The organism is Halorubrum sp. FL23 (assembly GCF_052439115.2).
Taxonomy (GTDB): domain Archaea; phylum Halobacteriota; class Halobacteria; order Halobacteriales; family Haloferacaceae; genus Halorubrum; species Halorubrum persicum.
Genome location: NZ_JBQVRO020000001.1, coordinates 1 through 115,343 on the forward strand (window position 1 = coordinate 1; position 115,343 = coordinate 115,343).

Consider the following 115,343-nt stretch of genomic DNA (forward strand, 5'->3'; position numbering starts at 1 on the left):
CCCTTCCTCTGACGTATCAACTGCTACTTCGTTGCGTCGAGTGTTGGCTTGGTTCTAAATGATCTTGCGACGCGACCCATTTTTATGTGCTCGGATTGAATCTAATAATAGAAACAAGACCTGAAATACGGGCGTCAATATCTTCGAGTAAATAATATACCTGGGTTTCTTTTTCCTTTTTGTAGTAACTGCCCTATGACCCGAGATGTCGTGCTCCTCTGTCTTGATACGGTCCGATACGACTACTTCAAGCAACATGCCGATGATCTTGATGCTCTTGTAGACCATTCTTTTGAGGAGTGTCGTACTGCAAGTACTTGGAGCGTCCCGAGCCATGCGAGCATGTTCACAGAGATACTACCACATCAGCACGGATTTCATTCTGCCACTCCATCATTTGGTAAACTAGGCCCCGAGGATACGTTCCTTTCTAATCTGGACGGCTTCCAGTGTGTCGGCGTAAGTGCGAACCCGTACGTAAGTCCGATATTCGGATTTGACGAGCTCTTCGATGAATTCTATCACGTGGAACCCTCGATGCCTTACGCTGAGGGATTGTCGCCATCGAAATTTTGGCACGAATCCTCAACAGATGGCTGGACGCGCTACCTAGAATTCCTAGCGTCGTGTGCACAGCACAGCCACCCTCTGAAGAGCCTCGGTAATGGCATTACGTCACAAACTGAGAAACTGTTCCAGAAACTTCCCCTTCCGAAGCCATTCGATGATGGATGCAAGCAAATTCTGTCTCGGACACGCCACGTGCTGAACGAGTCCGAACAACCGACCTTCGTGTTCGTGAATATTATGGACGCACACGGTCCATTAACGAATGTCCATGGATACGACCAGTCGCTAATAGCGGACGATCACCGCAATAGCAGCCCAGACATCAATGCCTTGTCGATGAACATGGACCAGACGTTCGACCAACACAAATTAGATATTGCGGCTTACCGCGACCTCTACGCTGCTGCTGTCGAATACACTACTCGGCAGGTTGCCGAATTCTGTGAACGCTTGGATGATGATACAGCTGTCATTATCACGGCGGACCACGGTGAACAACTCGGCGAGACAACCGACGAGCGGCGCTTCGGTCACGTCACACCGGATATGTCGGAGGCGCTGGTACACGTTCCGCTCGAAGTTGTCAATGCTGACCTATCACTGGATGAATCTGCTCCAATCTCACACCTTGACCTCGGAAAACTAGTTACCGCGATCGCTACTGAGACCGAGTTCGAAAAAGAGTCCCCGATCGCCGTAGAAGTCGCTGGCCTCGGCGTGGCGCATCCGCCAACCAATCACAAGGACTTCGACTACTGGAACCGGGTGTCACGGTGTGCCTACATAAACGACGGTTGTGACAAATACGTCTGGGACTCTCACGGCGAAGCACAACACTACGAGCGTATGAACGGTGAGTACGTACTCAAGCAGGGGAGCGACTTTGAACTCGTCCCAGCAGACGCCAAGGCACCATTCACGACAAATATCGATGATGTGAATACCGATAACGAGACAACAGATGTCAATGGTGCAGTAGAGTCTCAGCTGGAAGAACTCGGCTATCTCTGAATCGAAACAACGACACAGATACCACGGCCTTCTTGATAGGCTGTTCACTACCAGCGTGTGATGGAGACGAATTTTCGCGAGTGGTTCACGGAGATCCGTGAGCACATCCGCGAGCATCCGAAACGAGCGCCATTGTACTTTGTGTTCACGCTCTATCTCACGCTTTGGTACGCCGTTACCTCTCGGTGGCCATTCGGACGGAATGTCTACGAGACTGACTGGGATCTGCTCGTCATCCTTGATGCGTGCCGCGTAGATAATCTGTGCGAAGTCGCCGAAGAGTATGATTTTATTGAGAGTGTCGATAGTACCTGGTCAGTCGGCAGTCAGTCCGCCGAGTGGATGGCAAACACTTTCACAAACACTTGGCGCGAAGAGATAGCAGACACCACATACATCTCAGGAAATGGATTTAGTGGCAGTGTCTTGGCAAAGGGCAGTCGCCCACCAGCAAACAACACGACACCTATCGATCTCTCTTCGTGGTCGGTCGTGGATGAAAGCATACTCGAATCTCATATCGAGGTCTGGAAGATGAACCACGACGAGACATACGGGTCGGTGCTTCCTAGACCGATGACCGACTACACGATCGAAGCAGGGCGGCACGGTAATGCGGATCGAATTATCACTCATTACACGCAACCGCACCTTCCGTATGTTGGAGCTGCGTATCGTGAAGGGCGTGCTCCGACTGAAACTGAACTTCGGGGATATGAACTCCTTGAACAGGGAGATTCGTCACGCGACGAAGTCTACGACGCGTACAAGGAGACGCTCCGGTGGGTACTTGACGATGTCGAGGAGCTCTTAGAGAATATCGACGCCGAAAAGGTCGTCATCACGTCTGATCATGGCGAAGCCTTCGGCGAGTGGAAAGCGTATGGACATCCTGAGGGATTCCCTCATCCGGTAGTTCGAAAGGTCCCGTGGGTTGAGACCACCGCAAAAGACGAACACACGCGAGAGCCCGATATCGAACTTGAATCCGACTCTGTCGAAACCGACGTTACAGAACATCTCCGTGACCTCGGGTATCGCTGATCGAAGATACTCCACAACGTCTCGCGAGTTAGCTACTGATTCGCCTTCTCCACCAAATCGGGCGTCGCCATGGCGTACAGATAACCCAACCCGACAGCTACAGTAAACGCTCCAACCGCCCCGAGCTGTGTCAGCGCGGCCGCTGACGGCGACCTAATCAGTCCCTCTACCCGTCTGGGCATCCGATCGGTCAGCAACCACTTGAGGTAATCGCCTTTCGCGTCGGGTGCGTCCGGGTACAGCAGATCCATCACGCGCTTGGAGTACCCCTGCCAGAACGACCGGAACAGCAGCCACCGGAACTCCCCGCGGTACTCGAACAGCGTGTGGTGCACGACAGCGTCCTCGGTGTACACCATCCCCTGTCCGAATTCCTCCAGCAGCCGAATTCCCACGGGAGCTTCGTGCGCCTGCAGATGCTTGTCGCCCTTCCGACCCGTGTTCGGGTCGTAGCCGCCGACTTCTAGAAACGCCTCTCGCCTGTACGAGATGTTCGATCCGTACGTATTCCGGACCTCCTCGCCGTCCTCGGCGAAGTCCGGTTCGACGCAGCCGACGAGCCAGTAGAACTCCTCCGGGAAGAAGTCCGGCCGCTCGCCCTGCCAGTTCGGGCGCACATCGCCGCCGACCGCGATCGCGTCTGTCTCCTCATAGACCTCGACAAGGTTTGTGATCCAGTCGGCTTCAGCCACCCCGTCGTCGTCGATGAACGCTACAATCTCTCCGGACGCCAGCTCCGCACCTCGCGTCCGGCTGTAGGAGATGCCTTGATTCTCACCGTTATCAGAAATCACGACATTTTCACGATTACCGTAGTCGTCAACCGTACGTTCGTACACCTGAGGATTGCCGTCGATCACGAGCACGACCTCGATCGGGTCATACGTCTGTGCAAGTGCGCTTTCGACGGCCTCCGTGAAGACGTCATAGCGGTCCATCGTATAGGTACAGACGACAACGGAGACCTTCATTAGCGCCGGGTTTCTCGCCCGGATCAATAAGGATTCTGAACCCAATTCTGGGCAGTATATAACAAGCCTTATGGAGGTTTTGCGAGTGACATCGTGTAATGAGCCAGCAAACTAGCACCGCCAAAGGGGACAACGGATCGCCCCTTGACATCCTCCAACGGTGGTACCACGTCCCGCTGCTTTTGGCGGCCGTGGTGTTCATGTTATGGACGCGACTTCAATCGTACGGGAACTTCATCCGAAACGGTGAGGTGTACTTCCGCGGTAACGACGCGTGGTACCACTTCCGGGAGACAAGTTATCTGCTTGAAAACTGGCCGAACACCCTTCCGTTCGACGTGTGGACCGGTTTCCCAGTCGGCCGGTCGGCCGGCCAGTTCGGCACGCTGTGGGACCACATCATGGCCGTCAGCGTCTGGATCGCCCGCCCGATCATGGGCAGCACCGAAGAAGTGATGCTCATCATGGCACCCATCGCCGGCACGCTCGTCGCGATTCCGACCTACTTCATCGCGCGTCGGTTCGTCGAGCGGTTTGCCGCGGTCGCGGCGGTTGTGGTTCTTGCGCTCCTCCCGGGCACGTTCTTCAGCTACAGTCTCGTCGGCTTCCCCGATCACAGCGCGGCTGAAGTTCTGTTCCAGAGTCTCGCCGTTCTCGCATTCCTCGTCGCCATCGCGGTCGCCGAACGGGAGGCACCTGTGTGGGAACTCGTCGTTGATCGTGACTGGGAGACACTCAAGCGGCCGGCTGCGTACGCTGCAGCCGCGGGTGTTGCACTCGGTCTCTACATGTGGACGTGGCAGCCTGGCGTCCTCATGGTTGGGTTCACTGGCGTCTTCCTTGCTGTGAAAATCACCAGCGACGTGTACCACGACACGTCTCCTGAACCGATCGCATTTGCCGGTGCAGTGTCGATGGGTGTGGCCGGGCTCATGCAAGTGATCCCGCTTGATAACTTCTCGTTTGGCATTACCAGCTACTCGCTCACGCAGGTCGTCCTGCCGCTCGGTGTCGCTGTCGGCGCAGTCTTTCTCGCGTGGCTCGCTCGCCAGTGGGAAGGTCGCAATCTCGAAACACCGACCTACCCCCCAGCTGTCGGCGGCCTCATCCTCGCATCTGCGGGAGTCATCTGGCTCGCACTCCCGTCGCTCTGGCGGACACTCACCAGTAATCTCCTGAACTTCGTCGGCTTCAGCGCCCGTGCCACGTTCCAGACAATTGGTGAAGGGCAGCCTCCGCTCCAGAACAACACCTTCGCTGACTTCGTGCTCTCCCAATACGGCCTCGCGTTCTTCCTCGCTCTCGCTGCCGTCCTCATAATCATCGCCCGTCCCCTCTACCGTTCCAAGAACATCAATCACACCCTCTACATCCCGACCGCACTCGCCGTGGTTGGTACCGTCTACGCCGTTCCCCAACTGTACGACACAGTTGGCGGCGTCGTCGGTGTGAGCTGGCAGGTAGTCGGGCTCGTCATCGCAGCCGTCTTCCTCGTCGGCGCGACGTTCCTCGTCGAATACGACACCGAAGAGCTCTACTTCGTCGTGTGGGCGGCGTTCATTGGGAGTGCCGCATTCACACAGACGCGATTCAACTACTACCTCGCAGTGATCGTCGCGGTCGGCGCGGCGTACTTCCTACAGGTCGGACTCAACGCGATCAGTCTTCGGTCGATCAACGATATCCGCAACGTCGAGGGGTGGCAGGCGATGGGTGCGATCGTACTCGTCGTCGTCTTGATCGTCCCGCTGGTTGCGATGGCTACTCCCGTCTGGGCCGCCGGCGCGAACACCGGACCCGGCAGCGTCACGCAGTGGGATAGCAGCCTCCAGTGGATGAACGACGAGACGCCCACACCGGGCGAACTGGAAGGCGCGGACAACCCGATGGAGCTGTACGGCACCTATGAGCGGCCGGCTGACGGCGACTTCGAATACCCGGAAGGCGCGTATGGCGTGCAGTCGTGGTGGGACTACGGTCACTGGATCACCACGCGCGCCGAGCGCATCCCGAACGCGAACCCGTTCCAACAGAACGCGGGCGACGCGGCCGACTATCTGCTCGCACCAAGCGAGGAACAGTCCCGTGAAGTCCTCGCAAGCCAGAGCACAGAAGGCGAGAATACCCGGTACGTAATGGTCGACCGGCAGATGGCCTCGCCGAACTCCAAGTTCAACGCTCCGGTCACGTTCTACGATGGTAACGTGACGAGAAGTGATTTCAACCGCGTGCTCTACCAGCAGACCGAGCAGGGCGGGTTCCGGACGCTGCTGCAGGTGAACACGCAGCGGTATCACGAGAGTCAGATGATCCGCCTGTATGAACATCACGGCAGCGCCGTCGAACCCCGCCCCGTCGTTGTTGACTGGAACCAGCAGGCCGCTCAGGCCGCAAACGGTGAGCAGATCGATATCAGCGTGGCCCCGAGAAACACCTCCGCAGTGGTGCGCCAGTTCGACACGATGGAGGAAGCCCGCACGTTCGTCGAAGAAGACGGGAGCGCACAGGTGGGCGGGATCGGCAGTCTGCCCTCTGAACGCGTCGCAGCACTCGAACACCACCGGCTCGTCCACGCCAGTCAGTCGCGTGGGCAGTCACCCTCGGCGCTACAGGTGCGCGTGCTCCAGCAGCTCGGAATTAACTTCCAAGAGGTTCTCGGCGAGAGCGCGCTGCAAGCGTTCCAAGATGACTGGGTGAAGACGTTCGAACGCGTCCCCGGCGCGACGATCGAAGGCTCGGGCGCAGAGCCCGATCAAGAAGTGAGAGCGACCGTCGAGATGGCCAAGTCGTCCGGCCAGACGTTCACCTACACGCAGTATACCGAGGCTGACTCCAACGGGAATTTCGAGTTGACGGTGCCGTACTCGACGACGGGTTACGACGAGTTCGGCCCCGAAAACGGGTACACGAACACGAGCGTTCGTGCGACTGGACCGTACCAGCTCTCAACCGGCCTGTCGATCGAGAACGGCACCGCGAGCGCACTCACGGGCACGGTGAACGTGACCGAAGCACAGGTCGTCGGCGCTGACGACGCGGCCGCCACGGTCGAACTCGAAGAGACGACGCTTGGTGACGGAAGCGACGGCAGCGACGGAGCAGACGGCAGCGATGACAGTAGCAACGACACCACAGACGGTACCAGTGGCGATGAGACCACCGACGACACGAACACAACGACCGCAGTGACGGTGGCCGACGCGCGTGCCGTCGACGCGTCCCTCGCTCCCACGCTCGCCGCGACGTAACACTGGTCCACCCATCGGGTGACCACCCATTTTATGTATTCCGAATGAACCAGCGGAGTATCTCGTCGTCTGATCGCGTTCGGCACGACTCAACAGATGAGTGATCGCCGGAACTGGGCAGTGTTGTATCTCAAAGGCATTGCGATGGGCAGTGCCGATGCTGTCCCCGGTGTCTCCGGCGGCACCATTGCGCTGATCGTCGGCATCTACGAGCGACTGATCGCGGCGGTCACCGCGATCGATCCGTCGCGGATTCGGCGCGTGCTCGCGGGCGTCCGACCAGCCAATATCCCTGACGCGCGCGCGGCGTTTCACGAGATCGACGGCGCCTTTCTGGTCGTACTCGGAGCCGGAATCGCCACGGCGGTCATCACCGTCCTGAGCGCAGTTAACTACCTGCTCACGACACAACCGGTCGCCACGTATGGCTTCTTCTTCGGGCTGATCGCCGCGAGCGCGGCGGTCTTGCTGGGCGATGTCGAGCTCAACACACCCCGCCGAAAGGCGGCCGCACTCAGTGGATTCTTCGTCGCCTTCCTCGCGTCGGGGTACGCCTCGACCGCGCTCGAAAGCTCGCTGCCGGTCGTGTTCGTCGCCGGCGCGGTCGCGGTCAGCGCGATGATCCTCCCGGGCGTCTCCGGCTCGCTGCTGCTCGTCGTCCTCGGCCAGTACGAGTACATGTCGGGGACGGTAAGCCGGGCGATCGACGGAGTCGTGGCGTTCGCGCTGGGGAACGGGTTCGACGCGCTCGTCGAGACGCTGCCGACGGTCGTAGCGTTCCTGGGGGGCGGCGTCGTCGGCGTGTTCACGATCGCACACGCCGTGAAGTACGCGCTCGCACGCGCTCGCGCCGCGACCCTCGCTTTCCTCGTCAGCCTGATCGTCGGCGCGCTCCGGGCGCCCGTCGTCGAGGTGTCGATCCGACTGGCCGAGAGCGGTGAGACGTGGGCGGCGGCGGCCCCCAGATTCGCGCTCGCGGCCGCGGTCGGTGCGGCGGCGGTGCTCGTGTTGAACCGGTACTCCGCGGCGATCGAGTACTGACTGCAGATCCGAAATGCAGCAGTCGAGCGGGGAGCTGGTAGGCATCCTACGGACTTGACCACCTCCCGCGCCTGAAGACGCGGGAATCCCACCACGGGATTTCAGGCTGAGCGTTCGCCCAACCCTACGGTTTCAAGACGCATACGTTCCACGCGTCGCCTGCTGGGTCTCAGCATCGGCTTGGCTGTCTTGTGGCGCGGTCAAACGCGCCCCATCCTCAGCCGAGTCATCGTCGGTCTCGTATTCTCTGGACCGACTCTCTCCTCTGAGGTAGCGGTCTGCGATGTTTATCGCGCCGTTCACGTCCGCTTGGTACTCCCCCATCCAACACGTGTCGTTCGTGCATTTGAACGTCGCCTGTCGTGGACGATACCCTACCTCACCGCACGCGTGGCACTCCTTCGGGGTGTTGCGCGGATTCACCGTCTCGACAGGAATCCCTTTTTCGACGGCCTTGTAGCGTATCTGCGCGTGGAGTTTGGCGAACCCCCAGCCGTGGAGACGGCGGTTCATATACACGCCGTAGTCCATCGACTCCCGGATGTACGTCAGGTCTTCTAGAACGAGAACGGGATCCTCGACGGACTCGGCGTACTCCACGACGTCGCGGGTGACGCGATGGAATATATCGTCTATCTGGTTCCACAGGTCGTCACCGAAGGACTCCGCGATACGTTCGCTTCCGCGCGTCTGGAGCCGTTTCGTGGCGGTAAAGTAGCTCTTACGGAGCTGACGAACCGACTTCCCTTCGTCGGCCCATAGTTCAGGAGCGGTCGGAGAACCGCGGTCGTCACGGTGACACACCGTGGCGAGTGACGCTTCCCCAATATCGACACCGATGGGTGTCCGTTCTTCGCCGGACACCTCGGAACCTCCCTCCACGTCGCGGGTGGCGGTGACGTGGAGGAACCACGTTCCGTCCCGCTCGAACAGCCGACTCTCGCCCATTTCCGCATCTCCCGCGTTCAACGCTTCTAACCAGTCCCGTTGGTCGGGATTCGGTTGTGCTGGCATCCAGAGGTGGTAGCCCTCGTGGTGCGGGATTTTGACGTACCACTCAATCGCGTTCTCGGACTTGTGGTCGAGCCGTAGTCCGTCGTTGGTGAACCGAACAGGGTGATCGTCGTGAAGTTCGCCCGCGTTGTAGGTCGTCGTGAGTTGCGGGACGTACTTCTTGAGTGCGTTCTTCGCGTACCCACCCAGGTCGTAGTTGACCACAATGTCGTTCGCTTCGGTCTGTGTGGTACATCGGGCGTCGAAGGCCTCGTGAAGCGCCTGCTGGTACGCCTCGCGCGTCTCACAAAGTTTCCTCTGTTTGTGCGCGTTCGGGGCGACCAGTTTCAGTTCCAACGTCTTCGTGAGTTCGGTCACGACTCGTCCTCCTCGTGGCGCTGGATGTAGCTCTTGACCGTCTCGCTCGATACGTGCCCTGCTGTTCCTGCGTAATAGCCTCTCTCCCATCCGATTTTCTCGCCGTCGTGGTCGGCGTAGCGGTGGTTGTACTTCCGAGAACTGATACCTTTGAACCAGTTGGGTAAAAGGGATGGTGCGTGCTTCGGCGGGCTACTGGCGAATAGGTGAACGTGATCGGGCTGAACGGTGAGGTCGAGTATTTCGAGGCCCTTGTCGTCGGCTATTTCGTGGAGGATGGTTCGCACACGGTCTGCGACCTCGTTGACGAGTACCGAGTTGCGGTACTTCGGCAACCACACTATGTGGTAGTTGAGGTTGTAGGTCGCGTGCCGTGTGGTCTTCATCTGTGTTACACACTATTGGTCGCAGGGATTAATACTAGCGGTGAATCGGTGGGAAATCCAGCCGTGGCGTCGTCAGCGGAAATTACACTTGTCTCAGCCCGATAGTGGTGCTCGCTGGTAGGTCAGTCGGGCTTGTTCTCTCAGGTGTCTTACGGAGAATCAAGGAGAAAGCCTCGCGCTTCAGCGCGGGGATGAATCCGACAACTCCTCCACAGCCCACCGCTCGAAGGCATGGTTGGATATTCCACACCATCTGAATGGTTACTATTAAGTAGGATTGCTGTCATAGGTTACGTATGGCAAAACAGGTCGTCACACGCACCTATACTGCTTCCATTCGGAATCAGTCTCGGGTGTCTGACGATCTTGATGCCCTCGGGTTCGCAGCCTCGAAACTTTGGAACGTCGGGCGGTGGACGTGCAGCCGGATTTGGGACGAAACCGGTCACATTCCAAACCACAACGAACTCACCGCGTACCTCAAGAGCCACGAACGCTACGATGACCTGCATTCGCAGTCAAGTCAGCGAGTCCTTCAAGAACTCGCTGAGGCGTTCAACGGCTGGTACGGTAAACGACGTAACGGAGATGCGAGAGCGAACCCGCCCGGCTACCGCAAACACGGCGACGAACACCCGCGAAGCACGGTCACGTTCAAAGCCGCTGGCTTCAAACTCGATACCCAGTACAACCGCGTCCGACTCTCCAAAGGCTCGAACCTCAAAGAGTATTGGGCGGACTTCATCCTCTGTACATACCAGACGCGACCCGACGTTGATCTCTCCACCGTGGAGAACGTCCAACAAGTGAAGGCAGTGTGGGCAGGCAACGAGTGGGAACTCCACTTCGTCTGTAAGGTTGAAATTGAAGTATCTGAGTCGCCCGGCGAAAAGACGGTTGGCATTGATCTCGGGATCAACAACTTCGCCGCGCTCGCCTACGAGAACGGTCACAGCGAGCTGTATCCGCTCAACTGTCTGAAGCAGGATGACTACTACTTCAGCAAGCGGCTTGCGCGGTGTGACGATTCAAACTCTGAGCAGGCTACACGGCTGAATCAGAAGAAATCGAGTCGGCGCACGCACTACTTCCACACGCTCTCGAAACACATCGTCGAGCGGTGTGTTGAGGAAGATGTCGGCACGATAGTGATAGGCGACCTCTCTGGCATCCGTAAGGACGACGAGGACGGTGAGTCGAAGAACTGGGGCAAGCAGGGTAACCTCGATCTTCACTCGTGGGCGTTCGACCGCTTCACGGAGCTACTCACCTACAAGGCCGAGATGGAAGACATCACCGTCGAGGAGGTGTCTGAGCGCAATACGTCGAAATCGTGTTCGTGCTGTAGTCGCAAGTGCGATGCAAACCGCGTCGAGCGTGGGTTGTACGTGTGCGACGAGTGCGGAACGACGGCGAACGCGGACGTGAACGGAGCCGAGAACATTCGACAAAAAGTATCTCCGAGTTCACCGAATCTCTCGGTGAATAGGAGTAACGGCTGGTTGGCACAGCCATCGACGTTCCTGTTTGACAAGGAAACTGGCGCATTCGCGCCTCAAGAACAGGCCACATCGTAAACCACAATATCCCAACTCAGCGGCGCGGTGCCGTGGGAATCCTCGCGCTTCAGCGCGGGGAGGATGTCAATTGTCTTTAGACGGCTGGTCCTCGGACTACGCCAGACCTGTCCTCGCCGAAAGATAACTCACAAGATCCCACCTCAGCGGTGCGGTGCTGTAGGAATCCTCTGCTTCAGCACGAGGAGGGTGTCAAATCCGCAATTTCTCAGTGCAGATCGCTCATCAAGAACGCTGTTCAGGCATTAGTTCTGGCTTTCGCGCTGGAAGAATGCGATCGCTGCGCCAAGAAGCGTGAGGTTCTGTAAAAACGAGGTCAGTTCCTCACCGCGCGCCTCATCGTCGGCGGCCCAGAAATCGTGCATCACGGGAGTGACGCCAATGAAGAACGCTGCGACACTGGCCGCCGAGAGCTTAGGTAACTTCCGAGTCGCCATACCGAGGCCGCCACCGAGGAGGAGAGCACTGGCTGCGGGAACCGACTTCTCTGCGAACGGGACACCCTTGGCGTCCGCGTACGCGATGCGACCATCAATATCTTCGAAGTTCCGAAGCGCCAGTACTGCAAGCCCACTTCCAAAAAGAAGGCGACCAGCAAGTGACGACGCACTTGTGTCTACCGTATCAGTTTCAGACATCATCTAAAGAACGTGACTCAGTGATTTAACCCCGACGCTTGTACCACGGCATCGCCACCGTTTGTGCTAACAAGAGACACAATCGTTACCCGTCGTTCTTGTCAGCTCAGATCGCACTCTCTGTCGACTGGCTGTTTCAGATGTGCTCGTCAGCTCCGGTGGGTTAAAATCGCCGCCCGAAGAAAGGGTGGCCGATGCAGACGCGCCGGACTCTGTTGGCATCGGGCATCGCTGGCGTCACCGGACTCGCCGGATGTACCGGCTCGGCGCCAACAGCAGGAGACGGGAGCGCCGAATCGGGCGGCGACGACGCCGATACGGCCGACAGCGACGCAGACGCGAGTGGCGACGACGGCGTCGACGCCGACGACACGGACGAGAGCGCCGAGACGAGGCTCGGCTTCGTCGGCGATCTGATGCTCGGCCGGAGCGTCAACGAGCGGTGGACCGACGACGACCCGGAGAAGGTCTGGGGGTCGACGCTCTCGCGATTGCAGGAGCTCGACGGGCTGATCGGAAATCTGGAGTGTTGCATCTCCGATCGCGGGACGCGCTGGCCGGATAAGGGGTACTACTTCCGGGCCGACCCCGCCTTCGCCGTCCCGGCGTTGGAGGCCGCGGGCGCCTCGTTCGTCTCGCTCGCGAACAACCACATCCTCGACTACAGCGAACCCGCGCTCCGGGACACCGGCTCCCACCTGACCGACGCGGGAATCGCGCACGCCGGCGCCGGTACGGATCGGGACGCGGCGCTCGAACCCGCCGCGTTCGAGGCCGACGGCCTGACCGTCGCGGCGTTCGGTCTCACCGATCAGGCTGAGGAGTTCGCGGCCTCGGAGTCGGCGCCGGGGACCGCCTTCGCGACGCTCGATCCGGCGAGGCCCGCGACGCGCTCGCTCGTCGAGGGAATCCTCGACCGGGCGGCCGACCACGAACCGGACCTCGTCGTCGCGTCGCTTCATTGGGGGCCGAACTGGGAGACTGAGCCGCGACCGGTCCACGAGCGGTTCGGTCGCTGGCTGGTCGATCAGGGCGTCGACGTGGTCCACGGACACAGCGCCCACGTCCTCCAGGGCGTCGAGGTGTACGAGGGGCGCCCGATCATCTACGACGCGGCGGACTTCGTCGACGACTACATCAGCTATCAGGACCGCCAAGGCGTCCGCAACAAGCGGACCGCGCTCTTCGAACTGGTCGTGCGCGACGGCGACCCCGACGAGCTGATCGCCGAGCCGACCGCGATCGTCGACGAGGCGGCGACGATGGCGGACGACGACGTTGCCGAGTGGGTGAGCGAGACCATCGCGGAGCGCTCCGCGGCGTTCGACACCGAGAGCCGGCGTGACGACGGTCGGGTGGTGTTTCCGCTGGACGGGGAGTGAGGTCCGCGGCGCCGAAATCCCCCGAGACTCCGGCTTCGGCTTGCGATTCCCGAGGCGGCTGCTGGTGTCCAAACGCTATTGAGTTGCAGTCGACAACGGCGACCGTGACGAACACCAACCGCGAGTGGCTACTCGCCGAGCGCCCCGACGGCGAACCCGACATGGACAGCTTCGAACTGCGGGAGACGGACGTGCCCGCTCCCGCTCCGGGCGAACTCCTCGTCCGAACGCGATATCTCTCGGTCGATCCGTACATGCGCGGTCGGATGCGCGACGCCGAGTCGTACGCGGAGCCGTGGGACGTGGGCGACGCGCTCAAAGGCGGTGTCGTCGGCGAAGTGGTCGAGAGCGAGAGCGACGCCTACGCCGAAGGCGACCTCGTGACGGGCGAGGGGCGATGGGCCGACTACGCGACGCTCGACGCCGACGACGTCGCGCCGGTCGATCCGTCGGTCGCCGATCCGGAGGCGTATCTCGGCGTGCTCGGGATGCCCGGCCGGACGGCCTACTTCGGCCTGCTGGAGGTCGGCGAGCCGAAGCCCGGCGACACGGTCGTGGTCTCGGGCGCCGCGGGCGCGGTCGGCTCGGTCGTCGGCCAGATCGCGAAGCGCAACGGCTGCCGCGTCGTCGGCTTCGCCGGCAGCGACGAGAAGACGGAGTGGCTCACCGACGAGTTGGGCTTCGACGCCGCGATCAACTACAAGACCGCCGACGACTACCGCGACGCGCTCGACGACGCCGCACCCGACGGCGTAGACGTGTACTTCGACAACGTCGGCGGCCCCATCACGGACGCCGTGTTCACTAAACTGAACCTCGACGCGCGGGTCGCGGTCTGCGGCCAGATCGCCCACTACAACGACGAGACGGTCCCGACGGGGCCGCGGAAGCTCCCGGCGGTGATCCCGGTGCGAGCCAAAATCCAGGGGCTGCTCGTCGGCGACTTCGCGACACGGTTCGGCGAGGCGAGCGAGCGGCTCGGGCGCTGGGTCGCGAGCGGCGAGCTGCAACACCGGGAGACGGTCGTCGAGGGGTTGGAGAACGCCCCCGACGCCTTCCTCGGGCTCTTCGCCGGCGACAACATCGGCAAGCAGGTGGTCCGGGTGTCTGCGGCGGACGAGGCCTAGCGCGCCGCCGAGACGCTCGGCCCGTCCCCGCTCGATCGGGCCCGCGACCGTTCAGGCGACGCTGTGCTCGGAGTGCGTCTCGCCGCGTTCGAACCGGTCGCCCGAGAGCGGCGAGATGTCGAGCAGATCCGTCTCCCCGTCGGCGGCGAGATCGGCGCCGATCCGCCCGGCGGCCGGCGCGTGCTGGAACCCGTGGCCCGAGAAGCCGGCGACGGTCACCAGGCCGGGAATCGTCTCCTCGACGATCGGGTGGTGATCGGGCGTGACCGCGTACAGTCCGGCCCAGCCGCGCTTGATCCGCGTGTCGGGCCCGAAATACGCGGTGTACTCGGCGGCGCGCTCGACGGCGCGCGCCGCCCACGCGATGTCCATCCCCTCGTCGTAGGCGTCCGGGTCCTGGTCGGGGTCGGTGTCGCCGAAGTGGCCGCCGACGAGCGCCACTCCATCCCGCTCGGGGCGGAAGTACGACCCGGTTTCGAGGTCGATCGTCAGCGGGGCCGACTCGGGGACCGGCGGGGTCGGGTCGACCACGGCGATCTGCCGGCGCCGAGGCGCGATCGGGAGGTCGACGCCGGCCATCTCGGCGATCGCGGGGGCCCACGCGCCCGCGACGTTGACGACGCAGTCGACCTCGCGCCGCTCGGACGGCTCGGACGATCCCGTGCCGACCGCTCGGAGGTCCGCGCCGACGACGCGGTCGCCCTCGTGGTGGAGCTCCGTGACGGCGGTCTTCGTCCGGATGTCGACGCCCGACTCGCGGGCCGCCTCGGCGTATCCCTGGACGGCGAGGTTCGGGTCGGCGATCCCGTCGTCGGGGTTGTACGTCGCCGCGACGAACGGCTCCGGGTCGAGGCCCGGACAGTGCTCCGTCGCCTCCGCGGGCGTGAGCAGCTCGCTCTCCGCGCCGAGGTTGCGCTGTAGCTCGACGTTTTGGCGGAACTGCTCGGCGGCGTCCGCCGTCCGGGCGAGGAACAGGTAGCCGTTCTTCCGGAGCCCGATGTCCACGCCGAACCGCTCGTCGAAGGAGTTCCACACCTCCTTGCTGGCGAGCGAGAGCTCGACGTTCACGCGCGAGGAGAACTGCGACCGGATCCCGCCGGCCGCGCGAGCGGTGCTGCCGGCGCCGAGGGAGCCCTTCTCGGCGAGCGTCACGTCCGCGCCGCGGTCGGCCAACGAGTACGCGGTCGAGAGCCCGACGACTCCGCCGCCGACGACGAGTGCGTCCATAGCTCCCGATCGCTCCCCGGGTATAAACGTACAACGCCGATCGGCCGCCGCGGCGCTCGCGTCGTTAGTCTGGGGACGCACGCCGTCGGACCGGGGGACGCACACCGCCGGTCCGGGGGCCACGCCGAGCGGCCGGCTGACGATCAGGCTAAGTCGCCGGCGGGCGAGGCCCAGATATGGTGCTCGTACTCTCCGCGGAGGCGGTCGACCGAGCCCTCGATCTGGCGGGGCTCGTCGACGTGGTGGACGACGCGTTGATCAAACAGGCCGCCGGCGAGGTCGAACGGCCGCATCGACCGCATTTCCCGGTCGGCGCCGGCCTCGACGGCGACGACCCGATCGGAACCGGGATCGCGATGCCGGCGTACGTCCACGGCGCGGACCACTACGCGACGAAGCTCGTCGGCGTGCACGAGGAAAACGCGACGCGAGACCTCCCGACGATCAACGCGCAGATCGTGCTCACGGAGGCCCGGACCGGGCTCCCGAAGGCGTTCATGGCGGGGACGACGATCACGAACGCCCGAACCGGCTGTATCGGGGCCGTTTCGGTTCGGGCGTTGGCCCCGGAGCCGAACGGCGAGGGACTCACGCTCGGGGTCGTGGGTGCGGGCGAACAGGCGCGCTGGCAGAGCCGGGCGATCGCGACCGTCGCGACGCTCTCGGACGTGCGGATCCACTCGCCGAGCGACTCGCGGGAGGCGTGCGCGGCGGACCTGACCGAAGCGGGACTCCCGGCGCGCGCGGTCGACACGCCACGGAAGGCCGTCGAGGGGGCCGACGTGGTCGTGACGGCGACGACCGCGAGCGACCCCGTCTTCCCGCCCGACGCGCTCGGCGCGGGGACCCTCGTCGTCGCCGTCGGGGCGTTCACGGCGGACATGCAGGAGCTCGACCCCCGCGTCTTCGAACGCGCAGAGCAGGCGTTCGCCGACGTGCCCGAGGAGGTCGCCGAGACCGGCGACCTCCTCGCGAGCGACCTCGACGCCGACGATCTGGTCGAGCTCGGTGTCCCGCTCGCCGACGGGTACGCTCGGGAATCGGACGACGGGATACTGGTCGTCGCGAGCGTCGGATCCGCGACGCTGGACGCCGCGGCGGGCGAAACGGTCTACCGGCGGGCGGTCGAGGCGGGCGACGGCACCGAGGTGTCGCTGTAGCCCGACCGACGCCAGCGCCGCGGCGCCAGGCGGCCGACGCGACGAGGAGACCGTGTCCGACGGCCGTTTGAACTCCGCGGAACCGGGGCGAAACGACGAGCCGGATCGTAGTGCCCAATTGTAGAGTTGTTGTTCTAAAAACATACTTAATCATACAATTTGCGGCCGTTTCGTGTCCATTCAGCCGCTTCCTCGCGCCCATCCGACCATGGTCACCCCACCGTTTATTATGTACTGTACGGGATCCGGAATCGGAATGTCATCCGATATTACTGACCGTGTGAATCGTCGTGCATTTTTGGCTGCCGCCGGTGGCGGCGGCGTTGTCGGACTGTCTGGCTGTGTGGGTTTCGGCGGCGGCGGAGATGGCGGTGACGGCGGAGACGGAAGCGGGGGCGATAGCGGCACCGACGACGGGAGCGACGGCGGCGACGGCGGGAGCCAGGACACGATCGTGTTCGGACAGCCGGGAGCGTTGACCGGCTCGTTCGACTTCCTGCAGCCCGGCGTCTCGCAGGCGGCCGACGCCGCGGTCAGCCACATCAACGACGCGGGCGGCGTGCTCGGCGCGGAGCTGGAACTGGTTCGCCGGGACACCGGCGTCGACCCGCAAGAGGCGCGGACCGTCGCGACGCAGCTGGTCGAAAACGACGACGCCGCGGCGATCGTCGGCCTCTTCTCGAGTGAGATCAACCCGCTGTGGGATTTCCTCCAAGACCTCCAGACCCCGGTCGTCACGCCCTGGCCGGGCTCGACGTTCCTCGACACCCGGGGCGGCGACAAGGGAACTGCCGGCGACGTGAGCGACGACGAGTGGGTGTGGCGGACCGTCGTCGGCGACACCGTTCACACCGCCGGGAGCGCCGTGTACGCGCTCGAAGAGGGGTACGACACGCTCGGGGTCATCAACGGGAACACCGAGGGTGAGCGGAGCTACGTCGAGGGGTTCCTCTCCGTCTACGAGGAGAACGGGGGGACCGTCGCCGAGCGCGTGGAAGTCGAACTGGGGAGCTCGAGCTACCAGTCGGCGCTCAGCCGGCTCTTCGACGCCGACTTCGACGCCTTCCTCGTCAGCATGCCACAGGAGTCGGCGATCACGGCTCTCAGCGACTGGTCCGACGGCGGCTACGGCCGTCAGCCGATCCTCTCGGACACCTTGGCACAGCAGGCGGTGATCGACCAGGTCGGGAGCGATCTCCACGGCGCGTGGGTCGCCTCGCCCGGTCGGTCGGGCCCCAGCTACGACGCGTTCGAGAGCGTCTACACGGAGCACGGCGACGCGGAGATCAACGGCTGGACGCCCCCGTCGTGGGACGCCGTTCAGGTGACCGCGCTGGCGATCGAACGCGCCGGCGAGGCGAGCCCCGAGGCGATCCAACGCAACCTCGGTCCCGTGAGCCGCGGCGAAGGGACGGTCGTCAGCACCTTCGCGGAGGGGAAGGAAGCGCTCGCCAACGGCGCAGAGATCACCTACGAGGGCGCCGCGACGCCCGTCAACTTCACCGAGCACGGCAACGTCTTCGGGAGCGTCACGATTAGCACCGCCGAATCCGGCGGCTTCACCGAGACGACCGAAGTCCCGGCCGAAGACGTCAGAGAGTACGTCGCGGAAGGCGACTACTGAACGCGATGGGGTTGCTTCAGGAACTCGTCTTCGGGCTGGTCACGGGGTCGTACATCGCGATCGCCGCGATCGGGTTCACGCTGATCTACGGGATCGTGAACATGATCAACTTCGCGTACGGGGAGTACATCTCGCTGGGTGCCTTCATCGGCTTCCTCGCCGCGAACACTCTCCCCGGTCCGCTTCCGGTCGCGGTCGTCGCCGCGATGATCGGCGGCGGGGTCGTCAGTATCGTCCTCGCGAGGGGGTTCTTCACCCCGATCAATCAGACCGGGCCGGTGCCGATGCTGTTGACGTCGATCGGGCTCGGGATCGCACTCCGGAACGGGATCCGCCTCGTCGGCGGCCGGAGCGCCCGCTACTTCGAGACGGACACGTCGACGTTCCGGTTCGACGCGCTCCCCGACATCCCGATCGGGCCCGTCGACCTCCTCGGCGGCTTCTTCGTCACCTCCGAACACCTGATCGTCATCGGCTCCGCGGCGGCCGTGTTCGCCGCCGTTCACCTCCTGTTGACCCGAACTGACGTGGGGATCGCGATGCGCGCGATGGGTGACGACGAAAGCCTGGCGCGCGTTCGAGGCATCGACACCCAGCTGATCCGCGACAGCGTCTGGATACTCGCCGGCGTCCTCGCCGGACTCGCGGGCGTCCTGATGGCCGTCCAGACGAACGTCAGCGCCGACACGGGGTACAGCCACATCCTGCAGATACTCTCGGCCGCCATCCTCGGCGGGGCGGGAAGCCCCTACGGCGCGATTCTCGGGGCGTACGTCATCGGCCTCGTGTTGGCGGTCTCGACGGCGTTTCTCCCCTCGTCGATGACCGGGCTGTCGTCGGCGATGGCGTTCGTGATCCTGATCGCCGTGCTGCTCGTCAAGCCGAGCGGGATCGCCGGAACGGAGGTGCGCGAGGCGTGAGCGCTCTCGACCGCCTCCCGTCCGGACACGGCGACCGAGCCCTCATCGCGGGGGTCGTCTGCCTGCTCGTCGGCGCGCTGTTCGCGCTGACGCCGCTTCGCGTACAGCTCCCGAGCGCGTTCTACGTCTTCGTCGAGGTCGGGATCCTGTTCGTGATCTACGGGGTGCTCGTGCTCGGGCTCGACCTCCAGTACGGCCACACCGGCTTGGTCAACTTCGGCCACGTCGTCTTCTTCGCGGTCGGCGCGTACGCGACCGCGATGCTGTCGGCACAGGACACCTTCGCCGGGATCGGATTGGGGTACCCGTGGCCGCTGGGGCTCGCGGCCGGCGTGATCGCCGCTGCGATCCTCGGAGGGGCCGTGAGCCTCACCTCCATCCGGCTCCGCGGCGACTTCCTCGCGATCGTGACGCTCGCGACGGCCGAGATATTCCACTCGGTGTTCGTCAACTTCGACAACATCTTCGGCGGTAACGTGGGGATCCTCGGCGTGCCGCGGCCGATCGCCGCGCTCGTCACCGACAGCGACACCCGACTGGTGGCTACCCTGCTCGTGTTGGGCGGCGTCACCCTCCTGACGCTGGCGATCGTCACTCGGCTCACCGAGGCGCCGTACGGGCGCGTGCTCCGGGCCATCCGGGCCGACGAGCTCGTGACGCGCTCGGTGGGGAAGTCGACGATCACCTACAAGACGCAGGCGTTCGTCTACGGCGCGGCGCTCGCCGGATTCGCCGGCGGGCTGTTCGCGCTGTACAACGGCGCCGTCGCACCCGGCTTCTTCACCATTCAGGTGACGGTCACCGTCTGGATCGGGATGCTGCTCGGCGGCGCGGCGAACCACCGGGCGGTGCTCGCGGGGCTCGCGATCATCATGGGGCTCCGGCTCGTCTCCCGGTTCGCGCTGGACGTGACGCCGGTCTCCGGCGACGTGTTCGCCTCGATCCGGCTCATCGTCGTCGGGCTGATCCTCGTCGCCGTGATCCGCTATCGTCCCGCCGGGATCTGGGGCGATCCGCAGGAGCTGGGGGTGGACCAATGAGTCTGCTCTCCGCCGACGGACTCGTCAAGGAGTTCGGCGGCCTGCGGGCGATAGACGGGCTCTCGGTCTCGATCGATGAGGGAGAGCTCGTCGGCGTGATGGGACCGAACGGCGCGGGGAAGTCAACGTTCTTCAACTGCGTCAGCGGAGTGATCCAGCCCGACGACGGAACCGTCTCGCTCAACGGGACCGACGTGACGGGCGACGCTCCCGAGTCGCTCGCGCACCGCGGACTGGTGCGGACCTTCCAGAACACCCGCGAGCTGGAGACGATGACGGTCCGCGACAACGTCCGGCTCGCCGCCCCGGACCAGCCGGGCGAACGAACGCTTCCCGCGCTGCTCCGGAGCGGCTCGATGCAAGAGCGGGAGGAGGCCGTTCGGGAGCGCGCCGACGAGCTGATCGAGATGTTCGAGCTGGACCACCTCGCGGACGAGTACAGCAGCAACCTCTCCGGCGGCCAGCGGAAGCTGCTCGAGCTCGCACGGACGCTGATGCTCGACCCCGACATACTCCTCCTCGACGAGCCGTTCGCCGGCGTCAACCCGACGCTGACCGGCGAGATCGCCGACCACGTCCGGGACCTCAACAGCGACGGGATGACCGTCGTGATCATCGAGCACGAGCTCGAGACGCTGACCGAACTCGTCGACCGGCTGGTCGTTCTCCAGCAGGGCCAGCTGCTCGTCGAGGGCGAGCCGGAGGCGGTGCTCGAAGACGAGCGCGTCATCGAGGCGTACCTCGGAGGTGACGCCGAATGAGCCTCCTCGACATCGTCGACCTCGACGCGGGGTACGGCGACCTGCAGGTGCTCTCCGGCGTCGACATCCACGTCGACGACGGCGAGTACGTCACGATCGTCGGTCCCAACGGTGCGGGGAAGTCGACGGTGATGAAGACGATCGTCGGGATCGCGACGTGTCTCGGCGGGTCGATCGAGTACCAGGGGACGGACATCTCCGGGTTGGACCCCGAAGAGGTCGTCCGCGAACGGGTCGGCTACGTCCCTCAGACGGACAACGTCTTCCCGACGCTGACCGTCGAGGAGAACCTGCGGCTCGGCGCGTACGTGCTCGACGAGATGCCGGACGACCGGAAGCGCGAGGTGTACGACCGCTTCCCGGCGCTCGCCGACCGAACGGACGAGGACGCCGGCTCCCTCTCGGGGGGCCAACAGCAGATGCTCGCGATGGGGTGCGCGCTGATGCTCGACCCCGACGTGCTCCTCCTCGACGAGCCCAGCGCGGGGCTCGCGCCCGACCTCGTCGACGACATGTTCGACCGGGTCGACGAGATCAACGACGCCGGCACCACGATCCTCATGGTCGAACAGAACGCGAAGGAAGCGTTGCGGCGCTGTGACCGGGGCTACGTGCTCGCGAACGGTCAAAACCGCTACGAGGACGACGGCGACGCCCTCCTCGACGACGAGGAGGTCCGCCGGGAGTTCCTCGGCGGGTAGCGGGTCGGTCGCGGAGCGCGGTCGCCGTTACGATTCTTCTCCGCCGCGGTCGCCGTCGCGATCCGTCTCGGCCGCGGTTCGACATCGGCACGACGCTGCGGTCGCCACGCGGGCTCCCCGATGAGCGCCCGCTCAGGGCTCCGCGTCGACGACGCCGAGGTACGGCCGACCGATGGGGTGCGTCACGGTCAGCCACTCGACCCGGCGGTCGCCGATCGAGCCGGCGGTGCGGTCGTCGGTCTCGACGGGCCGGTCGTCGCCGGATCCCTCGTCGCCGAGCAGATACGCGATCGGCCGCGGACCGAACGCCGCGAGCCTGTCGGCGAGCAGGCCGTCGCCGCGTGGCTCTGCGAGGACCACCGGGAGAGCGGGAAACGACGCGGTCACGGCGTCGATGTCGGCGCTCTCGCCCATCGCCGGGTCGCCGGCGTCGAAGGCGGTCTCGAACCGAGCGACCGCGGCGTCGAGGTCGGCGACTCCGAGCACGACCGTGTCGATCCCGACGATGGACGACGACGCCAGGTCGCCGGTCGGCTGGACGCGACGCGTCCGGGGCGTCCGGTCGCTAATGAGGAACGGCAGCGTCGAACCCGGATCGCCCTCGCCGAGGTACGTGAGGTCCCACTCGACGAGCGCGCCGTCCTCTCGCGTCCGCTCGTACTGCGACGGCCCGTCGACGCGGACGCCGCGGTCGCGGAGGTCGTCGCTCGCGCCCTCGATGTCGTCGACGTCGACCGCCCACGCACACGGCCCGCCGCCCTCGCGGATGGGAACGTCCCACCACGGCGACTCGGCGTCCGGTTCCAGCGTCGAGATGAGTTCGATGTAACTTCCGTCCCGAAACCCGACGATCGCCATGTGCGTGACGCCGTTCGAGTGTCGGCCGCCGTACTCGACGGGGAGCCCGGCGTCGTCGAACGCGTCGACGAGCCGGTCCAGGTCTCTCCCCGCGACGGTGACGTGGTCGATGCGAAGCTCCATACCGAGACGCCGGAGGCGACGGGCAAATACGTTCCGGCGAGATCGGTAACGCCGCCGCCGGCGCATCGCGACCGATTGACTCATCGGCTACGGTTAAGTAGCCTGACCGCTTTTCCTCCGGAAAGATGTCCCACGACGCGCGAGCCAGACTGAGCGACCTCCGCCGGGCGTTCCACCGCTACCCGGAGCCCGGATGGCGCGAGTTTCGGACGACTGCCCGCGTCGTCGAGGAGCTCGAGCGTATCGGCGTCGACGAGATCGCGGTCGGTCGCGAGGCGCTCGCGACCGACGCGCGGATGGCCGTTCCCGACGGCGACGAGATCCAACCGTGGATCGACCGGGCCCGCCGTGCCGGGGTCAGCGACGACCTCCTCGAGCGCACCGCGGGCGGTCACACCGGCGTCGTCGCGACGCTCTCGCAGGGCGACGGGCCGTGTATCGGGCTGCGCGTCGATCTCGACGGGATCTCGATCCGGGAGTCGGATGAGCCGGGCCACCGACCGGCGGCGGAAGGGTTTCGGTCGGAACACGACGGCTACATGCACGCCTGCGGTCACGACGCGCACCTCGCGATCGCGCTCGGCACGCTGGAGGCCGTCAAAGAGAGCGCCTTCGAGGGGACGGTCAAGGTGTTCTTCCAGCCGGCCGAGGAGATCTCCGGCGGCGGCAAGGCGATGGCCGAGAGCGGCCACCTCGACGGCGTCGACTACCTGTTCGCGCTCCACGTCGGGCTCGGCCACCCCACCGGCGAGATCGTCGCCGGGGTCGAGAGCCCGCTGGCGATGGCGCACCTGACCGCCACCTTCGAAGGCGCGAGCGCACACGCCGGGAAGGCGCCGAACGAAGGGGCAAACGCCATGCAGGCCGCCGCGGTCGCGATCCAGAACGCGTACGGCATCGCCCGCCACCGCGACGGGGCGACGCGGGTGAACGTCGGTCGGATCGAGGGCGGCTCGGCGAGCAACGTCATCGCGGAAGAGGTGACGATCGAGGCCGAGGTCCGCGGCGAGACGACCGCGCTGATGACGTACGCGCGCACCGAGCTCGAGCGGGTGTTGTACGCCGCCGCCGAGCTCCACGACTGCGATGTCACCCCGCGCGTGATCAGCGAGTCGCCGTGCGTCGACAGCCACCCGGCGCTCAGAGAGCTCGTCGGGAACGTGGCGTGGGACGTCGACGGCGTCGAGCGCGTGATCCCGACCGAGGAGTTCGGCGTGAGCGAAGACGGCACGTATCTGATGCAGCAGGTGCAGGACGCCGGCGGGCTGGCCTCGTACGTCCTCGTCGGCACGGATCACCCGACGAGCCATCACACGCCCACCTTCGACGTCGACGAGGAGAGCCTCGAGATCGGCGTCACGCTGCTCTCCGACGCGTTCGTCGAGCTGTCCCGGCGGCGCCCCTGACGGGGACGCAGCGCGGTGACAGCCGGTTTCGACGCGGTGCGCTCGTTGGACCGATCAGTACTGTTAATCCGGTGGCACCCGGTGTATCGGCCATGAGCCAGAACGACGTGCCGGAGTCGCTGGAGGCGGCCGCCGAGTCCGACCGGCCTCGCGGGATCCTCACGCCCTCCGATCGCGACTTTCTGCTCGGACGCAAAACCGACTACACGGACCACTCCCGGAAGCAGAAGCGGAACCGGATCCGACGCCGCGTCCGGAACGCGATCCTCGATTTCAGCATCCTCTTTGAGTGTTTGGAGGAGCGCGACCGGAAGACGGTGTTCGACCCGAGCGACGAGGACCGCGAGGCGTACACGCAGGGGATCACCGACATGCTCGCGTTCCTGCACCTCGGGACGATGGGGTACCACACGCCGTTCAAAGATATGCTCTCCGAGGGCGTCGGGAAGGCGGAACAGCAGCTCGCCGGGTCGAACTACCGGATGGTCAACGTGGAGTTCAACGTCGAACCGGTCGGCCAGATCGACGTCGACGAGGTGGTCGCGAAGCTCGAAAACGACGAGTTCGCGGAGCTCACCGACGAGGAGCTCCGCGCGTTCGTCCGTCTGCTGACCATGTCGGAGTCGTTCTCGCCGGAGGAGGCCGGCGAGGAGATCAAAGACCGCGTCGACGAGTTCGCCGAGAAGCTGACGGAGAGCGCCACCTCTCACGAGCGCACGCTCGAAGAGTTGACGAACTGATCGTCGGACAGGAGCTGACGAACTGATTGCGAACTGATCGGCGGACCAGAGTTGGTGGCCCGGAGCGATGGAGAGAAACAGTAGGCGGTAACAGATATCGCTCACGCGCTGCTGCCCAGTGACCCGGGAGTCGCGGTGCGGCGGTCAATCGGTCTGGGCGGTGCCGTTCGATCTTCGATCGAATTTGAGTCCGATGCCGCGCTTTTTCTGATTGTTCCTCACGGGTTGTCCGCATATCGCGTCGATCGCTGTCGAGATCGCCGCTCGAACTGCTTGATTCGAATTGTGTTGAACGTAGATACGGAATACATAATTCGAATAGATACCGCCGGTTTGAGAAACACTTATTGTGTACGATTTCAATGCATCCTGCATGCCAGCACGTGGCATGGTACTCAACCGGCGGAGGCAACGTGGACCAAGTAGTCATCGCCGTCGCGGGGGGACCTTCTGATGAGTGGCTCGGAGAAGGGAATGGTCGAGGAGTTCCGCGACGAGATCGACCCGATCGTCTTCGCGTTCGGCGCGCTCATCACGCTGGGCGTCATCGTCGCGTTCTTCATCAGCCCGTCGGCCGTCGAGAGCGGCATCTCGTCGCTGAACGACCAGCTGCTCGGCGCATTCAACTGGGCGATGCTGTTGATCGTGTTCCTGATCGTGCTGTTCCTCCTCTTCCTGATCGTGGGGCCGTGGGGCGGTGTCAAGCTCGGCGACGAGCCACCGGAGTACAGTTTCCTCTCCTTCTTCGCGATGCTGTACTCCGCGGGCTTCGCGGCCGGCGTCGTGTTCTGGGGACCGACCGAGGCGCTGTTCTACTACGACAGCCCCTCACCGCTGTTCAACGGCGTCGAGGGGGGGACGGCCGAGGCGATGACGATCGCCGTCCAGCAGACGCTGTTCCACTGGGCGCTGCCGCAGCTCGCCGTGTTCACCATCATGGGCATCGCGATCGGCTACTTCGCGTACAACTACGACAACGTGCCGCTCCGCGTCTCCTCGGCGCTCACGCCGATCCTCGGCGCCGACAACCTCGACGGCCCGGCCGCGAAGGTCGTCGACATCCTCGCCGTCTTCGCGACGATCGGCGGGGTCGCCACCTCGCTCGGCTTCATCGGGAGCCAGTTCGTCACCGGGCTCGACTACCAGTGGGGGATCAACATGGGCGATCTCGGTATTCTGCTCGTCGTCACCATGATGACGCTGCTGTTCACGACCTCGATGGTGCTCGGGGTCGACAAGGGGATCCGCCGGCTCTCGAACTTCAACATGATCCTCTTCGTCGTGCTGATGTTCGTGACGTTCATCGTGGGTCCGACGCTGTTCCTCGTGCTGCTCGGCACGCAGGCGTTCGGCGGCATGGTCACGGACTTCGTCTCGATGAGCCTCTTTACCGGCGCCGGACCGATGGGTAACGGTAACATGGGCGCGACCGGGTGGATGAACGCGTGGACCGTCTTCTACTGGGCGTGGGCGCTCTCGTGGTCGCCGTTCGCGGGGCTGTTCATCGCGCGGATCTCCAAGGGGCGGACCGTCCGCGAGGTCGCGTTCACGGGGATCGTCGCGACCTCCGGCGCAACCATCCCGTGGTTCACCTTCGTCGGCGGCACCGCGGTGTGGGCGCAGCACAACGGCATCGCCGACTTCAGCGCGGTGATGTCCGGTGAGGCGGGGGCGGAGGTCTCCGGCTTCATCCTCTTCGAGGCGCTGAACTTCACGCTGAATCTCGGTGGGGCGTCGATGACGGTCCCGATCGGCTCCGCGCTGATCTACGCGTTCATGATCCTCGTGACGACGTTCTTCGTCACGTCGGCGGACTCCTCGACGCTGGCCGTCTCGATGATGACGACCGGTGGCAAGGCGAAACCGTCGAACATCAACCGCATCTTCTGGGGCGTCGTCCTCGGGATGACCGCGGCGATCCTGATGATCCTCGGCGGCACCGGCAGCGCGAACACGCTCCAGCAGGCGGCGATCATCACCGGGACGCCGTTCGCCTTCGTCTGCTTCCTCGCGATGCTGTCGCTGATCAGGGACTTCAGCAAGCATTACGACCAAGTGCTCCTGCAAGACGAGACGGTGCTGTGGGGCTCCAGCAGTGAGTCGGACCGGTCAAGTTCGATCGACTCGGCCGGCGCGGACGACGACTGACGCTCGTCGAGGCCGACTCGCACCGTATTTATAACAAGTTTTAATGTATGACGTATACATTAACTGTGTATGGATAGGGATACGGCGGAACCCGCTACGGGCGCGCTCCCCGGCCCGAACGCGCAGCGTTGGGTCGACTTCCACCAGTCGCACTCCGCGCCCAGCGAGTACTCGCACGAGTTCGTCTGGGACGTGACCCGCGAGGCCGACGGACCGTTCGTCACCGACGTCGACGGCAACGTCCTCCTCGATTTCACCTGCCACATCGGCGCGGCCCCGCTCGGCTACAACAACGAGAAGGTGCTCTCGAAGCTCCGGGAGTTCGACCTCGTCGAACCGATGAAGATCGCCGGCCAGGACATGTACTTCGGGTCGGGGCCGACGCCCGAGGAGGCCGACTTCCCCGGGTCGAGTCATCTCATGGACCGACTGACCGACATCTCCAGTCACTACGGGATGGACACGGTGTTCCTCTCGAACTCCGGGGCCGAGGCGATGGAGAACGCCATGAAGATCACCCACGACCACCGCGCCCCCGCGAAGTACGGCGTGGCGTTCAGCGGGAGCTTCCACGGCCGCACGCTCGGGACCCTCTCGCTGACGAAGTCGAAGGACGTGTACACTCGTCAGTACCCCGAGATCAGCGGCATCGAGACGGTGCCGTTCTGCGCCGACCGCGGCTGTGACCCCGCGAGCTGCGACTGCGGCTTCTTCGCCGGCGGCGGCTCGCGGCTCCGGAACATGCTCGCGCCCGAGGGCGGCCACGTCGACCCCGCGGAGGTCGCCTTCCTGACGCTCGAGCCGATCCAGGGCGTCGGCGGCTACCGCTTCCCAAGCGAGGCGTTCATGGACGAGGTCGCGGCCGTCACCGAGGAGTACGACATCCCGCTCGTCGTCGACGAGATCCAGTCGGGCGTCGGCCGCACGGGCGAGATGTGGGCGGCCGACCACTACGCCATCGAGCCGGACGTGATCGCGAGCGCGAAGGCGCTGCGCGTCGGGGCGACGATCTCCCGGTCGGAGGTGTTCCCGTCGGAGAAGAACCGCCTCGGCTCGACGTTCGGCGGCGGCGACATCCTCGGCTCGATGATGGGGACGTTCACGCTGGAGGCGATTCGGGAACACGACCTCTTGGCCAACGCGACGCGACGCGGGCGTCAGGCGAGAGAGCTCCTCAGCGATGACGCGCCGGACACGGTCGTGGACGTTCGCGGGAAGGGGTTGATGCTCGCGGTGGAGTTCGACACCGCCGAGCGTCGCTCCGCCGTCGTCGAGGCCTGCCTCGACCGCGGGCTGTTGACGCTGGGCTGCGGCAAAAAGACGATCCGGCTGCTCCCGCCGCTCGACGCGACCGAGCGCGAGATCGCGCTCGGGACCGGGATCTTCCTCGACGCGATCGAGGCCGTCAGCGCGAGCGCGCCCGCGAACTGACGGGCCGAACCGGCGGTCCGATCCCGCCGACCGTCTGCTCACCCCTCGTCGTCGACCGAGCGCGGGACGGTCGGCTGCTCGACGACCGAGCGCTCGACGACCGAGACCCCGTCGAGCTCGGAGACCGCGGCCAACACCGCATCGAGGTGGTCGGCCCCGCGCCCCTCGATCCCGATCGTCACGGGGGTGCGGTTCGGATGGTCGGTCGCGGCGCGGCTCGCGCGCTCCAAGGTGTCGAGCTCGGCGCCCTCGGCCGTCACCGTCTCGACCACGTCGCCCACCTGTCTCGGCCACGCCGCGAGCGCGAGCCGCGCCTCGGCGTACCGACCCAGTTCGACGAGGCCGGTGCGCGCGAGCGCGGCGTGGTCGGTGAGGTTCACGTTCCCGCCCGAGACGACGACGGCGGGATTGGCGTCGGCGAGGTCCAACTCCGCCGAGAGCGCGGCGGCGAGCGGGGCGGCGCCGGCGCCCTCCGCGATCAGTTTCGCTCGCTCGGCGAGGAGCGCCACGGCGGCGGCGATCTCGCGGTCGGAGACGGTGACGACCTCGTCGATGACCTCGCGGGCGATCGCGAAGGTGGTCTCCAGCATGCGCGTGTCGGCGATCCCCTCGGCGACGGTGTCGACGTCCGAGAGCGGGCGGATCTCGCCGGCCTCCAGCGACGGCTTCGCGTGTGCCGCGCCCTCCGGCTGGACGCCGACGACGCGAACGTCCCGGTCCGCGGCCGTCACGGCCGTCCCGATCCCGGAGATGAGCCCCCCGCCGCCGACGGAGACGAGCACGGTGTCCATCGCGGGATACTGCGCCAGCAGTTCGAGCCCGACCGTCCCCTGTCCCGCGACGACCGCCTCGTCGTCGAAGGGGTGGACGAACGTCTCGCCGGTCTCCGCGGCGCGCTCCGCGGCGAACTCGTACGAGCGCTCGTAGATGTCACCCTCCACGAGCACGGTCGCGCCGTACCCCCTGGTCGCCGCGATCTTCGCCGCCGGCGTCACCTCGGGCACGACGATCGTCGTGTCGATCCCGAGGAGATCGCCGGCGAGCGCCACGCCCTGCGCGTGGTTGCCCGCGCTGGCGGCGATCACGCCGGTCTCGCGCTCGGCCGCGGACAGCTGTGCCATCGCGTTGTACGCGCCGCGGATCTTGAACGATCCGGTCCGCTGGAGCGTCTCGAGCTTGAGCCCCAGCGACGCGGCCCCGCTCATGTCGGCGAAGGTGCGCGAGGTGTCGAGCGGCGTCCGGTGCGCGACGTCGGTGAGCCGGTCGCGCGCGGCCTCGATGTCGTCGAGCGTGACGGTCGGCGACGCGTCCCCGCCGCTCCCGGCAGCGGAGCCGTCGGTCATTCGCCGTTCTGGCGGACGGTCGCCGCGCCGTCGACCTGCGGGACGGGGTGGCGCCGTTCGAGGTCGCGGACCGCGCCGACGAGCACGTCCACGCCGTGCCGGAGGCTCCGCTCGTCGACGTCGAAGGTGGGCGTGTGGTGGCTCGTCGGGTGGTCCGTCCCGACGATGAGGTACGTCGCCAGCCCGCCCTCCTCCTGGACGCGCTCCATGAGGAACGTCGCGTCCTCGCTCGCGCCGAAGTCCGCCGCCGGGAGCACGGTGTCGATCCCGTCGACGCCCTCGGCCACTCCGGCGACCAGCGCCTGCAGCTCCGGGTCGCTGTCCGCGCGCGGCGACTTGCTGACCACGTCGACGGTCGCCCGGCAGCCGTGCATCGTCGCGGCGGCGCGGACGGTGCGCTCGAACCGGCGCTTCATGAACTCCATCAGCGCGGTCGTCTCGCCGCGCGCCTCGGCCTCCATCTGCGCGCGCTCGGCGATGACGTTGCTCGCGGTGCCCGCCTCGGCCGTCCCGATGTTCACCCGCGTCATCCCGTCGGCGTGGCGGGGGATCCCGTACGCGTTCACGATGGCCGTCCCCATCGCGTGCATCGCGTTGTCCCCCTCGTTGGGGGCCTTCCCGGCGTGGGCCGACGTGCCCTCGATCGTCGCGTCGAGGTGCGCCATCGCCAGCGGCTTCTCGATGCCGGCGACCACCTCGCCGGTCGGGTGGTCGAGGCCGACGTGGACCGCGAGCAGGTAGTCGAGGTCGTCCGCGAACCGGCTCTCGGCCATCGGGCGACCGCCGCCGCCGGTCTCCTCGGCCGGCTGGAAGAACACGACCAAGCGCCCGGCGAAGTCGCTCTCGGCGATCGCTTCGAGGGCCGCGAGCCCCCACGTCATGTGGGCGTCGTGGCCGCAGGCGTGCATCGTCCCGTCGATCTCCGAGCGGAACCCCTCGTCGACGGGGCCGTGGTCGGGGTCGGTCGACTCCTCGATGAACAGCCCGTCGATGTCGACGCGCAGCCCGATCGCGGGCCCGTCGCCGCGGTCGAGCACGGCGACGGCGCCGGTGTTCCCGCCGGCCATGCGTTCGAGTAGCTCGTCGTCGACGCCGCGGTCGCGGGCGCGCTCGACCCACGGGCCCAGGTCCGCCTCCGGAACGGCCATGCGGTCGGCCGGGTCGTACGCGTCCGGCCCGATCGCGAGCTCGTCGACGCCGATCGAGCGGATCTCTTCGACGAGCGTCGCCGTCGTGAGGAACTCGCGCCACGCCGGCTCCGGATGCCGGTGGAACCGTCTGCGGACGCTGGCGAGCCGATCCCGTATTGGTTCGTTCATGCGTGTCACGATCTCGCTCAACCGCCTTAACTGTACACAATTGTCGTGTACACGAGGTACACAAAAGGCTAAGAGCCATCCTCGTAATGATCCGGCAACGCGTCGTCCCGACGCGCACACAGCTCATGAGCGCACAACAGACCGCAGACCCCGATATCGTCGTGTTGCGGGAGGGAACGGAAGGATTACCGATGTCGTCGTACGCGGAGCGCCTCCGCGAGCGTCTCCCAGACCAGACGGTCGCGCTCGCGCGGACGCCGGCCGAGGAGCGCGATCTCGTGCCGAACGCCCGCGTGGTAACTGGGATCACGATCGATCCAGACCTCCTCGAGCGCGCCGAGCGACTGGAGCTGTTCGCGTGTACCTTCGCCGGCACCGACCACGTGCCGACCGAGGCGCTCCGGGAGCACGGCGTCGCCGTGACGAACGCGGGCGGGATCCACGCGCCGGGCATCGCCGAGCAGACGATCGCCAACATGCTCGTCTTCGCGCGCAACCTCCACGAGGGGTGGCGCCGGAAGCGGAACGGAGAGTGGCGCCACTTCGGGTCGCACGAGTTCACCGACAGCACCGTCACCGTCGTGGGGCTCGGATCGATCGGACAGGCGGTCGTCCAGCGGCTCGCCGGGTTCGAGGTGGAGACGATCGGGATCCGCTACACCCCGGAGAAGGGCGGCCCCACCGACGAGGTGCTCGGCTTCGACGACGAGGACGTCCACGAGGCGTTCGCCCGGAGCGACTACGTCGTGCTCGCGTGCCCCCTCAACGACCTGACTCGCGGCCTGATCGGCGAGGCGGAGCTGGCGACGCTCCCCCCGGACGCGGTCGTCGTGAACGCAGCCCGCGGCGGGCTCGTCGACACCGACGCGCTCGTCTCCGCCCTCCAGACCGAGGGGATCCGCGGCGCCGCCCTCGACGTCACCGACCCCGAGCCGCTCCCGTCGGACCACGTGCTCTGGGAGCTGGAGAACTGCCTCATCACGCCGCACACCGGCGGCCACACCCCCAAACACTGGGACCGGCTGGCCGACATCGTCGCCGACAACGTCGCGGCGCTCGACGCGGGCGAAGAGTTGGAGAACGCGGTCGTCACGCCGGACGCGGACGGCTGATCGGACGCGCCGAGATCGTGGCGTGAGGGGTTGGCTATCGCCCCTGTCGGCCGGCTACGGCCAGAGCCCCCGAGCGCCCTTCGCCTCCGCGATCCGAGACAGCGCGACGACGTAGGCGGCGTCGCGCCACGGCAGGTCCCGCTCGTCGACGACGGCGCGCACGTCGCTCCACGCCGACAGCATCTGTTCTTCCAGCTCCTCGTTGACGCGCTCCAACGACCACGTCCGCCGGTTGATGTCCTGGAGCCACTCGAAGTACGAGACGGTGACGCCGCCGGCGTTCGCGAGGATGTCCGGGATCACCGCCACGCCGTTCCCCTCGAGGATCTCGTCCGCGGCGAACGTCGTCGGGCCGTTCGCGCCCTCGACGACGACGTCCGCGGCGACCGCGTCGGCGTTGCTCGCGGTGATCACGTTGCCGACGGCCGCGGGGATCAGCACGTCCACGTCGAGTTCGAGGACCGCGTCGTTCGACAGCGTCTCCGGCGCCTCGTGGGAGAGCACCGCCTCGGGCTCCTCCTCATGGGTGGGGACCGCGTGCGTGTCGAGGCCGTCGGGGGCGTAGATCGCCCCGTTCACGTCGCTGACGGCGACGACGGTCGCGCCCCAGTCGTCGAGCAGCCGGGCCGCGTTGGCGCCGACGGACCCGAACCCCTGGACCGCGACGGTCGTCTCCCCGAGGTCGCGGCCGTAGTAGTCGACGGCCTCGCGCGCGGCGATGGCCGTCGACCGCCCCGGCGCCGCCTCGCGGCCGTACGACCCGCCGATGACCGGCGGCTTCCCGGTGACGACGCCGGGGATCGTCTCGCCCTGCTGCATCGAGTAGGCGTCCATGAACCACGCCATCGTCTGGGCGTCCGTCCCCATGTCCGGCGCGGGCACGTCCTTCGTCGGCCCGACGACGTCGCGTATCTCCTCCGCGAAGCGCCGGGTGAGGCGCTCGCGCTCGTCGTCGGTCAGCGACTTGGGGTCGACGGCGATCCCGCCCTTGCCGCCGCCGAAGGGGAGGTCCATCACGGCGCACTTCCAGGTCATCCACATCGAGAGGCCGGTACACTCGGCGGCGGTCACCTCCGGGTGGTACCGGAGTCCGCCCTTGTACGGGCCCCGAACGTCGTCGTGCTGGGCGCGGTAGCCGGTGAACACCTCGACGGTCCCGTCCTCGCGTTCGAGGGGCACGGAGACCTGTTGGACCCGCGTCGGGTGTTTCAGGCGCTCGACGATGGCGGGGTCGACGTCGGTGTTGGTCGCCGCGCGTTCGAGCTGTTTGCGCGCGGTCGCGAGCGTCGATTCGGGCTCCGTCTCGGCTGCGTCGTCTGTGGTGGGTGTCGTGCTCATGGGTGTCGGCCGTAGCGTAGGTGGCTTGGTCAGCGTCGCGTGGTTCGTACGGTCGGTGCGGCGTCGATCGATGCCCCCCGATCAGGTCGTGAACAGTTCGCGGGGGAAGTCGGCCAGCGTCTCCGCGCCGGTCGAGGTGACGCGGAACGTCTCGCTGATCTCCATCCCCACGTCGGAGGTCCAGATCCCGGGGATCATGTGGAACGTCATGTTCTCTTCGAGCACGGTCTCGTCGCCGGGGCGGATGCTCGCGGTGTGCTCGCCCCAGTCCGGGGGGTAGCCGAGCCCCATCGAGTAGCCGATGCGGTCCTCCTTCTCGATCCCGTACCGCTCGATGGTGGTGCGCCACGCCTTCTCGACGGTCTCGCAGGTGACGCCGGGCTCCGCGGCGTCCAGCGCCGCCTCGAGCCCCTCGACGACGATGTCGGCGGTCTCCTGCAGTTCGGCGGGAGGGTCCCCGACGAAGGTCGTCCGGGCCAGCGGCGAGTGGTAGCGGTGGCGACAGCCGGAGAGCTCGATGATGACGGGGTCGCCGTCCTCGTAGCGCCGGTCGGTCCACGTGAGGTGCGGGGTTCCGGTGTGATCGCCCGACGGCATCAGCGGGACGATCGCCGGGTAGTCGCCGCCGTACGCATCGGTCCCGTCGATCAGCTGCTGATAGACGGCGGAGGCGACCTCGTACTCCGGGACGCCTTCCCCGACCGCGTCGAGGCCCGCCTGCATCGCGTTCTCGGAGATCCGCGCGGCCTGCCGCATGTACTCCAGCTCCTGGTCGGACTTCTTGATCCGGATCCAGCCGACGAGCAGCGTCGCGTCCTCGAACGCGGCGTCCGGGAGGTTCTGTTGGAGCCGCGTGTACGACTTCGCGGTGAAGTAGGCGGCGTCCATCTCCAGCCCGACGCGTCCGTCCGCGACGCCCAGCTCTTCGAGCACGCCGGCGACGTAGTCCATCGGATGGAGGTCGCGGGGCGACTGGACGTGGTCGTCGCTGTACGCGCGGATGCTCTCCTCGGCGAGGTGCGTCGTCGCCCGCGCGCCGTCGCCGTCCATGTCGCGGCCGATCCAGATCGGCTCGTCGCGGTCGGGCGTGACCACGACCGCCTGATGGACGTAGAACGACCAGCCGTCGTAGCCGGTCAGATAGTTCATGTTCGCCGGATCGCTGACCACGATCGCGTCGAGGTCCCGCTCGCGCAACCGTTCTTTCGTCCGCGCCACTCGGCGCTCGTACTCGGCCTCGTCGAAGATGTGTTCCCGTGGCATGGTAACAGTGCGTCTACGGAGAGGATCAGCCAGCAGGCGTATAAATTTATCGTGTACAATAAAAACGGATACTGTGTACGCTCTGGGTCGCAAATCCGTCAGATTCGCGCGGTAGCGCTCCGTTATCAAGTGAAGAGATACCGCGCATGTGGGCCCGAGAGGGCTCGAAACCCACAATCTGTTCCCCTTGGATCGGGGTTTTTGTACCGCGTCCGCGGATACGCAGACATGCTACACAGTATCGGGCCGCTGCTGTCGATCGACGTTGGCGAGCAGACGACCGCAGAGACCGATATCACGGGGGTTCAGGAGCGCTACATCGGCGGGCGCGGCGTGGGGACGCGACTCGCTCACGAGCGGATCCCGTTCGACGCGGACCCGCTCGGCCCGGAGAACCGCGCCGTGTTCACCACCGGGCCGATGCAGGCGTCACAGATGAGCTTCACGGGCCGGACGAACTGCACCGCGCTCTCGCCGCTGACCGACGGGTTGCTGTCGTCGAACGCGGGCGGGTTCGTGTCGCGACACCTCGCGGCGACGGGGTACGGGGCGATCGAACTGGCCGGCGCCAGCGACGAACTGGTCATCGTACACGTGCGCGACGACGGCGTCGAGTTCGAAGCCGTGCCGGAGCTCGCCGGAGCGACGGTCCCGGAGACGACCGGCTACCTGGAGGCGGAGCACGACATCTCCAGCGACCGGACGGCGGTGATCGGGCCCGCCGGCGAGAACGAAGTCCGGTTCGCGTCGGTCATGACGACCGAGGAGCGCGCGTTCGGTCGCGGCGGGCTCGGCGCGGTCCTCGGCTCGAAGAACGTGAAGGGGATCACGTTCGGCGGCGACTCGGCGCCCGAGGTCTCGATCGACGCGACCGCGACCGATATCCACCGGGAGGCCGCCACCGAGGACCACATCATGAAAGAGCAGGGGACGGTGGCGGTGATGGACCTCGCCAACGAGATGGACGGGCTGCCGTCGTACTACTTCTCCGAGCGCTCCTTCGAGGGGGTCGAGGGGATCAACGGCGCCGCCGTCGCCGAGAAGAAGTATAAGAAGGGGACGTGCTCGTCGTGTGCGTTCGCCTGCAAGCTCCCGACCCGCGACGAGGCGCGCGGCGTCGAGACCGAGGGCCCCGAGTTCGAGGTGGCGATGGCGTTCGGCTCGAACTCGGGGATCGACGACATCGTCGACGTGATGAAGTCGAACCAGCTCTGCGACGAGTACGGGCTCGACGCCATCTCCGCGGGCAACACGATCGCCGCGTACCTCGCCGCCGAAGACGAGTTCGGCAACCGCGAGCTCGTCTGGGACCTCGTCGAGAAGATCGCCGAGCGCGACGGGGTTGGCGACCGGCTCGCGGAGGGGATCGGCCGGATCCACGAGGAGCTCGGCGTGGGGAACTGGTCGGTGAAGAACATGGACTTCGCGGCCCACGAGGGACGGCTGCTCCACGGGCAGGCGCTCTCGTACGCGGTCGCGAACCGCGGCGCCGACCACATGTACGCGACGTTCTACTCGGTGGAGTACCCCTTAGTCGAGGAGGAGGACGCGATGGAGCCCGCGGGATTCGGGGGGAAGGCCGAGCGGCTCGTGCAGCGCGAGAACCTGATGGCGCTCAACGACAGCGGCATCGTCTGTAAGTTCTCTCGGGACTTCATGACGCCGGAGCGCTACGAGCTGCTCTTCGGCGCCGACTTCGAGGAGCTGCTCGCGGCGGGCGCCCGGACCGTCACGCTGGAGCGCCACTTCAACAACCGGCGCGGTATCGACGGCGACGACGACCGGCTCCCGTACGCGGACGAGCTCCCCGGACTCGACGACGCCATCGACGCGTACTACGATCTCCGCGGCTGGAACGACGACGGGACGGTGCCCGACGCGGCGCTGCCGGCGTAGGCGTCCGGGGTGGCTCTCGGGCTCCCGACACCCTCTCAGAGTGCGGACCGTCCCCGGGCGTTCGATCTGAAACGAACGTAATGGAGCATCCCATACATAATGGTCTTTTTTGGAAATTATGTTAACAGTTCGAGTCTTTTTTCTACATACAGCCACAATTTTCGGTCGTAATGGCTACTAATACGACGAATATCGAACGCGGCCCCGACCGACTGAAAGACACTCCGCGACCCGAGGACCTCGAGGCGACGACCAGCCCGGCCGCCCGCCTGCTGGCGTGGCTGCGTTCCTGATTCTCGCGTCCCAATCGCGGTCGGAGGACGACGGAGCGCCGAGCGCGTCGACGGTGTCGCGCGCCGCTACGGTGCGGTCGCCGCGATCGCGTCCGCGATGACCTCGGTGCCGACCTCGGCCTGTCGCTGTGTCAGGACGAGCGGCGGGAGTAACCGCATGACGTTGCCGTACTGGCCCGCGGTCCAGACTAAGACGCCGTGCTCGTAGCAGTACTCTTGGATCGCATCGACGCGATCGCCGTCCGGATCGCCGTTCGCGTCGACGAACTCGGCGCCGACGAACAACCCTTTCCCGCGGACCTGTCCCAGCCCCGGATCGCCCTCGCCCGCGTCGCGGAGACGGTCGCGGATCCACGCGCCGACCTCCGTCGCGTGGTCGAGCAGGTCGTGAGACTGGATGTACTCGATCGCGCGCAGGCCGCCGACCATGGCGGGGACGTGTCCTCGGTAGGTGCCCGCGTGATCGCCCGATCCCCACGTGTCGAGGTCCTCGTGGTACATGGTTCCGGACAGCGGCTGGCCGTTCCCGCCGAGCGCCTTCGCGGTCGTCATCACGTCCGGCGTCACGTCGTAATGCTCGGACGCCCACCACTCGCCGGTGCGACCCATCCCGACCTGGATCTCGTCGAACACCAGCGGGAGGTCGTTCTCGTCGGCGATCTCACGCAGCCCCGAGAGGAACCCTTCGGGCGGGACGACGACGCCCCCCTCGCCCTGGATGGGTTCGACGAAGATGCCCGCCGGATCCGTGAGGCCGCCGTACGGCTCCTCGACGATCGCCCTGACCTCTTCGAGCGCGCGGTCGACCGACTCCTCGGGGCTCCGCCCCTCGCGGAACGGGTACGGGAACGGCGCGTGCACCACGTCCGGCAGCAGCGGCGCGTACGGCTTCTTGAACTTCTTGTTGGACGTGATGCTCATCGCGCCGGCCGTCGCCCCGTGGTAGGAGTTCCGGAACGCGAGGAGCCCGTTCCCGCCCGTGTTGTACTTCGCGAGCTTGATCGACGCCTCGACGGCGTCGCTGCCGGTGGGGCCGCCGAAGACGAATCGGCTGTTGCCGGCGAGGCTCCCGGGCGCGATCTCGTCGAGCTTGTCGATGAGGTCGAGGCGCGGTTCCGTCGGGAAGTCGACGGTGTGCGTGAGCTTGTCGATCTGCGCGTGGACCCCCTCGTTGACGTAGGGGTTCGCATGGCCGACGTTGTACACGCCGATGCCGGCGAAGAAGTCGAGGAACACGTTGCCGTCCGCGTCCTTCAGGGTCGCGCCCTTCCCCTCCTCGAACGCGAGCGGGATGTCGTTCGGGTAGGCGACCGCGCTGCTGTCGATCGCCTCCTGCCTGTCGAGGAGGCGCCGAGAGTTCGGACCGGGGACTTGGTCAACGCTCGGTTCCTCGGCGAAGTGCAAGTCGTGGATCGGCGGTCCCGCCATAACCCAACCGATACAGCACGCCTACAAATGGTTGGTGCAACCAGCAATCCATGACAGTGTATACAGAATTCGTTTTCGATCGCGCCTCACCGGGCCGGGGGTCTCTCTCGATGGGGGCGTGACGACGGGGCGTACGCCGCGGCTCACGGATTCTTCGCGCAGACATGCCTCTCACAGTCGTTCGGGACAGTAGGCGCGAGACCAAATTCGAACCGGAGGAAGACGTGCTCGCTCGCATCGCTCGCTGCGCGCGACTTCCGGGATTCAGAACCGCTCCTACTCTCTCGCTCAGTCGCGACGCTTCTTCGCTCAGTGCGCGGGACCGGATTCGAACCGGCGGACCCCTACGGGATAGCGTCCTAAGCGCCTGAGTGCCTTCGGCACTCTACAGGCGCGCAACACGCTCTCAAAACACCGTTTTCCTCTGTCTACCGGAACAAATGGCCGGCTTACTTATAAATTTTCACCGGGATAGCGTTAGGCGCTAATCACGTTGGCCGACAAATTCGATTTATTTCTCTATACCCACGGGAACGCTACCACTCATTACTAAGACGGAGAAACAACAATTCGGAAAGTATTGCTATTCCTTTTCAGAAATTTTCAACAATTGTATATCTCCGGCCATGTCAAATAGTAATTCAGGTGAGTATTAAGTACGAGGACAATTATCTAATACTTCATGAAGGGTGAGCAGTTTGAGAAGGCCGTAGCCAGTTGGTTACAGAGAGAAGGATTCCGAACCGAGCTTACTCCCCGAACAAATGATCGTGGTATAGACATTCTTGCTACAAAGCATGGTGAAAATTATGCTATACAAGCGAAAGCATACTCTGCTGACAACCGTGTTGGAAGTTCTACAGTACAGAAGGCATCTGGTCTTCTATCACGACCGGATATTGACTATGTTATGGTTATTACCACCAGTTCATTTACTTCTGAAGCCGAAGAAGTAGCAAAAAACCGGGGAGTACAACTTATTACTGACGACCATGGGCAATTGTCCTCGCCTGACTACCACCGACGTCAACGGTCGTCTTCGGCAAATAGGAAAGTACCAAGTGAGATCACCGACGGTAAGCCATTAAATAATGAAATTTTCAGCTCATCGGGAAAACAACTTGTAGAACTATACAGAAATTATATACAAAGATTTCACGAAGACGTCGACAAAGGCCATTCGCACCGGACATTATCATTTGAATTTGATCGTAATGACTCTGATTCAGATGAGTATAATCTTATTTTGGGCCAACATTCTATTGTACATAAATCGGAGTCAGTCAAATTGGGCAATAGATTCCTGAAAACGGTGGAAGAATATGGATGGGAGATTCTTTATACAAAAAAGGGTTATTCAGATGAAAAAGAGACTCGTGAGCATACTCCTCCAGACCTGTTTTCAGCGATCATATCTACGAATAGTGGCAGAGAAATATCTCCTACACGCCAAGCTACTATCTCAAAACTGATATTAGATTCTATTTATGATAAGAATCTAAAAGGAATTGTCGTTACCGATTCTGGTCCGAGTCCTCAGCAGGAAAATTATTCTACGGTATTAGGAGAAACGTAAACCGGTCATATTTAGAATATCATATATTTGTTCTGTACTCGTGTTATAATGAAATCACGAAGATGCAATTCAGAGATCAACCAATCCCTATATGATAAACGCGGGAAGGGGGCGCAGGCGGCTACGGCATCTCGACCGCTTCCGCACCACGCTTTGTTACTCCATTTAACCGACGAACGCTAATGATCAAAATCTTTGGGGAGTTCACTTCCTTTCCTGTCACCGTCAAGAACATCGGCTCCGTTGCGGAGGAAAGCAATAAAATTGGGAATCTCTCCCTGCCAATTCTCTCGACTGGCAGTCCTTTCTAACGCGGCTGCGAGATCTAAGGCTTCATCAGCAGAGTAGAGCGCGGACTCACCTCGGCAAGCAATCATGATCCCATCCTTCCGGACTGTGGCAGACACCTGTTGTCCGGCTTCTCCGTCGTACCCTCGCCCCAAGAGCGCCGAGAACAACTTCTGGTCCGTTGGCACAGTTCGAAGCGGGCGCGTTGGATTGTCAATACCCAGAAGGTGCTTGCGGAGACGGTGAGCTGTCACCATATCGTCCTCAGCGACGAACTCAGCAACAAGAGTGTAGACATCGCGAGCTGGAACCATCATCCTGTCTCCAACGACATTAATGTCTTCAGTCCCATCGATGACGCTTGTTATGTTACCCTGCTCGTCAACTTCTACGCGCGGAAAGTCGTCGATAGTGTGATGTTCGCCGGCGCTTTCAGGGTGGTTCTTACGTCCAGCTGTCTGACCGAGGTGGATCATCACTCCTTGCTCGCCAACAAATGTTTGATTACAGTACGGACAAAGTCGAGCGTGTTTCTCGTTTTCACGCTCTTCGGGATAGTCCATCTCAACTTCTCGCGCCCCTACGGTTTCGAGATCTTCGAACGAGACATCTGGTGGAACTTCGCCTTGTGGTCCGTGACCCTCCCCACTTGAACGATTTACGTGAAGATTCACGCCTCTCGCTAGTGGCGTTGCGTCACACCCTTCAATTGGACAGCGTACGGTGCGCTCTTCGTTTTGGTGGTTGGTCATCGGTCCACCTCAAAGCAGGCGAAGCAAGCAAGTCCGGAAACCCGGAAGGGCGGGGAGTCCTTACGGTCTACAGCAGCAACATGTAGAACCGCATAGACTCCGGCTCTAGCAGCTTCGACTACCTGCTGGCAGTCATACTGGTTGTTGTAGCTGCTGGCCTTACACTCGCACTCAGCCGGAATGAGAACGTCTCGGTGATCTCCGAAGTTCTCTAAGCCGCCCTTTGCTGTATTTGCGATGGAATTCAGTTCCTCAACGATGCTCTTATTTTTCGCAGACTTGTGTGCAGACATGGCTTTCTGGTAACCTGGAAGGCCGCCCGTCCGGTGTTGGCGCACCGGGCGTTTTCCAAACTACAACGCCCTGAGGGACGAGCAACCTTCTACCAGTAACTTCGTGGTTATTGGTGATAAGTGTTTCCCACTAACTTCGAAGTCAGAGGGACTATACTTTGTCCGCTCGGACACATACGCATGAACAAGGAACGGGATGATAGCGGCCAGTATACAGAGCAGATTACGCTTGATAGCGTGATGTCTGTCTTCGACCGCGTCGAGGTGCCAGTATTGACTGCCAGCGAAGTTGCGGAGGAGCTGGACTGCTCTCGACCGAGCGCGTACAACAAACTAGAGAATCTCGTTGAGCAGGGGGATCTATACAAAAAGAAAGTCGGAGCAAGAGCTGTGGTCTATATCTTGATGGAATAGGCACAGCGATCTCTACTCCTTAGAAACGCCTAACAAAGACTCGTATCCGGTAGATTTACATGTTTGCGGAATGTAAATACAAGTGGGCAGACAGCAGACTCCTAAAGTACCCATCGCTCAAATTACTCACTACCTTCCTACGGGTCGCTCGTCCGCCCCTAGCCAACGGTCTGTGAGTCAACAGAGTAGTGGATTTCTGCGGGTAACATCAATACCCAGAGTTACGGGTGTTACGCCGATAAGCCCGTGTAGTCGTGTCTGCTCCGTCTCTAATGTTCTAATGAGTGCTAAAAACAACGTTGACCGGCTTGGTAGTTATGAAAATCCAAACACGCGAAACGCGACGTACTTCCTAGCGGATGATGTGGATGGATCCTTCCTTGCAGACTTCCGCTATCTTGAGAAACCCAAACATTTCGGACATCTCAAGAAGATCAATAATGGTTTTTGTCTTGGTCTTAACAGGTATAATGATAAATATGTCACCCGTGAAATGGCACGGGATCATATTGAAGCTCTCTCATCGCAACTAGATTTGACGATTCGAGAGAGAACACAGGCACGCCGTTACTTTCTGTCTCTTGACCGAGAGAAACTTGGCCTTGAGTCTAGCCTTGTCGCTTACTCTGTCTGTTGCTATGTGGTGGAACAAAATGAGAGGAACAAACAGCGTCGTTGCCATCCGAACGTTCCTGATGAAGATCGAGACAACCAGTTTAAGCAGATGGAAAAATCGCTCAACCTCGGTCCACGTAGTGTCGTTAAGACCTACGGGAAAATTCAGAACCGTCTTGAATTAACTATTCCACCGGTTCGTGAAGACTTCGATAGTTCAGACTCCTACGGGGAGGGGGGTATATAAACCCCTTAGCACTATCTATATTGGAGACAGTAAAGAAGACAGAAGAAATATTCTGATGCTTTCCCGAGTTTGACACAGACAGGTTAACGCTGGCAAGTTGCCAAATTGATCTTGACGATATTCTGTATCACACATCCAATATCACGAGCCTTCCAGCGTCCAAACAGGATTTCATCAGCCAATTCGTCCCATTCTGAGAGTTGCTGGTCTAATCGTAAGTTTAAATCCCGGAAGTGGGGGCAGCTCCGGCACCGCGACCGCCTCTGCACCGCACCGCACTTGGTCGCGCTGACGACCGTTCCGGTGCGTTTCTGGCGGTCAGTCGTGACCATCAGTCCTAATCTTACCAATAGAGAGTCAACATCATATCTACCTCGCACCCTTCCGGGTTTCATCCATTAGATCTATTCCTACAAACACAGACATCGATTCAACGTCATATCCTTCCAGCGACCTTCCGGGTTTCAACAGAATATTCAAACATAGACTGTAGTCAAGATCGTTCAAACGTAGCGGCGAGGCAAGCTAAGTGAAGGAAAGTGGTATGGAAGTTTGACCTAACAGCAACAGTTACTCGGTGAGTATAGTATCTACTTCTTCTCGGATTCGACCAGCTTCAACCCGAGCGGTTGGCTGGCAGCTTTCATCTTCTTCAATTTCTCTCATTTTCGACTTGACGAAAGACATCTGACGCGGGCCTAAATCCATACTTTCCTTTCGGATTCAGGACACTTTAACTTCAGCTTCAAGTCTTACGGTGAATGAAAAAATCCCCCCTGTGGGTAAGACAACGAGTCTTACCTACAGAGGGGAATTTCCTATTTATAAACGTAGAGAGAACACGGCGGGCCTTCCAGCGTTTAAACTGTTATTTAACACTAGTTTTAACAGTATAGTTAGAACTGTTATTTTAAAACTGCAAATTCGGCCATTACTTCTCCCAAGCTCCTATCCCCCGATCCGCGACCTATCGGAGGTTCGGCAGGAGACTACCCGTGGATAGTCTCGTCTTTTTGAATGGGGTGTACTCATATAGATCATATAGCCCCGGACATAAAATACCTTGGAATTGAGATGTTCACAGAAAAACGCTGTACTTGGGTCGTGTACCCAAGTTCAGATTTAGAACCTTTTCTGACTGAGTGCCGTTTTATAGCAGTATATCTGGGCTCTGAACCGGGGGTTTGTAGCGTTCATATTGGCTCGGTTTGGCAAATGAACTCAATCTCTGTGTTTAGATTAGTCACTCGATTTCTAGAACTAATGGCTCGGACGGAGTTACAGCATGTCTAGGGTTCTTCGCATACTCTGGTATTCTGAATGCGAGGTTGCGTACAGGTCGATCTTAGCGGGCACGTCTGTGGATTTGAAACGGGAGCCATGGACGGAGAAGATGTGTATATGTGAGTTTCAGATAGCCCTCGGTTAGAACATCGTCAAGAATCAATATGCGCATATTTAGTAACCGAGTGTGTTTCACAGAGGGTATTTTGGTCAGAATTTACCCCCAAAAGTGGGCGCAAGGGCGGAACGACTAGCAGAGGTTGGCTATCAGAGGTGTGGAACAGCTGTGGTTCTGTGTAAGAGAGTCTATCTGTCCTGATGGAACGTACGCCTAGCGTAGACTCGACTGAGCGGCGTGACGGGCCCCCTTCCGGGTTGTAAATATCGTGACGGCAACGGTGGTCAGTAACTCCGGCCGTGTAGTGACTCGGTTTGTGGCTAGCATGTCTACCCCAAAATTTGACCCGATTAACATACCCAGAGGGTAGTAGATGTCGGCAGACGTGCTGAATACACAGCGCGTATCAGTCAATAATCTAACCAGTGAGAAACAGATTAAGAATCGCCCAGTACGGGGGGACTCACACAATAGTATCAGACGCCAGCTCCCCACAATCTGTCAATAGCACCGTGCGAGATACAGAGCTTTGAGTCATCAATACAGGCTGCTTGATGTAATGAATATCAACGCCGCTTACCAGATTTTTATACGATAGTAGGCGAGTAGACTCTAAACATGTCTGGCACCCCAAAAGAACAAAAATTCCACAGCTTGCTCTACTCGGCTCTTTATCGGTACGTAGAAAACAACGACACCAAATTTTCTGAAGTCACCATCGAGAAAGACGTTGAGGGGCGCCGCGCAGACATCCATATTGACAGCAACATCACAGGCAGTCTCGTCATTGAGGTCAAACGGGACGACATCTCTCCGTACGACAGAGAGGTAATGAAGCAAGCCCGTGATTACACGCGGGATATTGGCGCTGACTTCTTCGCCACGTGCAACAGCAACGACTTCTACCTTTTCAACTACAAGGGGGAAATTGAACTCCAAGATGTCCCTTACAACTACGCCAATCTCCGCCCGATCAACCTCTCCGATGACGATCTTGACGGGTTTGTCCCACAGCTTCTTGCAGGCGTTGATCACTTGTACCAGCATGGTAAACTCCCCGATCAGGAAAAGAAGGAGCAGGTCGTCGGACTTCTCCGAACATTCCACAGCACAATCTGGCCGGCGTACAAAGAACTCGCAAAACAAAAATATGAAAGTAATGAGAAGTTCATCAATCTGTTCAACGACTGGGTTCGGGAGAACGACTTCAGCGCTCTCAGTACTGATGAGCAGCTGGAAACGGCTGCAAAGCAGTATGCGTACCTGCTCACGAACAAGATATTGTTCTACGAGGTCGTCCGGGAGCAAACACCAGAGCCTATCGAGCCAAGTGACGGGAAGAAACTCGAATCCCTCGTTGGCGTTTCAACAATTGATTTCCTTGACGAACACATTCGCCGGCGGTTCGAGGAGATAATCGAGAAAATCGACTACGAACCAATTTTCAGAAACAGCGACTTATTTGAGCAGTTTCCGTCCAATACGAAGACTCTAAAAAATATTGAGTCGCTCGCAGAGAACATCGAGCAGCGTGAAATCTCCGAGATTGATGAGGATCTCCTTGGCGATGTTTTTGAAGAGCTTATTCCGGAGAGTGAACGGAAGAAACTCGGACAGTACTATACTCCACCGACAATTGCTGACGCGGTATCAAAATGGGTGCTTGATGCACCAGTAGAGGGGAGACTCCCCGAAATCCTCGACCCCGCATCCGGGAGCGGGACATTCCCTGTTGAGGTCTACACGGAACTGAAACGAGACTACCCAGATGCGACGCACCAAGAAATTCTTGATTGCATTACTGCGATTGATGTCAACAAATTCCCGCTACACCTCACAGCTCTCAATTTAGCGAGTCAGAACATCGAAGAGAAGATCGACACGCTGCACGCGTACCATACCTCATTCTTCGATATAGAGCCGGACTCAACGATGTTGTCGTCTGCCCGCCTAGACAACCGTGACACTGGAGAAGTCGGGTATTTCGATGGTGTTGTCGGGAACCCACCGTACATCCGCAATCGCGACATCCCCAATAAAAACGCGTTCCGTGCGCACCTATCGCGTTTTGGACCAGAAAACCAATCACTGTACCTTGACGGATCGAAGAAGATCTCGAAAAAATCTGACGCGTACGTGTACTTCGCTACACACGCCACACAGTTCCTCCGAGACGGCGGTCGCCTCGGGTTCGTGATACCACCCAAATGGATGAGTGTCCGGTACGGAATGGGTTTTCAGCAGTTCCTGTTCGATCACTACCGCATTCACGCCGTTGTGTCGTTCGCTGAGCGTGCGTTCTCAGACGCGTTTGTCGGCACCTGTCTTCTGCTTATTGAACGTTGTGAGGACGCTGAAGCACGGCGTGAGACGACGACTCGATTCATCCGCGTGCAGGATGAGATGGAGCCCGTTGATCTGTACGATACAGTGACGTATGGCATGGCGCTCGAACAGGAACCCATCGATGTCAAGAAACGGCCAAATTATCGTTCCGTCGGGGTTCGACAGGCATATCTCGAAGATACTGGTCCAAAGAAAATCGGGCACTATGTTAACGCACCACTGAAGCTCATCAACTTGATCGAACGCGATGAGTTTGTCACTCTAAGCGAGTTTGTAGAAATTTCACGTGGGCCAGTTACGGGTGCGAACAAGTTCTTCATTTTGGATCAAGAGGATGCTGAGCAGAGGGGGATCGATTCTCGATTCCTTTCGCCAGTCGTCAAGAGCATCAAGGGAATGGATTCCGAGGTGTTCGACGAAGGAGATTCAGATAAGTATCTTCTCACGGTGCATGACTACGTTGAACAGATTGACCAACAAATGTCGGAGTTTGGCACTGAAACGACATTAGATGAGGATGTGAAATCTGCACTCAAGCGCGATGGGTACAGTTCTCTATTACAGTACATCCAACAAGGGGAGAATGATGGTATCCACGAGAGGAATACCTGTGCTAATCGGAAAGTGTGGTTCGACTTAGGAGATCAAAAACCTCCAGAGCTGTTCCACCCAAAGTTCTTCAAATGGAGGCTCTTCACTGTTTCAAACCGCGCTGGCGCTCTCACTACAAATGCAGTAGACTGTGTCCACGTGAAAGATGGAATAGATTCTACAGTCGTTGTGGGGTTGATGAATTCGAGTCTCTACGGTGCCTTGCTTGAATGTTGGGGGAGAGTTGAGGGGAACGGAGCGCTTCAGTTAATGACTTATGAGCTGGAGAGCATCCCAGTTCCGGATATTCGGGAATTTGATGACGAAGCGTGTGATGCGATCCGCGACGCAACAAACGCACTATTAGACGGTGTGGAAGGGGCAGAGAGAGAACTTAACAAAGCTGTGCTTGATGCAGTTGGAATTGATGAGATCACCCCCGATGAGCTTGAAGAGATGCGTCAGGTGATGACGCATCAGCGCCTAGAAGGTGAGTTTGAGTCTGAAGTGATGCTTCGGGAGCTTGACGCTGCAACGGATTGGTCGGCAGAGTATTTCAGTGGTAAAAAAGAGAGTGGAGAGAGTACGTTGAATGACTTCTCATGAGTCATAGCCAGCGACACACAATTTATTGATGCTCTACGGTCGTAGGTTCTAAGAAGATGCTGGATGTGCGCTCTGCATTCAGCATGGCCTTCGGAAAATCAACGAGATCTGGCAGGATCCACAGCAACACATTCACAGCCACGCTCTATTGTTTAGTTCAGAATACAGGTAGAGAATATAAAGCAGTTGCAGTGTTAGGTACGTCGTCTATATTCAGTAGCAATTTCCACCAACTGTTGAGGGCTTCAACAGAGCTAGGTAGCCCCGGTATTAATCCAAGAAACTCTCCTTCCCTGCGTTGCAGTATGAAGTGACGGACCTTCTCGCGGTCGACTAACGCACAGACCTAGAAACTTCAACGAGATGTGGTTCTGTAGTAACCACACTCTGAACGAAGAGTGGTTCTCAACCCATGTTATCAAGTGCGTCCCGCCGATCTTCAACCGGGACGTTATCGTATTTTATCGTCGTTTCGACTGACTGATGGCGTAATTGAGCCTGTGTTGCCGCGAGATCTCGTTCTTTGGTCATGTGAGTGCCGACCGAATGACGGATTGAATACCATGACATTTTCCGGTTTTCGTGAGGAATCTCGGCTCGTTCACACAGATCTTTGAGTATCCGCCTAAGTTCGTTCGAACCGTAGCGGTTTCCGTGACGAGTGAGCCACAGCTTGTCGGTGTCTTCGTACCTCTCGTGGTTCTCTCGTTCAGCTATCCACCGCTCTAACGCGGTTGCTGTCCGGTCGGTTAGACCAACCGTCCAGTTGCCTTCGTTCTTAGCTGAATCCTCTCGTGGGATACGGAGTATGCTGTTCTCCGGGTCACACCAGCTCACTTTGGCGTTGCCGACTTCCACTGGACGAAGACCAGCGTCGAGGCTAGTCCAAACGAGGGACGTGTATTTCCAACTGTTCGGATCAGCTTTGAGGAGATTGTCTGTGCCGTAGTTGGGCGTGCCGTCCTTCCCGAGTGCAGCCTGTCGGATTTTTCTCCTTTCGGGTTTCGTCAGGAAGTCTCTCGGAGCGTTGTTATTCCCGCCAGATTGGAAGTTCCAGCTAAACTCCCACTCGTCTCGGTTGAACTTGTGCTGAAGCCACTTGGAATACCGCTTGAGGGAACCGAGTGTCTTTCCTTTCGTGGACTCGGTTACATCCCGGAAGGCGACTTGTTCCATGTAGGCCCGAGCATCGTCTTGATCGGGTGGTGCTTTGTAGCCTCCACGGTTCTCCCATACCCACAAGTCGAACCGAGCAGTTCGGTGTCCTGTTTGGCACACCGTGTATGGTGAATATCCCTTCGCCTTATTGGGATTCTTCCCCATCTTGAGTAGGTATGTGAGAAACTTCTTTCTGTAGTCATGGTAGTCCACGACGGCCTTCTCGCGTAAGAACTCGCGTTGGTTCTTCCGGACGATGGTAATATTATTATTCGGCTCCATCATGTCCGAATCGAAACCGGGATAGCGTTCAAGGGTATTCGGCTTATCGAGGTTTGTTTCGGTCATCTTTGTAACTAGACAAAGCGAAAACGGGAGGTAGAGAGTGCGCGGGACCGGATTCGAACCGGCGGACCCCTACGGGATAGCGTCCTAAGCGCTACGCCTTTGGCCTGGCTCGGCAACCCGCGCTTGCTGCTTGCGGTCGAGCGTAGGCGGAACCGACTCAAGAACCTAACGAACCGGGGGCGGCTACGGGCAGTGTTCGCAGTCGCAGTACGCCTCACACACCGGGTTGTCGCAGTCGGCGGCGCGGGCCGAGCAGTGCTCTCGACCGTGCCGGATCAGCAGTACGTGGAGCGGATAGATCAGGTCGTCGGGCACCAGCTCGTCGAGCGCGTCGTGCGCCGCCTGGTTCGACGCCGACGCCGGTACCAGCCCGAACCGCTTGGAGACGCGCTCGACGTGGGTATCGACCGCCATCGTCGGCTTCCCGAAGTGGAAGTTCAACACGACGCTCGCGGTCTTCGGTCCCACTCCCTTGATCTCGGTGAGCCAGTCTTTCGCGTCGTCGGTCGCCATCGCGTCGAGGAACGCCAGCGAGTACGCCCCGCCGGTCTCCTCCCGGATCGCGGCCAACGCGCGCTGAATCCGAGCGGCCTTCTGGTCGGCGAGCCCCGCCACGCGGATCGTCTCCGCCAGCTCCCCGTGGTCCGCGGCCTCGATCGCCGCGAAGTCGTCGTACCGGTCGAACAGCGCCGACGCGGCCCGACTCGTGTTCTCGTCGGCGACGTTCTGTGAGAGGATCGTCGTCACGAGCTGGCGAACTCCCTCGCCGGGCTCGGCGGTCGGATCGGCGCCGTGTTCGGCGACGCGGTCCACCGGCTCGTACAGCGACACCAGATCGTCGTGAAGCTCGCGGACCCGCGGCTCGGTCCACGCGTGCGTCGACATACCCACCCTACGGGCGCCGGCGACTTCAGGGCGACGACCGGGGGAAGCGCGCGGCGCTCGCTCGCTCCTCGCCGCCTCCGCGCTCTTCTTCGCCCGACGCGCGCCCGACCAACACCCCCGACGCGCGTCCGGCTCACATCCCCCGCGACCTTTTTAAGCCGGTGCGCCCAACTGCGGGGCATGTACCGTGCGAGCGATCGCGTCGACAACGCGGCGTGGATCGACCGGCTCGACGACGCGTGCGCGACGCTCGACCTCGACGACGAGACGCTGTCGACGGCGACGGACCTGTTCCTGTCGCGTGCTCCCGACGACGAGCGAGGAAAACGCGTCGCCGCGGCCGCCAGCCTCTACGCCGCCGCGCTGATCCGCGGTCAGGAGCGGTCGCAGTCCGCGGTCGCCGACGCGATGGACGTCTCTCGGCTCTCCGTCCAGAAGCGCTGGAAGCCGATCTTGGAGGACGCCGGCTTCTCGCCGCCGACGTGGTGACCCGGGCGCCTCGAGCGTCGCGCTCGCGCCGCCGACGCTGACCCCAGCTCCGATCACCGCGGCGTCGCCACGACGCCGAGGTGGTCCTCGTGGAACCGGTCGAGCCGTCCCGTCTCCAGAATCTCGTACGCCTCCCGGAGCCGGTCGAGCGCCCCCTCGAAGACGGTCTCCGGCGCCGCGGTCACGTCCTCGCTGCGCGCCTTGATCGCGAGCAGCAGCCGCCCGTCGTCCGCGAGGAACCGCGCGTTGCGCACGGCGACCGCGGCCTGTCCGCGCGTCGCCACGTCCTGAACGATCGCGTCCACGTCGCTCTCGACGACGTGCGCGTAGCGTTCGGGCGTGCGCGCGTCCTTCAACAGCGGGAACAGCCGGTCGCGGGGGTCGGCGGCCTCCACGAGATCGCGCGCGGGCCGCGGGGCGAACTCCACCGCGTACGTCGGCCCCGCGAAGTCCGCGACGTGGCTGACCGTCGTCCCGCTGGCCGCCCCGAGGTACAGCACCGTCTCCCCGCCGGAGAGCCCCGTCTCGAACCCGAGTTCGAACATCCCGCCGAGCTTCGAGCGACCGGGGTCCCACGCGCGCCACCCGTCCGCGGTCGGCTCGCCGTACACCGGCGGGCCGCGGGTCGCCAGACGGGTCTCCCCGTCGATCTCGCGGCGCTCGACGCCCGCGGGCAGCTCGGCGTCGGTCACGCGTCGCCCCCCGTGTCGTCGGCGGCGCCCGTGTTCCCACTCTCTGCGCGCGCCCGGATCGTCGCCATCCGCTCGCGGAGCTCCTCGTGGAGCGTCTCGCGGCGCTCGCCCGAGTAGTGGTCGACGCGGGCCGCCAGCGTCAGCTTGCCGGCGAGCGCCCGCGCGGCCGACCCGCGGTCCTCGGGGCGGGTGTTCCGGACGTACTCGTGCGTGTAGATGATCCCGTGTTTCGGCGAGGGGGCGCGCCCGGAGAGGTGCGCGAACAGGGCGTCCTCCGCGCCGAGCACCTGCACGGTTCCCGACGGCTTCTTCGCGAGCGTCTCCAGCCCGCCCGCCAAGGCGATCAGCCGGGCCGCGAGCTCCGGGCCGGCCATCTCGGCGAGGTTCGGCGCCACCGCCGGCGCGGTCCGCTCGATCGTCTCGGCGAGCGCGTCGCGCTCCGCGGCGAGGTCGACGACGCGCGCCGCGAGCGAGACGGCGCGCCGCTCCAGTTCGCCGTCCGGGTCGCGCTCCGCCACGGCGCGGGCGCCCTCGATCCCCGGCTCGGCGCCGTCGAAGAGGCTCCCGGCCCACTCCGCGGCGCGCTCGGCCAGCTCGTTGGCGGTGCGTTCGCAGTCGTCCATCGCCCGCACCGCGTGGACGAGCTGTTTGTCGTCGGCGCGCTCGCGCTCGCGCACGGCCTCGCGGGTCGCCGTCACGGACGCCTCGTGGAGGCGGTCGTAGTAGTCGTCGCGCGACTCGGCGAATCCGGAGTCGACAGCGAGACCGGGCCAATCGCGGGGCTCGTCGGCCTCGCCGGCGGCGATTCGGGCGCGGAGCGCCCCGTCGCCGCCCGCCGCCTCGGAGCCGGCCGGCGAACCGCTCGCGAACCAGCCCTCGGCCGCGTCGTCGTCGGTGTCACTCATTGCCCGTGGCTACTCCGTCCGGTCGTATAGGCGTTCCCGAACGGTCGGCGGGAAGCCGGGCGGTGAAGTTGGCTGCGAAAAGCCGAGACCGCCGCGGGACTACTCGTCGGTCAGTTCGATCGTCTCGCCCGCGTCCGCCGACTCGTCGGCCTCGTCCGACGACGACCGGAACTCCGCGAAGACGCCGTCGGGGTTGCTCCGCACGTCGGCGACGGTCGCGCCCGCGAGGCCGCCGAGCGCGCCGCCGGTGCTCGCCGCGTTCCGACTGACCACACCGCCGACCGCGGCGCCGACCGCGGCGCCGACCGCCGCGTACTTCGCTCGGGACAGCGCGCCCTTAATTTTGGATCTCATACACGTCACTTCGCTGCGAGCTCTCAAAAACCTGTCGTCCGTGTGAGGACGAAAGCGGCATCGCCGTCACTGCAGCCGCTTGGTGGTCTCAACGAGGGGATGGCGCGCGTAGTCGACGATTTCGATGTCGGTGATGTCGTCGAGGCCCTCCTTCTCGGCGGTCTTGGCCATCCCGAGATCGACCGGGTGGTCGGGGACGATCACGTAGGCGTCCATCTCGTCGATCCCGGCCTCGTGGGCCGCCATCACGCGGTGGTGGCCGTCGGCGAGATGGAGGGTGCCGCCGTTGTCGATGACGACGAGCGGCTCGGCCAGTCCCCGCTCGAGTTCGTACTGCCGCCCTTCCAGCTCGTCGGCGTACACGCGGGCCTGCGTCGGCGTGAGGGCCGTGAGCTCCACCTCCCGACGCTCCTCCGTGAGCGCGACGCCGTGGATCTGTTCGAGGGTGCGCATCAGCTTCCCGACCTTGCTCGGCGTGGCGCGCTCGATCTGCGAGCGGACCACGTCCGTGTTCGAGATGATCCCCACGAGGTTGTCGGCGTCGTCGACGACCGGGAGGCGCTGGATGCCGGACCGGAGAATGACGCGGGCGGCGTCGGTCACTTTCATCTTCGGGTGCGCCACGATCAGGTCGTCGGACATCACGGTGAACACCGGGGCCTCGTCGGCGGCGAGCAGGAGGTCGGCCGCGGAGACGAACCCCTCGACCGTCCGGCCCTGCGTGACGGGGAACCCGTTGTGGCCGTCGCTTTCCGCCATGCGACGGGCGACTTCTCCCACCGTCTCGTCGGGACTGACGGTCTCGACGTCGCGGGTCATGTACTCGCCGACGGTCGGTTTCCCGCTCATCGTCCCACGTTGACGCCGCCGGAACAAAAAGAAGTGGGGGCGGAAGGCGCCGCGGTCACCCGCGTTCGCTCCCGACCGAGACGCCTCCCGGTCGCTCGTGTGCGACGAACTCGACGGCGTTGACGACGTAGTGGGCGACGACGACCGCGGGGAGGCTCCCGGTGGCGACGAACAGCCCCCCGAGCGCGAGGCCGAGCCCGCCGGCGACGGCGATCCCGAGCGGCCCCTGCGCGCCGTGACCGAGCCCGAACGCGATCGATGAGGCGACGACCAGGAGCCACGGGTCGACCGCGAAGCCGACCAACAGCGCCCCGGTCAGTGCGCCGCGGAACAGCGCCTCCTCGAAGCCCGCGACGACCGGAAGCGCGACGCCGAGGAGCAGGGCCCACTCGCCGCGATCGGTCGGGGCCATCGCCTCGCGGAGCCGCGTCGAGGGGGCGACGCCGACCCGGGCGCCGAGCCGCGCGCTCGCCTGGTTGCCCGCGGCGAGGACGACCCCCGCGACGACGCCGAGAGCGACGTGTCCGCGGGGCTCGAGAGAGGCGACCGCCGGCGCGCCGAGCGTCGGGTGCGTCCCGCCGACCCCGAGCGCCGACGCCGGCACCGCGGTCCACCACGCGATCGCAGCGAGGAGCGCAAGCGCGAACCCCTGCGAGACGGCCGCGTTGGCCAAGAGCAGTCGCGTCGTGAGGACCGGGCGGTCCCGGTGGTCTGTGTCCCGGGGGCGATCGACTCCCTGGGTCAGGTCGGCGTCGGCGGTGCGGTGACCCTCGCCGGCGGCGCCGCCGGCGCGATCGCCCCCGGGAGCGTCACCCCGCGAATCGACGAATCGCGCGCGCTCGAGGATGCGTTGCGAGCGACGGGTGAAAAACAGGAGCAGCAGCGTCAGGGCGACGGTCGCGACCGCGAACGTCGCCCAGTCGGGCATCGGAGTGGTCGAAGGGGGTTACCCTACTGCGGGCTCGGACTGGAGGGACCGGAGACGCTCCCCTCCTTCAGCGCCGAGCCGGTGATCGACTTGAGCCGGGAGACGAGCGAGTCCTTCTCGGCTTCGCCCTCCAGGGCGATGTCGAGGACCTCGCTGATGTGCGAGACCGGGATGACCTCGATCATGTCCTCGTACTCGTCTTCGATCATCACGTCCTGCTCGTTCGCCTGCGGGATGATGACCCGGGTGCAGCCGGCCTTCGCGGCCGCCTCGATCTTGTGGGTGACGCCGCCGACGGGGAGCACGTCGCCCCGCACCGACAGCGAGCCGGTCATCGCCAGGCTCTGGTCGACGCCCACGTCCTCCAACGCGGAGATGACGGCGGTCGCGACCGTGATGGACGCGGAGTCGCCGTCGACGCCCTGCTGGCCCGCCTGCACGAACTGGATGTGGATGTCCATCTCCGAGATGTTCTCGTCGGAGAACTTCTTGATGATCGCGGAGACGTTCGACACCGACTCCTGAGCCATCTCCTTCAGCTGGCCCGTGGCGATCACTTCGCCGGGGCCCTGCGAGGGAGCGACCTCGGCCATCACCGGGAGCATGATCCCGGAGTCCTCGCCCATCACGGCGAGCCCGTTGACGCGGCCGACGACGTACCCCTCGGAGACCTGAAGTTCGTAGTCCTTCCGGCGCTCGATGAAGTCGTCCGCGAGCTGCTGTTCGATGGAGCGCGAGCGCCCCTTCGCCTGCAGCACGTGGTCGCGGGTGGTCATCTCGGCGTCCTCGCCGCGGGCGATGTCGCCGGCGACGCGGACCATCCCGCCGAGGTTCCGCATCTTCAGCGTGAGGTGGCCCTTGCGGCCGGAGCGGCGCTTGGCCTCGAGGATGATCTCCTCGACCGCCTCCGCCGAGAACTCGGGCAGGCGACCGTCCTTCGCGACCTCCTGCGCGATGAACCGGACGTACTTCCGGCGCATCTCCGGAGTGTCCTCGATGGTGTCCTCCATGTACACCTCGTAGCCGTACCCCTTGATACGGCTCCGCAGCGCCGGGTGCATGTTCTCCATCGCGTCGAGGTTCCCGGCCGCGATCATGACGAAGTCGGTCGGGACGGGCTCGGTCTGGACCATCGCGCCCGAGGAGCGCTCGGACTGGCCCGTGATCGAGAACTCGCCCTCCTGGATCGCCGTCATGAGGTGCTGCTGGCTGCGGATGTCGAGCGTGTTGATCTCGTCGATGAACAGCACGCCCTTGTTCGCCTTGTGGATGGCCCCGGCCTCGACGCGGTCGTGGCTGGGCGTCTCCATCCCGCCGGACTGGAACGGGTCGTGCCGCACGTCGCCGAGCAGCGCGCCGGCGTGCGCGCCGGTGGCGTCGCGGAACGGCGCGGTCTTCGTGTCGCCGTTGTTCACCAGCAGGTTCGGGATCATCGCGTCCGACCCGCGGTTCAGGTAGCGGAAGACGAGGTAGACGACCCCGGCGGCGATGATGCCGACGAGGATCTGGCCGACGATGATGAGCGCGTAGCCCAACACGACGGCGATGATGATCCACATCAACAGCGACCGCATCTGGTTGCGCTTGCGCGCCTCCTCGCGGTGCGCGTCGACGATCTGGTCGCCCTTGCCGGCGGGGACCGTCCGGACCTTCGGCTTGTTGCCGTCGTCCGGGTTGTGGTAGACCAGCACGTCCTGAAGCTCCTCTTTCGGGAGGAGCTCGGACATCGCCTTCGCCAGCATCGACTTCCCGGTCCCGGGCGAGCCGATCATCATCACGTGGCGGCGCTGCTTGGCCGCCTTGATGATCACGTCGCGGGCGTGCTCCTGCCCGATGACCTGATCGACGAGCCGGTCGGGGATCTCGAGCTCGGCGGTCGTGTCGATCTTGAGGCCGCCGAGGAGGTCGTCCTCGTCGGGGTCCTCGTCGATCTCGGCACCCTCGACCTCGACCGTGCTGCCGAGCTCGTCGATGCTGCCGTCGTCGTTCGCTTCGGTGACACCCTCGGGGGTGGCGCCGTTCGCTTCCTCGCGGCCCGTCTCGGCGCCGTCCGGTCCGGGTCCGTCGACGACGACCCCGTCGTCCCAGACCTCGTCGGGCTCGGCCGGATCGTCGGCGACGGTCTCCTCCTCGGAGGCCGAATCGCCGGCGCCGTCGGGCTCGTCGACGCCGTCGTCCGCCGGCGCGCGGGCGCCGTCGTCTCGGGCGTCCTCGCCGTTCCCCGTCGAGTCCGGGGTCCCGACACCGGATTCCTCCGGCTCGTCGGGGTCCTCGGTCGGCGGGTCGTTCGCGTCCTTTTCGTTGCTCATAGAATCGGGTTTCGCTACGAAAAACGAAGGGTCGGCTACTGATATACTTTCTCCCCGCGAACGCTCCGTGAAGAATTCCAAAAACACGCACGATACGGCTCACACCCCACGAAATCGGCCGTCGACGGGTCCCACGAGGTTTATAAATGAGGCTCCCGCTACGTGTATCTATGCGCGGGTTCTACATCGGGCGGTATCAGCCGTTTCACGACGGCCACCGACACATGGTCGAGGAGATCGCGGCCGACGTCGACGAGCTCGTGTTGGGGATCGGCTCGGCCGGCGACTCTCACACCACCCGCAACCCGTTCACGGCCGGCGAGCGCGTCATGATGGTGACGAAGGCCGTCGAGGACCTCGACGTGACCACCTACGTCGTCCCCATCGAGGACCTCGACCGCAACTCCGTCTGGGTGGGCCACGTGCAGAGCATGACCCCGCGGTTCGACGTGGCGTACTCGAACAACCCGCTCGTCGTCCGGCTGTTCGAGGAGGCCGGCGTCGAGGTCCGTGGGTCCCCCATGTTCCGCCGCGACGTGTTGGAGGGGACGGAGCTCCGCGAGCGCATGATCCACGGCCGCGACTGGGAGGCGCTGGTCCCCGAGACCGTCGTGGACGTGATCGAGGAGATCGACGGCGTCGAGCGGATCCGGCGGATCGCGGAGACCGACGCGAACAGCGAGACGCCGTTCGACGCCTGACACGCTCGCGCCGCCGGCTCGACGCGCCCCACCCGCCTCCGAAGCGCGAGCCGCCCACCTGCCTTTTAACAACGAGCCGGACCGCGGATCGCGTATGATCACGCTCGCCTCCGACTTCGGCTCGCCGTACCCCGCCGCGATGAAGGGAGTGATCCGCCGTCACACCGACGCCGAACTGGTCGATATCGCCCACGACCTGCCGCGTGGCGACCCCCGGGCGGCCGCCTTCTGGCTCCGGTTCGTCCTCCCGGAGTTCCCGCCGGCCGTCCACTGCGCGGTGATCGACCCCGGCGTCGGCACCGACCGAGACGCCCTCGTCGTCCGCGCCGGCTCGCACGTCATCGTCGCCCCCGACAACGGGCTCGCGATGCCGCCGGCTCGGGCGCTCGCTGGCGGAGCAGGCGGTGAGGGAACGGGAGAGGAACGCATCGAAGCGTTCGTCGTCGACGTCGACGACCCCGCGAGCGAGACGTTCCACGGCCGCGACGTGTTCGCGCCGACCGCGGCCAGGGTCCGGACAGCGCTCGACGGCGACCCGGCGGCGGCGACGCCCGAGGAGGTCTCGGACGCGCTCGCCGCCATGGACGACCTCTCGCCGGCGACCGACCCGGTCGACATCGTGCTTCCGGAGCCGCGCGTCGAGCGCGACGACGCGGGCGACCCGGCCGCCGTCGAGGGCGAGGTGCTCGCGATCGACCGATTCGGCAACGTCGTCACCAACGTCCCGGGCGACCTGATCCGCGGCCGCGACTGGGTCCGGATCAACGAGGAGCTCACCCCGGTCGCCGAGACGTTCGGCGCGGTCGATCCGGGCGAGCGGCTCGTCACGGTGGGGAGCCACGGCTACGTCGAATGCGACGTGAACGACGGGCGCGGCGACGGCGCCTTCGACCTCCGGCCCGGGGACTCGGTGCGGATCGTCGCCGACAACGTCAGCGTCTGAAGAAGGCGCGGACCGGTCTCACAGAGAGCGACCCGGGGTCACAGCTCGACGCCCGACGGGATCAGGCTCTCGTTGCGCAGAAGGTTCCCCTCGTGGTCGTACACGAGGAACGTGTGTTTGTCGTAGCTAACGAGCCGCTCGCCGTCGACGTCGATCTCGACTCGGTAGTGGGCGTCCTCGTCGCCCGCCGAGTCGCGCGCGGCGTGGATGAACGGGAGCACGTCCGTGGCGGTCTCGTTGAGTTCGAGGACGAAGTCCCCGGTGTAGCGGTTCGTCACGCCGACGACGCCTTCCGGGTCGTCCGGGGTCGAGAGAGGCTCCCGGAGCCGGAACGCCACGTCGACATCGTCGGCGGCGAGGAGGTCGCCGTCCGTCCCGGAGAGCCGGTCGCGGAGGAGCCCGTCCGGTCCGTGGAAGTCGATGCGAACCAGCGGCGTCGCCTGCCGGTCGTCATCGTCGACGCCCTCGACGGTCAGCTCGAAGTAGTCACGCCGCATTGCCTAATAGGCTCTTTGCGGTCGTCCCGTATGAACGTAACGGGCGGGAACCCCCGTCGAGCCGCCGGCGTCGCGGCGCCGGTGCCCGCAGCGCCCGCCCGGTGTCGTCGGTGATAATCGCCGGGGGGATTTTAAACCGCCACGGCGCATACGGCTCCGTAACGACGATGGCGAGTAACGCGCGCGAGGGAGCGGTCGGCGATCGCATCGAGGCCCTCCGGCGGCGGCTCTCGCGAACGTGGGAGGTGCTTCGAGGAGCGAACCTCGACATCCGGCCGTTCAGACCGGAGACGGACGGTCCGATCGCCCCCTTCGCGGTTCCCGACGGCGAGCGCGAGGTCGACCGCTACTGGGTGAACGCCCCGTACGCGTACGTCGTGATCACGTACGACGACGCGGAGAGCGAACACCGGTACTACGCGGTCGAGCCGGAGCTCGACCGGTTCGAGGCCGACCTCCTCGACCGCGTGGTCGACGACATCCGCGACCCGCTCCTCTACCGGGAGGGCACCGGTCGGACCGACGAGGAGACCCTCCGAACCGAGCTGGAAGAGCTGTTAGAGGGGTACGGCGTCGACATCGGCATGGACACGTTCCACGCGATCGCGTACTACCTCTACCGCGACTTCCGCGGCTACGGGAAGGTCGATCCCCTCCTCAACGACCGCCACATCGAGGACATCTCCTGTGACGGCTACGACCTCCCGATCTTCGTGTACCACGACGACTACACCGACATCGAGACCAACGTCTCCTTCGCTGAGTCGGAGCTCGACAACTACGTAATTCGCCTCGCCCAACAGTCCGGGCGCCACGTCTCCGTCGGCGACCCCATGGTGGAGACGACGCTGCCGGACGGGTCGCGCGCGGAGCTCGCGCTGGGCGAAGAGGTGACCCCGCGCGGCTCCGCGTTCACGATCCGCCAGTACGCCGAGGACCCGTTCACCCCGATCGATCTGGTGGAGTACGGCACGTTCTCGGTCGCCCAGATGGCGTACTTCTGGCTCTGTATCGAGCACAACAAGAGCCTCATCTTCGCGGGCGGCACCGCCTCGGGGAAGACCACCTCGATGAACGCGGTGTCGATGTTCGTCCCGCCGCGCGCGAAGATCCTTTCTATCGAGGACACCCGCGAGCTCTCGCTGTACCACGACAACTGGCTCTCCTCGATCACCCGCGAACGCCGGTACGAGGGCGCCGACATCGACATGTACGACCTGCTCCGGTCCGCGCTGCGCCACCGGCCCGAGTACATCGTGGTGGGGGAGGTCCGCGGGGAGGAGGCGATCACCCTGTTCCAGGCGATGAACACCGGCCACACGACCTTCTCGACGATGCACGCCGACTCGATCGAGACGGTGATAAACCGGCTGGAGAACGAGCCGATCAACGTCCCGCGGGCGATGGTCCAGTCGCTCGACATGCTCTCGATCCAGACGCTGACGCGCTCCGGCGACCAGCGGGTCAGGCGCGCGAAGACGATCGGCGAGATCGGCGGGATCGACCAGCGCACCGGGGAGCTCGACTACTCCTCGGCGTTCGAGTGGAACGCCGAGACGGACGAGTTCCGTCGGAACGACTCGTCGCTCATGGAGGAGATCGCCGACGAGCGCGGGTGGTCCCGGTCGGAGCTCCTCCGGGAGATCCGCCGGCGCGAGCGGTTCCTCGAACTGCTCCGCGAGCTCGGGGTCACCGACTACCGGGCGTTCACCGCCCTCGTCAACGAGTACTACGCCGACTCGGAGCGCGTGATGGAGCGGCTCGAAGCGCGGAGCGACGGCGAGGCTGACGACGAGACCGAAGCGCGGAGCGACGAGAAGCGCGCCGGCCAGAGCGACGGATGATCGCGTACCTCCCCCTGCTCGCGGCGCTCGGATGCTGTCTGGCGCTGGTGTTGCCCGCGGTCGACGACGGGACCGACCTGGCCGTCACCCGGATCGCGCTGCTGCTCTTCGGCGACTACGTGGGGGAGGACAGGCCGCGGCGCCAGCGACAGCGCGACCTGATGCGCGCCGCCCACGTGGCGGGCACCCACCGGGCGTACGCCGCCAAGACGCTCCTGTACGCCGGCGTGCTCGGCGTCGCCGGCAGCGTCATCGGCGTGTACGCCGCGGCCGGGCTCCTCTCGGCGCTCGACGTGAGCGAGGCGACCCTGCGCGAGACGCTCCCCGCGTCCCTCGGCTTCGTTTCGGTGGTCACCCGGCTCACGGAGCTCGGGCTCCCACAGCTGTTCCTCCTGTTGACGCTGGCGTCGGCGACGCTCGGCGCCGCGCTCGCCGTGGGAATGTACTACGGTCGATGGGAGCTGCTCGATCAGCGGGCCCACACCCGAGGGGCCGAGATCGACGCCACCCTCCCGCGCACCGTCGCGTTCATGTACGCGCTCTCGCGGTCGGGAATGCCGTTCCCCCGCGTGATGGACACGCTCGCCAAGAACGAGGCGGTGTACGGCGAGGCGGCGACGGAGCTGTCGGTCGCGGTCCGCGACATGAACGCCTTCGGGACCGACGCGCTCACCGCGCTCCAGCGCACGTCGCGGCGCACGCCCAGCGAGGACCTCGCCGACTTCGCGGAGAACCTCGCGTCCGTGCTCGGCACCGGCCAGCCCATCTCGGCGTTCCTCAGCGACCAGTACGAGCTGTACCAGGAGGAGGCGGAGTCGAAACAGCAGCAGTACCTCGAGCTGCTCTCCACGTTCGCGGAGGCGTACGTCACCGCGCTGGTCGCGGGACCGCTGTTCTTCATCACGATTCTCGTCGTGATCGGGCTCGTGTTGGAGGACACGCTCCCCCTGTTGCGCGTCGTGGTCTACCTGGGCGTCCCGCTGGCGACGTTCGGGTTCGTCGTCTACGTCGACAGCGTGACGCAGGGGATCGGCGGCACCGAGACCGTCGACCTCTCGGAGGCGATCGAAGACGGGTCAAACGCGGCGCGCAGCGGCGTCGGGGCCTCCGGGGGCGACGCGATGCAGGCCGACGGCGGCGTGGCCCGGGGTGCGCCCGCCGAGGACAGGTGGGCGACGAGCCGCGAGCGCCTCCGCGCGTACGACGGGATACGAACGCTGCGTGGGTGGGTCGCGTCGCCGATCGAGAGCGCGCTCGAGGCGCCGCACACGGTGTTCCTGATCTCCGTCCCGCTCGCGGTCGTGGGGCTCCTCGCGACCGTCTTCCCGATCACCCTCGGCCCGCCGACCGAGATGGTCGCACAGATCGAGACGCCGGTCGTCGTCGCGACCGCGCTCGTGCTCGCGAGCTACGCCGTCGTCTACGAGGCGCGCAAGCGGCAGGTCAGACAGATCGAGGCGTCGGTCCCCGACTTCCTCGACCGACTCGCCAGCGTCAACGAGGCCGGCACCTCGGTGGTCGGGAGCGTTCGGCGCGTCGCGGACTCGAACCTGGAGGCGCTGAGCGACGACCTGCGGCGCACCCGGCGCGACATCGACTGGGGCGCCGACGTGAGCACCGCCCTCCGGCGGCTGGAGCGGCGGGTCCGGTCGCCGATGACCTCACGGGGGGTCGCGCTCATCACGAACGCGATGCGCGCCAGCGGCGACATCGCTCCCGTGCTCCGGATCGCGGCCGACGAGGCGCGCGCGACGTGGTCGCTCCGCCGAGAGCGTAGACAAGTAATGTTAACGTACCTCATTGTGATCTACATCTCCTTCCTCGTGTTCCTCGGGATCATCGCCTCGCTGTCGGTGTCGTTCATCCCCGCGATCGAGGAGGCGGCGATCCCCGCCGGGGGCGGCGGGGCGGGCGGCCTCCCGGGCGCGCCGAGCGGCCCCGGGGGTATCACCGAGGGGCTCGGAGACATCGAGGCGGGCGCCTACGAGCAGCTGTTCTTCCACGCCGCCGCCATCCAAGCGGTCTGCTCCGGGCTCGTCGCCGGTCAGCTCGGCGAGGGGGCGATCAACGACGGCGTGAAACACGTCGTCGTCCTGCTGCTGTTGACGCTGGCCACGTTCCTCGTCATCGGGACTCTGTGAGTCGGCGTCGGACGAGCGGCGGCGTCGCCGTCGGCGACGATCGCGGCCACCGGAGCTAAATCGGTCCGGGCCGACCGCCCGGTATGGACCCCCAGTCGACGTACGACCGCATCGCCGCGCACTTCTCGAAGACGAGGGAGTACGCGTGGCCGGAGGTCGAGTCGTTTCTCGACGGGCGCGCCGCGACGCGCGCACTCGATCTCGGCTGTGGCAACGGGCGGCACACGGAACTGCTCGCCGAGCGCGCGGACGCGGTCGTCGGCGTCGATCTCAGCCGCGAACTGCTGCGCGAAGCCGGCGAGCGGGCACGCGAACGCGGATTCGACGACGCCGCGTCGTTCGTCCACGGCGACGCGGCGGCCCCGCCGATCGCGACCGATACGATCGGACTCGCCGTGTACGTCGCCACCCTGCATCACCTCCCGTCGCGCGAGGCTCGGGTCCGGAGCCTCGACGAACTCGCTCGGTCCCTCGCCCCGGGTGGGACCGCACTGGTGAGCGTCTGGAGCACGGCTCACGACCGGTTCGACCGGGAGGAGGGGTTCGACACGACGGTCGACTGGACCCTCCCGGGCGGCGAAACGGTGCCGCGGTACTATCACATCTACTCGCCCGAGGAGTTCGAGAGCGACATCGCCGATAGCGCCCTCGAACCCGTCGAGACGACCGTTTCGAGCGGGAACTGCTACGCGGTCGTTGCGGCCCCAGATCCGTAATTATCAGCGCCGATACCGTCGTGAGAGGATTAAAGAGACAGTGACGACCGCGTCGATGTAATGAGTTCTACCCGTTTGGATCGCTTCCTCCGCCGGATCAGTCCTGACGTGATCGCTCGCAGCTATCTCGCGAAGTTCGCGGTCGTCGTGTTGGTGGTCGTCGCCGCCATCGGCGGGGTGGGCGCGGTCACCTACGCGGAGACCACCGAGCAGCTCGAAGCCAACGCACAGGCGGATTACACCGCCGTCGCCGAGCTGAGCGGCATCGAGCTCGACGGCTGGTCGAGCGCCCGCCGATCGACGGCGCGGGACGTCGCGGACAACGCGGCGTTCTCCAACGATCCGGAGGTGACGAGCCGCTACCTCAGCTCGCACGAATCGCGGACGACCGAGGAGGTGCTCGCGCTGCACCACGTCGACCGCAAGGAGGGAACCGTGCTCGCGTCGAGCCGAGACGACCCCGACGCCGGCGCCGCGGTCACCGGCCAGGAGTGGTTCGACGACAACCTGCTGTACGGCGATCAGGTGTACACCACGCCCACCTACGAGGTCGACGGGAGACAGCGGGTCGCGTACGTCGCACTGACGCCGATGCGCGACTACCTCGTCGTGGAAGTCGACCTCGCGCCGGTCGTCGCGGACCTCCGGCAGCCGACCGACGGCGCGTTCACGACGCTCGTGCAGGCCGACGGGACGATCGCCGCCAGTGACCGCGAGGGCGTCGCCGGGGAGCGGTACAACGGCGGCGTCCGGAGCGCCCTCTTCGCCGGGGAGCGTCCGGTGGGCCACATCGCGTCCGCGACGTTCGGCTTCGCCGACGGGGCCGAGTACTTCGTCGCGTACGCCCCCGTGCCGACGGAGGACTGGTCGGTCGCGGTCCACGTCCCCCTCTCGGAGGCGTACGCGCTCTCCGGGATGATCGGCCGGAATCTCCTCCTGATCGTCGGGGTCGCTGTCGTCGGGCTCGGGCTGCTCGGCGCGACGCTCGGCCGGGGGACCGTCGTCGAGCTGAAGCGCCTCGGCAACCGGGCGCGCGAGCTGGAGGCCGGCAACCTCGACGTGGACCTCCGGTCGAGCCGGCAGGACGAGTTCGGCGACCTCTACGGCTCGTTCTCGACGATGCGCGACTCGCTGCGCGAGGAGATCGAGTCGGCGGAGACCCAACGGGAGCGCGCGGAGGCCGCGAAGGCGGAGAGCGAGGCGTTCGCGCGGACGCTCGAGGAACGCGCCGCCGCCTTCGGGGCGACGATGGAAGAGTGCGCGGACGGCGACCTCACGGCCCGGATCGCCGCCGAGCCCGACGACCCGGAGGCGCTCCACGAGATCGCCGACGGGTTCAACGGCGCGATGGACGCGCTGGAGGCGACGATCGCCGAGGTGGACGCGTTCGCGGACGCGGTGGCCGAGAAGAGCGAGGCGGTGACGGACGGCACCGACGAGGTCGCCGCGGCCGGTCGCGAGACGAGCGACGCGGTCGACGAGATCTCGGCGGGGGCGGAGCGGCAGAGCCGTCAGCTCGCCGACGTCGCCGGCGAGATGGAGGACATGTCCGCGACCGTGGAGGAGGTGGCCGCCTCGGCCGAGCAGGTGGCGACCACCTCACGGCAGGCGAGCGACCTCACCGAGCGGGGCCGCGAGGCGACCGGCGACGCGGTCGACGAGCTCCACGCGATCGAGGAGCGGTCGGAGTCGGCCGCGGAGACCGTCGAGCGGCTGGAGGCCGAGATGGAGGAGGTCGACGAGATCGTCGAGACGATCTCGGAGATCGCCGACCAGACGAACCTGCTCGCGCTCAACGCCTCCATCGAGGCCGCCCGCGCGGGCGAGGCCGGCTCCGGCTTCGCGGTCGTCGCCGAGGAGGTGAAGTCGCTCGCGGAGGAGACGCAGGAATCGGCCGCCGAGGTCGAGACGCTGATCGCGGGGCTCCGCGAGCGCACCGACGAGAGCGTCGCCGAGATGGCGGCGATCCGCGAGGGGGTCGGCGACGGGGTCGACACCGTCGAGGAGGCCGAGGACGCACTCGAGGCGGTCGCCGAGCGCGTGAGCGAGGCGGACGACGGGGTTCAGGAGATCTCCGGCGCGATGGACGCGCAGGCCTCGTCGGTCAGCGAGGTCACCGGCGCCGTGGACGACCTGGCCGGCGTGAGCCAGCAGACGACTGCCGAGGCGGCGACCGTCGCGTCGACCGCGGAGGAGCAGGCCACGACGCTCGGAGAGGTCTCCGAGCAGGCGCACGACCTGACGGAGCGGGCGCACGACCTGCGCCGCATGACCGACGCCTTCGAGGTCGGCGGCGAGGGGGCGGAGCCCGGAGGCGCCACAGACGACGGCGGCTCCGGAGCGGAGCCCGAACCGGACCCCGAGTCCGGATCTGAGGACACCGCGTTCACGTTCGGCACGGAGGAGACGGGCGACTCCGGCTCGTCGGTGAGCGCCGACGGTGGCGTCGATAGCACGGCGGACGCGACGCTCGACGGAGCGTCCGACGGGAACGCAGAAAGGTAGCCGCACCGCCTCCCGCGGCGGTCGAATCGCGATCGCCTCAGTCGGCGACTGTCTCGTGGCCGGTCCGGGTGCTGTCAGCGAGCGGCGTCACGATCTTGTACACCGCGTACACCCCGAGCACCGCGATGCCGGCCAGCACGACCCCGGTCCGGAGCTGCGGCGAGAACAGCGGGGTCGCGATCACGTCGCCCGCCTCGTTCGTGAGCGGGACCGGGCTGTACGGGGCGCCGACGAGGATCTCCAGGAGCCCCATGCCGACGATCCCGAGCAGCATCAGTCCCGCGCTCAGCGCCATCGCCGCTTTGTCGATGATGTCTGTCATTGGATGTCACCTCTTAACCGAGCAGGTAGCGGAGTTTCGGGTGCTGTTCGACCACGTCGAGCTTCTCGATGAGCGCGTCGAGGCCGTAGTGCCGGCCGGCCGCGAACACGATCACCGTCATGAACAACAGCAGTCCCATGAGGTCGCTGTTGACGAGCCCGTGTCCGAACTCGGCGTTGCCGACCCAGAACAGGGTCATGAAGATGACCCCGCCGAAGGCGGCGAGCCGAGTGAACGCGCCCGCGATCAGCGCCAGCCCGATCAGCGTCTCGAACAGCGGGACGCCCGGCTCGATGAGCCATCCGAGGTTGTGGCCCATCCAGACCGGGATCCCGCCGAGGGCCGTCTCCGACATGCCCTGCATGTACGTCGTCCCGTAGGTGTACGAGAACCCGCTCTCGATCACCTTCGTGATCCCGGCGTGGAAGAACCACCATCCGGTGACGACGCGTAGGAACGCGATCCAGTACGTCGCCCATGGGCCGTCCAGTGCGAACTCGACCTCACCGACCAGTGGGTTGCTTGATTGGTATGACATCGTCGTCACCTTACAGGTGTACGTTGGACGAGTGCACACATATGTACCCAGAACGCTTCTAAATGCCTGAAAATGGTTCTAATTTCGCGGGAACGGCCCGTTATATTGTGGCTTTTTAAGTAGTGGTGTTGCCGATCGTTGGCGTCGCCGCGCTCCCGCCGTCGTCGAGAACACGGAACGTTTATCAGAACTGTTCGGCCTACGTGTAGACGCGTTCAGCGACGGACGCACCCACGCGCGCCGGTGGTCTAGTGGTAGGACCTGAGCCTTCCAAGCTCATGGCCCGGGTTCAAATCCCGGCCGGCGCATTTCTCGGCGTTTCACGCCTCGAACGTCCATTCTACGCCCTTGAGTAGTACGTAATCAAACAAGAAGAAAATCATCCGATTCGGCTAACGAGCGTTACCCCACCGCCGTATGGCGATTTAGACGGGTAACCAGAGAAGCCCCAAGCTCACGGGGTTCTCCTAACGCCGAGGCGGGTCGTGATACCCATGCAACTCAAGGACGACACCAACACGACGGTCGAATCACCCGTTCCACCAGTAGCGGAAGCAAACGAGGAACGACTTGAAGACTTCTCCGCGCTACTTAGCGACGACTATCGAGAATTTAAAGAAGACTTCATCGAGTGGCTCCTCATCGAGGGGCGAGACACCTACAAGCGACAGGGCTACTCGGACGCCACCGTTCGGACGACCCACTACAAGGTCGATGAAGCGTACCGGTGGCTCTGGGATCGAGACGACGCGTACACGAAGGAGTTCACGCCTGCGGATGCGACCGACCTGATCGAGTTCCTCGTCCGACGGACGACACATCCGGAGTCCTACGTCTACACCTTCGAGAAGTCGCTGAAGCGTCTGTTCAAGTACTTCCGCGAGAAGCGGAACAAGGACCTCGATGAGTGGAACCACGAGATTCCGCTCGATACGAACTCGGACACGTCCACCAAAGACAAATTCCATCCCGAGGAGATGCGGTCGCTTTACGAAGCCGCACTCTCTGTCGGCTCGGTCAAGAGCTACCACAGCGTTAGCGCCGAGGAACGCGATCAGATCAAGGCGTATCTCGCTCAGCGATTCGAGAAGCCCAAGTCAGAGATCGGACCGGACGAGTTCGAACAGGCGAACTCGTGGAAGTACGCCTCGATCGTCTCCGTGGCATCAGACTGTGGGCTTCGACCCATCGAGGTCGGACGCGCGAAGGTGGACTGGTTCGATCTGGACAACCGGAAGATGCTCGTCCCCAAAGAGGAGTCAACAAAAAACGACGACGAGTGGGAGTGCGCTCTATCGAGCCGTTCAGTCACCGCGATCGAGAACTGGTTGTCCGAGCGCGACAGCTACGACCTCTACGACGGACGTGATGGGATGTGGCTTACCCGGAACGGGAACGGATACAATTCGGGGTCGCTGAATCGACTGCTGGACAAACTCATCGAGCGGGCAGATTTCAATCAACAGGGCCGGGACCTATCGTGGTACTCCTTCCGACACGGTGCGGCCTCGATGTGGGCCGAACAGGAAGGGATCTACCTCGCAAAGAACCAGCTCCGACACAACAACGTCGAAACAACGATGCGATACACGCGTGGTTCCGTTGACGCCGCAACGAAAGCTGCCGACTCGATGTGGTGATTACGATGTCTGAGAACCCTTTCCCTTCCGGTACGTCGCTGATTGCCTCGCTCATCGAACTGCACCGTAACACGGACAACGAAGACGTGGCTGAACTCATCGAGGCGGAGATCTCGACCGAAGCGTTCGGACTCGTCCCAGTCGCAGTTCCCGACGAAACCCCCGCACCGGACGCATCGGTGGAGACGCTAATCGATCTCCACGGGGCGTTGTATCCGGGGGACAAGACAGTAGACCGCTACATCCGACTTCGCATCTTCGATGCACTCGGCGCGTTCGAGGAGACTCCGGTAGATCGAGACGAGGAGGACAACGTGATGGCTGGCTTGTCAGACGACGACCTCCGGTATGCCGCCGACCTCGATAAGGCGGAAATCCATACGTTCACCGAAAAGGAACTCACGCGTCGAGGGCTGGATTAAACGGGACTGGGCGTGCTTCCCGTGGGGTTCGAGGAGGGAAAACGGGACTGTATTTTTTGGAAGAATCCGGTGCCGTCTTGCGATTATGGAAAGAATTAAGTTGTTACATCCCGTCTATTAGATTGAAGGCACTTCTACAGGAGTTCTCGATCTTCGAGCGACTGCTGTGCTAATTTTCGCCTTCGGTGACACCTATGCGACGAAACCAAAATCACGAATACTGTGAGCGATGCGGCAACCGATTCGACACCTACGACTCTCATATTTCGCTTGAGCATACGAACCAATCTGCACATCATCCTCCGGGTGGACGCACCTTCAACTACCATCTCTGTGGGCTGTGTGCAGAAGACTACGAGGCATGGCTTGACCGGGGCAACCCCACCCTGAGTGACTCGGCCGCGACCCGGTGATCGAATTGCCTGCCAAGGGTAGCGGTCAGCTGTCGAACGCATCGAGGCGGCGTCGGGTAAGCCGCAGTACGTTGGAGTGATACCCTCCGCTCTACTCTATCTCCCTTCGGCCTGAACAGTTACCCCCGGTCGATGAGGTAAAACGCTGAAACGAAAAGCTGTGGCATCCCCGGGTAACGATGCCAACTGCGGTTCGAGAACACGGGTTACCCCGACGCGGTCATGCGAAAATCGGTACTATTAATAGGCCACAGGCCCTCTATTATAGTGAAGGCAGTCCTGCTGACGTTCAAACTCTGAGCTGCTCTTGCGGAATGGTGGTCGGTGGAACTCCGGCAAGTGATTTGCTCGTCAAGGTAAAGGCGGTTGCCCTGACCTCTGGTTGGGGTTTCCGCCACGCTCGTAGTAACCTCCGGATGGTGAGGGGACTGCCGGCTGAGAGCTTACAGGCCGAACACAAGGCCTTGCGCTCGACGACAGCTGGTAGTCGCGCCTCTTAGGATGGACGGTTCCGTTCTGTGCGCCACACCGTGGTAGGCGGCGTAACGGCGGTAAAATGGGTCCTGATAGTCCCACGTGAATGAGCGGCCAGAGCAACAGCCCCGGATTGGGGATATAAGGGGGGGTTTACAACTTGACGAACACGGGTTGAAACTCTTGAACAGAACACTTCCTGTTTCGAGGCATCGAGCGGGATTCGGGTAATCCCAGTCGCAGCGAGCAGTCCAGTTGGAAGTGTTTCGATTCGTGCGTTCTACCCCCGCCTCGATGCGGCTAATCACGTCGAGCGATCCTGTTGGAAGCGTTTCGCTCGGTGTTTTTCACCCCCGCCTCGATGCGGTAGATCACTCCAAGCGATCCACCTCCTCTGAATCGCGTTTCGTGAGCTACCCAGTATGGACCACCCCTTCCTAAAGAGCAGTCCAGCGCAGTCGTCAATACGGTTCCGACTACCGCAGGAGATATACTGGTTGGATGGCACACTCTGGACATGCCAATCTCCTTGGACGACCTCGAATCTCATCTGTTCAAATGCGCCGATATCATTCGAGACGCCGTTGACCCCACCGACTACAAGGAGTTCATCCTCCCGCTCGTCTATTACAAGTCGATCTCAGACGAGTTCGAGAAGCAGTACGCCGACAATCTCGAAGAATACGGCGAGGACTTCGCCCGTCGGGAGAACCTCTATGACATCCCCGTTGTTCCCGAAGGCTATCTGTGGGACGACATTCGAGCGGTCAACGACAACGTTGATACAGCGCTCGATGATGCTTTCACCGAGATTGTCGCCGAGAACCCTGAGCTGAGAGGAGTCTTTCGGGCAGACTTCAGCGATACCGACGGCTTAGACGACGGAAGACTGAGCCGACTCCTCGAACATCTCAACACGTACGACCTTGACCGCGATAGCGTCCCGCCGGACATGCTCGGTGAGGCGTACATGGACTTGGTGCGCCACTTCGCAGAGGAAGAAGGCAAGTCCGGGGGTCAGTTCTTCACACCCCCACACATCGTTAACCTCTGCGTGCGGCTCGTCGATGAGTTCGAGGACGGGATGGACTTCCACGACCCGACTGTTGGCTCCGGGGGGATGCTCATCGAGGCGGCACGGTATTATCGCGAGGAACAGGAAGACGATCCGAAGAAGCTGACGTTCACTGGGCAGGAGATCAATCCCGATATCGCCGCGATTGCGAAAATGAACCTCTCCATCCACGGCCTCGATGGGGAGATACAGCGCGAAGATTCGCTGCTGAATCCGGCATTTACGGACGACGACGAGAGCGAACTCTCACGCTTCGACCGCGTGCTGGCGAACTTCCCGTTCTCGGTTAATTGGGCGAAAGATGAGCTCCAAGACGACCCCTACGGACGCTTCGACTGGCACGAGAAACTACCGCGTGCCGATCGTGGTGATTACGCCTTCATTATGCATATGGCGAAGCAGCTGAAGCAACCCGATCAGGACGGCGTTGGCGGGAAGGCCGCGATCGTCATTCCACACGGCGTGCTGTTCCGCAAGCACGAGTCGCGGTATCGGAAGCCGATGCTGGAGAACGACATGGTAGAGGCTGTCGTCGGGCTTCCCGAAAACCTGTTCCAGAACAACTCGATTCCCTCCGCTATTCTTGTGTTGAACACGGACAAGCCCGCCAAGCGCGAGGGCGAAGTCCAGTTCATCCACGCCGCAGACGAAGCGTTCTACGAGGAACTGTCGAACCAGAACGAACTCACCGAGGATGGCCTCGACCACATCATCGGGAACTTCCGAGGGTGGACGACCGAGGAGCGCGTGAGTCGCACGGTGTCGCTCGACGAGATTCGAGAAAACGATTACAACCTGAATATCGCGCTGTATGTCGATACGACCGAACCCGAGGAAGATATTGACGTGCAGGAGGAACTGGCGAAGTTACGGGAGTTGCAGGCCGAGCGCGACGAGATTGAAGCGACGATGAGCGAGCATATGGAGGCGTTAAGCTATGAGTGAGGAGGCGACGCTGGACGAGTTTGTTCAGGAACAGGAGAATGATGAGCAAAGATGGAAAACCGTCCAACTCAGCGATATTGCGTCCAAGCGGTCTGATAACGTTGATCCGCAAGAAGTGGATTTAGAGAGGCACGTCGGACTGGAGCATATTGATCCAAACAATCCTGTCCCTGATTGGGAGTCTCTTGACTCCCTCTCAAGTACGAAGCGCCGATTTAGCTCAGGGGACATTCTCTTTGCAAAACTCCGTCCGAATCTTGAGAAATCGGCACAGCCCAATTTTGACGGTGTCGCCTCAACTGATATCTTTCCAATAGTTGCGGAATCGAGTATAAACTCCAAGTGGTTGCTTTATCGGCTGAGTTCAAAATCAGCATACGACTACGCTCGACGAACTTCAGCAGGAACTCGTATGCCACGGACTTCTTGGAATCTTTTCAGCAATTTTGAGTTTGACCTTCCAACACTTCCTGAACAGCGCAAAATCGCCACCGTCCTCTACACCGTTGACCAAGCGATTGAGAGGACTGCGGAAATAATTGAGCAGATTGAGAGAGCAGGACAAGGGCTAAGACAAAAACTGTTCTCAGAGGGTTACTACGACCACGAGACAGAGTCGTACGGTACCTTAGGAGAAGTTCCATCTGATTGGGAGAAGACTCGGCTGTACAAAATTGCAAAAGTAGCGAGAGGGAAATTCACCCATCGACCACGTAATGACCCAGATTTCTATGATGGCGATTACCCATTTATACAAACTGGAGAAGTGGTTGACTCGGTTGGAGAACTAACCGAGTACAGCCAAACTCTAAATGAGAAGGGGAAGAATGTAAGTAAAGAATTCTCTCCTGGTACCATCATAATCACAATCGCGGGAAATATCGGGGATACAGCAGTTGCGACCTTCCCGGTCTATTTCCCTGATAGTTTGGTTGGAATAACCCCGAATGAAGACGTAGATGAGTACTTTTTAGAACACTACCTTCGGTATCGACAAGACTTCTTAAACAGGCTTTCGACCAAGACAACACAGAAGAATCTCAACCTCACATTACTTCGGCCAATCGAAGTCATCAAGCCACCAATAGACGAGCAGAAAGAAATTGCAGAGGCATTAACCAGCGTAGACGAGCGAATAAAGCGAGAAAGGCAGTACAAGACACAACTCCAACGCATCAAACGCGGTCTAATACAAGACCTCCTCTCGGGAATAGTCCGAACAACCAACACTACCATAGATATTCCCGAGGGGATCGCCAAGTATGGCTGACATCCCGTCTGAGGGCGGCGTCGAACGTTCGCTCCTCTCGTGGCTCGACGGCGTCGGATGGGAGACACATGGATTGGACGGCGGGCGGGGTGCTGGCGTTCTCGATGACGCATACGAACGGAGCAACCGGGAGGTCATCTACTGGGATCTCCTCGAAGATCAGATCATCGCGTTGAACGAGGACGTGACCGAGGACAACGTGGAGAAATTCATCTCCTCGCTGAAGCGTGACCTCGACGTGGAACACCTGATGGATGGCAATCGCGCGTTCCATCAGTTGCTCACCAAGGGAAAGTCGTTCAACGTCCAGCGCGATGACGGCGGAAGCGATACGGTCTATGTGGACCTCATCGACCACGACAACCCCGAACACAATCGCTTCCATGCGGTGAACCAGTTCTCCGTCTCACGTGAGACGACCATCCGCCCGGACGTGACGCTGTTCGTCAACGGGATTCCGCTCGTGACGATGGAGCTGAAAAGCGTCGCACAGGACAACGACTGGCACGACGCAGTGAGCGATCTACTCGCATACGAGGAAGACGTCCCGCGACTGTTTGTTCCCGGGCTGTTCAACATCGCCGCCGACACGATGGAACTTCGTTACGGCGCTGTCGGCGCACCGAAGGAGTTCTACGAACCGTGGAACGACGCGCCGGAGGTGTTCCAGGACGACAACGAGATGCGGCAAGCGGTGAAGGCGCTGTGTAACCCGCAGACGATTCTCGATCTGCTGAAACACTTCGTCTTCTACGAGAAGCGGGCAGGCGGTGACGCGAAGATCGTTCCGCGGTACATGCAATACTACGCGGTAAACCGGATTCTCGAACGCGTCGATGAAGCGGAACACGACCGCGGGCTGATCTGGCACACCCAAGGGTCGGGCAAGTCGTTCACGATGCTGTACGCCGCCGAGAATCTCCTTTCGCGGAGTGACATCGTCCGTAACCCGCAGGTCTTCATCATCGTCGATACGGACAAGCTCAACAGCCAGATGCGCGATCAGCTGGCGAACCTCTCGCTCGAACAGTGGGCGGAAGCCGAGAGCATCGACCACCTGCAACAGCTCATCGAGGAGGGACAGAGCCAGCTGGTTCTCACGACCATCCAGAAGTTCGAGGACGTAGACCCCGACGTACAGGGCAACGACGAGATCGTGGTCATGTCCGACGAGGCACACCGGTTCATGGAGGGGGGCCTTGGCACTCGCCTCGATAATGCTCTATCCGACTGTACGCATTTTGGGTTCACCGGGACACCTGTTCAGGAGGGGGACAGGTATGCTCCTAACGAACGAGAGCAAGCAAAGCGGAATACGATGCGGGAATTTTCACCTGAGGGTGAAGACTACCTCCATCGCTACTCCGTGAAACAAGGCATCGACGACGGGCTGATCCTTCCGGTCTACTTCACGCTCCGACACGAGATGGAGTGGGACATCGATGAGGCCGGACTCGATGAGGAGTTCGAACATGAGTTCCGTGGCATGACGACCGACGAGAAGCGGGAGTTCATACAGGAAACCGTGACCAGTCGGACCATGGCGGAACTCGAACCGCGGGTAGACCGTGCCGTTGCCGAGATCGATTCCCACTACGACGACCACGTTGCTCCGAACGGCTGGAAGGGTATGGTCGTCACCCCGAGTCGGCGGTCGGCAGCGATGTACGGGGAACGCCTCATCGAGCGGCGAGGCGAAGACGAGATCGAGGTCCTCTACACCTCGAACAAGGGCGACCCCGACATCATCCAGCAGTTTCACACCGACTCAGAGGAGCGTGATAGCATCGTCAAGGAGTTCAAGGAGGAGGGGAACCCCAAACTCCTCGTCGTTCACAACATGCTCTTGACGGGCTTCGACGCGCCGACACTGAAGACGATGTACCTCGATCGCAATCTGAAGAACCACAACCTGATGCAAGCGATCGCCCGGACCAATCGCCCTGCCCGGGGGAAAGAAAACGGAGAGATCGTGGACTTCCAGGGCGTGTTCGAGAACATCGACGAGGCGCTTGATTACGACGCCGAGACGAAAGCCTACGCCGCTCGCGACAAAGACGAGCTGTTCGACGACCTCAACGAGCAGCTGGAGAACGTGCTGGACATCTTCGACGGCATCCCGCAGACCGACTCTCAAGAGGCGACCTACGAAGCGGTCGAACGCGTCTCTACTCACCCGGAGCGTCGGCGTTTCAAGCAGGGCTTCCGACGTCTCCAGAATCTCTACGAGGCTGTCGCTCCGGACGGACGCCTCGTGAGCGAAGGGATCGAGGAGGATTACAAGTGGCTCAGCCGAATCCACGTCGCGTTCAAACGCACAACAGCGGGCGAGGACGACCCCGAGGAGGATATGCGGGAGAAGACGCGCGACATTATTGGCGACAACGTGGAGATCTCCGAGATCAAGCGCGACTTCCCGACGTACAAACTCGGTGAGGAGTACCTCGAAGATGTCGAAGGACTCGACAACCCCGGCGTGAAGGCGTCACAGATAGCCCACGCTACTCGCGAACACCTCCATCCACGAGAAAACCAGAACCCACGGTACAAACGCCTCAGCAAACGCGTCACCGATATCGTGGAACGGTGGCAGGGCGACGAGATCACGGACCCCGAAGCAGTTGAGGCGTTGAAGACGGTCGAAGGGGAGATCCTCGAAGTCGAACGCGAGGCAGAGGGCGAAGGCATGGACGATGCCGAGTTCGCTATCTATACGCACCTCACGGAGGAGACGCCGGATGCGATTGACTCGGATGAGCAGGCCGAGGAGGTCGCAACAGAGATCGTCTCGCAGTTCCGCGATCGCGTTGACCGGAACTACGCCGGGTGGCAGACGAACCAGCAGACCATCGCTGGCGTCGAGCGACTCCTACTCGATGTACTGGTGAAGCAGTACGAACTCGGGCATCTGATACGCGACAGCGACGACTTCGTGGACGTTGTTCGCACCTACCTTATCGAGAACCATGGCTAAATCTCAGTCTCAAACCATCGACCTGCCGGGGAACGACGTCGAGTTTGAGGTACGGAACAGCTCCGAGGCGACGAAAGCTCGCATCGATGTGGATATTCACGGTGTCACAGTTGTAGTTCCCGATTTTGCCGAGATTCAACCGACAGAGGTCCTTCGAGAAAACGCGGCGTGGGTCATCGAGAAACAACGCGGGTTCGAGGAGTACCGAGAAAACATTCCGGATCGCACCTTCGAGGCGGGTGAGACGTTCCCGCTACTTGGCACGGAAAGAGAGCTGATCATCGAGCCCTCGCAGAGCCACACGATTACGGACACATCGATTCGGCTCAGAAAGAGTACGGTCGAACAGTCCACGGTCAAGCAGGTATTGGAAAATACGTACCGGCGGAAGGCTCGGGAACATTTCTCCGAACGAGCCGACCTCTATGCGGAGAGGATGGGGATCGAGTATGAGAAGATCGAAATACGGAATCAACGAACGAAGTGGGGAAGCTGTTCGACGACGGGAACGATCAGCCTCAACTGGCGGTTAATGATGGCTCCACCCGATGTGGTCGATTACATCGTCGTTCACGAACTTGCCCACCTTCGAGAGCCGAACCACAGCTCTGAGTTCTGGTCGTTGGTTGCGGAGTACGACCCCGAGTACGAAGCCCACTCTGATTGGCTGACGGAACATAGCTCGCGACTAATCTTCTCCGAGGAGGATCTCTGAGATGGACAGTAACGATTAGCCTCGGTGCTTCCATAGGCCGTAATAGACTGCAGTACGCAATCTTTCTCAAGCTGTTACCACACATCCGGCAGTCCAATACTTACAGAATATTATAATAACTACATACTATAAGAAATATTATTTATTTAGTGGGAGGGAGTAGTCCGGTCGCGTAGTGTGTGATCCGTTACCTCGCGTTGGTTGATCTCGCTCTGGGGGTTAGGGGTGGGGGTGGGGTCATACAGTATATACACTAAGTAGTTATACACTAAGTACAGTAAGTAGTAGTTCAGTCAGTTGTTGAAGTGTTTAGCTTGAACATTCTAATTAATGTGTTTTGTTAAAGTGTTTAATTTGAACACTCTAAACCAAGAGTTTCGTTAAAGTGTTTAGCTCAAACACTCTAACTAATGCGTTTTAATTAACACGACCTCGATGAAGTAAAACACTTAGCTAATTAGCTTATTATTGTTGTTTACTGTGGTTATACTGTAGTTACCCCCTGTATGGTCGTTACTGTGGTTATACTGTAGTTACCCCCTGTATGGTCGGGGTGACGGTCGTGGATCCGAAAGGCCACGCCGTCGGGGCTGTCTGATCTCCTCTGTGAGCCAGCTGTAAGCGTTTAGAGCTGTTTTTTCAACCTACGAAAGGGAGACATCTTCTTTTGAAATCAAACGTCTCTAAGCGGATTCTGAGCATTTTGAAGGAACTCGTCCAGAAATGAGTTGTATAAAGTACTTTAGTATTATCAAAATATTATGATAAGGTTAGAACATTCGGACCGGGGGTGGGTGGTCATATATTGGTAAGCCGGCGCGAGAATTTTGTATTGTTTAGTCAGGGTTTGGGCCACTGAGGCCGGAAAATTCAGCCGTATTGAGAGTGCCCAAACCGGGCGCATGGAAACAGTTAGCTAACTGAACAACTCCTCAGCGTCAACGTCCCGATGCGAGGTCTCCTCCTCATAGCTGACTTCCTCGTACTCCTCAAGGACTTCGGAATTGCGCTGGATCTCGCGCTCTATCCGGCGAACAATCTCGTCGATATTATCGCTACTGTTCATCGTGTAACCTCGGCAAATCAGCGGACGGCTAAATGGACCACGACTCGATGCGGTGAACCACGTGGGTATTTGTTTTCGGAGTGTCCGGACGTCGGTATGACAGTCATTGAGCCGGAACCGATCAGAGTCGCACTCTATCCGGAACAGATTGACCAACTGGAAGCAGCTGCCGCAGGAAACCAAGACGTGGACAATGTCAACGAACTACTCCAGCTCGTTGTAGCCGACTATACCGGAACACTCGATCAGCTCCAATCGCCATATTCCACCGACACAAATCAGATCTTGAAGATCCTTGAGCGGCAACAAACTCTCCTCGAAGACCTGAACGAGAAGATTGACTCGGAGGATAACGCCGACCTCGATGAGGTGAATCGTCTATTCCATGACTTACGTGATTCCCAAGACGAGATTGTTGCTGAACTCGAACAGCGCGTGATCTACTGAGCGTCACCGTCTAAGAGAGATCCACCATTCCGTCATTTCCAATAGTGAATCATAACACTAAATCTGACACGAAAGAGAATAGAGAAGAACTCATCTAACTCTCTTTAAACGGTGGTTTAGTCCTACTCAGAGATTTTCTGGGTACCATCATGTCGGTCAAACCGATACTTTTTTGTCAGTCGTGTGCGATAACCCAATGGGCGCAGATTGGACGCACACCGGAAACGCCGAAAACGCGGCTTGTAGGGCACAGCGCGAGCGCTTTGCGCGAGCGGCCTTCCAAGCTCATGGCCCGGGTTCAAATCCCGGCCGGCGCACTCCCTTCGGTCGTGCGCCGCCCGTACCCTCGCTCGCAAGCTCGCGAGGGTCCCGGCCGGCGCATTTCTCGTCAGAGTAAGAGGAATATTTAAACAAGTTTGTACCTCGAGCCAGAGTTCCGAACATGCTCGGGCTGGCCCGCGGCACCGTCGCGTTGGTGCCTCATCAAGAGTCGTGGAGCGAGGCGTACGACGCGGAAGTCGCCCGGCTGACGGATGCCGTCGGCGACCGAGTCGAGCGCTTCGAACACGTCGGTAGCACCGCAGTCGAGGGGATGCCTGCCAAGCCGATCCTCGACGTGCTCGCCTTGGTCGACGAGTCGACCCCCGCGAGCGACCTCGTCCCACCGCTCGAGACGCGTGGCTACGAGCGCCGCCCCGACGAGGTGGACGGACGGGTGTTCCTCGCGAAGGGGCCGCCGGAGAACCGCACGTGCTACCTGTCGATCGCCGAAGTCGGGAGCGCGTTCCACGACGAGACGACCGCGTTCAGGGACGCGCTTCGAACCGACCCGGAGCTCGCCGAGCGGTACGCCTCGTTGAAGCGGCGGCTCGCGGCGCGGTATCCCGAGAGCCGGGACCGGTACACTGCCGAGAAGGGTGCGTTCGTTCGGGACGTTCTCGACCGACGGGAGTGACGCGTCGGTCGGCCCGCGGTCGAGACCTACAGGCTCGCGCCGCCGTCGACCCACACCGTCTCGCCGGTCACGTAGCTCGCCCCCTCGGAGGCGAGGTAGAGGTACGCGTCGCGCAGGTCCGCGGGAGTCCCGGCCCGGGACGGGAGGCCGTCGGAGCCGTCGATCGCGTCCGCCTCCTCGGCCCACCCCTCTCGGATCTCGGTGGCGATCGGTCCCGGAGCGACCGCGTTCACCCTGATCCCGTGCCCGTCGAGTTCGAGGGCGGCGCTTCGGGTGAGCATCTGTACGCCGCCCTTCGTCGCCGCGTAGTGGGAGTGGTCCCACTCGGCGCGCTCGGCCGTCGTCGACGACGTGTTCACGATCGCTCCCTCGACGCCGCGGTCGATCATGTCCTTGGCGGCCAGTTGGGTGCCGAAGAACGCGCCCCTGAGGTTGACGCCGTGAACCGAGTCGAACTCCTCGGGAGTAACGTCGAGGAACTCGGCGCTGCGGTGGACGCCCGCGTTGTTCACCATCACGTCGATCCCGCCGAACTCGCGGGCCGCCTCGATCACCGATTCGATCTGGTCCGGGTCGGAGATGTCGGTCTCGACGAACGCTGCGGTGCCGCCGCGGCTTTCGATCGCCTCGTGCGTGGGCGTCTCGGCGTCGACGTCTTTCGGCGCCGCCCTCACGTCGGCGTTGATCACGGTCGCTCCCGCGTCGCCGAACCCGTTCGCGACCGCGCGGCCGATACCGCTCGATCCGCCCGTGACCACGACCGTCTCACCGGCGAAGTCCGCGTCGAGAGTTCCCATACGACTCGTCGGAGACAGCGGATCAAAAAGGGTCGGTATCGCGGCTGCACAGTCGAGCTACCGCCCCGTTTCGGAGGCTGCCGGAGATGCGCAGTCGGGTCGGCTCAGTCGTCGTCGGCCGCCCGCGTTTCCGCGTCCGGCTCGGCGCCCGCCGCGCGCGGTCCGCCCGCGTGTCCCTCGTGAGCGAGCGCAGTCGCCATGAGCGACGGCGAGATCGCGGGCACCTCGTCGGCGTCGACCGGCCCGTCCGCCTCGATCGCCTCCCGCGAGCGCGGGAACTCGCGGATCTCCTTGTGGATGGCGAGCCCGGCCTTCGCGCCCTGCCCCATCGCGACGGGCACCTGATTGTGGCCGGGGGTGACGTCGCCGACCGCGAACACGCCGTCCTCGCTGGTGCGGCCGTGGTCGTCGACGTCCACCTCGCCGCTGTCGGTCAGGTCGCAGCCGAGCCCCTCGGCGAGCGCGGTGTTGTAGTTGGAGCCGTACATCGGGAAGCCGCCCCGGTACTCGCGGCGGGTGCCGTCGGCGAACTCCAGCGCTTCGAGCCAGCCCGAGTCGGGGTCGTTCTCGACGCCCGTCACGTCCTCGTGGACGACCTCGACGGGGTGGGCCTCCAGCTGCGCGGCGGTCTCGTCGCTCCACGTCGGCTCCGCGCCGCGGGTCAACAGGTCCACGTCGTCGGTCATGTTGAGCATAATCATCGCGACGTGGGCGGCGGCCTCGCCGTGACCCATCACGTACACCGGCTCGTCGACGAACATGTAGGCGTCGCAGTGGAGACAGTAGTGGAGCCCCTTGCCCGTCCGCGGGAGCGGGGGGTCCGGGCGCTCGTCGGAGAAGCCGGTCGCGAGGACGACGCGGTCGGCGAGAAGCTCGGCGTCGTTCGTCGTCAGTCGGAACCGGTCGTCGTCGGTGCGCTCGACGTCGCTGACGAAGCCACGCACGAAGGCGCCGCCGTACGACTGCACCTGCTCGCGGCCGGTGGCGAGGAACTCGTTGCCGGAGACATCCTCGGTGATGCCGATCACGTTGTGCGTGTCCGCCATCATCGCCGCGCGTCCGCCACCGCGGTCGATCAGCACCGTTTCGTGTCCCAGTCGGGCGCCGTACAACGCGGTCGTCAGGCCGGCCGGACCGCCGCCTACGACCGCGACTTCGTACTCGTCGTCGGACGAACTCATTACCGGATCGTACGCGACGCGGCGGTTTAAATCAAGTCGTGCTGTGCGCGCGGCGCGGCCAGCCCGGTAGCCGGTCTCCGGCCGATCGGCGTCGCCGAAGTTCACACCTCCGGAGGTTTATGTCGATCCGTCGCGTTCGATGGGGCAGTGCCATCGCGACTCGCCGCCGCCGTCGCACTCCTCCTCGTTGGCGCCGGCGCCGACATCGCCTCGACCTACGTCGCCGTCTCGGGCGGACAGTACGTCGAGGGGTCGCCGGTCGGCGCGGCGCTCATCGCGACGTTCGGGCTCGTCCCCGGCATGCTGTTCACCAAGGCCGCCGGGATGGTCCTCATCGGGATCCCCGTCGCCGTCGCGGGGGGGACCCGCCGGCTCGTCGCGACGCTGATGTGCGCCGGCGTCGGCGCCCTCTCGCTCGCGACCGCGATGCGGAACCTCCTCCTCGTGACGGGCGTCTGGGGGTGACAGGCGTCTGGCCGTGACGCACTCGCTCCCCGGCGACCCCGCGGTTCCTCACTCTCCCGAATACAGCCGATCGGCGGTTCGTTCGGGGAGGCCGGCGTCGGCGACCGCCTCGCTGACGCGATCGAGGTCGTAGGCGACGCGCCGCAGGTCGACCTCGTCGGCCTGCGTGTCGAGCACCGCGTACCCCGCCTCCGGGTCGCCGTCGCGGGGCTGCCCGACGCTGCCGGGGTTGACGACGACGCCGCCCGCGACCGAGCGCTTCCCCTGGACGTGGGTGTGGCCGAGCACGATCCCGTCGCGATCGCCCATGTGGCGGTCGAGGTCGGGGAACTCGTTCGGGTAGACGTAGGCGTCCTCGCGCTCTGCCGCGGGGTGCGAGTGGACGAGGAGATACCGGTCGCCGGCGAACGTCTCAGCGCGCGGGAGGCCGTCGAGCCACGCGCGCTGGTCGTCCGAGAGCGACGCCTTCGCGTGTTCGAGGCCGGCCTCGGCCATCCGGTTGGCCCGGTAGCGCTCGGGCGTCCCGACGGTGCGGTCGTGGTTGCCGCGGACCGTTTTCGCGGCGACCTCGCGCACGCGCTCGACGCACTCGGCCGGCCACGGGTTGTACCCGATCACGTCCCCGGCGCAGAGGATCCGGTCGACCGTCGGCATGTCGTCGAGGACGGCTTCGAGCGCGGGGAGGTTCGCGTGTACGTCCGAGATGAGACCCACTTTCATCAGGTGGCGGTTCGGGAGCGACGCCCGAATAGGTTCGGTCCGGGCGTGGCGCCGGGAGTGAACGCCGCCGACGGTCCATCTCTGACCCGCCTCCGCCGACCCGCCCCCGATGACGGGCGCCTACGCTACCTTCGTCGACACCGCGATGCCGGAGCCGACGGGGAGGATCGCGGTCTCGACGGCGTCGTCGGAGCGCACCGTCCCGACGTACTCGCCGATCCCCCGCGTCTCGCCGTCGACCTCGGGGTCGGGGAGCGGCGCGCTGTCCTCGAAGTGCGCGACGAGGTCCCCGAAGTCGATCGGGCCTCTGGTGATGTTGTCGGCGACGATCACGCCGCCCGTCCGGACCTTCGGGAGGACCGTGCGGTAGGCCTCGGCGTACCGGCCCTTCTGGTGGTCGATGAGGACGATATCGAAGGGGCCGTCGTAGCGCTCGATCGTCTCCATCGCGTCGCCCACCTCGAAGGTGACGCTGTCGGCGTACCCCCCGTCGGCGGCGAACTTGACCCCCCGTTTCGCCTCCTCCTCGTCGAACTCGGTGCAGATCACGGCGTCGGCGCCGCCGCGCAGGAACCACGTCGCGGAGTAGCCGAAGCCGGAGCCGAACTCGAAGACGCGCTCGGCGCCGGTCAGGCGAGCGATCAGCCGGAGGACCGACCCCGCTTCCGGCCCGATGATGGGGAACCCCCAGTCGTCGGCGAGGGCGGCCATCTCCGCCTGCGTCGCGGTGTGCTCGGGCGCCGTCGCGGCGAGGAAGCGCTCGGCCGAGTCGGAGAGGATGTCCATGGCTCGCGTTCGACCGCACGTCACTTGAAACCGCCCGTCGGCGGGCGCCCGAGGCGTTCGGGAAGGCGGGGAGACCGTCGTCGCGGACGCCGCCGCCGAAAAGTGTTAAGTCCCGCTCGCGCGACCCAGTTACTAATGTACGATCCTGAGGAACTGGACGCGATCCGGGAGGCCAAGGAGTCGTGGGAGTCGGGGACCTACGGCGAGACGGTCGACCGATTCGGGGAGCGGAAGGAGTCGTTCACCACCGACACGGGCGGACAAGAGGTCGACCCGCTGTACACGCCCGCCGATATCGCCGACCACGACTACCGCGGAGATCTGGGGAACCCGGGCGAGGAGCCGTACACCCGCGGCGTCTACTCGACGATGCACCGCGGGCGGCTCTGGACGATGCGCCAGTACGCGGGGATGGGCACCGCCGCGGAGACCAACGAGCGGTTCAACTACCTCATCGATCAGGGCTCGTCCGGGCTCTCGATGGCGTTCGACCTCCCGACCCAGATGGGGTACGACTCCGACGCCGCGATGGCCGAGGGGGAGGTGGGGCGCTCGGGCGTCGCCATCGACACCCTCGACGACTTCGAGACCGTCTTCGACGGGATCCCCCTCGACGAGGTGTCCACGTCGATGACGATCAACGCCCCCGCCGCCGTCCTCCTCGCGATGTACGTCGCGATGGGCGACAAGCAGGGCGTCCCCAGAGCGCAGCTCCGCGGGACGATCCAGAACGACATCATGAAGGAATACATCGCGCGGAACCTCTACATCTACCCGCCAGAGCCCTCGATGCGGCTCATCACGGACATCTTCGAGTTCTGCGCCGCCGAGACCCCCAGCTTCAACACCATCTCCATCTCGGGATACCACATCCGGGAGGCCGGCTCGACCGCCGCCCAAGAGGTCGCGTTCACCCTCGGAAACGGGATCCAGTACGTCCAGGCCGCGATCGACGCCGGACTCGACGTCGACGAGTTCGCGCCGCAGCTCTCCTTCTTCTTCAACGCCCACAACAACATCTTCGAGGAGGCCGCGAAGTTCCGCGCCGCCCGCCGGATGTGGGCCACGATCATGGAGGAGCGGTTCGACGCGCAGAACCCGAAATCGAAACAGCTCAAGTTCCACACCCAGACCGGCGGCTCCACGCTCACCGCCCAGCAGATCGAGAACAACGTCGTCCGGGTGGCGTACCAGGCGCTCGCGGCGGTGCTCGGCGGCACCCAGAGCCTCCACACGAACGGCAAAGACGAGGCGCTGGCGCTCCCGACCGAGAAGTCCGTCCGCACCGCGCTCCGCACCCAGCAGATCCTCGCGCACGAGTCGGGCGCCGCCGACACGATCGACCCGCTCGCGGGGTCGTACTACGTCGAGAACCTCACGGACGGGATCGAGGAGGACGCCTTCGAGATTCTGGAGGAGGTCGACCGACGCGGGGGGATGCTGGAGGCCGTCAAGAGCCAGTGGGTCCAGCGACAGATCCAAGACGTCGCCTTCGAGCGCCAGCAGGAGATCGAGGACGGCGAGCGCGTCATCGTCGGCGTCAACGAGTTCGAGGTGGACGAGGAGCCGGAGATGGACCTCGAAGAGGTCGACCCGGAGCAGGAGCAGAACCAGCGGGAGCGACTGGAGGAGGTCAAAGCCGAGCGCGACAGCGACGCCGTCGACGACGCGCTCACGTCGCTCCGCGAGGCCGCGCAGGGCTCCGAGAACGTGATGCCGCACATCGTCGACGCGGTGAAGGCGTACGCGACGGTTCAGGAGGTCTCGGACGTGCTCCGCGACGAGTTCGGGGAGTACAAGCCGGGGCGGTAGGGCGGCCGATCTATCGCGGCCGCACCGATCTACCGCAGCCGAACCGATCTACCGCAGCCGCACCGCGGTCCCGCACGCGAGGATCTCCGCGCCGCTGTCAGCGATCGAAGAGGTGGTGAACCGGACGTTGATCACGCCGTCGGCACCGAGCGACTCCGCCTCCTCGATCATGCGCTCCTGCGCCTGATCGCGGGCGTCGGTCATCAGTTCGGTGTATCCCTTCAGCTCGCCGCCCGCGAGGTTGCGGAGGCCCTGGGTGATGTCGCGGCCGACGTTGCGGGCGCGGACCGTGTTCCCGCGGACGAGCCCGAGCGTCTCGGTCACTTCCTTCCCGGCGATCGACTCGGTGTTGGAGAGCTCCATATCGGCACCGTTCGGCGGGTGAGCAGTTAAATGTCGACCGGGATCAACCCGCCGCGGCGCAGACCTTCAGTCCGCGCCGCGGACGACGTGACCGTACTTCAGCAGCGCGACGAACACCGCGCCGCCGAAGGCGTTGCCGATCGTCGCCAGCACGAGGAACCCGGCGTAGTCGGACAGCGAGATGGCGTCCGAGACGATGAGCCCGAACAGCACCTCGACGTTGCCCGCGATCGAGTGCGGGAGGTGGAGGAGCCCGATCGTGCCGGTGACGATCAACACGAGGAGGATCCGAGAGGTCGTGTCCCGCGCCGCCGCCACGAGCCACGCCAGGAGCCCCATCAGCCACCCGGCGAAGACGCCGCCGACGAACAGCCACGGGAGGTCGTGGTCGACGAGCTTCAGGGCGATGGTCTCGAACGACTGGGGGTCGACGACGCCGAGCTCCGGCATCAACAGGGTCACGAGCAGGGTGAACAGCAGCCCGCCGACGATGTTACCGGCGTACACGAGCCCCCAGAGCCGCCCCAGTTGGCCGAGCGACGCCTGCCGGTCGAGCACCGGGATCACGGCCAGCGTCGTGTGCTCGGTGAACAGCTCGGAGCGACCCAATATTACGAACATGAACCCGATGGAGTAGACGCTCGCTAACAGGAGTTCGGTCGTGAGGTCACCGAAGGTCCCCGGAGAGAGCGTCAACACCACCGCCATCATCAGCGGGCCGAACCCGATGTCGAGCCCCGCCGACAGGCCCGAAAGCAGGAGCCCGTACCGCTCCCGGTTCATCTCGTGGAGCGCGCTCTCGAGCAGCGATCCGAGGATGTTCCGCGATGTCATCTGCTCCGTCGCGCCGTCGGTCTGTGGGTCGCTCACTGGTGCAGTTGCGGTCGGATCGCACCCAAATCTTTGGATACCGGCGGGGAGCAGGCGTCCCCCTCGGGCCATATAAGTCGGCGGGGCTCGATCCGAGGGATATGCACTTCGACCACGTCGGCGTCGCGACGCGCGATGCCGCCGACCTCGCCGAGCTGTTCGACGGCCTGCTCCAGGCGCCGATCGCCCACGAAGAGACGTTCGACGGGATGGATGTCGCCTTCCTCGAGCTCGACGACGGCGGCTACTTCGAGCTGCTCGAGCCGACCGCGGGCGGCGCGATCGCCGACTACCTCGACCGGGAGGGGCCGGGGATCCACCACGTCGCGCTCGCCACCGACGACATCGTGGAGGCGCTGGACCGCGCCCGCGACCTCGGCGTCGACATCATCGACGAGACGCCGCGCCCCGGCGCGTGGGGCCACGAGGTGGCGTTTCTCCACCCCCGATCGACGGGCGGGGTGCTCGTGGAGTTCGTCGAGCACTGAGGGGGCGGCGTCAGGCGCCGGCGACTGATTTAACCGCGCGGCGGGCGGACCGCCGGCCGTGTTCCGCGACCTCTCGCGACCGATCGAGACGGGGATGCCGACGTACCCGGGCGATCCGGACGTGACGCTCGCGCCCGACGCGACCCACGAGGCCGACGGCTACGCGACGGGCGAGCTCCGCGCTGGGACGCACGCGGGGACCCACGTGGACGCGCCGCGCCACACGCTCCCGGACGGCGAGACGCTCGACGAGGTCGGCGTCGGATCCTTCGCCTTCGACGCCCGAGTCGTCGACTGCCGCCCGCTGCAGCCGCGGGAGCCGATCGCACCCGGGGCGCTACCCGACCCGAGTCGCCTCGACGCCGAGGTGGACCTCCTCGTCCTCCGGACCGGCTGGGCGACCCGCTGGGGCACCGACCGGTACCGCGACCACCCGTACCTGACGGCGGCGGCCGCGGAGCGGTGTCGCGAACTGGGCGTCGGCGTCGGCCTGGACGCGTTCGGCCCGGACCCGACCCCGACCGGATCGACGGGGCAGGGCGAATCGATGGGGACGGGGGAAGCCGAACCGGCGGGGACGGACGAGCCCGACGGCACCCCCGCCCACGACATCCTCCTGGGCGACTCGCTGCCGATCGTCGAGAACCTACGCGGGCTCGACGGCTTACCGCCGCGGTTCCGGCTGTACGCCTTTCCCCTCCGGCTCCGCGACGGGGACGGATCGCCGGTGCGGGCGGTCGCGGAGTGGGAGGGGTGAGAGCCGGTCGCACCGCCGGTGGCGAACCAGACCAAACCCGTTTTAAGCGTCGGCGACGAACCGCGATTCAAGGTCGATATCCATGGAGATGCCACGTCGTTTCAACACGTACTGTCCACACTGTGACTCCCACCAGGAGCACGAAGTGGAGAAGGTTCGATCGGGTCGGGCAACCGGAATGAAGCGCGACGCGCGCCAGCGACGCCGCGCGCTCGCGACAATCGGCAACGCCGGCGGGTACTCGAAGGTGCCCGGTGGCGACAAGCCGACCAAGAAGACCCACCTGAAGTACCGCTGCGGCGACTGCGGCAAGGCTCACATGCGTGAGGGCTGGCGCGCCGGCCGGCTCACGTTCCAGGAGTAAGCATGGCAGGAAGCTTCCACCGCGTCGCCTGCGGCGACTGCGAGAACGAACAGGTCGTCTTCGGCAAAGCCTCCTCGACGGTGTCGTGTGCGGTCTGCGGCACGACCCTCGCGACCCCGACCGGCGGGGAGGCCGAGCTCCACGGCGAGATCGTCGAAACCGTTGAGGCGCGGTAACCGCCTCACCACCCCCGTATGAAGTACAGCGGCTGGCCCGAACCCGGCGAGCTGGTGGTCGGCGACGTCGACGAGATCGCCGACTTCGGCGTGTTCGTCGACCTCGACGAGTACGAGGACAAGCGCGGCCTCTGTCACATCAGCGAGGTCGCCTCCGGCTGGATCAAGAACGTCCGCGACCACGTCCGCGAGGGACAGACGGTCGTCGCGAAGGTGCTCGATGTCGACGAGTCGTCGAACCAGATCGACCTCTCGATCAAAGACGTCAACGAACACCAGCGCAAGGACAAGATACAGGCCTGGAAGAACTCGCAGAAGGCCGACAACTGGATGCTGATCGCGCTCGGCGAGGACGTCGACGACGACCGCTACACCGCGGTCGCCAACGCGCTCCTCGCCGAGTACGACTCGCTGTACGACGCCTTCGAGGCGGCCGCGATCAGCGGCGACGAGGCGCTCGAGGACGTCGACATCGACGACGACGCCCTCGACGCCATCGTCGCGGCGGCCCGCGACAACGTCTCGGTCCCGTACGTCGACGTGACCGGCTACGTCGATCTGGAGTCCGCGGCCCCCGACGGCGTCGACGACGTGAAGACGGCCCTCGAAGCGGCCGAGGGCAACGGCGAGATCCCGGACGGCGTCGACCTCGAAGTCGGCTACGTCGGCTCGCCCGAGTACCGGATCAAGGTCCGCGCGCCCGACTACAAGACGGCCGAGGACCAGCTTGAGGCCGCCGCGGCCCGCGCCCGCGAGGCCATCGAGGCCGCCGGCGGCGACGGCGAGTTCCACCGCGAGCGCCGCGAGGACGACGAGTAGTCGCCCGCGGTTTCGCCTCTCACCTCTCCTCTCAACCCGTGAAATCCGACATCCGCGTCTGCGCGAACTGGGAGACCACCCACGACCGACCGGTGTACGCGCTCGGCGAGCGCTGCCCGGCGTGTGACGGTCCGACCGAGAACAGCGCCCCGGCGCCGTTCAGCCCCGAAGACCCCTACGGCGAGTACCGACGCCGGGCGCGGCGGCGGGCGTCTGAGTAGCGCGGCATCCGCCAGCGCCGACGCCGCTGTCGCGACGCCGAGCCGCGCGCAGCACCGGAATAGCCACCCTCTTGTGAGCCCCGCCCGGAGTACCCCGGTATGGACGACATCGAGATCGACGAGGTCGCGACGCCGGAGCTCGACGACCCGGTGCTCATCGAGGGACTGCCGGGCGTCGGCCACGTGGGGAAGCTCGCGGCCGAACACCTGTTAGAGGAGTTCGACGGGGAGCTCGTGCGCCGCGTGTACACCACCGAGTTCCCCCCGCAGGTGAACGTCGACGGCGACGGCGTCGCGGAGCTGACCTGCGCGGAGTTCCACGCGATCGAGACCGACGGCGCCGACCTGCTCGTGTTGACCGGCGACCACCAGGCCGGCTCGAACAAGGGCCACTACACGCTCACCACGACGTTCCTCGACATCGCCGAGGAGTTCGGCGCGACTCGGGCGTTCGCGCTCGGCGGCGTGCCGACCGGCGAGCTCGTCGAGGAGTACACCGTGCTCGGCGCGGTCTCCGAGGGCGACCTCGTCGACGAGCTGGAGGCGGTCGGCGTCGAGTTCCGACCGGACGAGCCAGCCGGCGGCATCGTCGGCGTCTCCGGGCTCGTGCTCGGGCTCGGCGGCCGACGCGGGTTCGGCGCCGCCTGCCTGATGGGCGAGACGAGCGGCTACCTCGTCGACCCGAAGAGCGCCCGCGCGGTGCTCGAGGTGCTCGCGGACCACCTCGACTTCCCCATCGACTACGAGAGCCTGGAGGATCGCGCCGAGGAGATGGAGGAAGTCGTGGGTAAGATCCAAGAGATGCAGGACGGCCCGGCGGTGCCGGACGACGACCTGCGGTACATCGGCTGAGTACGACGCGCCCGAGAGTGGCGACTCGCCACCGCTTCCGGCAGGGATAAATCGGACCCCGATTATCGTTCGTGTATGACCGACGTACGCGTCGCCGGGGTCGGGCTCACGCACTTCGGAAGCCACCCGGAGCGAACGGGTCGAGACCTCTTCGCGACGGCCGCGCTGCGGGCGTTCGAGGACGCCGGCGTCCCCCGCGGGGACGTCGAGGAACTGAACTACGGCAACTTCATGGGCGCGCTCGCCGAGCACCAGGGCCATCAGGCGCCGCTCATGGCGGAGGCGGCCGGCGTGAACTGCCCGGCGACCCGCTACGAGGAGGCGTGCGCCTCGGCCGGCGTCGCCGTCCGCGAGGCGGTTCGGACCGTCCGCGCGGGCGAGGCCGACGTGGTGGTGGCCGGCGGGATGGAGCGCATGACCAACCTCCCGACGGACGAGGTGACGGAGGGGCTCGCCATCGCCGCCGACGACCTCTTCGAGGTGCGAGCCGGGGTGACGTTCCCCGGGGCGTACGCGCTGATGGCGAACGCGTACTTCGACGCGTACGGCGGGGAGCGCCGCGATCTAGCCCACGTCGCCGCGAAGAACCACGCGAACGCGGTCCCGAACGAGTACGCGCAGTACCGCCAGGAGGTGTCCGTCGAGGAGGCGCTCGACGCCCCGCCCGTCGCGGAGCCGCTCCATCTCTACGACGCCTGCCCGATCACCGACGGCGCGAGCGCGCTCGTGATCGTCTCCGAGGAGTACGCGGCCGAGCACGACGTCGACGCGCCGGTCGCGGTGACCGGAACCGGTCAGGGGACGGACCGGATGGCGCTCGCGGACCGCGAGCACCTCGCTCGCACCCCCGCCGCCGACGACGCGGCCGACACGGCCTACGCCGACGCCGGGGTCGGTCCCGACGACGTCGACGTGGCGGAGGTCCACGACTGCTTCACCATCGCGGAGGTGTTCGCGCTGGAGTCGCTCGGAATCGCCGAGCCCGGCGAGGGGATCAGCGCCGCACGCGATGGGGTCACGACCGCCGACGGCGACACCCCCGTGAACCTCTCCGGCGGGCTGAAGGCGAAGGGGCACCCGGTCGGCGCGACCGGCGGCTCGCAGATCGCGGAGCTCACCCGCTTGCTGCGCGGCGACCACCCGAACAGCGACCACGTCGCCGACGCCGAGGTCGGCGTCGCGCACAACGCGGGCGGGACGGTGGCCAGCGCGGTCGTCCACGTGCTGGAGGTGGCGGAATGAGCGCGCCGACGAGCAACGCGGGCCACGACGAGTGGCTCGACGCCCTCGCGGACGGCGATGGGTACGCTCTCGTCTGCCCGGACGGACACGGCTCGCTTCCGCCGCGGCGGGTGTGTCCCGAGTGCGGGGCCACGGCGCTCGCCGAGGAACCGCTCGCCGAGACCGGGCGCGTCGAGACGTACAACGTCGTCCACGTCGCCGGGCCGCAGTTCGCCGACGACGTCCCGTACGTGAACGCGGTCGCCGACTTCGGACCGGTCAGGCTCGCGGGCGTCCTGCGCGGGGTCGAGCCCGCGCTCGACGCGGTCTCGGTCGGCGACCGGGTCGCTGCCGGCGTCGAGGAGCGCGCCACCGACGGCGAACGGCTCGTCGCCTTCCGACCGGCGGGCGGCGAGTAGGGAACCGGCGCTCTCGCTGCGTCCTCCCCGCGTTTCGTCACCCGGTCCAAACGATTATGCCGGCGTCACGAGTAGTTCGACTCCATGGGTGACCGCATCCGCGTGCTCCACGTCGACGACGACCCGGATCTCGCGGAGATCACGGCGTCGTTCCTCGAACGCGAGGATCCACGGATTGCGGTTGAGACCGCCTCGAACGCCGACGAGGGGCTCGAACGGCTCGACGACGCCGAGGCCGAGTTCGACTGTATCGTCTCCGACCACGACATGCCCGGGCCGGACGGGATCGAGTTCCTGGAGGCGGTTCGCGAACGCGATCCGGACCTCCCCTTCATCCTGTACACCGGGAAGGGGTCGGAGTCGGTCGCCAGCGAGGCGATCTCGGCTGGCGTGACCGATTACCTCCAGAAGGGCGGCGGTACGGAACAGTACGAGATCCTGGCGAACCGCGTCGTCGGCGCGGCCGAGAAGCGCCGGATCGAGCGCGAGGCCGACCGAACGCGGTCCCACCTGCAGGCGATCACCGACCACTCGATGGACGCCATCATCACCATCGACGCCGACAACCGGATCCGGTTCGCGAACCCGGCGGTCGAGCGGCTGTTCGGCTACGGGCCCGGGGAACTGGAAGGCGAATCGTTGGTGATGCTGATTCCGGAGCGGAAACGTGAGGCGCACCGCGAGGCCCTCGAGCGATACTGTGAGACCGGCGAGCGCTCGATGGATTGGTCGGCGGTCGAGTTCCCGGGGCAACACCGGGACGGCCACGAGATCCCCCTGTCGATCTCGTTCGGCGAGTTCGAGGAGAGCGGCGATCGGCGGTTCGTCGGGATCATCCGAGACGTGACGGAGCGCGAGCGACACCGGGCGTTCGTCGAGCAGTCCGGCGACATCGTCACCGCGCTCGACGCGGACGGCACGTTCCAGTACGCGAGCCCCTCGGTCGAGGGGATCCTCGGCCACGACCCGGCGGACCTGGTCGGCGAGTACGCGTTCTCGTACGTCCACCCGGAGGACCGCGAGCGGGTCGTCGAGACGTTCATGCGGTCGATCACTGGCGACGAATCCAACCCGACGGTCGAATACCGGCTCGAACGGGCCGACGGGGAGTACGCGTGGGTGGAGTCGGTCGGGAACAACCGGCTCGACGACTACGGGATCAACGGGTTCGTGATCAACACCCGCGACATTTCGGACCGTAAGCGGCGCGAGGAGAAACTGTCGCGACTCCGCGAGTGGACCCGCGATCTCAACTGCACGCGGACGGTCGACGAGACGACGCAGCTGGCGGTCGACGCCGCCGACGAGATCGTGGGGGCGGGGCTGAGCGGGGTCCACCTCGTGAGCGAGGCGGGCGACGCGCTCGAACCCGCCGCGCTGGCCGAGTCGGTGCCGTCGTTCTTCGACGAGCAACCCTCCTACGATCGGGGGGAGCCCCCCGGAACGCGCGCGGCCCTCGCGTGGGAGGCGTATCGCGGCGACGAGCCGCTCGCCGTCGGCGACCTGTCGGCGTTCGACCCCCTCGACGAGGAGACTCCCGCGGAGAGCATCGTCCTCCATCCGATCGGCAGCCACGGGCTGTTCGTCATCTCCTCGGCGGAGCCGGACGCGTTCACCGAGACCGACGTGCTCATCGCGGAGATCCTCACGAACCACCTCGAAGCCGCGTTAGACCGCGTGGCGCGCGAGTCCAGCCTGGAGCGGCTCCACGACGCGACCCGAAGCCTGATCCGAGCCGACTCCCGGGAGGAGATCGCCGAGCGCGTCGTCGAGGCCGCCGACGAGGTGCTCGGATTCTCCGTGGTCACCGTCCGGCTGTACGACGAGGACGCCGGGGGGTTGGTCCCCGTCGCGGTCTCGAAGGCGGTCGAGGAGCAGCTCCCGCCTCGCGAGGTGTTCACCCCCGGGGGCGGGAGCCTCAACTGGGAGGCGTACGAGACGGGCAAGGGGCGGATGTACGACGACATCGAGACGGTGAACGCCATCGACACCGGAACGGGGCTCCGAAGCCTGATGATCCTCCCCCTCGGCGAACACGGGACCATCTCGATCGGCGAGACCGAGCCCGGCGTCTTCGACGGGACCGACGAGCATCTCGCGCGGATCCTCTCGACGGCGGCGGAAACGGCACTCAACGCCGCGGCGCGAACCAGTCGCCTCCACGACCGGAGCGTGGAGTTGGAGCGGCAGAACGACCGGCTGGCGGAGTTCGCCAGCGTCGTCTCCCACGATCTCCGCAATCCGCTGAACGTGGCGCAGGGACGGGTGGACCTGGCCCGCGACGAGTGTGACAGCGACCACCTCGACGCGGTCGCCGGCGCCCACGAACGGATGGACACGCTGATCGCCGACCTGCTCACGCTCGCTCGCCAGGGAGAGCGAGTGAGCGAGACGGAGCCGGTCCGGCTCGCGGCCGTCGTCGAATCCTGCTGGCAGACCGTCGAGACCGCGGACGCGACGCTGTCCGTCGAGGGCGACCTGTGGCTCCGCGCCGACGAGAGCCGGCTCAGACAGCTCGTCGAGAACCTCGTGCGGAACGCGGTCGAGCACGGCGGCGACGACGTGGCGATCACCGTCGGCGCGCTGGGCGGGGAGGCGGAAGCCGATGGCGCGGGCGACGGGGCGGGAGCGGAGGCGAGCGACGAGGTCGGGTTCTTCGTCGAAGACGACGGGCCGGGGATCCCGGCGGCGGACCGCGGCGAGGTGTTCGACGCCGGGTTCTCGACAACGCAGGAGGGGACCGGCTTCGGCCTGCGGATCGTCGAGCAGGTGGCGGCGGCTCACGGCTGGTCGGTTCGGATCACGGAGGGGCGAGAGGGCGGCGCCCGGTTCGAAGTGACGGGCGTGGAGCTGGCGAGCGAGTGACGGCTCGAATGAACGCCGAACGCCGAATCGGCGCGACCGACTAGGGGACGAGCAGTTCGATCTCGTGGCCGTCCTGGTCCTTCGTGAACGCGTAGCTGTGGTCGCAGGACTCGGGGTCGCGGTAGTCCGGCGCCTCGCGGGTCATCAGCTGGTCCCACGCCTCGTCGAGGTCGTCGACGCGGACGCAGAGGTGGCCCCAGCCGTCGCCCATCGTGTACTCGCGGCCGTCGTAGTTGTAGGTGAGCTCCAGCTTCATCGCCTCCTCCGCGGCGTCTTCGGGGGCCATGAAGTAGTTCGAGAAGCTGTCGGCCTCCCAGCGTCCGGGTTTCTCGGTGTACTCGAACTTGCGGGTCCAGTAGCCGAGCGCCTCGTCCGCGTCCTCGACGCGGATCATCGTGTGATCGATGCTCCACTTCGCGCCGTAGTCGCGCTTGACGATCTCGATCTCGTGGCCGTCCGGATCCTTGACGAACGCGTATCGGTTCCCGCAGGACTCGGGGTCGCGGTAGTCCTCGACGCCCTCCTCCATCAGTTGGTCGTACGACTCCTGAAGGGCGTCCTCCGGGACGCGCACGGCGATGTGGCCCCACGCGTCACCGTTCTCGTAGGTGTGGTCGCCGTGGTTGTAGGTGAGTTCGAGGGTCGCGCCGTCCTCGTGCATCTCCTCGGGGCCGAGGTAGACGTTGGTGAACGTGTCCGCCTCCCAGCGACCCTTCTCCTCGTAGTTCAGGTGCGTCTGATACCAGTCGAGGCTCTCCTCTAACTCCTCGACGCGGATCATCACGTGATCGAAGGTTCCGTCCATACCCGTTCCAACGGTTGCTCGCCCCAAAAGCGTACTGAAGGGGGGGCGCGGTTGGCCGGGACCCGACGCTTCGGGGTGGCCGTCGCGACAAACGGTCTTCACGTTTTCTGCAGTTATTTTGAGATTAATTTATAGTTATTGATATTTGATACGTACGCGGCGGGGGGCGTCACGAACGGCGCCGCCCGTCGATCGATGCGAAACACACGAGATCCGCCGTCGACCACGATCGACGGCACAGACGAGTCGTATCGCGCTGAACCACCTCTCGACGCGGAATCGACGGGCGGGACAGCGATCGACGGGGGAGCGGCGGCAGGCTCCGCCCCGACCGACGGGGCGGCGGTAGGATCTGTACCGGACGACGCGCCGAGCGAGACAGATCCGGCACGGCCAGCCGGCTCGATCGCCACCGCGGATCCGACGCCGGCCCCTGACGCGGTCGCAACCCGAACCGCCGAATCGACCGCGATCGGAGCGACCGAATCCCCCGCCCCGACCGAGACTGAGTCGGTCGAGGCCGGGGCGACCGGCGCCGGATTCGACCTCCTTCAGTCGCTCGTCGCGCTCGCGTCCGGCTCTCCGTTCGTTGCGGCCATCGCCGCGGTCGAGACGGTCATCGCGACCGTCCTGCTCGGCGTGCCGCACTCGCCCGCGCCGATCGTCGTCGGACTCGTCACGTTCGCGGTGTACACCGTCGACCACGTCACCGACGCGGCGGCGGACGCCCGGTCGACGCCCGAGCGCGCGCGGATCGCACGGCGGTACGGCGATCAACTGATGATCGTCGCCGCGGTCACCTACGGACTCGCGGTGGCGCTCGCGACACTCGGCGGGCCGCTCGCGCTCGGCGTCGCGTTGCTTCCGGGGGCGTTCTGGATCGCGTACGCCTCCGACTGGCTCCCGAACGTCGGGCGGACGGTCCGCTCGATCGCGTCGGAGGGAGGCATCACGACCGGGGTGCGGCTCCCGCGGCTGAAGGAGGTGCCCGTGGTCGGCTCCGCCGTCGTCGCCGCGGGGTGGGCGATCGCGGTCACGCTGTTGCCGCTGGCGTTCGCCGGGTCCGCGGTTCCCGGCTCCGGCCCGCTCGGCGCCGCGCCGCTGGAACCGGTCGTCGCGGTCGCGTTCGCGTACTTCTTCCTGCGGTCGTTCGTCGACGCCGAGCTTCCGAACGTCCGGGACGTGGAGGCCGACGCCGCGGCGGGGGTCTCGACGCTCCCCATCGCCCTCGGTGTCCCCTGGACTCGCCGCGTGTTGTACGGGATCGACCTCCTCACGGCGGCGACGCTGGCGACGGCGACGGCCGCCGGCGTGCTCGCGGCGGGAGTCGCCGCGGCGCTCGGCGTCGGAGTCGCGGTGTCGCTCGGCGTCACCGCGCTCGCCGGACGCGTCGACGACGCCGCGGTGCTGGGCGTCGCCCCCGACTGCAGCTACCTCGTCGTCGGGGGCGCGCTCGTGGTCGCCGCGGCGTAACGGCCGAGGCCGCCGGAGTGACACATCGGGGGTGACCCGGAGGAACACGGGTCCGGGGCCCCCGTTCGGCGCCGCGTTTTCGTCCCTCATCGCCCGTCTTCCGAACCGATCATCTCCGCACACGGATGGGGAAATGACTGGGTTCCGGAGCAAATGATTTATATTATGGCTGAGTGCAAATAACCGTGATAGGGCTCAGTCCGCTGTCGGTCGCCCTCCTCACCGCCGTGGTCACCGGGACGTCCGCGGCGATCCTCGCGTGGCGTGAGCGGCCGGAGGCGGGCGCGACGTGGCTGGCGGTGTTGCTCGTCGGGCAGGTTTGGTGGACGACGTTCCTCGTCTTCGAACTGGAGGCGTCGACGCTCGCGGCGAAGTCGCTCTGGTACGACGTGCAGTGGCTCGGGGTCGTGATCATCCCGGTGGGGTGGCTGCTGTTCGCGCTGGAGTATACGGGGCGAGAGCGGTACGTGCGGCCGGGGGTCGTGGCGGCGCTTCTCGTCGCGCCCGCCGCGACGGTCGCCGTCGTGGCCGCCGGCGACCCGTGGGGGCTCGTCGTCGTCGACCGAGCGGTCGCGTCGACGCCGGTCGGCTCGTTCCTCCGCGTCGACACGGGCCCGTGGTACTACGTCATCGCCGCGTACACGTACCTGCTCGGGCTGTTCGGATCGCTCCCGATCCTCCAGCTCGTCCGCGACGACGCTCGCCCCTTCCGGGGGCAAAGCGCCGCGCTGCTCGTGGGGACGGCGGCGCCGTGGGCCAGCAGCGTCTTCCACCTCACCGGGGCGTTCCCGGTCGCCGGACTCGACCCGACCCCGCTCGCCTTCGCGGTGTCGGGCGTGGCGTACCTCTTCGCGCTCACCCGGTTTCGGCTGCTCACGCTCGCGCCGGCGCCGCGTCGGCGCGCGCGACAGCTGGTGTTCGAGCACCTCCACGACCCGGCGTTCGTGATCGGAACCGAAGGGTACGTGATCGACTTGAACCAGAGCGCCGCGGACACGTTCGGGGTCGACCGTCGGGACGCGATCGGAGAGCCCGCCGACGCGGTCGTCCCGCGACACGGGGACATCGCGGGCGAAGCGGCGGACCAGTCGCCCCTCTCGATCACGGGGCCGCACGGTCAACACCCGTACGAGGTCACCGTTCGACGCATCGCCGACGGCCACAATCGGCCGACCGGCGAGGTGGTGGTGTTCCACGACGTGGGCGAGTACCTCGGCCAGCAGCAGCGACTGGACGTGCTCAACCGGGTGTTCAGACACGACGTGCGGACGGAGACGAACCTGATCCACGGGTACGCCGACCAGCTGCGCGCGGACCCGACCGACGAACGGGCCCTCGCGGTGGTCAAGGAGAGCGCCTCGCGCATCCTCGATCTCAGCGAGCGCACCCGCACCGCGAGCGAGCTGTTCAACCCGACGACGGAGGCGCCGCCGCCGGTCGCGCTCGAGGCGCTCGTCGACGAGGCGGCCGCGACGCTCCGGGCCGAGTTTCCCGACGTGACCGTCATCGTCGAGGACGATATCCCGGCGGTCCGCGTGCCGGCGGTGTTGCGGGTGGTCACGGAGAGCCTGTGTTCGAACGCGGCCCGCCACAACGACGGTGCGTCTCCCTCCGTGTGGCTCGGCGCCACCGTCGACGGCGGGTGGATCGATCTCTCCGTGGCGGACGACGGTCCCGGGATCGCCGACGCCGAGCGCGACGTGTTGCGGCGCGGCACGGAGACGCCGCTGGAACACGGCAGCGGACTGGGGCTGTGGATCGTGAAGTGGGGGGTCGATCAGGTCGGCGGAAGCGTGTCGTTCGCGGAGCGGGAGCCGCGCGGCACCGTGGTCACCGTGTCGGTGCCGATCAGGGACGACGGAGAGGCGGGTCGGTAGGCACTTGTGCCGCGCCGGCCACCCCGAACCATGGACACGTATCTCCCGTACGCCCTGCTCGCGATGGGCGCGTACGCGTTGGTCTCGCCGCTGATGCGCATCGCGACGACCGGTCCCGACGCGATCCCGAGCGACGTGGCCGTCGTCGTCTCGAACGCCCTCCTCATCCTCATGGCCGTCGGGGTGCTCGCGTACACCGGACAGGGGTTCACCGAACACCTCGCCTCGCCGAAACTGATCCACGTGCTCGCGGCCGGCGTCTTCCTCGGGATCGGCATCCTGGCGCTGTACCGCTCGCTCGCGCTCGGCCCGGTGAGCGTCGTGACACCCATCTTCGCGATGTTCCTCGTCTTCTCCTCCGTGATCGGCTTCCTCGTTTTGGGCGAGTCGTTCACCGCGCGGAAGGCGCTGGGCATCGCCTTCGCCGCGGCGTCGGTGTACCTCGTCTCGGGGGCGTGAGATCGGGGCCCTCGACACGCGTTTCGGTCCCCCGATCCGGAAACGCCCGCCGCGTGACGAAATCCCTTTACTACCCACGGGGAAAGTGGCCTACTCGCAGTGGCCCGCTTCCCGAACCCCTTCCGTGCGCTGATCCTCTACATCGGCTTCGCCCTCGCCAAGGCGGGGGTGATCGACCGGCACCGCGTCGTCCGGACCACGGACCTCGCGTGGCCGCGGATCGTCACGGGGATCGCTCGCATGTCGAAGAACGCGGTCGACGTGGCGATGGTCGGCGTCGCCGTCGGCACCAGCGCGGTCGCCGGCGTCGGCTTCGCCGGCCCCTACTGGGGGCTCGCGTTCGCGCTCGGCGGCGGGGTCGCCGGGGGGACGATCGCCCTCGTCTCCCAGCGCTTCGGCGCGGAGGCGTACGGCGAACTGGGCGACGCCATACGGGCGAGCGTCCTCCTCTCGATCGCGATCACGATCCCCGTGTCGGCCGTCTTCTGGACGTTCCCGACGCGTTTCATCGACGTGCTCAGCAGCAACGAGGCCGCGATCGCGTTCGGCGCCGACTACCTCCGCATCGTCGGACTCGGCGTCCCCTTCGCCGCGCTCAACCTCGTCGGCAGCCGGGTGCTTGTCGGCTGCGACGACGCGTACACCGCGATGCAGGTCCGGGCGGGCGGGGCGCTCGCGAACATCGTCTTGAGCGCCGCGTTCATCTTCGGGCTCGGGTGGGGCGTCGAGGGGGCCGCGTTCGGCACGGTCCTCTCGAACGTGTTCGCCGTCGCCGCGTTCACGGTCGGGCTCGTGCGAGGTCGGGTCCCCGGAATCGGCGAGTTCCCGATCTCGATCAGCCCGTTCGGCTCGTACGTGAACCCGGACATGCTCCGCGACCTCGTCGAGATCGGGCTCCCGGTCGGGGCGCGCAACCTCGTGTGGACCGTCGCGGAGTTCCCGATGCTGGCCATCCTCGACGTGTTCGGCGAGAACACCGTCGCCGCGTTCGTCATCGCCCGCCGGATCTGGGGGATCATGAACGCCCCCGGCTGGGGGTTCGGGCTCGCCTCCTCCAGTCTGGTCGGCCAGGAGCTCGGCGGCGAGGACCCCGCGGAGGCGGAGGCGTACGCCACCGACATCATCCGCTTCTCCGTGGCGACGTACCTCGTCTTTGCGGCGCTGACGGCCGTCTTCGCGACCGACATCGTAACGCTGTTCGCTGAGTCGCCGGAGAGCCCCGAGATCCCGATCGCCGTGAACCTCGTGTACGCGGCCTGCGTCGCCGTCGTCTTCCAAGGGATCTCCGGCGGCGCGGCGGGGCCGCTCGACGCGGCCGGCGACACGAAGATCCCCTTCGCGAGCCAGTTCCTCGGGATGTTCTGCGTGTCGATCCCGCTGGCGTACGTCGGGGCCCGCGAGGCGACGCCCGCGATCGACGTGCCGGGGCTCGCCGTGACGGTCCCGGAGGTCGCGCTCCCCGCGATCGGGTTATGGGGCGTGTACCTCGCGTTCGTCGCCGAGACGACGATCCCCGCCGCGATCAACTACTGGCGGTTCCGGTCCGGGAAGTGGAAGGCGATAAGCGAGGCGTATCGCCCGGACGCGCCCGCCGACGACTGAGGGTCCGCGAAGTCGGGACCCTGCGAAGTCGAGACACCGACGATCGGACGCGTCAGTCCGCGACGAACCGGACCGTGTACTCATAGTAATACGTCTGGCGCCGAATACTGTCGTATTCATGAAATTTGAGCGCCTCACAGCGGTCGGCGTCGTCGTCGGGGTCGCGGCGCTACTCGGGGCGGCCTGAGGGGAGGTTTCTCACCACGCCTCGCGCAACACGCCCGCGATCGCCTCGGGCGTCGCGTCGAGCGCCTCGGGGGCGCGGTCCATCGACCAGTCGTCGGCGATGTACTCGGCGATCGCGGGGAAGTCGTCCTCCTCGACCGGGTCCAGATCCCGGAGCCGCGAGGGGACCCGGAGCGAGTCGCGGACGGCGGCGACCTCGCTGACCACGTCCTCGGCGATCGCGGCGTCGTCGCGGCCCGCGGTCGCGACGCCGAGCCCGTTCGCGAGCGCCCGGCGGCTCGCGTCGATCTCGTCGAAGAGGTAGGCGAGAACGTGCGGCGCGACCACGGCGTGGACGGCGCCCTGCTGTACGTCGTACCGCCGCGCGAACCCGTGTCCGAACGCGTGGATCACCGAAATCTTCCGTCCGAGCTGGACGAGCAGCGCGCCGATCACGGCGCGGTCCGTCGCCGCCAGGTCGGCGGGTCGATCGCCGGCGACGTGCGGGAGCGCGTCTCGGAGCAGCCGCGTCCCGTGGAGCGCGGTCGCGTCGCTCACGGGCGAGGCGTCGGCCGCGTACGGCGTCTCGATCCCCTTGTTGAACCCGTTCATCGCCGACCCCGCCAGCGCCGACCGCGGGGTCGTCTCGAACAGCGCCGGGTCCGCGAGGTCGATGGCGGGCATCGCACCCCCGCCGCTGACGGTCAGCGGCTGGCCGGTCGGCGAGGCGTCCGCGGCGAGCACCTCCAGCGATCCGCCCGTGGAGAGATCCGCGCCCGCGAACGTCGTCGGGATCGCGACGAAGGGGATCTCGGGGTCGACTCCGGGCGCGAGGTCGCCGAGCGCGTCACCTCCGGCCTCCGCGTCCGCGCGGAGGTCGGCGAGGTCTCGGCCGTCGACATCGAGCAGGGTCGCCTGCCGGGCCACGTCGAGGCTGCTCCCGCCGCCGACCGCGACGAGGCAGTCCGCGCCGGCCTCGGCGCGCGCCGCGAGCAGATCGAACGCCTCCTCGACGCGCTTGTCCGGGGTCGTCCCGTCGAAGACCCCCGCGAACCGGTCGCCGAGCCCCTCGCGTATCGGGTCCATCAGGTCGTCGTTGGCGCCGACGTTCGAACCGCAGACGACGAGCGCGTCGCCGATGTCTCGCTCGGCGAGGGCGTCGCCGAGGTCGGCGACGCGCCCGCGGCCGTACCGGATCTCACAGCCCTGGTAGTCGTGCTCGAAGGAGTCCGCGATCGGGAGCATCGACTGCCGGTACGCCGGGCGGCGGCTTGTAACTGTGGGAACGGGAGGCACACTCGGAGCCGCCTCCCGCCCGCGGTCCCCGGGGGGCGTCTCCCGGCCGCGGCTTCGCGGACGACCCCCAAGAGCCAACCCCCTCCGGAACGCACGCTTCGACGACGCATCGTCGCCACCCATGCGCTCGTTTCCACCCCTCCCCGACGTTCGCGACTCGCGGGCCCCCGATGCCCTCCTCAGCGGCCACCTCTGGCTCCTCGAACTGATCGACGGGACGGGACTCCGGTTCCGGATGGAGGCGTCGGGACTCCTCCGCTTCGGCGACCCGGAGACGACGTACGGGGACCCGGGGGCGGCCCCGGTCGCGCTTCGCCCCGCTGTCAGGGACGTCCGCGAGCGGTTCGACCGCGACGCCCTCCGAGACGCGGTCGACACCCCCGAGGGCGTGACGTTCTTCGGCGTCGCCACCCACCACCGCGGGACCGACTACGACTGGGATCGGCTCCCGCCGTTTCTCGGAACGGACGTGTGGATCGGGACGCATGAGGGGTCCGAGTCGGAGGCGCGGGCGGGGGCGTTCCGGCCGCCCGACGCCGCCGCGGCCATCTTCGAGGGAGTCGGGCTCGATCCGGTGAACGCGATCGAGCGCGAGGTGAACGGTCGGGACTTCGATCCGGAGGCGTACGCGGTTCCCCAGTCAGCGTGGCGTGACGGGCCGGCCGCCGGCGTCGTCGTGCGAAACAAGCGCGGAGGGCGAGGGGTGATCCGCGCGGCGGACGGACCGACGGACACGGGCGCGGAAGCCCCGGCGGTCGACGATCCGGAAGCGATCGCCGCGACGTACGTCACCGACGACCGGTTCGAGCGCGTCGTCGAAGCCCTCGATCGGCGGGGGGAAGAGCCGACCGTCGACGCGGTCGCCGACCGGATCGTCGAGGCGATCGCGAGGGAGACGCCCGTTCGGTTCGCGGGCGGCGGCGGGAGCGCCGACCCGGCCCGGGTCCGCACCGCGGTCATCGAGCGGACCCGGAGGAGGCTCGACGACCGGTAGGTTGCCGGGACCGTCACGTACTGGTACATTGTTGCGCTCTCACGCCCGCGCGCGTGCGCCGGCTTTATAACCCGGCACCGACTAGCCCCGTCAAGTTCTATGCCAGAGCAGAGCGACTACGGAGCCGGCCAGATCCAGGTCCTCGAGGGCCTGCAGGCCGTCCGTAAACGTCCGGCAATGTATATCGGGTCCACGGACGGCCGAGGGCTCCACCATCTCGTCTACGAGGTCGTCGACAACTCCATCGACGAGGCGCTCGCGGGGTACTGCGACGAGATCACCGTCACGATCCACGACGACGGCTCCGTCAGCGTCAGCGACGACGGCCGCGGGATCCCGGTCGACACCCACGAGAAGTACGACCGCCCGGCGCTCGAAGTGATCATGACCGTCCTCCACGCCGGCGGGAAGTTCGACTCCAAGTCCTATCAGGTCTCCGGCGGGCTCCACGGCGTCGGGGTCAGCGTCGTCAACGCCCTCTCCGAGCGGCTGGAGGTCGAAGTGAAACGCGACGGCGGCGTCTACCGCCACGAGTTCGCCCGCGGCGAGCCCGTCGAAGGCGGGTTCGAGCGCGTCCGCGACATGGACGAGGGCGAGGACACCGGGACGTACATCCGGTTCTGGCCCGACACGGAGATCTTCGAGACGGACGAGTTCGAGTTCTCGACGCTCGCCAACCGCCTGCGCGAGCTGGCGTTCCTCAACTCCGGCGTCGCCGTCTCGCTCGTCGACGAGCGAGACGAGGAGGCCGTCGACGACGCGGGCGAGGAAGAGACGTTCCGCTACGAGGGCGGCATTCGGGAGTTCGTCGGCTACCTCAACGAGACGCGGACGCCGATCCACGACGAGGTCATCTACTTCCAGGACGAGCAGGACGACATCCACGTCGAGGTCGCGATGCAGGCGACCGAGGAGCTGCAGGGCTCCGTCCACGCGTTCGCGAACAACATCAACACCCGCGAGGGCGGGACCCACCTCACCGGCTTCAAGACCGCCCTGACCCGCACCGTCAACGACTACGCCAACGAACACGGGCTCGTCGACGACCTCGACGCGAACCTCAAAGGCGAGGACGTGCGCGAGGGGCTCACGGCGGTCATCTCGGTGAAACACCCCGACCCGCAGTTCGAGGGGCAGACGAAGACGAAGCTCGGCAACAGCGAGGTGCGCGGCATCGTCGAGTCCGCGACCCACGAGAAGCTCGGGACCTTCTTCGAGGAGAACCCCGACACCGCCCGGAAAGTCGTTCACAAGGCCGCGGAGGCCGCCAGGGCGCGCAAGGCCGCGAAGAAGGCAGAGGAGCTCACCCGACGGAAGTCCGCGCTGGAGTCGACGGCGCTGCCCGGCAAGCTCGCCGACTGTCAGACCCGCGACCCCACCGAGGCCGAGCTGTTCGTCGTCGAGGGCGACTCCGCGGGCGGCTCGGCCAAGCAGGGCCGCAACCGCGAGAATCAGGCGATCCTCCCGCTCAAGGGGAAGATCCTCAACGTCGAGAAACACCGGCTCGACCGCATCCTCGAAAACGACGAGATCCGCGCGCTGATCACCGCGATCGGCGCGGGGATCGGCGAGGAGTTCGACATCGACGACGTTCGGTACAACAAGATCATCATCATGACGGACGCCGACGTCGACGGCGCCCACATCCGGACGCTCCTGCTCACGCTGTTGTACCGCCACATGAAGCCGCTTCTCGAAGCGGGCTACGTGTACGCGGCCCAGCCGCCCCTGTACCGCGTCCGGTACCGCGGCGAGACGTACGACGCGATGACGGAGGCGGAGCGCGACCGGATCGTCGAGGAGAAGTGCGACGGCAGCCCGGACCAGGTCCAGCGGTTCAAGGGGCTCGGCGAGATGAACCCCGACCAGCTGTGGGACACGACGATGGACCCCGAGAACAGACGGCTCAAGCGGATCAACATCGACGACGCCGCCGCCGCCGACCGGATGTTCAACGTGCTGATGGGTGACGCTGTCGAGCCGCGCAAGCAGTTCATCAAAGAGCACGCGACCGAGGCGGAGTGGGTGGACATATGAGCTCGGACGTCCCCGACGTCGACGCCAGCGACGTTCGCGCCGCGCAGGTGACGAACGCCCGCATCGAAGACGAGATGGAGCAGTCGTACATCGACTACGCGATGTCGGTGATCGCGGGTCGCGCGCTCCCCGACGTCCGCGACGGGCTCAAACCCGTCCACCGGCGCATCCTCTACGCGATGCACGAGGCGGGCGTCACCAGCAACTCCTCGCACCGCAAGTCCTCGTCCGTCGTCGGCGAGACGATGGGCGACTACCACCCGCACGGCGACAGCGCCATCTACGACACGCTCGCCCGGATGGCCCAGGACTTCTCGATGCGGTACCCGCTCGTCGACGGGCAGGGGAACTTCGGCTCCGTCGACGGCGACCCGCCGGCGGCGATGCGGTACACGGAGGCCCGCATGGCCCCCATCGCCGAGGAGCTGCTGTCCGACATCGAGCGCGACACGGTCGATTTTACGTCGAACTACGACGACCGGCTCGAGGAGCCCGAAGTGTTGCCCGCGGCGCTCCCGCACCTGCTCGTCAACGGCTCCTCCGGGATCGCGGTCGGGATGTCGACGAACATCCCGCCGCACAACCTCGGCGAGGTGATCGACGCCACCGTCGAGCTGATCGAGGACCCCGACTGTACCGTCGAGGACCTGATGGAGCACGTCAAGGGGCCCGACTTCCCGACCGGCGCGAACATCGTCGGTCGGAACGCGGTCCACAAGGCGTACAAGACGGGGCGCGGACGGCTCCGCGTCCGCGCCGAGTTCGAGGTCGACGAGGAGGAGGGACGGATCGTCATCTCGGAGCTCCCCTTCCAGCAGAACAAGTCACGCCTCGTCGAGCGCATCGCCGAGGACGTCAACGAGGGGGCGATCGAGGGGATCCGCGACCTCCGCGACGAGTCCGACCGCGACGGGATCCGCGTCGTCGTCGAGCTCAAGCGCGACGCGATGGCGGAGGTCGTCAAAAACCAGCTGTTGGAGAGCCACCTCGAACGCACCTTCGGCGTCATCAACCTCGCGTTGGTGGACGGCTCGCCGCAGGTGCTGAACCTGAAGGAGACGCTCGAACACTACGTCGAGCACCGCCGCGACGTGGTCCGGCGGCGCTCCGAGCACGAACTCGAGGAGCGCGAGGACCGCGCGCACATCCTCGAAGGGCGGCTGAAGGCGCTCGAACAGGTCGACGACGTGGTCGAGACCATCCAGGACTCCGACGACCGCGACGCCGCGAAGGCGGCGCTGGAGGCCGACTACGAGTTCAGCGAGGCGCAGGCGGCCCACATCGTCCGGATGCAGCTCGGCTCGCTCACCTCGATGGAGACCCAAGAGATCGAGTCCGAGTACGAGGACGTGACCGCGCGGATCGAGCGGCTGAAGACGATCCTCGCCGACCCCGACGAGCTCGATCAGGTGATCATCAGCGAGCTCCGGGAGATCAAAGACGAGTACGACGACGAGCGGCGCACGAGTTTCATCGAGGACGTGGGCGACGTGACCCACGAGGACCTCATCCCCGAGGAGGAGTGCGTCGTCATGATGAGCGAGGACGACTACATCAAGCGGATGTCGCTCGACACGTTCCGCGCGCAGAACCGCGGCGGGAAGGGGATCATCGGCACCGACCTCAAGGAGGGCGACCGCGTCTCCTCCGTGTTCGCCGCCAACTCCCACGACTACCTGCTCGTGTTCACCAACCGCGGCCAGATCTACGAGCTGAAGACGTACGAGATCCCGGAGATGTCCCGGACCGCTCGCGGGAAGTCCGCGGTCAACCTCCTCGACCTCGACGACGGCGAGGAGATCGAAGCGGTCGTCAACACCGACGACCTCGACGACGACGAGTTCCTCACGATGGTCACCCGCGACGGGTACATCAAGCGGACCGCCGTCGACGAGTTCGGCAACATCCGGTCGACCGGGATCCGGGCGATCCGGCTGGAGGACGGCGACGAGCTCGTCGACGTGGAGGTGACCGACGGCGACACCGACATCGTCATCGGAAGCCGGAACGGGATGGCGATCCGGTTCGACGAGGCGGAGGCGCGGGCGATGGGCCGCACGGCCCGCGGCGTGATCGGCATCGACCTGCGCGAGGGCGACGCGGTCGCCGGGGTCGCCGCCATCGACGACGACTACCACAACTGGGTGCTCACCGTCACCGAGAACGGCTACGGGAAGCGCTCCGATCTGGACGAGTACCGCCTGCAGTCACGCAACGGGAAGGGCCTGATCGACATCAAGACCGGCGACCGCAACGGCGAGTCGGTCGCCATCGAAGCGGTCACCTACGGCGACCACCTGATCGCGATGAGCGACGACGGCCAGATCATGCGGACCCGCGTCGAGGAGATCTCGACCGTGAGCCGCAACACGAAGGGCGTCATCGTCATGAACCTGGATCCGGACGACACGGTCGCCTCCGTCGACATCGTTCCCGAGTCGGCGTACGCCGAGACGGACGACGACGAGACGGATGACAGCGAGGCTGACGACGACGCGGCAGACGACGGCGAGGCCGGCGACGCCAACGACGGCGAACCGGCCGACGAGACCGACGAGTAGCCTCGTCGGAGCGGCGCGCAGCAGCCTTCTCAGTTCTCAGCGCGCTGTTGTGCTCACGGGGAGAGAGACGCCGTCGACGGCGGGAGCGTCTCGGTCTCCGGTGCGTGCGCCGATCCGCGGTAGCCGAACGTGCAGGAAAATTACTTACGGTCACCGCGAAAACGGCCGAACGAGATGGACGAGTACGAGGGGATAGACGAGGTCGTACACGAGCCGACCGAGGCGTTCGCCGAGTCGACGAACGTCGCCGCGTTCATGCGCGAGTACGGGATCGACGACTACGAGGCGCTGATCGAGCGCACCACCTCGGAGGTCCCGGGCGAGCCCGAGTCCGGCGTCGACTGGTTCTGGGACGAGGTCGTCGACTACCTCGACATCGACTTCTACGCCGACTACGACAGGGTGCGCGACGACGCCGACGGCCCGCAGTTCACCGACTGGTTCCCCGGCGGCGAGATCAACGTCGCGCACAACGTCGTCGACCGCCACGCCGCCGTCGACTCGCCGAACCGCAACCGGGTCGCGCTGATCTGGGAGGGGGAGCCCGGCGACGTGCGGGAGGTCACGTTCCACGAGCTCAAACGCGAGAGCGACCGCGTCGCCAACTACCTGGAGTCGGCCGGGATCGAGACGGGAGACACGGTCGGGCTGTACATGCCGATGGTGCCCGAGGTCGTCTCCATCCTCTACGGCTGCCTGAAGGTCGGCGCGATCGCGGTGCCGATCTTCTCCGGGTTCGGCACGGAGGCGACAGCGACCCGGATCGCGGACGCCGAGCCGTCGGTCCTGTTCACCGGAGACGGGTTCTACCGGCGCGGGAGCGAGGTGCGGCTGAAGGCGACCGCGGACGCGGCGATCGAGGAGGCCGGCCGCGTCGAGGAGGTCGTCGTCTACGACCGGCTCGGGGCGACGCCGCCCGGCGGTGCTGACGACCCGATCCCGTGGGACGCCGAGCGAGACGTGACGTGGGAGGAGGCGGTCGGGTCCCAGCCGGTCGGCTACGAGACGAAGCGACTCCCCAGCGATCGGGAGTCCATGCTGTTGTACTCCTCCGGGACCACCGGCGAGCCGAAGGGGATCGTTCACACCCACGCGGGCGTTCTCACGCAGTGCGCGAAGGAGATCCACTTCGGGTTCGATCAGAAGCCCGCGGACCGGTTCTTCTGGGTCTCCGACATCGGGTGGATGATGGGGCCGTGGACGCTGATCGGCAACCACGCCTTCGGCGGGACGGTGGTGATGTACGAGGGCGCGCCGGACCACCCGGAGCCGGACCGGTTCTGGGAGATAATCGACCGACACGGAATCACCCAGTTCGGCATCTCGCCGACCGCGATCCGCGCGCTCCGCAAACACGGCGATGAGTGGGTGGAGGACCACGACCTCTCCTCGCTCCGCGTCCTCGGCTCCACCGGCGAGCCGTGGGACCCCGAGTCGTGGCGGTGGTTCTACGACGCGGTCGGCGGGGGCGACTGCCCGATAATCAACATCTCCGGCGGCACGGAGATCTGCGGCTGCTTCCTGATGCCGATGCCGAACCAACCCCTCAAACCGTGCACGCTCGGCGGTCCGGGACTCGGGATGGACATCGACATCGTCGACGAGGCCGGGGAGTCCGTCAGGGAGTCTGGCGAGCGGGGGTTCCTCGTCGCTCGCGACTCCTGTCCCTCGATGACCAAGTCGCTGTGGTCGGGCGACGAGCGATACATCGCGGAGTACTGGTCGACGTGGGAGGGCCTCTGGGACCACGGCGACTTCGCGCAGAAGGACGACGACGGGTTCTGGTTCCTCCACGGGCGCGCCGACGACGCCCTGAACGTCGCCGGCCGGAAGGTCGGACCCGCCGAGATCGAGGGGGTGCTCATCGACCACGACGCCGTCAACCAGGCCGCCGCGGTCGGCGTCCCCGACGACACCACCGGGACCGCGGTGGTCGCGTACGTCGTGCTCGAACCCGACGCCGAGCCGAGCGACGACCTCCGCGAGGAACTCCGGGCGCTGGTCGGCGAGGAGCACGGGAAGCCGTTCCGACCGCGCGAGCTCCTCTTCGTCGACGCCTTCCCGAAGACGCAGTCCGGAAAGATCATCCGGCGCGCGATCGAGTCGGTGTACAGGGGTGAGGATCCGGGCGACCTCTCGTCGATGGAGAACCCGGAGGCGCTGGAGGAACTGCGCGATCCCGCCTGAGCGACCGGCCGCGCGGTCGGCGGCGAGGACGGGCGTCCGCTACGCGTTCGCGTCGTCGACCGCGGCTTCGACCGCGTCGTAGTCGGGCTCCTGTCCGGGGGAGTCCGCGAGCCACCGGTAGGTCACGACGCCGTCGCCGTCGATCACGAAGACCGCGCGACGCGCGACCGTATCGACGCCGTAGTGGTCGAACGACTCGACGACGTCGTACGCCTCGATCGCGCGGTGCGCCGGGTCGGCGACGAGCGCGAACGGGAGGTCGTACTGCGAGCGGTACGCGGTGAGCGCGTGCGGGAGATCGGTGCTCACGCCGAGCAGCGTGCAGTCGTCGCGGTCGAAGCCGTCGCGGAGCGCCTCCATCTCGTCGGTGCAGGTGTTCGAGAAGGCGGCCGGGAAGAAGGCGAGCACGACCGGCTCGTCGCCGAGGCGGTCAGACAGATCGAACGGTTCGATCTCGTCGGTCACGATCGAGGCGGTGAACGTCGGGGCGTCGTCGCCGACATCTGGCATACCGATCGGTTGCGCCCCCGGGGCATCATCGTTTCGCCGTCGGCAGCCGATTCGGGGGGATTACGAGACGGATATCAGCGAACCCGAAACCGCCACGATCTGCAGTCTCGGTGGCGTTTCGGTGGGATTCGCGGGGCGGGTATCGAGGCAAAAAGACTATAGTCGCAAGAGGGCTACGGTCGTGTAGAGATGGTAAGTGCGATTCCACTGATCGGCGGCATCCCGGCGGGCCCGGAGCTTCTCATCATCCTGCTCGTGTTGGTCCTGCTGTTCGGGGCGAACAAGATCCCGAAGCTCGCTCGCTCGACCGGCCAAGCGATGGGCGAGTTCAAGAAGGGGCGAGAACAGGTCGAGGAAGAACTACAGGAGATGCAGGGCGACGAGGAGGACGAGACGCCGATCGAGACCGACTCCACGGTCGAGGACGAGGACGACGAGTTCGAGACCGAAACCGAGAAAGAGACCAGCGCGTAATCGGCTCCACGGCGCCGACCGATCCCCGCAGCGACATTTTCTCCACCCGTCTCGGGCGCGTGGCCTAGCGGACAGGGCGAGAGGTTCCTAACCTCTCGATCGCGGGTTCGAATCCCGTCGCGCCCGCTATCTGCGAACGAAGTGAGCAGTAGCGGCACAAGCGGGATTCGAAACAGGGAGCGGAGCGAGCGAAGTGACTGAGGTTCGAATCCCGTCGCGCCCGCTCCTTCGCTGACGCTCAGTCACGATCGCGACTGACTCCACGCTCACTACGTTCGCTCGCGTGGATCCCGCCGTGTCCGTCGGTAAACTGTTCTCACGGGTCGTCGTCGAGCCGCCGGAACGATCGGCTCGCGAGCCACACCGACCCGACGCCGATCGCGAGCGTCGCCCCCGCGAGCAGGGGACCCGGATCGTAGAGGAGCGGGGGGTGGTAGCCGGCGCCGTAGTCGAGTCCGACGTTGGCGACGACGAGCGCGAGCGCGAGAGCCAGCGCGCCGCGGGTGGTCCGGCCGAACGCCGGGAACAGCAGGGCGAGCCCCACGAAACAGAGGTGGGTACCGAGCACGCCCCAGTAGTAGATCCACGCGTCGGGAGCCGCGACGTACTCGCCGAACGCGAGATTCAGGGAGACGAGCGGCCAGAGCCCGAACTGGACCAACCACACGAACCCGAGGGTCTGGAGGTGCGCGAGCCCGCGCGAGGTCGGAGCGTCGGTCACGCCCTCCCCGCGGCGAACCGTCGGAGCGAGAGTTAGAAGCGCGGCCCCGCCGAGCGCGACCGCGACCGCCGAGTCCGCGTACAGCGGCCACAGCGGGACCGGGACGCTACCGGCGGTCGGCGCGTAGTACGCGATCCCGACCGCGAGCATGAAGGCGGTGAACGCGAGCACGACCGCGAGGCTCCGCGTCGTGCCGAGCAGCTCCTCGGCGATCGCCTCGCGGACGCGCCGCCGAACGGACGCGTGTCGGAGGCGGCCGAGCGACCGGAGTCCGCCGGAGGCGTCGGAGCGTGTCACACCACTCGGTTCGCCCGCGACGACCTAAAGGCCGCCCTCTCGGTCCGATCGCGTCACTCCCGCCGCAGGTCCAAGCTCTGTGCCGTCGGGAGGGTCCAGCCGTACGTGACCGCGGCCAGTCGGGTCCCGACCGTCACGGCCGCACACGCCGCGGCGGCGGTCCCGGCGGTCGCGCCCGCCGCTCCCGCGACCCAGTACGCGCTCCCGCCGAGGACCGCACAGCTCGCGTAGAAGTCCTCGAAGAGGATGAACGGGGCTCGATCGAGGAGGATGTCGGCGAACGCCCCGCCGCCGACCGCGTTGATCGTCGCGATCGCCACGACGCCGAACGCCGACACGCCGACCCCGGTCGCGACGATCGCGCCGGCCGTCGCGAACGCGGCCAGTCCGATGGCGTCCGAGACGACGGTAACCGGATGCGTCTCCGGTGCGGAGAGCACGGCGTTCAGCCCGACCGCCAGGGCGACGCCGAGTAGCCCCAACCCGATCTCGATGGGGGACTGAAGCGCGAGCGGAACGCGGGCCACGAGGAGGTCGCGGGTCGCGCCGCCGACGAACGCCATCGCCAGCCCGACGATGACGATCCCGAGCAGGTCGAACTCCTCGCGGATCGCCTTCGACGACCCGACGAGCGCGAACGCGACCAACCCGATCGTGTTCATCACGGCGAACGGGTCGCCGAACAACACCGAAGCGAAACCCAGACTCACTGTCGCCGGCTACGACCGCGAGACCCATGAGTGTGCCGTCGTGTCCGCAGCCCGCATCGAAAGCCTTCTCGACGCAGTGGACGAACTCGGCGTGATGTCGTGGCTCATCCTGTTCGTCGCCGGCCTGTTCGAGATCGCGTGGGCCATCGGACTGGAGTACTCCGACGGCTTCACCGAGCCGCTGCCGACGGCGGGCACGATCGCTGCGCTCGTCGTCAGCATGGTGTTGCTCGGGAGGGCGGTACAGGACCTCCCGATCGGGACCGCCTACGCCGTGTGGACGGGGATCGGTGCCGTCGGTACCGCGTCGCTCGGCGTCGTCCTGTTCGACGAGCCGGCGACCGGCGCACGCCTCCTCTGTATCTCCGTGATCGTCGTCGGCATCGTCGGGCTCCACCTCGTCTCCGGGGGCCACTGAGGGGTCCATCATCGGTCCGCGGCCCCCGCTTCGATCTCGCCCCGGACTATATAAATGGTTGACAAGTCGTCGATCGCCGGACCCCCCTCTAGATGCGCGCCACAGACCGCGATTCATGGATTATCAGTCGCGGTGTTTTGCGAGACACCTTTTTCAACGGGCGAATCGTGCACGCACGTATGACTGCCGAGGACGCCGAGCATTCGCCCTTCTCGCCCGACGAGACGGCGGAATCTCCGGCGTCTGACCGGCTGACGGCGGATACTCCGGTGTCGGTGGGGCGATTCTCGTGGCGCTCGTTCCTCCGCGACCGCGGGCGCGAGGACGCCGCGACCGAGCTGTACGCCGACATCGGCGAGGCACCGGTCGTGCCCGCGACCTCCGTCGCCGCCCACGTCGAGGAGGGCGTCGACCGGGTGGTCCGCGCCGCCGGCGTCGACGAGCCGTACACGGCCGACGGCGACACCGCCGTTCCGGGACACGGTACGCCCGAGGCGGGGACGCTCGTGATCGGTCCGGACCACGTCGTTCTCAGCGGCGCGGCCGTCGTCCCCGCCGGGACCTCGACCGCGGCGGCGACTTCCGAACCCGAAGCGGAGCCGGTTGACGAGGCGGAAGACACCGAAGGGGAGGTACAAGCGGGCGGCGAGGGGGAAGAACAAGCAGGCGACGAGAAGGAGGCACAAGAGGGCGACGACGTGGACGAGGGCGACAGCGGCGGCGTCGGTGAAGGAGGCGACGGAGAAGAAGGCGGCGGAGAGGCAGGCGAAATCGAGGGCGGCGGAGAGGCAGGCGAAATCGAGGGCGGCGGAGAGGCAGGCGAAATCGAGGGCGGCGGGACCGCGGACGAGACCACGGAACGGCCCGGCATCGCGGTCGACGGCGCGGGGGTCTCGGGGGTCGTCGTCGCCGCGGCCACTGAGGTGGAGTCGGTTCCGCGACGCGCACCGACGAGCGAGGAGTGGGATCGGGTCGGCGTGGACCCGAGCGACTTCCTCGGGTTCGACCCGTCGGAGACGGCGTTCCGGTTCGGGGGCGCCGCGGCCGTGGGAGACGTGCTCTGGGACCTCTGTTCGGCCCGGTACAACCTCTACGAGGTGCCGGTGCTCAAGGGGTACTACACGTGGGACGACTACCGCGACGAGTACTTCCTCGACGAGGACGGGAACCCGCCGGCCGAGGAGAACGAGGAGGGCGAAGCGGAGCCGCTGGCGTTCACGCACGACGACAAAGTCGAGGCGCTGGGGTTCGATCCCGACCGGACGGAGGAACTACTGGGAGCGGGTGGCGCCGCCGCCGCCGACCTCGCGGAGCTGGTCGACGAGCGCACCGTCAACGTGAACCCAGAGGTCGACGAGGACGCGTTCTTCTCGACGGACGAGGGCCACACCACGCTCGCGAACCGGTACGACTTGGAGAAGGCGGTGCCGATGCCGAAGAAGCGTCACTTCCGCGAGATCGAGCGGTACTGGGTGAACAAGCCGTACGCCTTCGTGATCGTGTTCCGGTCGACGAAGGAGAACGAGGTGAAGTACTACGCAGTCCAGCCGTACCGGACCGAGATCGAGACCGACCTGATCGAGTTCCTCACCGGGAAGCTCCGGACGTCGATCAAGTACGCCGACGAGTCGATCGCGGGCGGCGACGAGGCGTTCCGCGAGGGCGTGATCGTCGACGAGACGCTGACGCTGCTCGACCGGTACGACCTCTACGAGCGCGCGGACGACACCAGAGGCCCCGTCGACGACCTCGTGGACGACCTCGTGGACCGCTTCGGCTTCGACCTCACGGAGGGGATCGCCGGGCGGATCTCCGAGTCACTCGGGTACGAACCGCCGACGGAGTCGAGCCCGACCCCCGAGAAGGTGCTCGCTCGACCCGAGCCGGCGGTGCTCGCGGAGGACCCGAAGACGCTCTCGGAACATCAGGTCGAGAAGCTGCTGTACTACCTCAAGCGGGACTTCATCGGGTACGAGCGCATCGACCCGATCAAGTACGACATCAACGTCGAGGATATCTCCTGTGACGGGTACAACTCCCCGGTGTTCGTCTACCACTCCGACTACGAACAGATCATCACCAACGTCTACCACGGGACCGACGAGCTCGACGACTTCGTCGTGAAGCTCGCGCAGCGCTCCGGGAAGGGGATCTCGAAGCGCCGCCCGCAGGTGGACGCCACGCTCCCGGACGGCTCCCGCGCCCAGCTCACGCTCGGACGCGAGGTGTCGGACCACGGCACCAACTACACGATCCGGCAGTTCAACGACGTGCCGTTCACCCCGATCGACCTGATCAACTGGAAGACGTTCTCGCTCGACGAGATGGCCTTCCTCTGGCTCTCGATCGAGAACCACAAGAGCCTGATCTTCGCGGGCGGCACCGCCTCCGGGAAGACGACGAGCCTGAACGCCGTCTCCCTCTTTATCCCCTC

At 65.0% G+C, this 115,343-nt stretch carries 98 protein-coding genes and 3 tRNA genes (1 of these 101 running past the window's edge); 64 read left to right on the forward strand and 37 right to left on the reverse strand.

Annotated elements, in window-relative coordinates; all coding sequences use genetic code 11:
• The first annotated feature begins 195 nt into the window (after positions 1-195).
• Both ACT4MF_RS00005 and ACT4MF_RS00010 read left to right on the forward strand, forming a co-directional pair.
• Positions 196-1,581: a sulfatase-like hydrolase/transferase gene (locus ACT4MF_RS00005; RefSeq protein ID WP_444681375.1), complete on the forward strand. Its 1,386-nt coding sequence runs from the start codon at positions 196-198 to the stop codon at positions 1,579-1,581.
• Between the two features lie 60 nt (positions 1,582-1,641).
• A complete protein-coding gene (locus ACT4MF_RS00010) occupies positions 1,642-2,625 on the forward strand; it encodes an alkaline phosphatase family protein (protein WP_444681572.1) in 984 nt (327 codons plus the stop codon).
• A 32-nt stretch (positions 2,626-2,657) separates the two neighbouring features.
• Here ACT4MF_RS00010 and aglG read toward each other — a convergent pair whose 3' ends face one another.
• Positions 2,658-3,596 (reverse strand): glucosyl-dolichyl phosphate glucuronosyltransferase, encoded by a 939-nt coding sequence (gene aglG / locus ACT4MF_RS00015; protein WP_444681573.1) that lies wholly within the window; start codon positions 3,594-3,596, stop codon positions 2,658-2,660.
• 98 nt (positions 3,597-3,694) lie between these two features.
• On the opposite strand from aglG, the gene ACT4MF_RS00020 reads away from it, so the two are divergent.
• Positions 3,695-6,844, forward strand: coding sequence for an oligosaccharyl transferase, archaeosortase A system-associated (locus ACT4MF_RS00020; protein ID WP_444681376.1), 3,150 nt, complete (start codon positions 3,695-3,697; stop codon positions 6,842-6,844).
• 96 nt (positions 6,845-6,940) lie between these two features.
• Entirely contained in the window at positions 6,941-7,885 is a 945-nt protein-coding gene (locus ACT4MF_RS00025; protein WP_444681377.1) for a DUF368 domain-containing protein, read from the forward strand.
• Between the two features lie 132 nt (positions 7,886-8,017).
• On the opposite strand, the gene ACT4MF_RS00030 is transcribed toward ACT4MF_RS00025, so the two are convergent.
• A complete protein-coding gene (locus ACT4MF_RS00030) occupies positions 8,018-9,256 on the reverse strand; it encodes an RNA-guided endonuclease InsQ/TnpB family protein (RefSeq protein ID WP_444681378.1) in 1,239 nt (412 codons plus the stop codon).
• Positions 9,253-9,642: an IS200/IS605 family transposase gene (gene tnpA, locus ACT4MF_RS00035; protein WP_444681379.1), complete on the reverse strand. Its 390-nt coding sequence runs from the start codon at positions 9,640-9,642 to the stop codon at positions 9,253-9,255. Before tnpA ends, ACT4MF_RS00030 begins: the two co-directional genes overlap by 4 nt.
• Before the next feature lie 296 nt (positions 9,643-9,938).
• Between tnpA and ACT4MF_RS00040 the strand changes: the two genes are divergently transcribed.
• Positions 9,939-11,219, forward strand: a complete 1,281-nt coding sequence (locus ACT4MF_RS00040; RefSeq protein WP_444681380.1) for an RNA-guided endonuclease InsQ/TnpB family protein — start codon at positions 9,939-9,941, stop codon at positions 11,217-11,219.
• Positions 11,220-11,464: 245 nt separating this feature from the next.
• Here ACT4MF_RS00040 and ACT4MF_RS00045 read toward each other — a convergent pair whose 3' ends face one another.
• Entirely contained in the window at positions 11,465-11,857 is a 393-nt protein-coding gene (locus ACT4MF_RS00045; RefSeq protein WP_444681381.1) for a DoxX family membrane protein, read from the reverse strand.
• Positions 11,858-12,051: 194 nt separating this feature from the next.
• Between ACT4MF_RS00045 and ACT4MF_RS00050 the strand changes: the two genes are divergently transcribed.
• Both ACT4MF_RS00050 and ACT4MF_RS00055 read left to right on the forward strand, forming a co-directional pair.
• Positions 12,052-13,239, forward strand: coding sequence for a CapA family protein (locus ACT4MF_RS00050; protein WP_444681382.1), 1,188 nt, complete (start codon positions 12,052-12,054; stop codon positions 13,237-13,239).
• Positions 13,240-13,343: 104 nt separating this feature from the next.
• Positions 13,344-14,366, forward strand: coding sequence for an NADP-dependent oxidoreductase (locus ACT4MF_RS00055; RefSeq protein WP_444681383.1), 1,023 nt, complete (start codon positions 13,344-13,346; stop codon positions 14,364-14,366).
• A gap of 51 nt (positions 14,367-14,417) precedes the next feature.
• Here ACT4MF_RS00055 and ACT4MF_RS00060 read toward each other — a convergent pair whose 3' ends face one another.
• A complete protein-coding gene (locus ACT4MF_RS00060; protein ID WP_444681384.1) occupies positions 14,418-15,593 on the reverse strand; it encodes an NAD(P)/FAD-dependent oxidoreductase in 1,176 nt (391 codons plus the stop codon).
• 176 nt (positions 15,594-15,769) lie between these two features.
• Between ACT4MF_RS00060 and ACT4MF_RS00065 the strand changes: the two genes are divergently transcribed.
• From ACT4MF_RS00065 to ACT4MF_RS00090, 6 genes are all read left to right on the forward strand, one after another.
• A complete protein-coding gene (locus tag ACT4MF_RS00065) occupies positions 15,770-16,753 on the forward strand; it encodes an ornithine cyclodeaminase family protein (RefSeq protein WP_444681385.1) in 984 nt (327 codons plus the stop codon).
• A gap of 343 nt (positions 16,754-17,096) precedes the next feature.
• Positions 17,097-18,377 carry an ABC transporter substrate-binding protein gene (locus ACT4MF_RS00070; RefSeq protein ID WP_444681386.1) on the forward strand — a complete coding sequence of 427 codons (1,281 nt, stop codon included), beginning with the start codon at positions 17,097-17,099 and terminating at the stop codon, positions 18,375-18,377.
• A 5-nt stretch (positions 18,378-18,382) separates the two neighbouring features.
• Entirely contained in the window at positions 18,383-19,297 is a 915-nt protein-coding gene (locus ACT4MF_RS00075; RefSeq protein ID WP_099256320.1) for a branched-chain amino acid ABC transporter permease, read from the forward strand.
• On the forward strand, positions 19,294-20,337 hold the full coding sequence (locus tag ACT4MF_RS00080; RefSeq protein WP_444681387.1) for a branched-chain amino acid ABC transporter permease: 1,044 nt from the start codon (positions 19,294-19,296) through the stop codon (positions 20,335-20,337). The genes ACT4MF_RS00075 and ACT4MF_RS00080 overlap by 4 nt, the downstream gene beginning before the upstream one ends.
• The gene (locus tag ACT4MF_RS00085) at positions 20,334-21,098 is read left to right on the forward strand and encodes an ABC transporter ATP-binding protein (RefSeq protein ID WP_444681388.1); all 765 of its coding nucleotides are present in this window, start codon (positions 20,334-20,336) and stop codon (positions 21,096-21,098) included. Before ACT4MF_RS00080 ends, ACT4MF_RS00085 begins: the two co-directional genes overlap by 4 nt.
• Positions 21,095-21,799, forward strand: coding sequence for an ABC transporter ATP-binding protein (locus ACT4MF_RS00090; protein ID WP_444681389.1), 705 nt, complete (start codon positions 21,095-21,097; stop codon positions 21,797-21,799). The genes ACT4MF_RS00085 and ACT4MF_RS00090 overlap by 4 nt, the downstream gene beginning before the upstream one ends.
• A gap of 132 nt (positions 21,800-21,931) precedes the next feature.
• Here the strand turns inward: ACT4MF_RS00090 and ACT4MF_RS00095 are convergent, their stop codons facing one another.
• On the reverse strand, positions 21,932-22,780 hold the full coding sequence (locus ACT4MF_RS00095) for a VOC family protein (RefSeq protein ID WP_444681390.1): 849 nt from the start codon (positions 22,778-22,780) through the stop codon (positions 21,932-21,934).
• Between the two features lie 125 nt (positions 22,781-22,905).
• On the opposite strand from ACT4MF_RS00095, the gene ACT4MF_RS00100 reads away from it, so the two are divergent.
• The 4 genes from ACT4MF_RS00100 to ACT4MF_RS00115 all read left to right on the forward strand — a co-directional run bounded on the left by ACT4MF_RS00100 (position 22,906) and on the right by ACT4MF_RS00115 (position 28,505).
• Positions 22,906-24,186, forward strand: coding sequence for an amidohydrolase (locus ACT4MF_RS00100; protein ID WP_444681391.1), 1,281 nt, complete (start codon positions 22,906-22,908; stop codon positions 24,184-24,186).
• Positions 24,187-24,278: 92 nt separating this feature from the next.
• Positions 24,279-24,926 (forward strand): DUF8102 family protein, encoded by a 648-nt coding sequence (locus ACT4MF_RS00105; RefSeq protein ID WP_444681392.1) that lies wholly within the window; start codon positions 24,279-24,281, stop codon positions 24,924-24,926.
• Between the two features lie 453 nt (positions 24,927-25,379).
• Positions 25,380-27,074, forward strand: coding sequence for a BCCT family transporter (locus tag ACT4MF_RS00110; RefSeq protein WP_180271840.1), 1,695 nt, complete (start codon positions 25,380-25,382; stop codon positions 27,072-27,074).
• A 69-nt stretch (positions 27,075-27,143) separates the two neighbouring features.
• Complete coding sequence (locus ACT4MF_RS00115; protein WP_444681393.1) at positions 27,144-28,505, forward strand: aminotransferase class III-fold pyridoxal phosphate-dependent enzyme; 1,362 nt, start codon at positions 27,144-27,146, stop codon at positions 28,503-28,505.
• 38 nt (positions 28,506-28,543) lie between these two features.
• Here ACT4MF_RS00115 and ACT4MF_RS00120 read toward each other — a convergent pair whose 3' ends face one another.
• Positions 28,544-29,848 carry a threonine ammonia-lyase gene (locus ACT4MF_RS00120; protein ID WP_444681394.1) on the reverse strand — a complete coding sequence of 435 codons (1,305 nt, stop codon included), beginning with the start codon at positions 29,846-29,848 and terminating at the stop codon, positions 28,544-28,546.
• Entirely contained in the window at positions 29,845-31,167 is a 1,323-nt protein-coding gene (locus tag ACT4MF_RS00125; RefSeq protein ID WP_444681395.1) for an amidohydrolase, read from the reverse strand. Before ACT4MF_RS00125 ends, ACT4MF_RS00120 begins: the two co-directional genes overlap by 4 nt.
• 125 nt (positions 31,168-31,292) lie before the next feature.
• Here ACT4MF_RS00125 and ACT4MF_RS00130 point away from each other — a divergent pair, with 125 nt between their 5' ends.
• Entirely contained in the window at positions 31,293-32,279 is a 987-nt protein-coding gene (locus ACT4MF_RS00130) for an NAD(P)-dependent oxidoreductase (protein ID WP_444681574.1), read from the forward strand.
• A gap of 54 nt (positions 32,280-32,333) precedes the next feature.
• Here the strand turns inward: ACT4MF_RS00130 and gdhB are convergent, their stop codons facing one another.
• Both gdhB and ACT4MF_RS00140 read right to left on the reverse strand, forming a co-directional pair.
• Positions 32,334-33,617 (reverse strand): glutamate dehydrogenase GdhB, encoded by a 1,284-nt coding sequence (gene gdhB / locus ACT4MF_RS00135; protein WP_444681396.1) that lies wholly within the window; start codon positions 33,615-33,617, stop codon positions 32,334-32,336.
• Positions 33,618-33,698: 81 nt separating this feature from the next.
• Positions 33,699-34,880, reverse strand: coding sequence for a M24 family metallopeptidase (locus ACT4MF_RS00140; RefSeq protein ID WP_444681397.1), 1,182 nt, complete (start codon positions 34,878-34,880; stop codon positions 33,699-33,701).
• Positions 34,881-35,108: 228 nt separating this feature from the next.
• Between ACT4MF_RS00140 and ACT4MF_RS00145 the strand changes: the two genes are divergently transcribed.
• Both ACT4MF_RS00145 and ACT4MF_RS00150 read left to right on the forward strand, forming a co-directional pair.
• The gene (locus ACT4MF_RS00145; protein ID WP_099256333.1) at positions 35,109-36,776 is read left to right on the forward strand and encodes an aldehyde ferredoxin oxidoreductase family protein; all 1,668 of its coding nucleotides are present in this window, start codon (positions 35,109-35,111) and stop codon (positions 36,774-36,776) included.
• 170 nt (positions 36,777-36,946) lie between these two features.
• Positions 36,947-37,069, forward strand: a complete 123-nt coding sequence (locus ACT4MF_RS00150) for a hypothetical protein (protein ID WP_275539531.1) — start codon at positions 36,947-36,949, stop codon at positions 37,067-37,069.
• Between the two features lie 66 nt (positions 37,070-37,135).
• On the opposite strand, the gene ACT4MF_RS00155 is transcribed toward ACT4MF_RS00150, so the two are convergent.
• The gene (locus ACT4MF_RS00155; protein ID WP_099256334.1) at positions 37,136-38,497 is read right to left on the reverse strand and encodes an aspartate aminotransferase family protein; all 1,362 of its coding nucleotides are present in this window, start codon (positions 38,495-38,497) and stop codon (positions 37,136-37,138) included.
• A 682-nt stretch (positions 38,498-39,179) separates the two neighbouring features.
• On the opposite strand from ACT4MF_RS00155, the gene ACT4MF_RS00160 reads away from it, so the two are divergent.
• On the forward strand, positions 39,180-40,073 hold the full coding sequence (locus ACT4MF_RS00160; protein ID WP_444681398.1) for a restriction endonuclease: 894 nt from the start codon (positions 39,180-39,182) through the stop codon (positions 40,071-40,073).
• Positions 40,074-40,252: 179 nt separating this feature from the next.
• Here the strand turns inward: ACT4MF_RS00160 and ACT4MF_RS00165 are convergent, their stop codons facing one another.
• Both ACT4MF_RS00165 and ACT4MF_RS00170 read right to left on the reverse strand, forming a co-directional pair.
• Positions 40,253-40,924: a hypothetical protein gene (locus ACT4MF_RS00165; RefSeq protein WP_444681399.1), complete on the reverse strand. Its 672-nt coding sequence runs from the start codon at positions 40,922-40,924 to the stop codon at positions 40,253-40,255.
• 185 nt (positions 40,925-41,109) lie between these two features.
• Positions 41,110-41,406, reverse strand: a complete 297-nt coding sequence (locus ACT4MF_RS00170) for a hypothetical protein (RefSeq protein WP_444681400.1) — start codon at positions 41,404-41,406, stop codon at positions 41,110-41,112.
• 180 nt (positions 41,407-41,586) lie between these two features.
• Between ACT4MF_RS00170 and ACT4MF_RS00175 the strand changes: the two genes are divergently transcribed.
• From ACT4MF_RS00175 to ACT4MF_RS00185, 3 genes are all read left to right on the forward strand, one after another.
• Positions 41,587-41,820, forward strand: a complete 234-nt coding sequence (locus ACT4MF_RS00175; RefSeq protein WP_444681401.1) for a helix-turn-helix domain-containing protein — start codon at positions 41,587-41,589, stop codon at positions 41,818-41,820.
• A 280-nt stretch (positions 41,821-42,100) separates the two neighbouring features.
• The gene (locus tag ACT4MF_RS00180; protein WP_444681402.1) at positions 42,101-42,682 is read left to right on the forward strand and encodes a hypothetical protein; all 582 of its coding nucleotides are present in this window, start codon (positions 42,101-42,103) and stop codon (positions 42,680-42,682) included.
• A gap of 2,020 nt (positions 42,683-44,702) precedes the next feature.
• Positions 44,703-47,627, forward strand: a complete 2,925-nt coding sequence (locus tag ACT4MF_RS00185) for an N-6 DNA methylase (protein WP_444681403.1) — start codon at positions 44,703-44,705, stop codon at positions 47,625-47,627.
• 405 nt (positions 47,628-48,032) lie between these two features.
• Here the strand turns inward: ACT4MF_RS00185 and ACT4MF_RS00190 are convergent, their stop codons facing one another.
• From ACT4MF_RS00190 to ACT4MF_RS00200, 3 genes are all read right to left on the reverse strand, one after another.
• Entirely contained in the window at positions 48,033-49,133 is a 1,101-nt protein-coding gene (locus ACT4MF_RS00190; protein ID WP_444681404.1) for a tyrosine-type recombinase/integrase, read from the reverse strand.
• Positions 49,134-49,171: 38 nt separating this feature from the next.
• A tRNA-Leu gene (locus ACT4MF_RS00195) sits at positions 49,172-49,256 on the reverse strand.
• A gap of 60 nt (positions 49,257-49,316) precedes the next feature.
• On the reverse strand, positions 49,317-50,018 hold the full coding sequence (locus ACT4MF_RS00200; RefSeq protein WP_444681405.1) for an endonuclease III domain-containing protein: 702 nt from the start codon (positions 50,016-50,018) through the stop codon (positions 49,317-49,319).
• Between the two features lie 180 nt (positions 50,019-50,198).
• Here ACT4MF_RS00200 and ACT4MF_RS00205 point away from each other — a divergent pair, with 180 nt between their 5' ends.
• Entirely contained in the window at positions 50,199-50,507 is a 309-nt protein-coding gene (locus tag ACT4MF_RS00205; protein WP_444681406.1) for a transcription initiation factor IIB family protein, read from the forward strand.
• 53 nt (positions 50,508-50,560) lie between these two features.
• On the opposite strand, the gene ACT4MF_RS00210 is transcribed toward ACT4MF_RS00205, so the two are convergent.
• The 6 genes from ACT4MF_RS00210 to lonB form a co-directional block, all read right to left on the reverse strand.
• Positions 50,561-51,199: a fibrillarin-like rRNA/tRNA 2'-O-methyltransferase gene (locus ACT4MF_RS00210; protein ID WP_099256337.1), complete on the reverse strand. Its 639-nt coding sequence runs from the start codon at positions 51,197-51,199 to the stop codon at positions 50,561-50,563.
• Positions 51,196-52,104 (reverse strand): NOP5/NOP56 family protein, encoded by a 909-nt coding sequence (locus tag ACT4MF_RS00215; RefSeq protein WP_444681407.1) that lies wholly within the window; start codon positions 52,102-52,104, stop codon positions 51,196-51,198. The genes ACT4MF_RS00210 and ACT4MF_RS00215 overlap by 4 nt, the downstream gene beginning before the upstream one ends.
• 99 nt (positions 52,105-52,203) lie before the next feature.
• Complete coding sequence (locus ACT4MF_RS00220; RefSeq protein ID WP_444681408.1) at positions 52,204-52,458, reverse strand: hypothetical protein; 255 nt, start codon at positions 52,456-52,458, stop codon at positions 52,204-52,206.
• Positions 52,459-52,524: 66 nt separating this feature from the next.
• Entirely contained in the window at positions 52,525-53,307 is a 783-nt protein-coding gene (locus ACT4MF_RS00225; RefSeq protein WP_099256340.1) for a CBS domain-containing protein, read from the reverse strand.
• A gap of 55 nt (positions 53,308-53,362) precedes the next feature.
• Positions 53,363-54,235: a CPBP family intramembrane glutamic endopeptidase gene (locus ACT4MF_RS00230; protein WP_444681409.1), complete on the reverse strand. Its 873-nt coding sequence runs from the start codon at positions 54,233-54,235 to the stop codon at positions 53,363-53,365.
• Positions 54,236-54,258: 23 nt separating this feature from the next.
• On the reverse strand, positions 54,259-56,544 hold the full coding sequence (gene lonB, locus ACT4MF_RS00235; RefSeq protein ID WP_099256342.1) for an ATP-dependent protease LonB: 2,286 nt from the start codon (positions 56,542-56,544) through the stop codon (positions 54,259-54,261).
• A gap of 170 nt (positions 56,545-56,714) precedes the next feature.
• Here lonB and ACT4MF_RS00240 point away from each other — a divergent pair, with 170 nt between their 5' ends.
• Positions 56,715-57,245, forward strand: a complete 531-nt coding sequence (locus tag ACT4MF_RS00240) for a nicotinamide-nucleotide adenylyltransferase (RefSeq protein WP_099256343.1) — start codon at positions 56,715-56,717, stop codon at positions 57,243-57,245.
• Between the two features lie 94 nt (positions 57,246-57,339).
• On the forward strand, positions 57,340-58,188 hold the full coding sequence (locus ACT4MF_RS00245) for an SAM hydrolase/SAM-dependent halogenase family protein (protein ID WP_444681410.1): 849 nt from the start codon (positions 57,340-57,342) through the stop codon (positions 58,186-58,188).
• Between the two features lie 38 nt (positions 58,189-58,226).
• On the opposite strand, the gene ACT4MF_RS00250 is transcribed toward ACT4MF_RS00245, so the two are convergent.
• Complete coding sequence (locus tag ACT4MF_RS00250; protein ID WP_099256345.1) at positions 58,227-58,685, reverse strand: DUF5793 family protein; 459 nt, start codon at positions 58,683-58,685, stop codon at positions 58,227-58,229.
• A 167-nt stretch (positions 58,686-58,852) separates the two neighbouring features.
• Here ACT4MF_RS00250 and ACT4MF_RS00255 point away from each other — a divergent pair, with 167 nt between their 5' ends.
• From ACT4MF_RS00255 to ACT4MF_RS00270, 4 genes are all read left to right on the forward strand, one after another.
• Positions 58,853-60,529 (forward strand): type II/IV secretion system ATPase subunit, encoded by a 1,677-nt coding sequence (locus ACT4MF_RS00255; protein ID WP_444681411.1) that lies wholly within the window; start codon positions 58,853-58,855, stop codon positions 60,527-60,529.
• Positions 60,526-62,670, forward strand: coding sequence for a type II secretion system F family protein (locus tag ACT4MF_RS00260; RefSeq protein ID WP_444681412.1), 2,145 nt, complete (start codon positions 60,526-60,528; stop codon positions 62,668-62,670). The genes ACT4MF_RS00255 and ACT4MF_RS00260 overlap by 4 nt, the downstream gene beginning before the upstream one ends.
• 83 nt (positions 62,671-62,753) lie before the next feature.
• Complete coding sequence (locus ACT4MF_RS00265) at positions 62,754-63,386, forward strand: class I SAM-dependent methyltransferase (protein WP_444681413.1); 633 nt, start codon at positions 62,754-62,756, stop codon at positions 63,384-63,386.
• Between the two features lie 60 nt (positions 63,387-63,446).
• Positions 63,447-65,891 carry a methyl-accepting chemotaxis protein gene (locus tag ACT4MF_RS00270; RefSeq protein WP_444681414.1) on the forward strand — a complete coding sequence of 815 codons (2,445 nt, stop codon included), beginning with the start codon at positions 63,447-63,449 and terminating at the stop codon, positions 65,889-65,891.
• A gap of 37 nt (positions 65,892-65,928) precedes the next feature.
• Here ACT4MF_RS00270 and ACT4MF_RS00275 read toward each other — a convergent pair whose 3' ends face one another.
• Both ACT4MF_RS00275 and ACT4MF_RS00280 read right to left on the reverse strand, forming a co-directional pair.
• Positions 65,929-66,213 carry a hypothetical protein gene (locus tag ACT4MF_RS00275; RefSeq protein ID WP_099256350.1) on the reverse strand — a complete coding sequence of 95 codons (285 nt, stop codon included), beginning with the start codon at positions 66,211-66,213 and terminating at the stop codon, positions 65,929-65,931.
• Positions 66,214-66,226: 13 nt separating this feature from the next.
• On the reverse strand, positions 66,227-66,751 hold the full coding sequence (locus ACT4MF_RS00280; protein WP_444681415.1) for a DoxX family protein: 525 nt from the start codon (positions 66,749-66,751) through the stop codon (positions 66,227-66,229).
• Between the two features lie 237 nt (positions 66,752-66,988).
• On the opposite strand from ACT4MF_RS00280, the gene ACT4MF_RS00285 reads away from it, so the two are divergent.
• From ACT4MF_RS00285 to ACT4MF_RS00315, 7 genes are all read left to right on the forward strand, one after another.
• Positions 66,989-67,059, forward strand: a tRNA-Gly gene (locus ACT4MF_RS00285).
• A 186-nt stretch (positions 67,060-67,245) separates the two neighbouring features.
• On the forward strand, positions 67,246-68,391 hold the full coding sequence (locus ACT4MF_RS00290) for a tyrosine-type recombinase/integrase (protein ID WP_444681416.1): 1,146 nt from the start codon (positions 67,246-67,248) through the stop codon (positions 68,389-68,391).
• Between the two features lie 5 nt (positions 68,392-68,396).
• A complete protein-coding gene (locus ACT4MF_RS00295) occupies positions 68,397-68,813 on the forward strand; it encodes a hypothetical protein (RefSeq protein ID WP_444681417.1) in 417 nt (138 codons plus the stop codon).
• 1,404 nt (positions 68,814-70,217) lie between these two features.
• Positions 70,218-71,720 carry a type I restriction-modification system subunit M gene (locus tag ACT4MF_RS00300; RefSeq protein ID WP_444681418.1) on the forward strand — a complete coding sequence of 501 codons (1,503 nt, stop codon included), beginning with the start codon at positions 70,218-70,220 and terminating at the stop codon, positions 71,718-71,720.
• Complete coding sequence (locus ACT4MF_RS00305) at positions 71,713-72,990, forward strand: restriction endonuclease subunit S (RefSeq protein WP_444681419.1); 1,278 nt, start codon at positions 71,713-71,715, stop codon at positions 72,988-72,990. Before ACT4MF_RS00300 ends, ACT4MF_RS00305 begins: the two co-directional genes overlap by 8 nt.
• On the forward strand, positions 72,983-75,964 hold the full coding sequence (locus tag ACT4MF_RS00310) for a type I restriction endonuclease subunit R (RefSeq protein ID WP_444681420.1): 2,982 nt from the start codon (positions 72,983-72,985) through the stop codon (positions 75,962-75,964). Before ACT4MF_RS00305 ends, ACT4MF_RS00310 begins: the two co-directional genes overlap by 8 nt.
• On the forward strand, positions 75,957-76,679 hold the full coding sequence (locus ACT4MF_RS00315) for a M48 family metallopeptidase (protein ID WP_444681421.1): 723 nt from the start codon (positions 75,957-75,959) through the stop codon (positions 76,677-76,679). The genes ACT4MF_RS00310 and ACT4MF_RS00315 overlap by 8 nt, the downstream gene beginning before the upstream one ends.
• Positions 76,680-77,595: 916 nt before the next feature.
• Here the strand turns inward: ACT4MF_RS00315 and ACT4MF_RS00320 are convergent.
• A complete protein-coding gene (locus ACT4MF_RS00320; RefSeq protein ID WP_444681422.1) occupies positions 77,596-77,745 on the reverse strand; it encodes a hypothetical protein in 150 nt (49 codons plus the stop codon).
• 96 nt (positions 77,746-77,841) lie between these two features.
• On the opposite strand from ACT4MF_RS00320, the gene ACT4MF_RS00325 reads away from it, so the two are divergent.
• Together ACT4MF_RS00325 and ACT4MF_RS00330 are read left to right on the forward strand one after the other, a co-directional pair.
• Complete coding sequence (locus ACT4MF_RS00325) at positions 77,842-78,192, forward strand: hypothetical protein (protein ID WP_444681423.1); 351 nt, start codon at positions 77,842-77,844, stop codon at positions 78,190-78,192.
• Between the two features lie 442 nt (positions 78,193-78,634).
• Positions 78,635-79,147 carry a GrpB family protein gene (locus ACT4MF_RS00330; protein ID WP_444681424.1) on the forward strand — a complete coding sequence of 171 codons (513 nt, stop codon included), beginning with the start codon at positions 78,635-78,637 and terminating at the stop codon, positions 79,145-79,147.
• 26 nt (positions 79,148-79,173) lie between these two features.
• On the opposite strand, the gene ACT4MF_RS00335 is transcribed toward ACT4MF_RS00330, so the two are convergent.
• Positions 79,174-79,944 (reverse strand): SDR family NAD(P)-dependent oxidoreductase, encoded by a 771-nt coding sequence (locus ACT4MF_RS00335; RefSeq protein WP_444681425.1) that lies wholly within the window; start codon positions 79,942-79,944, stop codon positions 79,174-79,176.
• A 104-nt stretch (positions 79,945-80,048) separates the two neighbouring features.
• The gene (locus tag ACT4MF_RS00340) at positions 80,049-81,125 is read right to left on the reverse strand and encodes an NAD(P)/FAD-dependent oxidoreductase (RefSeq protein WP_444681426.1); all 1,077 of its coding nucleotides are present in this window, start codon (positions 81,123-81,125) and stop codon (positions 80,049-80,051) included.
• 147 nt (positions 81,126-81,272) lie between these two features.
• On the opposite strand from ACT4MF_RS00340, the gene ACT4MF_RS00345 reads away from it, so the two are divergent.
• Positions 81,273-81,590 carry a hypothetical protein gene (locus ACT4MF_RS00345; RefSeq protein ID WP_099256354.1) on the forward strand — a complete coding sequence of 106 codons (318 nt, stop codon included), beginning with the start codon at positions 81,273-81,275 and terminating at the stop codon, positions 81,588-81,590.
• A gap of 48 nt (positions 81,591-81,638) precedes the next feature.
• On the opposite strand, the gene ACT4MF_RS00350 is transcribed toward ACT4MF_RS00345, so the two are convergent.
• On the reverse strand, positions 81,639-82,310 hold the full coding sequence (locus tag ACT4MF_RS00350) for a metallophosphoesterase family protein (protein WP_099256355.1): 672 nt from the start codon (positions 82,308-82,310) through the stop codon (positions 81,639-81,641).
• Positions 82,311-82,430: 120 nt separating this feature from the next.
• A complete protein-coding gene (locus ACT4MF_RS00355) occupies positions 82,431-83,096 on the reverse strand; it encodes an O-methyltransferase (RefSeq protein ID WP_444681427.1) in 666 nt (221 codons plus the stop codon).
• Positions 83,097-83,231: 135 nt separating this feature from the next.
• Between ACT4MF_RS00355 and ACT4MF_RS00360 the strand changes: the two genes are divergently transcribed.
• Positions 83,232-84,908, forward strand: coding sequence for an acyl-CoA mutase large subunit family protein (locus ACT4MF_RS00360; RefSeq protein WP_099256357.1), 1,677 nt, complete (start codon positions 83,232-83,234; stop codon positions 84,906-84,908).
• A gap of 48 nt (positions 84,909-84,956) precedes the next feature.
• Here ACT4MF_RS00360 and ACT4MF_RS00365 read toward each other — a convergent pair whose 3' ends face one another.
• On the reverse strand, positions 84,957-85,271 hold the full coding sequence (locus tag ACT4MF_RS00365; RefSeq protein WP_444681428.1) for a YbjQ family protein: 315 nt from the start codon (positions 85,269-85,271) through the stop codon (positions 84,957-84,959).
• A 66-nt stretch (positions 85,272-85,337) separates the two neighbouring features.
• Positions 85,338-86,141: a formate/nitrite transporter family protein gene (locus ACT4MF_RS00370; protein ID WP_444681429.1), complete on the reverse strand. Its 804-nt coding sequence runs from the start codon at positions 86,139-86,141 to the stop codon at positions 85,338-85,340.
• Positions 86,142-86,242: 101 nt separating this feature from the next.
• Between ACT4MF_RS00370 and mce the strand changes: the two genes are divergently transcribed.
• From mce to ACT4MF_RS00420, 10 genes are all read left to right on the forward strand, one after another.
• The gene (gene mce, locus ACT4MF_RS00375; protein WP_099256360.1) at positions 86,243-86,629 is read left to right on the forward strand and encodes a methylmalonyl-CoA epimerase; all 387 of its coding nucleotides are present in this window, start codon (positions 86,243-86,245) and stop codon (positions 86,627-86,629) included.
• Between the two features lie 58 nt (positions 86,630-86,687).
• The gene (locus ACT4MF_RS00380; protein WP_444681430.1) at positions 86,688-87,386 is read left to right on the forward strand and encodes a cyclase family protein; all 699 of its coding nucleotides are present in this window, start codon (positions 86,688-86,690) and stop codon (positions 87,384-87,386) included.
• Positions 87,387-87,468: 82 nt separating this feature from the next.
• A complete protein-coding gene (locus ACT4MF_RS00385; protein WP_053771189.1) occupies positions 87,469-87,750 on the forward strand; it encodes a 50S ribosomal protein L44e in 282 nt (93 codons plus the stop codon).
• 2 nt (positions 87,751-87,752) lie between these two features.
• Complete coding sequence (locus tag ACT4MF_RS00390; protein WP_004050354.1) at positions 87,753-87,926, forward strand: 30S ribosomal protein S27e; 174 nt, start codon at positions 87,753-87,755, stop codon at positions 87,924-87,926.
• Between the two features lie 18 nt (positions 87,927-87,944).
• Positions 87,945-88,745, forward strand: coding sequence for a translation initiation factor IF-2 subunit alpha (locus ACT4MF_RS00395; RefSeq protein WP_444681431.1), 801 nt, complete (start codon positions 87,945-87,947; stop codon positions 88,743-88,745).
• Positions 88,746-88,783: 38 nt separating this feature from the next.
• Positions 88,784-88,966 (forward strand): RNA-protein complex protein Nop10, encoded by a 183-nt coding sequence (locus ACT4MF_RS00400; protein WP_444681432.1) that lies wholly within the window; start codon positions 88,784-88,786, stop codon positions 88,964-88,966.
• A gap of 99 nt (positions 88,967-89,065) precedes the next feature.
• Entirely contained in the window at positions 89,066-89,818 is a 753-nt protein-coding gene (locus ACT4MF_RS00405; protein ID WP_444681433.1) for a proteasome assembly chaperone family protein, read from the forward strand.
• Between the two features lie 75 nt (positions 89,819-89,893).
• Positions 89,894-91,060: a thiolase domain-containing protein gene (locus ACT4MF_RS00410; RefSeq protein ID WP_444681434.1), complete on the forward strand. Its 1,167-nt coding sequence runs from the start codon at positions 89,894-89,896 to the stop codon at positions 91,058-91,060.
• A complete protein-coding gene (locus ACT4MF_RS00415) occupies positions 91,057-91,458 on the forward strand; it encodes a Zn-ribbon domain-containing OB-fold protein (protein ID WP_099256366.1) in 402 nt (133 codons plus the stop codon). Before ACT4MF_RS00410 ends, ACT4MF_RS00415 begins: the two co-directional genes overlap by 4 nt.
• Positions 91,459-91,542: 84 nt before the next feature.
• On the forward strand, positions 91,543-94,323 hold the full coding sequence (locus tag ACT4MF_RS00420; protein ID WP_444681435.1) for a sensor histidine kinase: 2,781 nt from the start codon (positions 91,543-91,545) through the stop codon (positions 94,321-94,323).
• 40 nt (positions 94,324-94,363) lie between these two features.
• On the opposite strand, the gene ACT4MF_RS00425 is transcribed toward ACT4MF_RS00420, so the two are convergent.
• Positions 94,364-95,128 carry a VOC family protein gene (locus ACT4MF_RS00425; protein WP_099256368.1) on the reverse strand — a complete coding sequence of 255 codons (765 nt, stop codon included), beginning with the start codon at positions 95,126-95,128 and terminating at the stop codon, positions 94,364-94,366.
• Between the two features lie 195 nt (positions 95,129-95,323).
• Here ACT4MF_RS00425 and ACT4MF_RS00430 point away from each other — a divergent pair, with 195 nt between their 5' ends.
• The 4 genes from ACT4MF_RS00430 (at position 95,324) to ACT4MF_RS00445 (ending at position 100,539) form a co-directional block, all read left to right on the forward strand.
• Positions 95,324-96,601 (forward strand): UbiA family prenyltransferase, encoded by a 1,278-nt coding sequence (locus ACT4MF_RS00430; RefSeq protein WP_099256369.1) that lies wholly within the window; start codon positions 95,324-95,326, stop codon positions 96,599-96,601.
• A 185-nt stretch (positions 96,602-96,786) separates the two neighbouring features.
• On the forward strand, positions 96,787-98,478 hold the full coding sequence (locus ACT4MF_RS00435; RefSeq protein ID WP_444681436.1) for a sensor histidine kinase: 1,692 nt from the start codon (positions 96,787-96,789) through the stop codon (positions 98,476-98,478).
• Positions 98,479-98,508: 30 nt separating this feature from the next.
• Positions 98,509-98,937 carry an EamA family transporter gene (locus ACT4MF_RS00440; protein WP_099256371.1) on the forward strand — a complete coding sequence of 143 codons (429 nt, stop codon included), beginning with the start codon at positions 98,509-98,511 and terminating at the stop codon, positions 98,935-98,937.
• Between the two features lie 99 nt (positions 98,938-99,036).
• Complete coding sequence (locus ACT4MF_RS00445; protein ID WP_444681437.1) at positions 99,037-100,539, forward strand: MATE family efflux transporter; 1,503 nt, start codon at positions 99,037-99,039, stop codon at positions 100,537-100,539.
• 198 nt (positions 100,540-100,737) lie between these two features.
• On the opposite strand, the gene ACT4MF_RS00450 is transcribed toward ACT4MF_RS00445, so the two are convergent.
• Positions 100,738-101,949 carry an iron-containing alcohol dehydrogenase family protein gene (locus ACT4MF_RS00450; protein ID WP_444681575.1) on the reverse strand — a complete coding sequence of 404 codons (1,212 nt, stop codon included), beginning with the start codon at positions 101,947-101,949 and terminating at the stop codon, positions 100,738-100,740.
• A gap of 172 nt (positions 101,950-102,121) precedes the next feature.
• Here ACT4MF_RS00450 and ACT4MF_RS00455 point away from each other — a divergent pair, with 172 nt between their 5' ends.
• The 4 genes from ACT4MF_RS00455 to ACT4MF_RS00470 all read left to right on the forward strand — a co-directional run bounded on the left by ACT4MF_RS00455 (position 102,122) and on the right by ACT4MF_RS00470 (position 109,779).
• Positions 102,122-102,994 carry a hypothetical protein gene (locus ACT4MF_RS00455; protein ID WP_099256374.1) on the forward strand — a complete coding sequence of 291 codons (873 nt, stop codon included), beginning with the start codon at positions 102,122-102,124 and terminating at the stop codon, positions 102,992-102,994.
• A gap of 99 nt (positions 102,995-103,093) precedes the next feature.
• Positions 103,094-105,031 carry a DNA topoisomerase (ATP-hydrolyzing) subunit B gene (gene gyrB, locus ACT4MF_RS00460; RefSeq protein ID WP_444681438.1) on the forward strand — a complete coding sequence of 646 codons (1,938 nt, stop codon included), beginning with the start codon at positions 103,094-103,096 and terminating at the stop codon, positions 105,029-105,031.
• Entirely contained in the window at positions 105,028-107,592 is a 2,565-nt protein-coding gene (gene gyrA / locus ACT4MF_RS00465) for a DNA gyrase subunit A (RefSeq protein WP_099256376.1), read from the forward strand. Before gyrB ends, gyrA begins: the two co-directional genes overlap by 4 nt.
• A gap of 174 nt (positions 107,593-107,766) precedes the next feature.
• Entirely contained in the window at positions 107,767-109,779 is a 2,013-nt protein-coding gene (locus ACT4MF_RS00470) for an AMP-binding protein (RefSeq protein ID WP_099256377.1), read from the forward strand.
• A 39-nt stretch (positions 109,780-109,818) separates the two neighbouring features.
• Here ACT4MF_RS00470 and ACT4MF_RS00475 read toward each other — a convergent pair whose 3' ends face one another.
• The gene (locus ACT4MF_RS00475; protein ID WP_099256378.1) at positions 109,819-110,289 is read right to left on the reverse strand and encodes a redoxin domain-containing protein; all 471 of its coding nucleotides are present in this window, start codon (positions 110,287-110,289) and stop codon (positions 109,819-109,821) included.
• Between the two features lie 189 nt (positions 110,290-110,478).
• Here ACT4MF_RS00475 and ACT4MF_RS00480 point away from each other — a divergent pair, with 189 nt between their 5' ends.
• Both ACT4MF_RS00480 and ACT4MF_RS00485 read left to right on the forward strand, forming a co-directional pair.
• On the forward strand, positions 110,479-110,763 hold the full coding sequence (locus ACT4MF_RS00480) for a Sec-independent protein translocase subunit TatA/TatB (RefSeq protein WP_099256379.1): 285 nt from the start codon (positions 110,479-110,481) through the stop codon (positions 110,761-110,763).
• Between the two features lie 53 nt (positions 110,764-110,816).
• A tRNA-Arg gene (locus tag ACT4MF_RS00485) sits at positions 110,817-110,889 on the forward strand.
• Between the two features lie 190 nt (positions 110,890-111,079).
• On the opposite strand, the gene ACT4MF_RS00490 is transcribed toward ACT4MF_RS00485, so the two are convergent.
• Together ACT4MF_RS00490 and ACT4MF_RS00495 are read right to left on the reverse strand one after the other, a co-directional pair.
• On the reverse strand, positions 111,080-111,781 hold the full coding sequence (locus tag ACT4MF_RS00490; protein ID WP_099256380.1) for a DUF1405 domain-containing protein: 702 nt from the start codon (positions 111,779-111,781) through the stop codon (positions 111,080-111,082).
• 53 nt (positions 111,782-111,834) lie between these two features.
• The gene (locus ACT4MF_RS00495) at positions 111,835-112,443 is read right to left on the reverse strand and encodes a trimeric intracellular cation channel family protein (protein ID WP_099256381.1); all 609 of its coding nucleotides are present in this window, start codon (positions 112,441-112,443) and stop codon (positions 111,835-111,837) included.
• A 142-nt stretch (positions 112,444-112,585) separates the two neighbouring features.
• On the opposite strand from ACT4MF_RS00495, the gene ACT4MF_RS00500 reads away from it, so the two are divergent.
• The gene (locus ACT4MF_RS00500; RefSeq protein WP_099256406.1) at positions 112,586-112,909 is read left to right on the forward strand and encodes a DMT family transporter; all 324 of its coding nucleotides are present in this window, start codon (positions 112,586-112,588) and stop codon (positions 112,907-112,909) included.
• A gap of 179 nt (positions 112,910-113,088) precedes the next feature.
• Positions 113,089-115,343, forward strand: the 5' portion of a protein-coding gene (locus tag ACT4MF_RS00505) for an ATPase, T2SS/T4P/T4SS family (RefSeq protein WP_444681439.1). The gene runs 1,405 nt beyond the window's last position; the window shows 2,255 of its 3,660 coding nt (coding positions 1-2,255); its start codon is at positions 113,089-113,091; its stop codon lies off the right edge, out of view.

Bases quoted from the DNA above. Each gene is read 5' to 3' on its own strand.
- ACT4MF_RS00065 (WP_444681385.1), top strand. From the start codon at position 15,770: ATGGTGCTCGTACTCTCCGCGGAGGCGGTCGACCGAGCCCTCGATCTG.
- ACT4MF_RS00300 (WP_444681418.1), top strand. From the start codon at position 70,218: ATGCCAATCTCCTTGGACGACCTCGAATCTCATCTGTTCAAATGCGCC.
- ACT4MF_RS00010 (WP_444681572.1), top strand. From the start codon at position 1,642: ATGGAGACGAATTTTCGCGAGTGGTTCACGGAGATCCGTGAGCACATC.
- ACT4MF_RS00115 (WP_444681393.1), top strand. From the start codon at position 27,144: ATGGATAGGGATACGGCGGAACCCGCTACGGGCGCGCTCCCCGGCCCG.
- ACT4MF_RS00125 (WP_444681395.1), bottom strand. From the start codon at position 31,167: ATGAACGAACCAATACGGGATCGGCTCGCCAGCGTCCGCAGACGGTTC.
- ACT4MF_RS00365 (WP_444681428.1), bottom strand. From the start codon at position 85,271: ATGGAGCTCTCCAACACCGAGTCGATCGCCGGGAAGGAAGTGACCGAG.
- ACT4MF_RS00330 (WP_444681424.1), top strand. From the start codon at position 78,635: ATGCTCGGGCTGGCCCGCGGCACCGTCGCGTTGGTGCCTCATCAAGAG.
- ACT4MF_RS00340 (WP_444681426.1), bottom strand. From the start codon at position 81,125: ATGAGTTCGTCCGACGACGAGTACGAAGTCGCGGTCGTAGGCGGCGGT.
- ACT4MF_RS00405 (WP_444681433.1), top strand. From the start codon at position 89,066: ATGGACGACATCGAGATCGACGAGGTCGCGACGCCGGAGCTCGACGAC.
- ACT4MF_RS00350 (WP_099256355.1), bottom strand. From the start codon at position 82,310: ATGAAAGTGGGTCTCATCTCGGACGTACACGCGAACCTCCCCGCGCTC.
- ACT4MF_RS00205 (WP_444681406.1), top strand. From the start codon at position 50,199: ATGTACCGTGCGAGCGATCGCGTCGACAACGCGGCGTGGATCGACCGG.
- ACT4MF_RS00145 (WP_099256333.1), top strand. From the start codon at position 35,109: ATGCTACACAGTATCGGGCCGCTGCTGTCGATCGACGTTGGCGAGCAG.
- ACT4MF_RS00185 (WP_444681403.1), top strand. From the start codon at position 44,703: ATGTCTGGCACCCCAAAAGAACAAAAATTCCACAGCTTGCTCTACTCG.
- gdhB (WP_444681396.1), bottom strand. From the start codon at position 33,617: ATGAGCACGACACCCACCACAGACGACGCAGCCGAGACGGAGCCCGAA.
- ACT4MF_RS00060 (WP_444681384.1), bottom strand. From the start codon at position 15,593: ATGGACGCACTCGTCGTCGGCGGCGGAGTCGTCGGGCTCTCGACCGCG.
- ACT4MF_RS00220 (WP_444681408.1), bottom strand. From the start codon at position 52,458: ATGAGATCCAAAATTAAGGGCGCGCTGTCCCGAGCGAAGTACGCGGCG.
- ACT4MF_RS00085 (WP_444681388.1), top strand. From the start codon at position 20,334: ATGAGTCTGCTCTCCGCCGACGGACTCGTCAAGGAGTTCGGCGGCCTG.
- ACT4MF_RS00225 (WP_099256340.1), bottom strand. From the start codon at position 53,307: ATGAGCGGGAAACCGACCGTCGGCGAGTACATGACCCGCGACGTCGAG.
- ACT4MF_RS00420 (WP_444681435.1), top strand. From the start codon at position 91,543: ATGGGTGACCGCATCCGCGTGCTCCACGTCGACGACGACCCGGATCTC.
- ACT4MF_RS00170 (WP_444681400.1), bottom strand. From the start codon at position 41,406: ATGTCTGCACACAAGTCTGCGAAAAATAAGAGCATCGTTGAGGAACTG.
- ACT4MF_RS00025 (WP_444681377.1), top strand. From the start codon at position 6,941: ATGAGTGATCGCCGGAACTGGGCAGTGTTGTATCTCAAAGGCATTGCG.
- ACT4MF_RS00315 (WP_444681421.1), top strand. From the start codon at position 75,957: ATGGCTAAATCTCAGTCTCAAACCATCGACCTGCCGGGGAACGACGTC.
- ACT4MF_RS00180 (WP_444681402.1), top strand. From the start codon at position 42,101: ATGAGTGCTAAAAACAACGTTGACCGGCTTGGTAGTTATGAAAATCCA.
- ACT4MF_RS00475 (WP_099256378.1), bottom strand. From the start codon at position 110,289: ATGCCAGATGTCGGCGACGACGCCCCGACGTTCACCGCCTCGATCGTG.
- ACT4MF_RS00455 (WP_099256374.1), top strand. From the start codon at position 102,122: ATGCGCTCGTTTCCACCCCTCCCCGACGTTCGCGACTCGCGGGCCCCC.
- ACT4MF_RS00355 (WP_444681427.1), bottom strand. From the start codon at position 83,096: ATGGACATCCTCTCCGACTCGGCCGAGCGCTTCCTCGCCGCGACGGCG.
- ACT4MF_RS00160 (WP_444681398.1), top strand. From the start codon at position 39,180: ATGAAGGGTGAGCAGTTTGAGAAGGCCGTAGCCAGTTGGTTACAGAGA.
- ACT4MF_RS00175 (WP_444681401.1), top strand. From the start codon at position 41,587: ATGAACAAGGAACGGGATGATAGCGGCCAGTATACAGAGCAGATTACG.
- tnpA (WP_444681379.1), bottom strand. From the start codon at position 9,642: ATGAAGACCACACGGCACGCGACCTACAACCTCAACTACCACATAGTG.
- ACT4MF_RS00495 (WP_099256381.1), bottom strand. From the start codon at position 112,443: ATGAACACGATCGGGTTGGTCGCGTTCGCGCTCGTCGGGTCGTCGAAG.
- ACT4MF_RS00110 (WP_180271840.1), top strand. From the start codon at position 25,380: ATGAGTGGCTCGGAGAAGGGAATGGTCGAGGAGTTCCGCGACGAGATC.
- ACT4MF_RS00310 (WP_444681420.1), top strand. From the start codon at position 72,983: ATGGCTGACATCCCGTCTGAGGGCGGCGTCGAACGTTCGCTCCTCTCG.
- ACT4MF_RS00415 (WP_099256366.1), top strand. From the start codon at position 91,057: ATGAGCGCGCCGACGAGCAACGCGGGCCACGACGAGTGGCTCGACGCC.
- ACT4MF_RS00325 (WP_444681423.1), top strand. From the start codon at position 77,842: ATGACAGTCATTGAGCCGGAACCGATCAGAGTCGCACTCTATCCGGAA.
- gyrB (WP_444681438.1), top strand. From the start codon at position 103,094: ATGCCAGAGCAGAGCGACTACGGAGCCGGCCAGATCCAGGTCCTCGAG.
- ACT4MF_RS00425 (WP_099256368.1), bottom strand. From the start codon at position 95,128: ATGGACGGAACCTTCGATCACGTGATGATCCGCGTCGAGGAGTTAGAG.
- ACT4MF_RS00020 (WP_444681376.1), top strand. From the start codon at position 3,695: ATGAGCCAGCAAACTAGCACCGCCAAAGGGGACAACGGATCGCCCCTT.
- ACT4MF_RS00200 (WP_444681405.1), bottom strand. From the start codon at position 50,018: ATGTCGACGCACGCGTGGACCGAGCCGCGGGTCCGCGAGCTTCACGAC.
- ACT4MF_RS00335 (WP_444681425.1), bottom strand. From the start codon at position 79,944: ATGGGAACTCTCGACGCGGACTTCGCCGGTGAGACGGTCGTGGTCACG.
- ACT4MF_RS00140 (WP_444681397.1), bottom strand. From the start codon at position 34,880: ATGCCACGGGAACACATCTTCGACGAGGCCGAGTACGAGCGCCGAGTG.
- ACT4MF_RS00165 (WP_444681399.1), bottom strand. From the start codon at position 40,924: ATGGACTATCCCGAAGAGCGTGAAAACGAGAAACACGCTCGACTTTGT.
- ACT4MF_RS00430 (WP_099256369.1), top strand. From the start codon at position 95,324: ATGCGAAACACACGAGATCCGCCGTCGACCACGATCGACGGCACAGAC.
- ACT4MF_RS00275 (WP_099256350.1), bottom strand. From the start codon at position 66,213: ATGACAGACATCATCGACAAAGCGGCGATGGCGCTGAGCGCGGGACTG.
- ACT4MF_RS00120 (WP_444681394.1), bottom strand. From the start codon at position 29,848: ATGACCGACGGCTCCGCTGCCGGGAGCGGCGGGGACGCGTCGCCGACC.
- ACT4MF_RS00075 (WP_099256320.1), top strand. From the start codon at position 18,383: ATGGGGTTGCTTCAGGAACTCGTCTTCGGGCTGGTCACGGGGTCGTAC.
- ACT4MF_RS00150 (WP_275539531.1), top strand. From the start codon at position 36,947: ATGGCTACTAATACGACGAATATCGAACGCGGCCCCGACCGACTGAAA.
- ACT4MF_RS00320 (WP_444681422.1), bottom strand. From the start codon at position 77,745: ATGAACAGTAGCGATAATATCGACGAGATTGTTCGCCGGATAGAGCGC.
- ACT4MF_RS00295 (WP_444681417.1), top strand. From the start codon at position 68,397: ATGTCTGAGAACCCTTTCCCTTCCGGTACGTCGCTGATTGCCTCGCTC.
- ACT4MF_RS00270 (WP_444681414.1), top strand. From the start codon at position 63,447: ATGAGTTCTACCCGTTTGGATCGCTTCCTCCGCCGGATCAGTCCTGAC.
- ACT4MF_RS00100 (WP_444681391.1), top strand. From the start codon at position 22,906: ATGTCCCACGACGCGCGAGCCAGACTGAGCGACCTCCGCCGGGCGTTC.
- ACT4MF_RS00005 (WP_444681375.1), top strand. From the start codon at position 196: ATGACCCGAGATGTCGTGCTCCTCTGTCTTGATACGGTCCGATACGAC.
- ACT4MF_RS00265 (WP_444681413.1), top strand. From the start codon at position 62,754: ATGGACCCCCAGTCGACGTACGACCGCATCGCCGCGCACTTCTCGAAG.
- ACT4MF_RS00095 (WP_444681390.1), bottom strand. From the start codon at position 22,780: ATGGAGCTTCGCATCGACCACGTCACCGTCGCGGGGAGAGACCTGGAC.
- ACT4MF_RS00290 (WP_444681416.1), top strand. From the start codon at position 67,246: ATGCAACTCAAGGACGACACCAACACGACGGTCGAATCACCCGTTCCA.
- ACT4MF_RS00260 (WP_444681412.1), top strand. From the start codon at position 60,526: ATGATCGCGTACCTCCCCCTGCTCGCGGCGCTCGGATGCTGTCTGGCG.
- ACT4MF_RS00045 (WP_444681381.1), bottom strand. From the start codon at position 11,857: ATGTCTGAAACTGATACGGTAGACACAAGTGCGTCGTCACTTGCTGGT.
- ACT4MF_RS00390 (WP_004050354.1), top strand. From the start codon at position 87,753: ATGGCAGGAAGCTTCCACCGCGTCGCCTGCGGCGACTGCGAGAACGAA.
- ACT4MF_RS00130 (WP_444681574.1), top strand. From the start codon at position 31,293: ATGAGCGCACAACAGACCGCAGACCCCGATATCGTCGTGTTGCGGGAG.
- ACT4MF_RS00190 (WP_444681404.1), bottom strand. From the start codon at position 49,133: ATGACCGAAACAAACCTCGATAAGCCGAATACCCTTGAACGCTATCCC.
- ACT4MF_RS00500 (WP_099256406.1), top strand. From the start codon at position 112,586: ATGTCGTGGCTCATCCTGTTCGTCGCCGGCCTGTTCGAGATCGCGTGG.
- ACT4MF_RS00440 (WP_099256371.1), top strand. From the start codon at position 98,509: ATGGACACGTATCTCCCGTACGCCCTGCTCGCGATGGGCGCGTACGCG.
- ACT4MF_RS00240 (WP_099256343.1), top strand. From the start codon at position 56,715: ATGCGCGGGTTCTACATCGGGCGGTATCAGCCGTTTCACGACGGCCAC.
- ACT4MF_RS00280 (WP_444681415.1), bottom strand. From the start codon at position 66,751: ATGTCATACCAATCAAGCAACCCACTGGTCGGTGAGGTCGAGTTCGCA.
- ACT4MF_RS00250 (WP_099256345.1), bottom strand. From the start codon at position 58,685: ATGCGGCGTGACTACTTCGAGCTGACCGTCGAGGGCGTCGACGATGAC.
- aglG (WP_444681573.1), bottom strand. From the start codon at position 3,596: ATGAAGGTCTCCGTTGTCGTCTGTACCTATACGATGGACCGCTATGAC.
- ACT4MF_RS00040 (WP_444681380.1), top strand. From the start codon at position 9,939: ATGGCAAAACAGGTCGTCACACGCACCTATACTGCTTCCATTCGGAAT.
- ACT4MF_RS00305 (WP_444681419.1), top strand. From the start codon at position 71,713: ATGAGTGAGGAGGCGACGCTGGACGAGTTTGTTCAGGAACAGGAGAAT.
- ACT4MF_RS00155 (WP_099256334.1), bottom strand. From the start codon at position 38,497: ATGGCGGGACCGCCGATCCACGACTTGCACTTCGCCGAGGAACCGAGC.
- mce (WP_099256360.1), top strand. From the start codon at position 86,243: ATGCACTTCGACCACGTCGGCGTCGCGACGCGCGATGCCGCCGACCTC.
- ACT4MF_RS00450 (WP_444681575.1), bottom strand. From the start codon at position 101,949: ATGCTCCCGATCGCGGACTCCTTCGAGCACGACTACCAGGGCTGTGAG.
- ACT4MF_RS00050 (WP_444681382.1), top strand. From the start codon at position 12,052: ATGCAGACGCGCCGGACTCTGTTGGCATCGGGCATCGCTGGCGTCACC.
- ACT4MF_RS00105 (WP_444681392.1), top strand. From the start codon at position 24,279: ATGAGCCAGAACGACGTGCCGGAGTCGCTGGAGGCGGCCGCCGAGTCC.
- ACT4MF_RS00255 (WP_444681411.1), top strand. From the start codon at position 58,853: ATGGCGAGTAACGCGCGCGAGGGAGCGGTCGGCGATCGCATCGAGGCC.
- ACT4MF_RS00395 (WP_444681431.1), top strand. From the start codon at position 87,945: ATGAAGTACAGCGGCTGGCCCGAACCCGGCGAGCTGGTGGTCGGCGAC.
- ACT4MF_RS00215 (WP_444681407.1), bottom strand. From the start codon at position 52,104: ATGAGTGACACCGACGACGACGCGGCCGAGGGCTGGTTCGCGAGCGGT.
- ACT4MF_RS00470 (WP_099256377.1), top strand. From the start codon at position 107,767: ATGGACGAGTACGAGGGGATAGACGAGGTCGTACACGAGCCGACCGAG.
- ACT4MF_RS00245 (WP_444681410.1), top strand. From the start codon at position 57,340: ATGATCACGCTCGCCTCCGACTTCGGCTCGCCGTACCCCGCCGCGATG.
- ACT4MF_RS00385 (WP_053771189.1), top strand. From the start codon at position 87,469: ATGGAGATGCCACGTCGTTTCAACACGTACTGTCCACACTGTGACTCC.
- gyrA (WP_099256376.1), top strand. From the start codon at position 105,028: ATGAGCTCGGACGTCCCCGACGTCGACGCCAGCGACGTTCGCGCCGCG.
- ACT4MF_RS00410 (WP_444681434.1), top strand. From the start codon at position 89,894: ATGACCGACGTACGCGTCGCCGGGGTCGGGCTCACGCACTTCGGAAGC.
- ACT4MF_RS00480 (WP_099256379.1), top strand. From the start codon at position 110,479: ATGGTAAGTGCGATTCCACTGATCGGCGGCATCCCGGCGGGCCCGGAG.
- ACT4MF_RS00090 (WP_444681389.1), top strand. From the start codon at position 21,095: ATGAGCCTCCTCGACATCGTCGACCTCGACGCGGGGTACGGCGACCTG.
- ACT4MF_RS00230 (WP_444681409.1), bottom strand. From the start codon at position 54,235: ATGCCCGACTGGGCGACGTTCGCGGTCGCGACCGTCGCCCTGACGCTG.
- lonB (WP_099256342.1), bottom strand. From the start codon at position 56,544: ATGAGCAACGAAAAGGACGCGAACGACCCGCCGACCGAGGACCCCGAC.
- ACT4MF_RS00360 (WP_099256357.1), top strand. From the start codon at position 83,232: ATGTACGATCCTGAGGAACTGGACGCGATCCGGGAGGCCAAGGAGTCG.